Here is a 111926-nt window from a genome sequence, read left to right as displayed (position 1 = left end):
ACTGAACATATGCCGGGGCTGCAATCGGCCTCGATCGGGCTGTGGGTTTTGGCTGGGGGCCGCCATGAACGGGTCGAACAGAACGGGATCGCGCATTTCCTGGAACACATGGCGTTCAAAGGAACCAAACGGCGCAGCGCTTTGCAAATCGCCGAAGCGATCGAGGATGTGGGCGGCTATATGAACGCCTATACCTCACGCGAGGTGACGGCCTATTATGCCCGCGTGCTCGAGGCGGATGTGCCGCTGGCGCTGGACGTGATTTCGGACATCGTGCTGAACCCGGTGTTTGACCCGCATGAGATCGAGGTCGAGCGCGGTGTGATCCTTCAGGAAATCGGGCAGTCTTTGGACACGCCCGATGACATCATCTTTGACTGGCTGCAGGAAAAGGCCTATCCGGATCAACCGCTGGGTCGCACCATTCTGGGCCCGGTGGAACGGGTCAGCGCCTTTGCGCGCGAGGATCTGGCAGGTTTCGTGGCAGAACAATATGGGCCGGGTCAGATGATCCTGTCTGCCGCCGGTGCCGTGGATCATGAGGCGCTGGTGCGCGAGGCAGAAGCCTTGTTCGGCCATCTGTCCCCGCTGGTCAATGTTGCGCCCATGCAGGCGCAGTTTCACGGGGGCGAGACACGCACTGAAAAGGCATTGGAACAGGCGCATTTTGCGATCGGGTTCGAAAGCCCGAATTACGGGGATGCCGCAATCCACGCCGCGCAGATCTATGCCAACGCGCTGGGGGGCGGCATGTCCAGCCGTCTGTTCCAGGAAATCCGCGAAAAACGTGGGCTGTGCTATACGATTTTCGCGCAGGCGGGGGCCTATTCTGACACCGGCATGATGACGGTCTATGCGGGGACATCTGCGGATCAGTTGGCCGAATTGTCCGTGGTGACGCTGGATGAAATGAAGCGCGCAGCCGAAGACATGAGCGACGAAGAGGTCGCCCGCGCCCGTGCGCAGATGAAGGCGGGTCTGCTGATGGGATTGGAGAGCCCCTCGAACCGGGCGGAACGTCTGGCGCGGATGGTGCAAATCTGGGGCCGGGTGCCTGAGCTGGACGAGGTCGTGCGCAAGATCGATGCGGTCAGCACGCAGGATGTGAAAACCTTTGCCGAGGTCATGGCCGTGCAAGCCCCGGCCGCGCTGGCGCTGTATGGTCCGGTGGGCAAAGCCCCTACGCTGGAGGAGCTTCAGGAAAGGCGCGCCGCCTGATGCTATTGCCCAAGCGCAAGGTTCGGATTGAAACCGAGCGGCTGACATTGCGGCCGCCGACTTATTCGGATTATCGCGATTGGTCCAGTCTGCGCCTGGAAAGCCGCGCCTTCCTTCAACCGTGGGAGCCAACCTGGGCGACCGATCACCTGACGCGCAAGGCTTTTTCGAACCGGGTGCATTGGGCACAGCGGTCGATTTCTAACGGCTCGGCCATGCCGCTGTTTTTGATCCGGCGCGAGGATCAGGCTTTGATGGGGGCCATCACCCTGGACAATATCCGCCGTGGGCCCGCACAGGCCGGGACACTTGGATATTGGGTGGGCCAGCGCTTTGCCCGGCACGGATATATGCGCGAAACCATTCTGGCCGTCGTCCATCATGCGTTCCGCAAAATGGATCTTAGCCGGATCGAGGCCGCCTGCCTGCCGGAAAATGTCGCCTCGCGCGGGGTGCTGGAAACCTCGGGGTTCAAATACGAGGGCGTGGCGCAATCCTATCTGCAAATCGATGGTCGCTGGCGCACGCATGTGCTGTATTCCAGCCTGCGGATGGACCGGCGCGGCCGCACGGATGTCGGACAGGCGTGACTGTTGGCCCGGGCGCGCTAGGTTTGCGCGCAGGAGGTACTGCCGATGATCCGTTTCGCCCTTGTTTTCCTGTTCCTCAGCAGCGCCGCACTGGCGCAGGAACCGCGCCAGCCCAGCCATTGCATTGCCATCGCAGACGCCGCGCCGGGCCTTGAATACCTGCACAAAGCCAGTTTTCGCGATCCCTTGCCGGACTACACCGTGCGGATCAGCTATCTGGCGCATGCGTCCTTTTTGATCCAGTCGCCCGTTGGGGTCTCGGCCGTGACGGATTATACCGGGTTCATCGGCAACACGGATTTCATCCCCGATGTGGTCACGATGAACCACGCGCATGACACCCACTGGACCCCGTTTCCTGACCCGGCCATCCGCCATGCCTTGCCGGGCTGGGGGGCGTTTGGCGAAGGCATCGATCATTACCTGACCGTTGGCGACATGCTGATCCGCAACGTGTCCACCGATATCCGCAGCAGCTTTTCGGGGATCGAGCCCGAGGGAAATTCGATCTTTGTGTTCGAGGTTGCAGGTCTGTGTATCGGTCATCTGGGCCACCTGCATCACGAACCGGACCCGGCGCAGTTTGCGGCCTTGGGGCGTCTGGATGTGGTCATGGCCGCGGTGGACGGGGGGATGACGCTGGATCTGCCCACGATGATCAAAGTGCTGAAGCGTCTGCGCTCGTCCGTGGTGATCCCCATGCACTGGTTCGGGGATTTCACGCTGGAACGGTTCCTGGACGGGATGGAGGACGAATTCGACGTGCGCCGAACCTCGGACAGCGCGGTCGAGCTGTCGCTGCGCAGCCTGCCGGATCGCCCGACCGTCATTGCTCTGCGCCCGCGCTTGTTGCGTGACCCGGACTAGACTGTCAGCCCGGGCGTGATATGGATTTGGCATGACTCTGAATGATGCCTCACCCGCCTTCCTGGACGCCCTGACCCGGGCCTTGCCTGCCAAAGTGCTGCGTCCGGTCGCGCCTCGGTATTTGGAAGAACCCCGTGGCACCTGGGCAGGGCAGGGGGCGATCGTCGCCGCGCCCTCGACGACCCAAGAGGTCAGTACCATCCTGCGCATGGCAAATCAGGCGCGCGTGGGCGTGGTGCCCTATGGGGGCGGGACAGGTTTGGTCGGCGGGCAGGTCATGCCGGATGGACCGCAACCGATCCTGCTGTCGTTGGAGCGGATGACCAAAATCCGCGAAACACTGCCCACGGAAAACGTGATGATCACCGAGGCCGGGGCCATTCTGGAGGATATCCACACCGCAGCCGAGGCGGTGGATCGCCTGTTCCCCTTGTCCATTGCTGCCAAGGGCTCGGCCCGGATCGGGGGAATTTGTCGACCAATGCCGGGGGCGTGAACGTGCTGCGCTATGGCAACGCGCGCGAGCTGTGCCTGGGGCTGGAGGTCGTCCTGCCCGACGGGCAAATCCTGAATAATCTCAGCCGGTTGCGCAAGGACAACACCGGCTATGATCTGCGGGACTTGTTCATCGGGGCCGAAGGTACGCTGGGTGTGATCACCGCCGCCGCGCTAAAGCTCAGCCCGATTCCGGCGGGGAACGGAACCGCGTTGATGGTGGTGGACAGCCCCGCCGCTGCGCTGGATTTGCTGGCCCTGGCGCGCGGTCAGCTGGGCGAGGGCATCAGCGCGTTTGAACTGATCCATCGCACCGGGTTGGAATTCCTGGCCGAGGCCTTGCCCGACCTGCGCCAACCCTTTGACACGCCGCCCGAGTGGTTCGTTCTGATCGATGTGGGCCTGGCCCAGGGGTTGGTTTCGTCACAGGCGCTGGAGGCTTTGTTCGTGGACGCCTTTGCGCGAGGTCTGGTCAGTGACGGCGTAATCGCCCAATCCGAGGCGCAGCGAACCGCGTTTTGGGAAGTGCGGGAACAAATCCCGACCGCAAACCGCGCGATCGGGGCGGTGTGTTCGCATGATATCTCGGTGCCGCTCAGCCTGATCCCCGAATTCATTGCGCGCGGGACCGCCACGATTGCCGAAATGGGGCCGTTCAGGATCAACTGTTTTGGCCATCTGGGCGATGGGAACCTGCACTATAACGTGTTCCCCCCGAAGGGCGGGCACAAATCTGATCACGCCGCGCAAAAGGCCGACATCAGCCGCGCCGTTCATGACCTGGTGCATCAGCTGGGGGGCTCGTTCAGTGCGGAACATGGGGTTGGACGGCTGAAGGTCGCGGATCTGGAGCGCTATGGCGACCCGGTGAAACTGGCGCTGATGCGGCGGGTGAAGCAGGCATTTGACCCCAACGGAATCATAAATCCCGGCGCGGTGTTGCGCGGCTAAAGACAGCCTGAATTGCCATATTCCGCGCAAGTATCGGCAAAGGCGCGCGCGCGTTCCAAGGCGTCGGCGGACATCTCGGCGCGCATCCTGTCCAGAAAGGCGACGGATTTTTCATATCCCTGCGCTGCGGACAGGCTGATCCAGGCATAGGCCTTGGCGGTGTCCTTGGGGAATTGCTCGCCAAAGTACAGGAACTGCCCGAACACATATTGGCCGCGCGGGTCGCCCAGAACGGCGGCGCGCTGATAAAACACCGAGGCCATCGCTCGGTCCATCGGGATACCATCCCCATGGAAATGCATGTCGCCCAGATACATCAGCGGCGGGACATAGTCATTTTGCGCGGCTTTCAAATACCAGTCGACGGCGGCCGGTTTGTCGGGCGCACCGCCATAGCCAAACTGCAAGTAGACACCATAGCTGTGCTGGCAGGTGTCTTTGCCCGCCTCGGCGCAGCGTTTGAACCAGTGCCGCGCCGTTTCCTGATCCTGCGGAACCAAGGTGCCGTGATGGTGTATCAGGGCCAGCTTTTCCATCGCATCGACATCACCGGCCTCGGCCGCCTGGGTCAGTTGCGTTGGGGTCATGGCGGTGCCGACCGCGGGCAACGCCAAGAGCATGAGAAGAGCGAGAAAGAGACGCATAAAATCACCTGTCTGAAATCGCGCCCAACCTAGCGCGATTTTGTCAGGGCGTCATCTGGCGGGGCGTCACAATCCCTCGAAGGCGCACAGAGCGTGGACCTCCATGCCCATACCCTCCAGCCGCTTGCGTCCGCCCAGATCTGGCAAATCAACCACAAAAGCGCAGCCAACGATTTGCCCGCCCAGTCGTTCGACCAGCTTGATCCCGGCCTCGGCAGTGCCGCCGGTGGCCAACAGGTCGTCGACGACCAGAACGGTCTCGCCCGCTTCGATCGCGTCGTCATGCACCTCGACAATCGCCTCGCCATATTCCAGTTTGTATTCTTCGCTGATGGTGGTGTGGGGCAGCTTGCCCTTTTTGCGGATCGGCACAAAGCCCGTGCCCAGCTGGTGCGCCACGGCCCCGCCCAGGATAAAGCCGCGCGCCTCGAGTCCCACAACCTTGTCGATGCGCTGTCCGGCATAGGGGTGCAGCAACTGGTCCACGCACATGCGAAACCCCCGCGGATCGGCGAACAGGGTGGTGACATCGCGGAACATGATGCCCTCGTGCGGGAAATCGACGATGGTGCGGATATAGTCGCGAACGGATTTTTGGGGTGCCATGGTGCCCTCGGATGTATTGCCTGGGCATAGGTTTGGCGGATGGGGGTGGCTTGGGCAAGCCCGAAAGAAAAAACCGCCCCGTTTCTGGGGCGGTCTTTTATCAGGTGATCAGCGGTCGTTCGAAAAGAACCGATAGAACCGAGAGGGCAACCAACGGACATGTGGCTTGCGCCAATCCATCCGGTCACGCACGAGCATTGATTTCGCGGCCTGTAACGTCATTTCCTCTTCCCTTTTTCTTGTTTTTGCCGCAAGAAGATTGTGCAGCAATTGGATATATAATGTATATACACTTGCTGTACGGAAAGTCAAGTGGGATGGGGATGCCTGCCTTGGGTAAGAAAGACTCGAAAAAATCGGGCAAGAAAGACAGCCAGCTGGTGTTGCGCCTGGACAAGGAAGAGCGCGACGCTTTTGTCGAGCTGTGCAAGGACATGGACACCAGCGCCGCCCGCGAAATTCGCGGCTTTATCCGTAAGTTCATGAAAGAGAATGGCGACGACTAAGGCCGCCATTCTTCAGGTCGCGCGGCGCAGCGTGGCCGTCAGCACACCCATACCGATCAGCGTTACGCCGCCCAAACGGGTCAGCCCTCGCAGAACTGCGGGTCGACGGATGCGTTCGCGTAGCTTGTCGGCCAGCAGGGCATAGGCCAGCGCGTTCAAGGCGGCCAGGCCGACGAAAGTTGCGATCATGATGGCAAATTGCGGCATCAACGGCGCAGCCGGGTCCACGAATTGGGGCACGAAGGCGATGAAGAAGCCGATGCTTTTGGGGTTCAACGCGGTGACGATGGCGGCATGGCCAAAGACTTCGCGCGCGGCACGCGGCGGGGCATTGCCCAGCTGACCCAGCTCGGCCTGTCCGGCGCTGCGCAGCATCTTGATGCCCAGCCAGACCAGATACACCGCCCCCACCCATTTCAGCACGCTAAACGCCAGCGCCGAGGTCAGCACGATCGCCCCCAAGCCCAGCAAGGACGCGGTCATCGCGATCAGATCGCCCAAGGCCACCCCGGTGGCCGAGGCCACGGCCACGCTGCGCCCCTGGCTGAGCGCATAGCTGAGCACCAGCAGGATCGTGGGGCCGGGGATCAACAACAATGCGGTCGAGGCCGCGACGAAAGTTAACCAAAGTTCAAATGCCATGACACCTATCCCAATACGCGGCCAGCGACCGCATCCAGCTTGGCCATCACCGCCGGATCCCGTTTTTCCGGGGCGGTCAGGATGGCGAATTCCAACGCGCGGTCACAGCCATGCGGGCAGGGGTCGCGTTCCTTGCCCAACAGGGCGGGCAGGCGTTTCACCAGCGCGCGGCCCTTGTCTGCATTGCCCATCAGCGTGGCGATGATGTCCGAGATATCGACCTCGCCATGCTCGGGGTGCCAGCTGTCATAATCGGTGATCATCGCAACCGAGGCATAGCAAAGCTCGGCCTCGCGGGCCAATTTGGCCTCGGGCATGTTGGTCATGCCGATCACGTCGCAACCCCAGCTTTCGCGATACATCTTGGATTCGGCCAGGGTGCTGAATTGCGGCCCTTCCATCGCCAGATAGGTGCCGCCCTTGTGAACGGTGATCCCGGCATCGGTGGCGGCGGTGAAGCAGGCCTCGGACAGGCGCGGGCAGGTGGGATGGGCCACGCTGACATGGGCGACACAGCCCGTGCCAAAGAACGATTTCTCGCGCGCGAAAGTCCGGTCGATGAACTGATCGACGATCACGAAATCACCCGGCGCCATTTCCTCTCGGAACGAGCCACAGGCGGACACGGCCACCACATCCGTTACGCCCAGTCGTTTCAGCGCATCGATATTGGCGCGGTAGGGCACGGTGGTGGGCGAATGCACATGTCCGCGCCCATGACGGGGCAGGAAACACATCTTCACGCCATCCAGCGTGCCCGTCAGAATCTGATCCGACGGCTCGCCCCAAGGCGTTTGCACGCTGACCCATTCAGCGTTTTCCAGCCCCTCGATTTCATAAATCCCCGATCCGCCGATCACACCGATTGTCGTTTGCATGGATGCCTGTCCCTCGTTGTTTCCGAAAAAGTGGCGCAACCGGGGTCAAGCTGCAAGGCACTTATTTGTCATCCGGCCGCGCAAGCGAGAAGACCTCGCGTATAGTGGCGTAATCGCGGTAGCCCAGACGCGAAAGTGGGTTAAATTTGGTCACATCAAAGATGCCGTCGACCAGGCAGGTGTCATCGATATAGACCCCGGTGACCTCGCCCAGGACCAGCCGGTTGTTTTTGCCTTCCAGCTCGATGATCTGGGACAGTTTGCATTCCAGCACTGCGGGGGCGGCGGCCACATAGGGGCAATCAATCGTGCGGCACTGTGCTTTTTCCAGACCGGCGTGATCGAATTCATCCTGATCCGCCGGCAGGGTTTGCGAGCTGGCATTCATGGCGTCCCGCAGCGCATAGCTGACGACGTTCAGGGCAAAGACGCCGGTCTCGCGGATATTGCTGACCGTGTCCTTGGAATCGGCCTGATCCTCTTTGGTCCCGGTCGAGGCAAACATCACCTGCGGCGGGGTATAGGCGACCGCGTTGAAAAACGAATAGGGGGCCAGATTGTCCACGCCGTCTTTGCCACGGGTCGATACCCAGCCAATCGGGCGCGGGGTCACGATTGCGTTGAAGGGGGTGTGTGGCAGGCCGTGGCCGTCCTTGGGTTCGTAAAACATCTGCCCGTGTGTCCTTTGATCCGTCGCGGTTTGGCGTTTGTCACAGACCTAGCGCCGTGTTAGGGCCGTTTCCACTGGAATTTCAGCAAGGCAAGGACCAAACCGGCGAATGTTCACCCTGACCGAGGAAACGCCCAATGATTGGTGGGAGGTCGAAGCCCTGTACGACCTATGTTTCGCGCCGGGGCGGACGGCCTTGTCCTCGTATCGCTTGCGCGAGGACGTGCCCCCCGTCGAGGGGCTGTCCATCGTCGCGCGCGATCCTGATGGGATTGTCGGAGGCGCAATTCGTTTCTGGCCGGTGCAGATCGGCGCGCATACGGCCCTGTTGCTGGGGCCCGTCGCGGTGCACCCGACCCGTCAGGGTGAAGGGCTGGGCGCGTTGCTGATCCATGACAGCCTGGAGCGCGCGCGCGCCCTGGGCTGGTCGCGGGTGATGCTTGTGGGGGACGCGCCCTATTATCGGCGTTTTGGATTCGAGCGTCTGGAAAATGTGGAAATGCCGCCTCCGACCAACCCGGATCGGGTGCTGGGGCAGGCGCTGACCCCCGATGCCTGGCGCGGCGTTTCGGGGCGGGTCCAGCGGATCAACGCTTGAAATCCGGGCTGAAGGCCCCGATGTTAAAGGGGTAAACTTTACAGGGTGGCCCCATTGAACCAGATTTTTCTGTCCGAACCTGCAAAACCCGTCGATCTGGACGCCGAGCTGGAACAGCTTTCGCGTCGCTACCAGTCGGCGGGCGGTGTCGGGATTCAGGTGCTCAACATGATCGGAGGGCAGGCCGACAGCCTGCTGGATCGCCTGCCCGAGGGCGTGCGCGTGCGCCTGGAAGACGGCACCGTCAAAGCGCTGAACGTGGCGATGAAGGCGGCGCATGGATCGCGTGGGGTGATCGGCGACCAACCCGCTTGGCTGAACACCGCCGTGGCCACCGCAATGGGTGCGGCTGGCGGGTTTGGCGGTTTGCCGGGGGCGCTGGCGGAACTGCCTGTCACCACCACCATTCTGCTGCGCACCATTCAGGACGTGGCCGTCGAACATGGCTTTGATCCCGAGGCCAAGAATGTGCAGTTCGATTGTATCCGCGTGCTGTCGGCTGCGGGTCCGCTAGAGGAAGACGACGGCGCGGATCTGGCCTTTTTTGCGACGCGGGCCAGCCTGCAAGGTGTTGCGGTGCAAACGCTGATTTCGCGCGTGGCACCGCGCTTGGCCACCGTTCTGGGGCAAAAGCTGGCGGCGCAAACGGCGCCCGTTTTGGGGGCCGTGGCCGGGGCGGCGACCAACTATGCCTATACCAGCTATTATCAGCAGATCGCCCACGTGCATTTTCGCATTCGGGCCCTGGGAATCGAGGCCGATTGCCCCGAAGAAGAGCTGCGTGAAGCCCTGCGCCAGCGCGTCGCGCTGCCGGGCATTCGCCGCGCCTAATCCACGTTGCGCAGATACTCCATGACGGCCGGGCGCACCGTTTGTTCCCCGCTTTCGCAGGCGGTGTGAATCACGTCGCGTAGCTCGGTCAGATTGATCCGGCGCAGCATGTGTTTCACCGGCCCGATCGAGGCTGGGCGCATCGACAGCATCTTGAACCCCAGCGCGGCAAAACAGGCAGCCTCGACGGGTCGGCCTGCATCCTCGCCGCAGAAACTCAGCGCGGTGTCCGAGGCTTCGCACCGTTTGACGATCTGTTCCAGGAAGGTCAGAAAGCTGACATTCAGCGTATCATAGCGGCGCCGCACCCGTTCGTTTTCGCGATCAGCCGCAAAGAAGAACTGTTTCAGATCATTGCCCCCGATCGACAGAAACTCGACGTCCCGATAAAACTGGTTCGGAGCAAAGGCCAACGAGGGCGTTTCCAACATGGCCCCGATCTCGAGCTTTTCGGGCAGGGGGTGGCCCAGTTTGCTCTCGCGGGCGATGGCATTGTCGATTTCGGCCTTGGCCGCAGTGAATTCTTCGTATTGCGCGACAAAGGGGAACATCAGCGACAGCGGACGCCCATTCGCGGCCCGGATCAGCGCCTGCAACTGCATCCGCATCACGCCCGGTTTATCCAGACCCACCCGGATCGCCCGCCAGCCCAGAGCCGGGTTCGGTTCGTCATTGGGCTTCATATAGGGCAGCACTTTGTCCGACCCGATATCCAGCGTTCGGAACACCACCCGTTTGCCATTGGCCGCATCCAGAACACGGGCATAGAGCGCGGCAAGCTCGGTCCGCTTGGGCATCTTGTTGCGCACCAGGAATTGCAGCTCGGTGCGGAACAAGCCCACGCCTTCCGCCCCCGAGCCCTCGAGGCTGGGCAGATCTGCCATCAGTCCGGCGTTCATGTGCAGCGCGATAACCTGCCCGCATTTGCTTTGCGCGGGTTCATTGCGGATCGAGCCATAGCGTTCCTGCGCATGGGCCTGCATGGCAATTTTGTCGCGAAACGCCGTGACGACGGTGTCGTCAGGGCGCAGATGCGCGATGCCTTGATCGCCATCCACCATGATATGGTCGCCATTCAGCGCCTCGGTGGTGATGCGGTCGGCATGGATGACCAGCGGAATGGCCAGCGCGCGCGCAACGATGGCGGCGTGGCTTCCGACCGAGCCTTCCTCAAGCACGATGCCCTTCAGGGTGCGGCCATAATCCAGCAGCTCGGCGGGGCCGATATTGCGCGCAATCAGGATCGGGTCGGCCGGCATATCAGCCCCGGTTTCCGTCCCCTGGCCAGTCAGAATGCGCAGCAGCCGGTTGGACAGATCGTCCAGATCATGCAGCCGGTCGCGCAGATAGGCGTCGTTCACCTGACTCAGGCGGGCACGAGCGGTGGACTGTTCCTTTTCCACGGCGGCCTCGGCGGACAGACCCCGGCTGATGTCTTCCTCCATCCGGCGGGCCCAGCCCTTGGAGTTGGCGAACATCCGATAGGCTTCCAGCACCTGGGTTTGTTCGGTATCGCCCGAGGTCGACGCGCCCTCGAGCAGCTGATCGACGCTGATGCGCAGCTGATCGACGGCGGCCCGCAACCGTTCTAGTTCTTTGTGCGGGTCTTCGGCGATAGGGTTGGTGATCACAACGCGGGGTTCATGCAGCCAGACATGGCCCTCGGCCGCGCCTTCCTGGCCGGTCGATCCGCGGAACATTTCGGATTGCTGGTGGCGCGCGCCCATCGCGGCATTATCGCCCACGAAAGCGCCCAGCTCGGTCATTTCGGCCAAAACCATGGCCACGACTTCCAGCGCATAGACCTCGTCGGCCGAGAACGTCCGCGCCTGTTTCGACTGCACGACCAGAACGCCCAGTGTTTCGCCCAGGCGCTGCACGGGAACCCCCAGGAAGGACGAGTAAATCTCTTCGCCGGTTTCGGGCATATACCGGAAACCCTTGGCGCTGGGGGCGTCGGCCTCGTTCACGACCAGACCGGTGCGGGCGACGCGGCCCACCAGGCCTTCGCCCAGCTTCAGGCGGGTTTTGTGGACAAATTCGGGGTTCAGACCCTCGGTGGCGCACAGTTCCAGCGTTTCATCATCGCGGAACAGATAGATCGAACACACTTCTGTTCCGATGGAATTGGCGATCAGATGCGTGATCTTGTCCAGACGCGTCTGGCCCGCGCTTTCCTCGGCCATCGCACTGCGAAGCCTGCCGAGCAGCTTGCGGCTTTCACTTTCCGTTGTCTCGGTCATGCCGTCGACTGTCCCAATGATCCGATGCAGAGAGGTTTACCCTGCAATTTGTTTCAACGCGTTATAGAGCACAACGCAGCCAGAAGGAAAATGCAATTAATTGAGTGGGTACGATTTTTGCGAAAATGGGCGCAAAAACGGAACTAAATTGCGCATATGGGTTCTATGGTTGTGTTGACGTTCTTTTCTCAAGCGGTAATGCATCTTAAAATAGAATACAATCCGATTTCATCGCGCTTTCTTGGGTCTGATTGTCTGTATCCGTTCAAAGATATTCAGGCCAGCAACCGCGGGGTCTGTCAATTCTGTTTGTCGCAAAAACAAAACCGGAGGAATGATTTCCCCCGGTTTGGATGAACAGCTAAGCAGCGTGGCTTATGCAGATTTTTCCAGCTCGAACGCGTCATGCAGCGATTGCACGGCCAGTTCCATGTATTTGCGATCGATCAGAACCGAGATCTTGATCTCGCTGGTGGCGATCACCTTGATGTTGATGCCTTCGTCCGACAGGGTTTGGAACATTCTGGCGGCCACGCCCGATTGGCTGCGCATGCCGATGCCAACGGCGGACACTTTGCACACCTCGGTGTCGGCGATCAGCTCGGCAAAGTTGATGTCCCCCGAGGCCTTGGCCTCGTCCAGGGCCTTTTGCGCACGCAACACCTGATCGGTGGGGCACGAGAAGGTCATGTCAGTGCGGCCTTCTTCGGCGATGTTCTGGATGATCATATCCACGTTCACGCCGGCCTCGGACAGCGGGCCGAAAATGGCGGCGGCAATGCCGGGGCGGTCGGCGACGGAAACGAGGGTCATCTTGGCCTCGTCACGCGAATAGGCGATGCCGGATACAGGGCGGTTTTCCATGACTTCCTCCTCGGCACAGACAAGCGTGCCGGCTTCATCAGACGGTTCTTCGAAAGAGCTGAGCACGCGCAGTTTCACCTTATAGCGCATGGCCAGCTCGACCGAGCGGGTTTGCAGGACTTTGGCGCCCAGCGAGGCCAGTTCGAGCATTTCCTCGAACGAGATCTTATCCAGTTTGCGGGCCTTGGGGCTGATCCGCGGGTCGGTGGTGTAGACGCCATCCACATCAGTGTAGATGTCGCAACGCTCGGCCCCGAACGCGGCGGCAAAGGCCACGGCGGTGGTGTCGCTGCCGCCACGGCCCAGCGTGGTGATCCGGCCCTCGGGGGAAATCCCCTGGAACCCCGCCACAACGGCCACACGCATCCCTTCGCCGAACTTGGCGTTGATATTGTCGGTGGGGATCTCTTCGATCCGGGCCGAGCTGTGCGCGTTGTTGGTTCTCACCGGCACTTGCCAGCCCTGCCAGCTGCGCGCGGGCACGTCCATTTCCTGAAGGGTCAGCGCCATCAGGCCAGCGGTGACGTTTTCGCCCGAGCTGACGATCGCATCGTATTCACGCGCGTCATACAGCGGCGAGGTTTCGTTCACGAAGCCCACCAGCTTGTTGGTTTCGCCTGACATGGCCGAAACGATGACGATCACGTCATAGCCCTTGGCCACTTCCAATCCGACGCGCTTGGCGGCGCGTTTGATCCGGTCCAGCGTGGCGACGGAAGTGCCGCCGAATTTCATCACGAGAACGGGCATGGTCAGTCCTTGTTCCTTGGTTCAGCGCGAAGTAACGGTTTGCGCGCCCAAGAGCAAGAATACATTGGTGTCGCAGGCTCAAATCTGAACGAAAAAGGGCAATCAGATATCTGATTGCCCCTAAATAAATGCGATCTCACAGAAGGTTAGAAATCAGGTTTCTGTGTTTTGTATTTCGAGTCCAGGATCAGGAAGTTCTCGCGACCGCCCGGGCCCTTTTCGATTGTCGCCCATTTGCCGCCCTTCTTTTTCGCTTTGACGGTGCATCCGCCGCCCGTACAATTGATCCGCAGCTTGGTGCCGTCATCATATTTATGAACCGAATTCCCCGCTGCGGCGACGCCGGGCACACTTGCCAACGACATCGAAATCGCGGCCAGAATAGCAATATTTTTTGTCGCTTTACTCAACACACGCACTTGAGACTCCTCCTAGAATAGTGTCCCAGAAGCGTACCCAAGAGCTTGGTTTTCGGTCAATCAAAGATTGTCTTTCAGAGTCTAGTAAGCGTGGGTGCGGCCGTCCCAGGTTTCGAAACAGCCTGTGGTGTCCGGCCCCAGCGCTTCGAACCGTTGCATCAGACCTTGGGCCGCCTCTTGGACCGAGATTTCGGCCTCTTCGCCCCCCATATCGGTGCGCACCCAGCCGGGGTGATAGATGCCGACAGAAATGCCCAGGCCCCTAAGGTCGGTTGCCAGATTGCGACCCAGGTTCAGCACCGCCGCCTTAGACGCGCGATAGATATAGCTGCCACCTGGCGCGCGGGTATGGCTGGCCATCTGCGACGAGATAATGGCGATTTTGCCGCCCGCAGCCATTTGCAGGTTCGGCAGGAGGGTCTGCACGTTCAGAAACACACCGGTGACATTGGTGGCCATCATTTGCGCCCACATTTCGGGGGGATAGCCTTCGGCCAGGGATTCTCCCTTGTCCAGATACAGACCGGCATTGCAGATCAGCAGATCCACCGGACGCGCATCCATCGCCTGGGCCAGATTGGAGAAACTGTCCGGCTTGGTTACGTCCAGCGCGACATAGTCCTCCCCCTGGCGCGCGGTGCCGGTGACATCGTGGCCCGCAGCGGCGTAGCGCGACAAGAGCTCGTGACCGATCCCACGGTTTGCGCCGGTGATGACAATATGCATGAATGACCTTTCGGGTTGGTCAGTTGGTTTTGCGCCCTGGCAGGAAGGGCAGCGGTAGGACGGGAACGCCATCCTCGATCAACTGCTTGGCGTCTTCGGTTTTTGCCTCGCCATAGATGGCGCGTTCGGGGCTGTCGCCGTCATGCATGGCGCGCGCTTCCTGAACGAATTTGTCCCCCACATATTCCGAGTTTTCCTCGACATGGCGGCGCATTTCGCTCAGCGCTTCTTCGGCCGGGTTTTGCGGCGCGCTCAGCGCGGGCGCGGCCCCGTCCGTTGGCTGATCCGCAGGGGGCTCGATTGGGGCCGCGGTCGAGCGCGCCGGCCGCACACGAGGTGCCATGATGGCCTTTTCAACATTGCTGGACCCGCAAACCGCACAGGTGACCATGCCAGCAGCCTTGAGCTTGTCAAACGCGCTGCCGGATTGAAACCAGCTGTCAAAGCGGTGGTCATTGTCGCATTTCAGCGTGAATTGAATCATGATCCTGCCACATGGCCCGGTTGGGAACTGACCCACTAAATACCGCCGGGCAGGGAAAAATCAAGCTAGGCATACAGCCGCGATGGATCAAAACCCTGCAAACTGCGCGCCAGTTCAGCGCTGCGCACCTTGCGTGCGGCCTTTTGCGGCGAGAACCATTTACGCCGACGTTGCCCGATCTCGGGCCAGTGTTTTTCCAAACGATCGACCTGCACAGGATAGATCAGCGCGATACAGGGCAATGTCACACCATAGGCCGTGTTCTTGCGATAGGAATATAGGCCAAGACACTGGTCAATCGGCGTGCCCCTGACGCCGGCCTCTTCCCAGGCTTCTTGCGCGGCGACCTGTGCAGGGGCCCGTGTTTCCATCGGCCAGCCTTTGGGCAGTATCCACTTACCGGATTTGCGCGAGGTGATCAGCAGGACTTCGGTCTTGGCGTCGCGCTGTCGAAAACACAGGGCGGCGAATTGAGTGCGCAGCTGGGTCTTGGCGGGCAAAACCTTCTGTGCCCGAGGCGGGTGTCCCGAGGGCTCTGGTCGAATAAATGACATCACGTCCCCTGTCCTGTTGCTGTCGCTGCGGGAAAGCTTCCCGGTGGCCGGTTTACCACCGGTCTTGGCATAGATTGTGCACAGCAAGTACCGCGTTGTCACCTGAATTCTGGCATGCATCTTGTGGCTGTCCGAGCGGGCACCACAAATTCTGACCCTTCCCAAACGCGCTCAGGCGGGGGGCGCGGCTCTGACGCATCGTCAAACGGCGTTCCCTCTTGAATGCATGCGACCCAGCAGAAAGACTGTTCCGGCGAGGATGAGGGAGGAGAACATCATGCAAATCGAGGGGACAGTGGCCGTCGTTACGGGTGGGGCAAACGGGATTGGCAAGGCTCTGGCACAGGCTCTGCATCAGCGCGGCGCCGCCAAGGTCGTGGTGGCGGATCTGGATGGGGACCGGGCGCGCGCCGTGGCGCACAGCATCAACGGGCAGGGCGTGGAACTGGACGTGCGCAACGGTGATGCCATCGGGGCGATGATCGATGCCACCGAGGCCCAACATGGCCCCATCGGTCTGTTTTGTTCGAACGCAGGTGTGCTGATGGGCCTGGATGACAGTCTGTCCAGCTCGGTTTGCGCGTCAGACAGCGATTGGCAGACCTCTTGGGATATCAACGTCATGGCCCATATTCACGCCGCCCGCCACCTGGTCACCCGCATGGAGGCCCGCGGCGGGGGGTACTTTCTGAACACGGTCAGTGCGGCAGGGGTGCTGAATCAGATCGGAAGCGCCGTGTATGGCACCACGAAACACGCCGCGATCGGCTTTGCCGAGAACCTGGCCTTCACCCATCGCGATGCAGGTATCCGTGTCTCGGTCCTGTGCCCACAAGCCGTGCAAACGGCGATGATCGAGGGCACCGATGGGGGAGGCTCGGCCGGTCTGGACGGTATCCTGTCCCCCGAAGAGGTGGCCGAAACCGCACTGGAGGGCGTCGAGGCCGAACGCTTCCTGATCCTTCCGCACGCACAGGTCGCCGGATATATGGGGCTCAAGCTGGAAAACTATGATCGCTGGCTGGGCGGGATGGCCAAATTGCAACGTATGCTGCGCCAGGGTCAGCTGACCTAAGAGTCCCGTGCTGTCCCCCCGCGCCAAGGGCCGCAGCGCGGCCCGCCGCCCGAGGGCAAATCCGCAGGATATGCCCGAGATATCCAGTGCGCGTTAGCGCGCCTTTGGATCAAACCCAGCCTGCACCTATCTCACCGGATATTGCGCCGCCAGCAGATCCAGATACCCACGCAGATGCGCCCGCACGCGCTCTTCAGCCAAATCCGCGTTCCCCTCCAGTACCGCGGCTCCAATCCGGCAATAGGCCTGTCTCTTGTCTTCGGCCGCGATGCCCATCCGGTGCCCGATCATATGCGCGTTAATATTTGACAACAGCGCGGCCAGTTCGTCATTCCCCCCGATCCGCGCCAATGTCCGGTTGAACCTGTTGCGCATACGGGCGAATTCGAATTTGTCCTGAGGCGGGGCCTGCGTCCCAAATGGGGACAGCGCGGCCTCTAGTTGCGAGCGCGCCCCAGGGGCCTGAATATTCTCGGCGGCCTGACGCGCAGCCAGGGCCAGCAATTGCTCGAGGATCAGCACGATGTTCACGGCCTGTTTCAGCGATAGCTCACGGATGCGCGCACCCCGGTTCAGATGGGTCTCGACCAGCCCCTGGGCGGTCAGCTTTTGCAGCGCTTCGCGCACGGTCGAGCGAGAGACACCAAAGCGCTCCATCAGGTCGGGCTCGACCAGGCGCTGACCTGCGGTGAACTGGCCCTCGTACAGGCCCCGTACAATATTTCGCGCCAGCACGTCGGCCGAGCTTAGCGATTTTTGTGCCTGTGCCTGTGCCATGCGCCCTCGTTTCTTTTCGGTGCCATTTCACGACATTAGCCGGTGATTGGCAACATGCGGGTGCAGGAATATCTGTGCGCCTCTCTTGTCTTGGGCGGCAACCAAAGGCATCGTGGCCCGACGACTTCCCAAGGAGAGCCACATGACCAGCCCTAACGCCGCCCTTCCGGCCCCCAATTTGCGACATATCTGCGATCTGTATGTCGAACTGGACCCGATCAAGGAAATGGGTCCGGGGCAGGCGGGGCAGCGACGGATCATTCCCATCGTTGGCGGGCGTGTCGAAGGCCCGGTTTTGAATGGAACGATTCTGAACCTGGGCGCGGACTGGCAAACGATTTGGGCCAACGGGGTTGCGGAACTGGATACGCGCTATGCGTTCGAGACCGACGACGGCGCTTTGATCGAGATCCAGAACTACGGGTATCGGCATGGCCCAGCCGAGGTTCTGGCCGCCATTGCACGCGGCGACGAGGTCGATCCGTCGGCGTATTACATGCGCACGACGGCGCGGCTGGAAACCGGCGATCCGCGCTATGAATGGGTGAACAAGACGTTGTTTTCCGGCGTCGGCGCACGTCTGGCCGGTCAGGTTGTGGTGTCTCTTTACGCGGTTGAATAACCCTAGCGTATCGCGGTTCCGCCGACATCTCCTTGCGCGACCGAGACTGACTTGATGATCGCATAACAACGCGTGCCAGGGTGCAAATCCAACCCCTGCGCCGAGCGACGGGTTAGACGCGCCAAAAGCCGGTCCTGCCCGCTTTTCAGGCGCACCAGGGCGCCGGGACCCGAGCCAATCCTCAAGGTTTCCACCTCGACTGGCAGCACATTCAGGGCCGAGATCGCGGCAGGACGCTCCAGGGATAGCATCACCTCGTTGGCATGTATCCGGATCCGCAGATTTGCGCCTTGGGGCGCGGATACGCGGGGCAACAGGAAGGTCCCGCCCGAGCTGCGCAGCTCGGTCAACCCATCGGCATGATGGCGCAGAACTGTCACGGGCAGGATCGCCCCGGCCTCGCGCAGGCCAAACAGCGGAGCCAAATCCGGATCTGACAGAAGCTGGGACACAGGGCCACTGCGCTGCGCGATGCCGTCCTTTAACAGAACCAGCGTGTTGGCCAGACGAGCGACCTCGGCCACGGAATGGCTGACATACAAAATGGGCAGGTTCGCGTGATCGCGCAGGCGTTCCAGATAGGGCAAAATCTCGTCTTTGCGCGCAGCGTCCAGCGCGGCCAGGGGTTCGTCCATCAACAGCAAATCCGGGGCCGACAACAGGGCGCGGCCAATCGCGACCCGTTGTTTTTCGCCCCCCGACAAGGCGCCCGGGTGACGATCCAGCAGATCGCCAATCCCCAGCATGTCCACGACATCGTTTTCAGCTACGGTCGCACGTCGATGAAACCGCTGCCCATAGCGCAGGTTTTTGACAACGCTCAGATGCGGGAACAGGCGCGCGTCCTGAAACACATATCCAACCCGACGCTTATGCGTGGCCAGATGGGTGCCTTTGGCGCTGTCAAACACCGGGCGGTCATTGATTTCGATGCGGCCCTGATCGGGGCGTAATAACCCGGCAATCGCGTTGATCAGCGTGGTCTTGCCCGAGCCCGAATGCCCGAAAATTGCCGTCACCCCCTGGTCTGCGTGAAACTTGGCAGACAGGTGAAACCCCGCCATGGCATGAGAGATATCCACCGAAATGCTCATCCGCGCACCCGTTTCTGAGCCCGCCGCGCCAGTGCCTCGGAGCCCAGCAATGCCCCCATCGCCAACACCACCGATATACCCACCAGTTTCATCGCCGAGCCCTCGCCCCCCGGGACCTGCAACAGCGCATAGATGGCCGAGGGCAGGGTTTGCGTTTGCCCGGGAATGTTGGACACAAAGGTGATGGTCGCGCCGAACTCTCCCAAGGCCTTGGCAAAGGCCAGGATCGCGCCGGCCAGAATGCCTGGCAGGATCAGCGGCAGGGTCACGGTTGTGAACACATGCAACCGCGAGGCCCCCAGCGTCGCTGCAGCCTGCTCCAGTTTGGGGTCCACGGCCTCGATCGCCAAACGGATGGCACGCACCATCAAGGGAAAGGCCATGATCGCCGCCGCCAGCGCCGCGCCCGTCCAGCGAAACGCCAGAACAACGCCGAAATGGTCATACAGAAACGCCCCCACCGGCGCGCGTTTGCCGAAGGTGATCAACAGCAGATATCCGGTCACCACCGGGGGCAGGATCAGCGGCAGATGCACCAGCCCGTTGAACACCTGCTTGCCGATGAATTTTCCCCGGGCCAGCGCCAGGGCCGCAAGGATCGCCACTGGCAATGCGCCCAGGGTGGCCCAGCTTGCGACCTTCAGCGACAACGCGATCGCGTCCCATTCCTGCGGGGTGATCCAGTCCGTCATTGCGGGTCCGGAATCAGAAATCCCGCCTCAAGAAACAACGCCCGGGCGGGCTTGGATTGTAGAAAGTGCAGGAATTCTTGTGTCTTATGGTCCGCGGCGTCGGTGGTCAGAGCGGCCGGAAACAGGATCGGCGGGTGACTGGTATCCGGAAAAGTGGCCAGCACCTGCACCTTGGGCTGAGCCTGCGCGTCCGTGGTATAGGTGACGCCCAGCGGTGTCTCGCCCAAGGCCACCAGCGCGAGGGCGGCGCGCACATTGTCAGTTTGCGCCAGCCGGTCCGAGACCTGATCCCACAAGCCCAAATGCATCAGCGCCGCCTTACCATAGATCCCGGCGGGGACGGCCTCGGTCAGGGCAATGGCCATGCGGTCGGGCCCCAGTCGCGCCACCAGATCAAACTCCGGCCCCAGCGGCCCAAAGGCAGCAGAGCCCTTGGGCGCGATCAGCACCAGCTGATTGCCCAACAGGTTCACGCGGCTCTCGGTCTGGATCAGGCCCCGAGCGGCCAGATGATCCATCCAACCCTGATTGGCGGAAATAAAGATATCCGCGGGCGCTCCGGCCTCGATCTGGCGCGCCAGGGCCGAGCTGCCCGCAAAGGACAGGGTCGCCCGGTATCCGGTCTGGTGCTCCCATGTGGCGGTGATCTCTTCCAGCGCGTTTTTCAGGCTGGCCGCAGCGAAAACGGTCACGTCCTGCGCCCACAAGGGGGCCGGAATGAGCAGGGACAAAAGGGCAAAAAGTCGGAGCATCACGCCTCAATATGTTTCACAAAACATATCGCCAAGGTTCGGCCCGAATGGCAAGCGTTGTCTTTCGTCAGACATATCGGTCAGCAAGTCAGAGATCACCGCGATTTCCTGGGCCCCGGCGGATTCCATCTTGGTTTCCAGCTTGCGAAACGCCTCGAGCACTGTTTGCCCAGCTTCGGTCAGGGTGGCTCCGCCCCCTTTGGCCCCCCCGCGCGAGGACTGCACCAGTGGTGTTGAAAAGGCGCTGTTCATCTCGTCCACCAGGGACCAGGCGCGCTTGTAACTCATGCCCATTTCACGACCCGCGCCCGAGATCGAGCCCGTCTGAGCGATCCGTTCCAACAAGTCTGCCTTGCCGGGGCCAACCTTTAGGCCGTCGTCAAAAACCAGGCGAATGCGAAGGCGCGGCACCGCTTAGCAGCTGGTGCCAGCGGCGTCTTCGGGCCCGCAGAACAGCCGGTACAACAGCTGAATCACTTCATAGGTGTTCTGATCGGCCAGCGAATAATAGATGGTCTTGCCGTCGCGCCGCGTGGTGACCAGACCCTCTTCGCGCAGGCGCGCCAGCATTTGGCTGACCGCCGCCTGTCGGATTTCCAGCAGGGTCTCCAGCTCGCCCACCGATTTCTCACCCGAGCCCAGATGACACAGGATCATCAACCGGCCTTCATGGGCCAGTGTTTTCAAATAGGCGGCCGCCGCTTGGGCGCTGCGGGCCATTTCAGAGGGCGGGGCGGGGGGCGCTTGCATATTCAATTTCGTCAGATCCTGCGCTGTTTGACACATTCTTAACATGTTCGTCGAAAAAGGACGAGAGGGCCCGCCCAATCCACTGGCTAACTGAAATATGTGGGTCTGTGCGGGTCTTGGCAAGCCCAGCAAGGCCAGCAATCAGGCCGCAGCGCGCACTTGCCTGCCACTGGCTGCGAAAACCAGCCCGCCAATCGCCATCAGAACGGCCGCCAAAAGAAAGGGCGCGCCGGGTTGGTGCCAGGGTGCGTCATCGGCGGCGAAATAGGAAAACACCTGCGTCATTATCAACGGGCCGATGATCATCGAGATCGACGCGATCGAGGCCAGCACGCCTTGCAGCTCGCCTTGCTGATCATCCGGGGCGATGCGCGACAGGATGCCTTGCAACGCGGGCTGCGCGATGGCCCCTAGCGCCGAAATCGGGATCAGGGCCATGATGACCCACCCGTTCGAAACCATACCGACCAGGATCAGGGCGATCACCTCGATCCCGATGCCGATCTGTACGGTGCGCATGTCTCCGAATAGGCGCGAGGCCGGGCGGATCAGCGCACCCTGAACCACCGCCATCGACACGCCATAGACCGCAAGCGACACCCCAATCAGCCCCGGTGACCAGCCAAACTTGGCGGTCGAGAAATAGGCCCAGACCGCCGGATACACCACGTTGGCCAGATGATATAGCAGCAGCACCCACAACAGCGGGGTGACAGCGCCCCCCAGTTTCGAAATCGCGCGCAAGGCCGAAAACGGGTTGGCCCCCTTCAAATCAAAGGCGCGGCGCGTTTTTTCGGTGACGGTTTCCTTTAGGACGGTCAGGCCGAACATCGCATTGGCAAAGGCCAGAACGGCCGCAGCATAGAAGGGCGCGCGCGTGCCATATTCAGCCAGCAATCCACCCAGCATCGGCCCCAGAACAAAACCGATGCCAAATCCTGCACCGATCAGGCCGAAATTGGCGGCTTTGTCCTCGGGGCGGGAAATATCGGCCATATAGGCATGAGCGGTGGAGTGGGTCGCCGCCGTAATCCCGCCGATGATCCGCCCGGCCAGCAGCAGCCAGATCGATCCGGCCAGCGCCATCACCAGGTAATCCGCCGACATCACGAACAGGGACACAAGCAACACCGGCCTGCGCCCAAAGGCATCCGACAGCCGGCCCAGCAGGGGGCTGAACAGGAATTGCATCATCGCAAACGAGGTCGTCAGGACGCCTCCCCAGACCGCGGCCGTGGCCAGGGTGCCCCCGCCGACCTCTTGGATCAGATCGGGCATCACAGGCATGATCAGCCCGATGCCCATGGCATCCAGCATCACGGTGATCATGATGAAAACGATCGGCAAACGTTTGGTCATTGGATAATTCGCTCTGAAAAGACCCGCCGCAGGGACGGTTCCCCTTAGATAGGGGCGCTCTGTCGATCCGCAAAGAGGGAATTCTCCTGACCAGCCGTCAGCTTTGGTCGCGCACCCGTTTGGCGAAGGCTCGCGCTTGGCTGGGGGCCTGGCCCATCTGGCTGGCAGGATCAAAGACATCGTCCAGCGCCAGATCCGGATAGGCCGCGCGCGCGACCTGGGCCAAGCTGGTGTCACCGGACACGCGTTGGCACAGCGATTTGGTTGCGGCCTGCGCCTCGGGGCGGGGCAGGATTTCGGTCAGGCGAAACGACAGGGCCTCGGCATGGATCAGGTCGTTGTTGGCCAGGGCGGCGCGCATGGCGTTGGCATCCGGGGTCAGGCCTGCCAGCAGGGGCCGAGCATGTTCCAGCGCTGAGGCCGTGGACAGGCACAGCGGGGGCAGGGTCAGCCATTCGCTCATCCAGGCCGCGCCGTCACGCTCTTGTCGATGCGCACCGGCCCCTTGCAACGTGGCGTTCAACCCCGAGACCGAACGGGCCAGCGCCACGATGGCCGAGGCCCCCACCGGATTTTGTTTCTGTGGCATGGTCGAGGACCCGCCCGAGGCCTTTAGACAGACCTCGGCTATCCCGGATTGGGTCAACAACAGCAGGTCTTCGGCACATTTGCCCAGCGCGGCGCACAGGCGCGTCAGCCAGGCCGACAGGGCCAGAATGGGGCCGCGATCGCTGTGCCAGCTGCGTTCCGGATCCCTCAGGTTCAGGGCTTGGGCCAGATTTGCACGCAGCTCGGGCGCGCGCGGGCCCAGAGCCGATGATGTGCCTGCCGCGCCCGACAGGCTGACCCAAAGCACCCGGTCGCGCAGCGCGGGCAGTTCGGCCAGCAGATCCAGCAAGGGCGCGCCCCAACTGGCCAGCACCGCCCCGAACGAGGTGGGGGTGGCCAGCTGACCCCAGGTGCGCGCGGCCATGGGCAGATCGGCATGAGTTTCGGCCAGCGTGGCCATGTCCTGCAGCAGGCTGGTTGTGCCCTTTTCAAGCAGGGTCAGGAATTGGCGCAGCCGCAGGCTTTGGGCGGTGTCGATGATATCCTGCGAGGTCGCCCCCCAATGCAGGTATTGCGCGTGTTCGGGGGCCTCCATCGCCTTGCGAAAGGCAGTGACCAGACCGGGGATGTTGACGCCGTTCTGGCCAGTTTCGGCTGCCAAGCCGCCGGGATCTAACGGAATTTCCAGCGCCGCGCGGTGGATGAACGTGCCCGAGATTTCCGGGATCAGCCCCATCTGTCCCTGCACCTTGGCCAAGGTACCCATCACCAGTTGCAGGGCGCGGACCTCGGCGCTGTCGGTGAACAGGCGTCCGGCCTCGCCAACTGGAAACAGACGTGTGTAAAGCTCGGAGGAAAAGACCGAAGCAGCCATAGGATATCCTGACTTATTTCTGAAGAATGGAGTCGATCCGAGCGCTAAGACCCGCCGGATCGGCAAAGAACGGGGAATGGCCGCAGGGCATTTCATGGATGCTGTCGGCAGGCCAGTCGGCGGTCATGGTGACCTGAAACTCGGGCGGGATCGTGTGATCGTCCAGACAGCGGATATAGCTGCGGGGCACGCGGTCATAGTTGGGGCCGGTCTGAACGGGAACCGAGGTTGGCTGCGTGGCCTGAATGCTGAGGTTCTTCAGCGCAAAGGCCACGGATTCGGGTGGGCAATCGTGGAAAAAGATGCCCGGAGCCAGCGCCGGATCTGCGCTCCAGCCCTTGCGATCTGGGGTCATGCGGATCGCGGGCAGCAGCGGCTGGCGCGGTGCCTGCATACGGCGCTGGGCCAATGACAGGCCGGGGGCGGGGACATAGGCGCAGACATAGATCAGATGTTGGAACAGATCGGGCGCACGTTCTGCCGCCAACGTCGCCGGATAGCCCCCCATCGAATGCGCCACCACCACGGCTGGCTCGGCCAGTGCGGCCAGAATCGCATCGGCATAGCTGTCCAGCGTGACCTCGGTATAGGGGGTCGGATCATCTCCATGGCTGGGCAGATCAATCGCGCGAACAGTGTGACCCATCGCGCTGAGAACGGGGATCACGTCCTGCCAGCACCATGCCCCGTGCGCTGCGCCATGTATCAGCAGGATGTTTGCCATCGCGTGGTCCCCTTGGAAGTTGGGGCAGGTGTTAGCACGGGCAAGGTCTTGGCGGAAAGGCCGTTCAGATATGGCCGATCTCGCGCAGGAAGCTGGTCAGCGCCTCGGTATAGGCATCGGGTTGTTCAACAAAGGGCAGGTGCCCCGCACGGCGGATCAGCTGGAACTTGCTGCCGGGCACCAGATCCACGGTTTCGCGCACCAGATCCGGCGGGGTCGAGCCATCCTCGGACCCGGCGATCCCCAGCAGTGGCAAGCGCAGGCCTGACGTGGGCGTATAGAAATCAGTCCTCGCGATGGCAGCACAACAGCCGGCATAGCCCTGGGCATCGGTTGCGCCGATCAGCTCGCGCCACGGGGTCAGATCGGTCTGGGCGCGGAACTTGCGCGCAAACCATTTTTCCAGCGTTGCCTCGATGACAGCGTCCGTCCCTTTCGAGTTGACCAGCGCGATCCGGTCTTGCCAGGCTTTGGGCTGGCCGATCTTGGCGGCCGTGTTGGACAGGACCAGAGCACGTATCTGATCCAGACGTTTCACCGCCAACCCCTGGGCGATCATCCCGCCAATTGACAGACCGACAAAGACGCAGTTGCGTATGTTCAGGTGATCCAACAGGGCCTCGGCGTCGCGCACCAATGTGCCCATCGAATAGGGCGCCGGGGGCACCTGCGATTGTCCATGCCCGCGCATATCCATACGGATGATCCGCAGCCCGGCAGGCAAACGCGCGATGACGGGGTCCCAGACTGACAGATCCACCCCTAACGCATGTGCAAAGACCACCGGCGCGCCGGTGGTCTCTCCGTCTTCACGGTAATGCAGCCGAATGTCTGACAGTTCGGCAAACGGCATCAGTAGGGCAGACCCACGTAGTTTTCCGCCAGCACCTTTTGCGCCGCATCATTGTCGCGCAGGAATTCCAGCTCGGCCCGCTGCATGCGGATGTCGAACTCGGACTGCTCGGGGAAGCGGTGCAGGATGCTGGTCATCCACCAGCTGAAACGCTCGGCTTTCCAGATGCGGGTCAGGGCTTTTTCCGAGTAGGTATCCAAGCCGTTGGAATCCTTGTCCAGATAGTGCTGTTTCAGACCGGTATACAGGTAATGGATGTCCGATGCAGCGGTATTCAGACCCTTGGCGCCGGTGGGGGGCACGATATGGGCCGCGTCGCCACACAGGAACAGCGCGCCATAGCGCATGGGCTCGGTCACAAAGCTGCGCAGCGGGGCGATGGATTTTTCGATCGAAGGACCTGTGACCAGCTTGTCGGCGGCCTCTTCGGGGATGCGGCGTTTCAGCTCGTCCCAGAACCGATCGTCGCTCCAGTCATCGGGGCTGTCGTTCAGCGAACATTGCACATAGTAGCGGCTGAGGTTGGCGTTGCGCATCGAGCACAGCGCGAAACCACGCTCCGAGTTGGCATAGATCAGTTCGTGATCCACCGGCGGGGTTTCAGACAGAATGCCCAGCCAGCCAAACGGATAGACCTTTTCATACTCGGTGCGCACATCCAGTGGGATCGCCTGACGCGAGGGGCCATGGAAGCCGTCGCAGCCCGCCACGAAATCGCAATCCAGACGTTGAGATTGGCCGTCCAGCGTATAGGTGATGTAGGGCTTGTCGGTGGTCAGGTCGTTCAGCTCGACGTCGCTGACCCCGTGGATGACAGTGCCACCCATCTGGTCGCGGGCCTCGTACAGGTCACGAGTGACTTCGGTCTGGCCATAGACCAACACGTTGGTGTTGGTGTGCTTGGCGAAATCAATGCGGAACTGTTCGTTGTCAAAGGCGATCAGCGTACCGTCATGTTCGAACCCTTCGGCGTCCATGCGTTTGTCGACGCCGGCCTCGCGCATCAGGTTGACGAACCCGGTTTCCAGCACACCCGCGCGGATCCGGCCCAGCACATATTCGCGTGTCTGGCGTTCCAGAACGACGCTTTCGATCCCTGCCTTGTGCAGCAGTTGAGACAGCAACAACCCCGACGGGCCGCCCCCGATGATGGCTACTTGAGTACGCATGATTTCCTCCCTGTTCGCAAAAGAAGTCTGGTCAATTTAATATACACCGTCAACTAATCTATTTATTTTAGTTGACCTCGTCAATTAAATTTGTCCCTGGGCGAGGGGGCTGGAACGCGTAAATACACGCAAAAGGGCGCGCCCGGTCGAGCGCCCTTCATAGATCCGTTTTCAGGGTTCGTCAGAGAAAGCGATCCAGCGCGCTTTGGAACATCTGGGCGTCCACATTTCCGCCCGAGATCGTCACGATCACCGTGTCCTGCGCGATCGAATCCGTTCGGAACAAAGCCGCCGCCAGCGCCGCCGCGCCGCCCGGTTCCGCGACCACTTTCAAACGTTGAAAGGCCAGAGCCATGGCGTGCAGGCATTCTTCATCGCTGACCACCAGTCCCGGCCCGCACAAACGGTGCATGATCGGAAAGGTGATATCGCCAGGTTGCGGCGAGAGGATCGCATCACAGATCGACCCTGTCATCTGCGGGTTGCGCTCTATTTGGCCGCTTTCCAGCGACCGGCGCACATCGTCAAAGCCCACGGGTTCAACCGGGCGGACGCGCATCTGAGGGGCGTGTTTTTCCAGGGCCAGCGCCACACCCGAGGTAAAGCCTCCTCCGCCACAACAGACCAGAACATCGGCCTGCGAGACGCCAAGCTCCCCGGCCTGGGCGGCGATTTCCAGCCCGGTGGTGCCTTGGCCCGCGATCACCTGCGGCTCGTCAAAGGGTTTGATCAGTGTCAGGCCACGCTCTTGGGCCACGGTGGCCCCGATGGCATCGCGGTCCTGGGTTGCGCGATCATACAGGATGACCTCGGCCCCATAGGCGCGGGTGTTGTCGATCTTCAGCTGCGGTGCATCCGAGGGCATGATGATCACCGCTGAAACCCCGTGCAACTGAGCGGCATAGGCCACCCCCTGTGCGTGGTTGCCGCTGGAAAACGCGATCACACCGCGTTGTCGCTGTGCCGGGTCCAGCGCGGAAAGAGCCGACCACGCCCCGCGGAATTTGAAGCTGCCGGTGTGTTGCAGGCATTCGGGCTTGATCAGCACCCTGCGCCCCGCGATTTCGTCCAGAAAGGGCGACGACAGCAAAGGCGTGTGGCGCACATGGCCCTTCAGGCGCTGGGCGGCGGCCTCGATCATGTCGATATTCATGGCAACGCGTCCAGCCAGGTTTTCAGTGCCGCCAAGGCCTCGGGTTCGTCCAAAAACGGCACATGGGCGCGATCGGGCACATGAGCGACGATCAGACCGGGCATAGCCTCGGCCATTTTGTCGACGGATTCGGGGGACAACAAATCCGAATTCACCCCGTGGATCACCGCACAGGGCAGAGGCGCGATGGCACCGAATAGCGGCCACAAATCCGGGGTCTCGGCATTGGCCATCCCTTCGATCACCGCGTCCCGCAGCTTGGGGTCATAGTTAATTTGCAGCCCGTCAGGGGTTTCCACATGGTTATGCGTGGCCTCTTGCGCCCAGCGTTGTGCGGGGACATTGGCAAAGCCCGGCAATTGCGCGCGCAGGGTCGCGAACTCGGCCAGGGTTTTCACCTGAGGATTCAGGCCCAGATAGCCCATGATCGCCGTCAGCCCGTCCATGTTCAGCTCGGGGCCGACATCGTTCAGGGCCACGCCCAAAAGGCGATCCTTGGCCGTGGCGGCCAGCACCATCGCGATCAGCCCCCCGCGCGAGGTGCCCAGAATGGCGACCTGCTCCAGGCCCAGATGCGCCAATAGTTCCAACACGTCCTGCGCCTCGCGCGGGATCGAATAGGTGCTGTAATCCTCGGCCCAGTCGGATTTGCCGCGACCGCGATAATCCAGGCGGATCACGCGATGACCCGCCAGATGCGGTGCCACAAAATCGAAATCCCGAGCGTTTCGGGTCAATCCGGGCAAGCAAAGGATCGGCAGGCCCGTCCCCTGATCCTCGTAGTACAAAGACAGCCCGTCAGACGTGGTGAAATGCGGCATAGAGGTCCTCTTATGCGTGGGTGGCCAGATCCGGAATGCCGGACAAGTCAGTCAGAATATGATGTGGTTTGCCCGGCAGACGATCAACCGGATCACCGGCCCGATTGACCCAGGCCGTTGTGAACCCATAGCTGGCCGCCGCCGAGGCATCCCATCCGTTCGAGGACACAAACAGCACTTGCGACGGCGCGCAAGAGAAACGGTGCCCCACCAGGTCATAGACCCGGGCATCGGGTTTGAAATTGCCCACGGATTCAACGCTCAGGCTGTCCTCCAGCAAGTCCTCTAACCCGGCCGAACGCACCGCGCCCGCCAGCATGTCCGGCGAGCCATTGGACAGGATTGCGGCGGTCAGACCAGCCTGTTTCAACTGCTCTAGCATCGCGGGGACCTCGGGATAGGCGCTCAGTTCCCAATAAAGCGACAACAGGCGGTCGCGCAGGTCGGCATCGCCGTTCAGACCTGTGGCCTCCAACGCCCAGTCCAGCCCGTCTTCGGTCACTTGCCAGAAATCGGTGTATTGCCCGGTGATCGCCCGTAGCCAGCTGTATTGCAGCTGTTTCAGGCGCCAGTGCTCGGCCAGTTTGGGCCAGTGCTGCGCCAGGTTTTTGCGCCCCGGTTCTGCGGCGGCCTCGCGCGCGGCGGCGGCCACATCAAATAGCGTGCCATAGGCATCAAAGATGCAGGTCGTGATGGTCATGTTTGCTCCTCCCGGGGGCAGGGTCGCACGGCGGGCCCCATTGGCAAAGCCGAAATCGTAGCCCGTTTGCATTCCGCGGGGCGCGCCGTTAGGGTGCCCCCCAATTCGCACCCGAGCACCCGCATCCTGCGGCCTCTTGATACACCCCCTCTGATGACTGGAAATCTTATGACCGAAGTCAAATCGGGCGATACCGTCCGTATTCACTACACCGGCACGCTGGCCGATGGTTCGACCTTTGACAGCTCCGAAGGCCGCGATCCGCTGGAATTCACCGTTGGGTCTGGCCAGATCATCCCCGGTCTGGACAAGGCGCTGCCCGGCATGACCGTCGGCGAGAAAAAGACCGTCGAGATCGAGCCCGCCGAAGCCTACGGCGAAGCGCACCCTGATGCGATCCAGGCGATCCCGCGCTCGAACGTGCCTGCAGAAATCCCGCTGGAGGTTGGCCTGCAACTGCAAATGCAATCGCCCTCGGGTCAGGTTGTGCCCGTGACCGTGGTGGAAATCACCGAAGAAGAGGTCACCCTGGACGCAAACCACCCGCTGGCTGGCAAGGCGCTGACCTTTGCATTCGAGATTGTCTCGATCAACTGATCTGATCTGAATACCCAGAAAGCCCCGCCCTCGTGCGGGGCTTTTTGCGTTGGGCATCCCTTGGTATCATTCCCCTGTGCAGACCCGGAGGATGCCATGCCCAACACCGCCGAAACCCTGTTGGATAGAATTCGCGAACTTCAGGATGAATTCGAGCTCGAGCTTTCCAAACGGCGCGAGGCGTTCCGTTACCGGTTGGAAAACGGCCGTGTCGTCTGGGAAGTAGAGGCCCGCCGTCAACATCGAGCGCTCCGTGTGCGCTGGCTGGCGTTCTTGCGCCGGACCAGGCCAATGACGGTGATCACCGCGCCAGTGATCTATTCGCTGATCGTGCCCTTTGTGCTGCTGGATATCTTCGTCACCATTTATCACGCGATCTGTTTTCCGGCCTATGGCATCCCCAAGGTCCGCCGGTCCGATCATATCCGCATTGATCGTCATCATCTGGCCTATCTGAACGGGTTGCAGAAACTGAATTGCGTCTATTGTGGCTATTGCAACGGATTGCTGTCTTACGTGCGCGAAATTGCCGGTAGGACCGAGGCCTATTGGTGCCCGATCAAACATGCAGCCCGCGTCGATGGCACCCATGCCCACTACGGCAGCTTTCTGGAATACGGCGATGCGAACGGATTCGAGCACGGCATGACCCGCGCGCGCAATGATCTGAAAAAGCTAAAGGATTAGGTGCCGCGGAACTTGCTGGGCGAGACCCCAAACCGCGCGCGAAACCCCTTCAGAAAGGCCGAGTCCGAGGCAAATCCGCTGGCCAGCCCGACCTCGGTGATGCTCAAGTTGGTTTCGCGCAGCAACGCGCGGGCGTGATCCAGACGCAGCCCCCGATAATATTGCAGCGGGCTGGTGTTCAGGTATTTCACGAACAACCGTTCGACCTGTCGGCGCGAAACCCCCACTTGCTCGCACAGATCCGCCAAAGAGAGGGGCTCTTCGATATTGTCATGCATCAGGCGGCCGATTTCCACCAGCTTGGTGTTGCGCGACCCCAGCAACACACTGAGCGACGAGCGTTGATGCGCGTTCTGCGACCGGCGCCCGCCATAAACGCACATGTCCGCCACGGCCAAAGCGAATTGCGGGCCGAAATCCTCTTCGACCAGCGCCAGCATCATATCGGTCGAGGCCACGCCTCCGCCACAGGTCAGCACTTTGCCGTCGATCTCGTAAATCGCAGACGAGATATCCTGTTCAGGGAATTCCTCGCGAAAGGCAGGCTGGTTTTCCCAGTGTAGCGTGGCGCGCTTGCCGTTTAGCAATCCGGCGCGGGCAAGCGTGATCGCGCCCGTACAAATACCGCCAACGACACCGCCGTATTTTGCGTGCCGCCGCAGCGCCGACATGGTTTTATGCGAGGCGTCGAATTCATGCACCGTTCCGGCGCAGACAAAGGCGTGGGCATTTTGCGGAAAGGTATCAATGGCCATGTCCACGCTGACCGTCATGCCACAGGAACTGGTCACGGCCGTCCCATCCTCGGAATAGGCCCACCAGCGATACAAGGGCCGCTGCGCCAGTTGGTTGGCGATCCGCAACGGATCCAGCGCCGCACTAAAGGCCAGCAGCGTAAACTGCGGCAAAAGCAGAAACGCGAACTCGCGCGCGGTGCCGCGCGCGTTCACGTCAAAATACGCTGCGCCACGAGGGATGATGGGGCCTTCGGTGTTCATTGTTCGCGTGTGTCATTGGTGAATGCGTTCACCGCTTGTAGCACAGGGTCCGGCGGGGCGAAATCGGTTTCCAACGGGGCACAGCGCCCCGCGATCAGGCAAAGGAAATCAGAACGGCCCCCTGGCGATGACCGGCTTCGACAGCTTCATGCGCGGCTGCGGCCTGTTCGGGAGGGTAAGTCTGGTCGATGTCGACCTTCAGCGCGCCTTCGGCCAGGGCGGCGTGCAGTTGCATGATGGCCTTCAGCCGGTCCTCGTACGGGAGCAGATAGACCAATACGATCTGAAGGGTCACATGTTTGAACAACAGCTGGAAAAACGGCAGGTCGACCTCTCGTTTCTGGGCCGAGCCATAGGCCGCAACGGTGCCGCCTTCGGCGATCACCTCGGCGATCATGGCGATGTTCAGCCCGGCCTCGACCTCGACCACATGTTCGACAGGCTGGCCATTATTGGCGTCTTTGATCTGTTGCGCCAATGTCAGCGAGCGATAGTCCAGCACCGTATCGGCCCCGGCCTGGCGGACGCGATCGGCCATCGCGCGCGAGGCGGTGGCGATCACATGGGCACCTCCCCATTTCGCCAGTTGCACCGCCAGCAACCCAACGGTCCCTGATCCACCCGAGATCAACACCGTTTTGCCGCGCACCTCGCCCAGGCCGAAAACACAGTGGCAGGCCGTCAGACCCGGGATGCCCAACACCGCTCCGGTCTCCATCGAGACATCCTGGGGCAGGGGGACAGCCTGTTCCTGGGGCAAAGCGACATATTCTGCTGCTGATCCGTGCGCCCGTCGCCAGGCCGCGTTCCACAGCCACACCCGTTCGCCCACACGTGATTGAGGGACGCCTTCGCCAACGGACTCGATGATCCCGGCGCCATCGCTATGCGGGATGACCAACGGGTGTTCAGGGGTTGTCATGCCCGGGCGGGCACCGCCGCGCAGCTTTACATCCGAGGGGTTCACCCCGGACAGATGCACGCGTACCAGCACCTCGCCCGGCCCGGGTTGGGGTTTCTCCAGATCCTGCAATGTCAAAACGTCCTGTGCCGGACCCAGCTTGGTGTAAACCACGGCGCGCATGTCTTCCCTCCCCACTATGTGATGGGGATGGTAATGGCGTTCAGGGGGAAATCAATCCATGCTGGCGCACCGCGCGCGCAGGATCACTTGCGGCGCAAGCGGATCACGACATCAACGCTGGCGATTTCGGCACCGGCAGGGGCGTCCGGCAGTTGGGTGATCACCAGTTCGTCACTGGGCGCATCGGTCAGGGTACCGTCGTCTTCCCAGAAGAAGTGCGGATGTTCGTGGGTGTTGGTGTCAAAATAGCTGCGCGAGCCATCGACCGTGACCTCTTGCATCAGACCAGCCTGACAGAAGGCACGCAAGGTGTTGTAGACCGTCGCCAGTGACACGCTTTCGCCCTGATCACACACGGCGCCATACAGGCTTTCGGCGGTGACGTGGCGATCCTTGCCATCGCCCACCAAGAGCGCCGCCAATGTGGTGCGTTGCCGTGTGGGGCGCAATCCGGCCTCGGCCAGCCATGCAGCGCCACGGGTTTTTGCCTGTTCAGTCACGTTCATGTCACGGTTCCCATGCTTCACATGCTAATATAAGGGACCGAAGCAGGGAATTTCAAATGAAAATCGGTCGCAACTGGCACAGGCGACTTGAGGGCGACTTGGGGCGCCACTTTTGGTGCGACCACCGCGCGCCCTTGCAGGAGGGTTCAGCCCGGTGATAGAGGGGAGAGGAAACCAAGACCATAAAACAAGGGAATCCGCCTTCTATGTCGCAATATCCGAGCAGTTTTGACCGCGAAGACCTTCTGAAATGCGCCCGTGGCGAACTGTTTGGCGAGGGCAACGCCCAGCTGCCTGCACCGCCGATGCTGATGATGGACCGGATCACCGATATCTCGGGCGATGGCGGTGCGCATGGCAAAGGCCACGTCCTGGCCGAGTTCGACATCACCCCTGACCTGTGGTTCTTTGACTGCCACTTCCCCGGCAACCCGATCATGCCCGGCTGTCTGGGTCTGGACGGTCTGTGGCAGCTGACCGGCTTTAACCTGGGCTGGCGCGGCTGGCAGGGGCGCGGCTATGCGCTGGGCGTGGGCGAGGTCAAACTCAAGGGCATGGTGCGCCCCGACCGCAAGATGCTGACCTACAAAATCGACTTCACCAAGGCCGTGCAAACCCGCCGCCTGACCATGGGCGTCGCCGACGGCATCGTCGAGGCGGACGGCGAGGTCATCTATGAAGTCAAAGACATGAAAGTCGCTCTGAGCGAGAGCTGATCACTCTTCGGCGCACATGATTTCTGAAAACGGCGGTGCCATGGCTCCGCCGTTTTTTCGTTGGGGGTATTGGCCTGTTCAAAACGTCGGGTTGTCGTTGGCGATTGTGCCGCCCGAGATCAGGAACAGCAGGCGGGTGAAGAAATCGATGGGCTGAATCGCGTCCCAGTGCTCGCGCAGTTGACCGTCCTCAAGCCGGAAGGTGTCGGTGATGATAAAGCCCTTGCTTTCGTCCCCGCGATGTTTGGCCCTTAGCGTCGCATGAGAGTGCAGCACCACGATATCCCCGCTGGCGACGATGCGTTTGACGTTGAAAGAATAGTCGGGGAACCGCCCCGTGATCGTTTTGACATAGCCCAGCAGGCCCTCGATCCCGTCAGGGATAGCACGGTTATGTTGCGTGTAAGGGTCGCGATGGTTGCGTCGCGTCAGCTCGAAATCATGTTCGTTCATCAGATGCTGGAAAAACCCAACCACAGCGGCGGCGTTTTGGGTCTCCTGTTCGGTCCAATGGGGCTGTTTCAGGCTGTCAAAGGGGATCTGTGGGGCGGGCGTGCGAGTGGAGGTCATGTCCTGGCCTTTCTGCCAAAGTGCTTGGCTGTTTTTGATATAAAGTGTCTTTGCGCACTAAGTATTAAATCCGCACCACATGTCAATTACGCACTATTTTGATACTCGGTTACTTGAACCATACCGCAGACATCATGGGGCTTGAGCGAGGGCGGGGTGGTATGATAGCGTACTCAGGTATTCAAAACGGACCTAATCCAATGCTCCCCATCGGTGTCGAAAACAAAGCTGCGGCAGGTAACTGCTCGATCCGCTCCGTCCTGGCCAATGTCACGGGCAAATGGCGGATCATTCTGATACTGGCGCTTGAAGACGAACCCAAGCGGTTTGGCGAGCTGAAACGCTGTATCGGTGACATCACGCAGCGGGTTCTGACCGAAAACTTGCGTGCGCTTCAGCGCGATGGCTATTTGACGCGCACGGTGGATCCCGGCCCGCCTGTGGCCGTGTCCTACGAGCTCACACCGCTTGGGCAGGATGTCGTCGCGATGATGAAGCCGCTGGTGTTCTGGTCGCACGAGCATATGGACAAGGTCAAAAGCGCGCGGATGGACTATGATCGCGCGCAGGGCGAGACGGGATCGTAGCGGGTGAAGCAGCCCAATTTGTGCGATCTGACAGCCTCGCCGGATCCCGTCCCCAACCCATCTTGCACCTGCCCGCCCCAAGCCCTACTAAGGCAATAGCAAATAAGGGAGTGCTCGTATGCGCCGAGTAGTGGTCACCGGTCTGGGCGTTGTGTCGTCCATCGGGAACAATGCCGAAGAGGTTCTGGCCTCGTTGAAAGCCGGGAAATCCGGCATCACCGCCAATGAGGCGATGAAGGAACACGGGTTCCGCAGCCAGATCGCGGGCGATATCAAGCTGAACGTTGCCGATCACATTGACAAGCGCACGCTGCGTTTCATGGGGCCGGGCGCGGCCTATGCCCATATCGCGATGCAGCAGGCGATCGCGAACTCGGGCCTGGAAGAAACCGACATCGTGAACCCGCGCACCGGTCTGGTGGCCGGTTCGGGCGGTCCGTCGACCAGCGCCATGCTGACCGCGCATCAGACCGTGCTGAAAACCGGCGCCACCAAGCGGATCGGGCCGTTCGCCGTGCCCAAGGCCATGTGCTCGACCGTGTCGGCCAACCTGTCGACAGCCTTCAAGATCAAGGGCATCAACTATTCGATCACCTCGGCCTGTTCGACCTCGCTGCATTGCATTGGCAACGCGGCCGAGCAGATCATGATGGGCAAGCAGGACGTGATGTTTGCCGGTGGTGGCGAGGAACTGGACTGGACCCTGTCCTGCCTGTTTGACGCGATGGGCGCGATGTCCAGCAAGTATAACGACACGCCGGAACGGGCCAGCCGCGCGTTTGACGCGGATCGCGACGGGTTCGTGATCGGTGGTGGCGGCGGGATCGTCGTGCTGGAAGAGCTGAGCCATGCGCTGGCCCGTGGTGCCAAGATCTATGGCGAGGTCACCGGCTATGCGGCCACCTCGGATGGTCATGACATGGTGGCCCCCAGCGGTGAAGGCGGCGAGCGCGCGATGCGTCTGGCCCTGTCCACGCTGGGTGAGGACCGCAAAGTCGGGTATATCAACGCGCATGGCACCTCGACCCCCGTGGGCGATGTCGGCGAAGTTGAAGCCGTCCGCCGTATCTTTGGCGAAGGCAATGTTCCGCCGATCTCGTCGACCAAGTCGATGACGGGCCACAGCCAGGGCGCAACCGGCGCGCAAGAGGCGATCTACTGCCTGCTGGCGCTGCATAATGATTTCATCATCCCCTCGATCAACGTGGAAAATCTGGATCCCGGCATCAACGAGGGCGAGGTCGCGACCAAGCTTGTGGAAAATGCGGGCCTGGACACGGTGATGACCAACAGCTTTGGCTTTGGTGGCACCAATGGCTCGATGCTGATGTCCAGATATACCGGCTAAGCCCGCATCTTAGGTTTATCCAATCCCAGGCCGCCCGCTCAGGCGGCCTGTTGCCGTTAGGGCCAGGCTGATCAGCACCGCAGCCATACCAGCGGTGATCAACGCGAACTTCACCACCGCAAAGCCCGAGTAAGGCAGCGCCAGCCAGTCAGCAAAGCCCTGCGGATCGGCCAGCATCACAAAGCTGGTCAGATTCTCGAGCGCGTCCATGCTGGCGCCCCCAACGAATAGCAAAGCCGCGATCAGCCCCGCGCGATAGGCCCAGCTGCCATCCCGCCCGGCGCGCGCAATCAGGGTGCCCAGCAACAACCCGGTCAGCCCCAGCAGCGCCAGAAAGCCGAAATCGATCAGTTGGGTCTGATGGTAAACGTCCAGCGTGCCCTCGGACTGCATATGCGCATAGAACCCTTTGATCCGCGTGGCGTCAAAGGTGGTCTGGCCCGTCGCGTAATCCACCGGGTGCTTGCTGGCGGCATAGGAGGCATCCAGGGCTGCCTTTACCCTTTGAAAGCCAACGAAACTGGCCAGCGTCAGCGCGCCATGCGCCCAGACGGGCAGGGAGGTCGGGACAATCGAAATCAGTTTCAGAGCAATTTGCATGAGAATCTCCATTTGCATTCCATGGAATATAAATTACATTCCCCGGAATGAACTTCAAGCCCCAAGATTCAAAAAATGCGCGACGGTCCGATCAGACCCGCGACCAGATCATGGAATTGGTGACTCGTTTCGGGATTGCCTCGCAGCTGTATACCGGCGCGATTGAGCGGCGCTTGGCCCCGCATGGGCTGACCTTTGCGCAGCTGTCAGTGTTGTCGCATATGGCGCGTGTCGGCAAAGGCGGAGCCGAGGCGCTGCGCGTCACCCAGATCGCGCAGGCGGTCGAGGTCAACCAACCCGCCGTCACCAAGATGCTGACCAAATTCGAGGGCGCCGGGTGGGTGGCCTTTCAGAGCTCGGCCAATGATCGACGCGCCCGCGCCGCCAGCATCACCCCCGCCGGATTGGCCCATCTGGCGCAGGTCAGACAGTCCTTGTTTCCCGAACTTGGCCAATTTCTGGCCACCTGGGCCCCGGAAGAGCGCGAACGCCTGATACAAGACCTGCAAAGGCTGGGCAGCTTTCTGGAATCGCAACGCGGCCTTGACGCTCGGCGTTAAAACGGCCTAGTCAGCGGAAAGGGCAAGAGGAATAGACATGTCAGCACTTACCGGAAAACGCGGCCTGATCATGGGCGTGGCCAATGAACGCTCGATCGCCTGGGGCATCGCGAAAGCCATGGCCGAGGCAGGCGCCGAGCTGGCCTTTACCTACCAGGGCGAGGCTTTTGGCAAACGGCTAGAACCGCTGGCGGCCTCGGTCGGGTCCGATTTCATGGTGGACGTGGATGTGACCGACGATGACTTGCTGGATGCGGCTTTCGAGGGGCTGCAATCGCGCTGGGACAGCCTGGATTTTCTGGTGCATGCCATCGCCTATTCCGACAAGAACGAGCTGACCGGCCGTTTCATCAATACCTCGCGCGAGAACTTCAAGAATTCTCTGGATATCTCGTGCTATTCGCTGATCGAGGTGTCGCGGCGGGCCTATCCGATGATGAAGCCGAACGGCGGCACGATCCTGACGCTGACCTATGGCGGCTCGAACCGGGTGACGCCGAATTACAACGTGATGGGGGTGGCCAAGGCGGCACTGGAATCGGCGACGCGCTATCTGGCGAATGACTTGGGCCCAGATGGAATCCGCGTGAACGCCATCAGCCCCGGCCCGATGAAAACCCTGGCAGGCGCCGCGATTGGCGGAGCGCGCAAGACCTACAAACATACCGACCAGAACGCCCCGATGCGCGCCAATGCGACGCTGGAGGCCGTGGGGGGCACCGCTGTCTATCTGGCCTCGGATGCGGGCGCTTGTACCACGGGCGAGGTCATCCATGTGGATGGCGGGTTCCACGTGCTGGGGATGCCCCAGCCAGAGCATCTGTAAAGCGGGGCGCGCTGGCGCGCGCGCAGGATATCTCGGCCTTGCGGCCGAGGGGGTGGGGGCGTTGCCCCCGGCGCTGTGCGCCTCCCCCAGGGAATTTGGGCCAAGAAAAAGCCTGTGGTTTATAAGTGTTGGAGGACGTGGGGCAGGGTTAGAACCACTGACCCGGCTCCATCAGGCCCAGATCCAGTAGCTGACGGGAGTGCCATTCAAACGGGACTGAGTTGTGCCAGCGGAAGGTTTCGATCTCGAAGCTGGAGCCGGGATTGCGTTTGAGAGCCTTGGCGGTGCGAAATGAGCAGAGTGCGGCCGTCAGGTTGTGATGCCAGGGGCAGGAATAGGTATTGTATTCCGGAAGGTTGAACTGGTGGTTTTCCTGAAGCTCGAGGCCAGGGCGGGCGCGAAACAGCGAGATGCGGTCGATATTGCGGCGGGCCTGGGGGATGTGTTCCTCGAACCGCCAGCGCAGCCCGCCATAGAAGTCGAGCTGGCGTTCCAGGGGGCGGCCTGATTGGCTGTCGTTGCGGGCAAGGGCGTAATACCCCGTTTTGTCGATATAGGCCTGATCCAGATTGACCGCGTTTGGATGGGCCGCGAGATCCCCGGCATAGAGATCGATCACATAGGTCAGCATGCTGTCGCGGCGTTCTTCGCCATGGAAGGTCAGCATTTCCCCGATGCTGCGGTGCTCGCAAAAGGGAAACAGCAGGTATTCGGCATTGTAGCAGTAGAACAGCCAGTGTCCGGTGGTGAGGGGGAGGATGCGGTTGATGGCTTGGGTGGTGGCTTGGGTGCCCAGGCTTTCGAATGTGACGCGGGTGACGCGGCTGGACACGTCCTGGGCCAGGGCAAAGGCGTTGGGCATCAGGGCGATCACCGAGCCAAAGCCCAGGTCAAGATGATGGCGCAGGGTCGAGTCGATCTCGATCTCGTCCTCGCAGAAAATCAGTGCGATCGGGCCATTGGCCAAGGCGTCGCGCCCGTTTTGCAGGAAATCCTCAAGCCCTGAATACTGCATCTTTTTCCGTTCTTTTGCTTTGGGGATGAAGTTCCCCGAAATCCCCCCGCATTGCAAGGCGTGCTGAGTGTGGTATAGGCCTCCTCTTGAAAAAGCGTGCACAGGAACCCGGCCGATGAGCGACGTCAAGAAACTCTATATCAAGACCTATGGCTGTCAGATGAATGTCTATGACAGTGAACGCATGGCCGAGGTCATGGGCGGGCAGGGCTATGTCGAAACCAAGACGCCCGAAGATGCGGACATGATCCTGCTGAACACTTGTCACATCCGCGAAAAAGCGGCCGAGAAAGTGTATTCGGAACTGGGGCGGTTCAAGCCGCTGAAAGCTGCGAAACCTGATCTGAAAATCGGTGTGGCGGGTTGTGTGGCGCAGGCCGAGGGCGAAGAGATCATGGCGCGCCAGCCGCTGGTCGATCTGGTGGTGGGGCCGCAGTCCTATCACCGTCTGCCCGCGATGGAGGCCAAGGTCGATGCCGGGGAAAAGGCGTTGGACACGGATTTCCCCGAGGAAGACAAGTTTGAGAAGCTGAAAGGCCGCCCCAAGGCGCAGCGTGGCCCGACCGCGTTTCTGACCGTTCAAGAGGGCTGTGACAAATTCTGTGCCTTCTGCGTGGTGCCCTATACGCGCGGTGCCGAGGTCAGCCGCCCCGTGGATCGTATCCTGACCGAGGCCCAAGATCTGGTCGAGCGCGGCGTGCGTGAAATCACCATGCTGGGTCAGAACGTGAATGCGTATCACGGGGCAGGGCCGGATGGGGACTGGTCCCTGGCCAAGCTGATCTGGGCGCTGAATGACATTGATGGGCTAGAGCGCATCCGCTTTACCACCAGCCACCCCAATGACATGACAGATGACCTGATCGCGGCCCATGGTGAATGCGAAAAACTGATGCCTTACCTGCATTTGCCGGTGCAATCGGGCAGCAACAAGATCCTGAAACGGATGAACCGCAGCCACACCGCCGAAAGCTATCTGCGTCTGATCGAGCGCATCCGTGAGGCGCGCCCTGATATTCTGATGTCGGGCGATTTCATCGTTGGTTTCCCCGAAGAGACCGAGGAAGACTTTCAGGACACGATGGAGCTGATCCGGCAGGTGAACTATGGCCAGGCGTTCAGCTTTAAATATTCAACCCGTCCGGGCACGCCCGCGGCGGAGCGTGCGCAGGTGGACGAGGACGAGGCCAGCGATCGCCTGAAGCGCCTGCAAGCTCTGATCACCGACCAGCAGCGCGCGGTGCAGGACAGCATGGTCGGCCGCGAGGTGCAGGTTCTGTTTGAAAAGCCCGGTCGGCTCGACGGACAGATGGTCGGCAAATCCGAATACCTGCACGCGGTGCACGTGGCCAACGCCCAGACTCAGCGCGGCGAGATCGCCAAGGTGCGGATCATCGAAAGCGGCCCCAATTCCCTGGCCGGGGAAATCGTCAAAGGCTGATCCCGCTCGGCGCCGATCCTGCGTCAAAACGGCCCGGCCGATTTCCGTTTCATGAACATCGGACCGGCATATTTAGTATTGTTTCCCATTTTGACCCCATTATGGGGTTGAAATCCCTTCACAAGTTCCACTTCTCTGCTACACTACGGTCACAAGTATATGTCGGGGCCGGTATTTGCCTTCTTTTTGGGTCAACGAGTATCGCGCCTCTCTGGGGGAATTTAGGTAAAGGACAGGGGCTGTGGCGAATTTTCTTTCTAACACGCTTCGGGCGGCTGTTGCGGGCGCATTTGCTGCGGGGTTGGCCATCGCCAGTTCCGGTGCGGCGCAGGCTCAGCAACAGCGTACAGTGGTCGGCGAACGATATGTTCCGACGATCTGGATCGATCCCGATGGGTGTGAACACTGGGTGATGGATGACGGGGCCGAGGGGTACATGACCCCCCATACCAACCGTCAGGGTATTCCTGTCTGCCACCCGGTCAACGTGTGTGGCGTGATGAACTCGGATCAGCTGTTTGCAACCGACAGCTACCGCATCAATGCGGGCGGACGCGCGGCTCTTCAGAACTTCTTCCGGTCGTCTTCGGCGCGCGCCTACATCATCGCAGGCCACACCGACAGCCGTGCTTCGGATGAATATAACATGCGGCTCAGCTACAACCGCGCAAACTCGGTGGCGCGTGTCGCAGCCGGGGTTGGCGCCAAGATTGTTGACGTGCGCGGCTATGGCGAGCGGATGCCCAAGGTGCCCAACACCTCGGCCGCGAACATGCAGCAGAATCGCCGCGTTGAAATTATCTGCGTGAAGTGATCGAGCGAGGGAGTATCCAAAGATGAAACCGATCAAGATCGCCACCGCATTGTTGCTGGTTGCCTCGGTGTCCGCCTGTGGCACCACCTATGGCGGACATGCGCCGGTAGGCCGGGACAAAACCCGCGACCGTGGCACCGACGCCAAACACCTCAGCCAGCTGAAGGCCGGTATCTGGGTGGATCCCAATGGCTGTGACCACTGGATCATCGATGACGGGGTCGAGGGCTATCTGTCTGCCCGGCTTGACAAATATGGCAAGCCCGTCTGTTCCGGCGCGGCGCCTCCGGGTGTGGCCACCGGGCCCTTCAAGAAGGGCACGTTCATCGCCGATCCGCTGTGATCCGCGCTGCACATCAAATGCTTATCCAAAGGGCCGTCGGAACATTCCGGCGGCCTTTTTTGTCGCGTTTACGTGACAATCGCACACTACGGCTTGCGGAACGGTCTGCAACTTGCCACCATATCTGTACGGATTTGCCCAAGGAGACCTGATTGGCTACCAGCGTATTAACACCGCCCACCGATCCTGCCGCCCTGATCGAGACGCAGCTGGAATTTCCCGACAATCGACTGTTGATCGATCTGTGCGGAGAATATGATCGCAACCTGGCGCAGGTGGAGCAAAAGCTGTCTGTCCAGATCATCCGGCGCGGCAATCAACTGATCATCCATGGCGAAGAAACCGCCGTCGCCGAAGCCGCCGAAGTGCTGCAAGCGCTCTATGAGCGGCTCGAGGCCGGGCGCGAGGTCGAACATGGCGATATCGACCGCGAGATTCGCATGGGCGGCTCCGAAACCGACACCGGCGCGCGCGACGGCGATCAGCTGGAAATGTTCCGGGGCGGCAAGGTCGAAATCAAAACCCGCAAGAAGCTGGTCGAACCGCGCACCGACGCGCAAAAAGCCTATGTCCAAAGCCTGTTCGCGCACGAGCTGGCCTTCGGCATCGGCCCTGCAGGCACCGGCAAAACCTATCTGGCCGTGGCCGTGGGCGTGTCGATGTTCCTCAATGGCGATGTCGATCGCATCATCCTGTCCCGCCCCGCGGTCGAGGCTGGCGAAAAACTCGGCTATCTGCCCGGCGACATGAAGGACAAGGTCGATCCCTACATGCAGCCGCTCTATGACGCGTTGAACGACTTCCTGCCGGGCAAACAGGTCGCCAAGCTGATCGAGGAAAAACGCATTGAAATCGCGCCCCTGGCCTTCATGCGCGGGCGTACACTGGCCAACGCCTTCGTCGTCCTGGACGAGGCGCAGAACGCCACCTCAATGCAGATGAAAATGTTCCTCACGCGCCTGGGCGAAGGCTCGCGCATGGTGATCACCGGCGATCGCAGCCAGGTCGACCTGCCGCGCGGCGTCTCCTCGGGCCTGCATGATGCAGAACGGCTGCTGAACAACATCCAATCCATCAGCTTCAACTATTTCACCGCCAAGGACGTGGTCCGCCACCCCCTTGTCGCCGCCATCATCGAAGCGTATGAGGCCGACGAAGCCTGATCCCTTCTTTGCTCGGACAATACTCCGGGGGTGTGGGGGCTGGCCCCCACGCTGCGGTGAAACATGCTGACCGACACGATCATCGAAGACGACCGCTGGACCGCGGCGAACCTGCCCGCGCTGGCCGAAACCGCGGCACGGGCGGCCTTGTCGCATCTTTCGCTGGACCCGGACGACTTTGAAATCGCCATCCTGGCCTGTGATGATGCCCATATCGCCACGCTCAACGCTGATTTCCGCGACAAGCCAGTGCCCACAAACGTGCTCTCCTGGCCCTCGGACGAGCGCGGCGCTACGACCGATGGCGCGCGCCCCGACCTGCCAAACCCCGCAATCCCGGGCCTGCCCGAGGAACTGGGCGACATTGCCATCGCCTTTGAAACTTGCCAGCGCGAGGCAATTGAGGCGGGCAAATCCCTGGACCATCACCTGACCCATCTGATCATCCACGCCACCCTGCATTTGCTGGGCTATGATCATATCCGTGACAAGGATGCCACGTTGATGGAAGGGATCGAGACCGAAATACTTGGCAAAATGGGTATACCTGACCCATATTCACAACAGTAAGCGGCCTTTGCTAGTTTATCGCGCCGCATCATTGGAAAGGTAAAATGGGCGACAGCACCGACGGGTCCTCTATGGCAGCGCACAGCGCGCAGCCCGACGACCGACATACAAGCCAGCCCAAAACTGGCTTTTTTAGACGCGTAATCGGGGCGCTTAGCCCCTCGGATATGGGGGAAACCCCGCCAGAGGAAACCCCCAGCGCGACGCATTCCAACCATGGCCAGGTCCCCTTGGACATCACCTCGTTGCGCCGTATGCGCGTCGAGGATGTGGCGATTCCTAAGGCCGATATTGTCTCGGTTCCCGACAGCATCACCAAGGACGATCTGGTGACACTGTTCCGCGAAACCGGGCTTAGCCGTCTGCCGGTCTTTACCGGAACGCTGGACACGCCCATCGGGATGCTGCACCTCAAGGATTTTGCGCTCAGGCACGGGTTCAACGGCGATGGCAACGGGCAGATCGCGCTGCGCGATATGCTGCGGCCTTTGCTCTATGTGCCGCCCTCGATGCCGATTGGGGTGCTGCTCCAAAAGATGCAGACCGAGCGGCGCCACATGGCCTTGGTGATCGACGAATATGGCGGCGTGGATGGGCTGGTGACCATCGAGGATCTGATCGAACAGATCATCGGCGAGATCGAAGACGAGCACGACACCGAAGAGGCCGACCTGTGGATGCGCGAGCAAGAGGGTCAATATCTGGCCCAGGCCAAGTGCCCGCTGGACGAGTTCGAAGACGAGATCGGCCTATCCCTGACCGACGTGGACGAGGTCGACGAAGAGGAAATCGACACCTTGGGCGGGTTGGTCTTCATGCTGTCGGGCCGGGTGCCGGTGCGCGGCGAGATCGTCAAGCACCCTGCTGGCCCCGAATTCACCGTGATTGATGCCGATCCCCGCCGGATCAAGCGCTTGCGCGTGCGCGTGCCCGGGCTGGCCAAGGGCTGACCCGCGATGCGACTGCCGCTGATCCTGCGACTTTTGCCGCTGATGGCGTTGGGGGCGGTCGCGGGGCTGGGGCAGGCGCCCTTTGATCTGTGGCCCCTAACGATGCTGGCCTTTGGTGCGGCTGTGGTCGTGTTGTCGAAATCCGACCGCTGGCAGAGCGCCGCCTGGCAGGGGTGGGCCATTGGAACCGGGTATTTTGCGCTGTCCCTGATCTGGATCGTGCAGCCATTCTTGGTGGATCCGCTCAGACACGGCTGGATGGCACCGTTTGCGCTGGTGCTGATGGCGGGCGGGTTGGCGCTGTTCTGGGCCTTGGGCTTTGCCGTGGCCCAGATTGTCGGACGCAGCGCCTTGGCGCTGGTTGGCGCGTTGACCCTGGCCGAGATCATCCGATCCTATGTCTTTACCGGCTTTCCCTGGGCGCTGCCGGGCCATGTACTGGTGGACTCGCCCTTGGCCCAGGTGGCCATTTGGGGCGGTGCGCATGGGCTGGGCCTGTTGGTGATGTTGGGCGGACTGACCGTCGCGGCGTTGTGGCACCGCCAATGGGGACAGGTGTTGTTGGGCGTTGGAGTGCTGGCAGGCGCGTGGGTCTGGGGCTCGGCGCGGCTCGAGGTGACGTCCATCACCACCGAAGGCCCGGTTTTGCGTCTGATCCAACCCAATGCGCCACAGCATCAAAAATGGGATCCCGCCTATACCCCGATCTTTTTTCAGCGACAGGTGGGCTTTACCGCCGCCGAGGCCGCAAAACGCCCCGATCTGATCGTCTGGCCCGAGACGGCTTTGCCGCTGGCGCTGGAAGACGCCGGGCCGGTGTTCCAGCGGATTGCCGGGGCCGCAGGGGCGCCTGTTCTGCTGGGCATTCAACGCTTTGACGGGCCCAGGATGTTCAACGCCGCTGTATTGCTGACCCCCAAAGGCGCAGTTCAGCAGGTCTATGACAAGCATCACCTTGTGCCCTTCGGCGAATACTTGCCCTTTGGGGATGTTCTGTCGGATTTCGGGCTAAAAGGCTTTGCTGCGCGCGATGGCAACGGGTTTGCGGCCGGTCCGGGGCCGCGTTTGCTGGACCTTGGGACGCATATCGGATCCGCGCTGCCGCTGATCTGTTACGAGGCCGTGTTCCCCAACGATATCAACGCCGCGCCTGACCGGCCTGCGCTGCTGTTGCAAATCACCAATGACGCGTGGTTTGGCACCTTTTCCGGGCCGTATCAGCACCTGGCGCAGGCGCGTTTGCGCGCGATCGAGCAGGGCCTGCCCCTGGCTCGGGCGGCCAATACGGGGGTCTCGGCGATGATTGATCCATTGGGGCGCGTCACAGCACAAATCCCGCTGGGGCAGGCGGGCTATGTGGATGCGGTTTTGCCCAAGCCCGGCACTCCGACGCTGTATCGCCAGACGGGGGATTGGGCGGTTTTGGCACTGGCCTGGTTGCTTCTTGTTGCGTCAGCATTAGGTGTCGGCAGACCCCCGCGCACAAAAGCCCGTTGACCCCGGCACAACCTGCGCGTAACCAAGAGATATTCCCTGTCACAACGGCTTCCTGACGTGGCGGGCAGACACCATTGGAGCACTTTTCATGTCCCGACAGAACTACACTTTTACTTCCGAATCCGTTTCGGAAGGCCACCCCGATAAGGTCTGTGACCGGATTTCCGACGCGGTGCTGGATGCCTTCTTGGCCCAGGAACCCGAGGCGCGCGTCGCCTGCGAGACCTTCGCGACCACCAATCGCGTTGTGATCGGCGGCGAGGTCGGCCTGTCGGACCAGTCCAAGCTGACCGAATACATGGGCAAGATTGACCAGATCGCCCGCGATTGCATTCGTGACATCGGCTATGAACAGGACAAGTTCCACTGGGAAACGGTTGAGATCACCAACCTGCTGCACGAACAATCCGCGCATATTGCGCAGGGCGTTGATGCGGCCGAAAACAAGGACGAGGGCGCGGGCGATCAGGGCATCATGTTCGGATACGCCACCAATGAAACGCCCGACCTGATGCCGGCCCCCATCCAGTATTCTCATGCGATCCTGCGCCGTCTGGCCGAGGCACGCAAATCCGGCGCAGAACCGACCCTGCGCCCGGATGCGAAATCTCAGCTGTCGGTGCGCTATGTGGATGGCAAACCTGTGGGGGTCAGCTCGATCGTGTTGTCGACTCAGCACGCGGATGAAAGCCAAAGCAGCGATGACATCCGCGCCATTGTCGAACCCTATATCCGCGAAGTTCTGCCCGAGGGCTGGATCGACGCCGAAACCGTTTGGCACGTGAACCCGACCGGCAAATTCGTGATCGGCGGCCCCGATGGGGACGCAGGCCTGACCGGGCGCAAAATCATCGTGGATACCTATGGCGGTGCGGCCCCGCATGGGGGCGGTGCGTTCTCGGGTAAAGACCCGACCAAGGTGGACCGCTCGGCCGCCTATGCTGCGCGCTATCTGGCGAAAAACGTGGTGGCGGCCGGTCTGGCGGATCGCTGCACCATTCAGCTGAGCTATGCCATTGGCGTGTCGCACCCGCTGTCGATCTATGCGGATCTGCACGGCACCGGCACCGTTCCCGAGGCATTGATCGAGGCCGCGATCCCCAAGGTCATGGATTTGACCCCGCGCGGCATCCGCACCCATCTGAGCCTGAACAAACCCATCTATCAACGTACCGCGGCCTATGGCCATTTCGGGCGCCAGCCGGATGCGGATGGCGGGTTCAGCTGGGAAAATACCGATCTGGGCGAGGCGCTGAAGCAAGCGCTTTGATGTGCCCACGCAGATCGCGATTTTGTACAAAGCGAAGGCCCTGCCAAGGCAGGGCCTTCGTCATGTTCGTGACCGTCTTTAGGTATCGGCCGGCTTCTTTTTCTCATCCAGAGAATAAGCGCCAGCCCCCAGCGCGGTGACCATCAGCATGCCGCCCGCGATTGACACGTTCTTCATGAAGTTGATCATCTGAGACTGAGCCTCCATCCCTTCCAGTCCCATCGACGGGATCAGGTGGAACAGCAGACCAGACAGCAAGCTGAATCCGGCCAGCAGGAACGCGACCAGACGGGCGCGATAGCCCAGCACCAGCAGAATGCCGCCGCCGAGTTCGGTCAGGATGACAAGTGGCAACAAGGCACCGGGCACGCCCATGGCCTCCATATAGCCTTGGGTTCCGGCATAGCCGGTAATTTTCTGAGCGCCAGCCATGATAAAGATAAAGGCCAGCAGAATGCGCCCTGCGGGCGCCGCAAGTGAGATGAGTTGGTTCAAGGATCGTCCCTCCAGTTGTCAAAATGGCTCTTTTTGGCCATGTGGCGGCAGTGTGCGGCACGGGTCTGAGGTCGAGAACCCTTCATATCCGCACATGATCTGTGCGAATATGCTAAATTTTTAGGCGCTATAAGGCGGCCATGAATGTGATCGGCAGCCGCGGAAATGCTCTGCGATGACGGGATTCCATACTTGAAACGAGATGAAGGACGCAGGCAGAATTGGCCACTTTTTTGTTTTTTTCAGGTATCGACATGATCCGTATATTCGTTTTGACAAGTTTGACTGTCCTGCTGGGCGCATGCGACCCGGCGACGGTCTCCACATCGTCGACTGCGCTGAGCCGGGATTACACCTGTGGCGTCGCGCAAACCCAGCGCTGCACTTTTCTGAACGGACCGGTCAAATTGCAACGCAACCGGCCCACGCGTTTGCCACAACGCAAAGCGACGTTCTACCCCATGCGCGCCCAGTTGGATTTTGTTGACGGAGCCTCGACGAAATGGGCCGCCCCCAAGGGAACGCTGACCGACGGGGCCTCGATCCCTGCGGTTTTTGTTCCGATCGTCGGCAATCCCACTTCGCCCCGATTTGCCCCCGCAGCGGCCCTGCATGATGCCTATTGCGGGGTCGGAAACGAGCACGGCGTGAATTATCACAGCCGCAGTTGGCCCGAGGTCCATCGCATGTTCTATGACGCCCTGCGCGTCAGCGGCACCCCCGAGCGCAAGGCCAAGCTGATGTTCGCGGCTGTCTATCTGGCCGGACCACGCTGGGATGAATGGCGCCGCAGCCCGAATGATCTGGGGGCTGAAACGCTACGCGGCATACTGCGCCGCGTCGAACGCGATATCGATATGACAAACCCACCCGTTACTGACCTGATGCAATCGATGGATCGTCTGGTTGATTCTGCCTTCTCCAGTCAGGACATCTTTTCCTTGCCCGCGGCCGACGGCCCCGGTGAGGCAAGCTCGCCGGGAGGTTCCACGGGGGTGACGGCGCCCTCGATTCCGGGAACGCCCTCAGATCCGGCGACGCCTTCGGATCCGGCGACGCCTCCGGGTACCGGGGATGGAGTGTCGCTGTAAGGCGCCCGAAATTACTGTCCACACAGGCATTGATCCGCCGGGCCAGCCAAGGTACACGGCCCGGCGATGACACAGGACAAACACCCCTCTGGCGCCCCATGGCGCAACTTCTATGGCCGTTTCAAAGGCAAAGGCCTGCGCGACAGCCAACAGCGCTATCTGGACGAAGACCTCGCCAAACTGTCCCCCGGCGCCGTCAGTTGGGAAGACAACCCCGACCGCACCAAGCTGGACCTGCAGGCAGAGTTCGGCGATCGCGATGTCTGGCTTGAGGTTGGCTTTGGCGGGGGCGAACACATGGTGCACCAGGCGCAGCAGAACCCCGAAGTGGGCTTTATCGGCTGCGAGCCCTACATCAACGGTGTCGCGATGCTGCTGGGCAAAATCCGGGATGCGGGCTGTGACAATATCCGCATTCACCCAGGGGACGCACGCGACATGTTCGACGTCCTGCCAGACCAGTCAATCAGCCGCGCCTTTCTGCTTTACCCCGATCCATGGCCCAAAAAGCGCCACCACCGCCGCCGTTTCGTCACGCCCGAACATCTGGAACCGCTGCATCGCGTATTGAAACCCGGTGCGATTTTCCGCGTGGCCACGGATATCCCCGATTACGTGCGCCAAACCCTGGAAGAGGTGCCAAAGGCGGGCTTTGAATGGCTGGCCGAACGCCCGCTGGACTGGCGCGCGCCGTGGGGCGATTGGATCAGCACCCGGTATGAGCAAAAGGCCCTGCGTGAAGACCGCACGCCGCACTATCTGACCTTCGTGCGTCGCTGATCTGGCTGTGCTATCTTTCCGGGTATTCATCCCGGAGAGATTCCCGTGCCAGATATTCGCATTACCAATTGCCACATCCATACCTTCACCACGCAGCATGTGCCGGTCAGCTATCCCTATGCCTGGCTGCGCCCGCTGAAGACATTGCCGCAACTGGTGCGGTTTCTGGCCTGGCTTCTGGCGCTGCTGGGCCAGCACCCCTTGGCCGAGAAGGTGCGCCGTCTCTATGATTTTCAAAAAGAGGCCGCCGCGCCCGACCAGAAATCGGTTCTGAAAAACCTGCAACGGCACTATCCGTCCAACACCCGCTATGTCGTGCTGCCCATGGATCTCAGCGCCATTGGCCATGGCCAACCGCCCGTGTCCTTGCGCGATCAGCATGACGAACTGGCACGCCTGTCCCATGACCCCGAGGTCGGCGCCGCCGTCATCCCCTTTGCCACCATTGATCCGCGCGCCGATCCACAAGCCAGCGAAGTGACCCGCGCCCTGGATGATCTGCATTTCAAGGGCGTCAAAATCTATCCGCGCCTGGGGTTCGCGCCGGATGATCCGGTACTGATGGATCGGGTCTATCCTAAAATGCAGGCCGAAAACCTGCCACTGATGACCCATTGTTCGCGCGGCGGCGTGCAGGGGCGCACCACCACCGACTATATGGCCAACCGCTATACCGACCCGCGCGCCTATCTGCCGGTGATGCAAAAATTCCCCGACCTGCGGATTTGTCTGGCGCATTTTGGCGGGCAATACGACTGGAAATCCTACGTTCAGGCCGGGCCAGACTATGACCGCGCTGAAAACTGGCAGGTGCAAATCCGCAAGATGATCGGGTCGGGGGACTATCCCGGCCTATGGACCGACATCTCCTACACGCTGTTCCATTTCGAGGACTACATCCCCTTCCTGCGCCTGTTCCTGACCGGCGAGGACGAGGCCAGCGACCGCCTGCGCCGCCGCACTCTTTTCGGATCCGATTTCTACATGACCCGCCAAGAGGCCCTGTCGGAAAAGGCCGTCTGCTTCCGCCTGCGCAATGCCTTGGGCGAGGAAATCTTCCGCCAGATCGCTGAAGAAAACCCGCGCATCTGGCTGGGCGAGATCCCCGAACCGCCGCGCTCCTAACCAACGCTCGCCGCAGCGCCACGCCCTTGCAGCTTTTTCTTGGCAAAAATACCCAAATCCCACCCCCTCATCACGCGCCACGGCGACCATATTTGCATCCCAGGCTTATGGACCGGCAGGGCAGGGTGGGGTATGAGGCTCGCAAGATATTGAGGAGACACCCATGTCCGGCCACGGCACCCCGATTCCCATGACCTCTGGCGCTTGCGGTCCGCTGACCGGGCAGGCCCATGTTCCGGGCGACAAATCCATCTCGCACCGTTCGTTGATCCTGGGCGCAATGGCCGTGGGTGAAACCAAGGTCACCGGCCTGCTGGAAGGCGAAGACGTGCTGGACACCGCCAAGGCCATGCGCGCATTCGGCGCCGAGGTCACCCGGGACGAGGACGGCACCTGGCATATCCACGGCGTCGGCGTGGGCGGCTTTGCCGAACCCGACAACGTCATTGATTGCGGCAACTCGGGCACCGGTGTGCGGTTGATCATGGGCTGCATGGCGACCTCGCCCATCACGGCCACCTTCACCGGTGACGCCAGTCTGAACAAGCGCCCGATGGCGCGGGTGACCGATCCGATTGCCTTGTTTGGTGCGCAATCCGTCGGCCGCTCGGGTGGGCGTCTGCCGATGACCATTGTGGGCGCGGAAAACCCGGTCCCTGTGCACTATGTGGTGCCCGTGCCCTCGGCCCAGGTGAAATCGGCCGTGCTGCTGGCCGGCCTGAACGCGCCCGGTGAAACCGTGGTGATCGAAAAAGAGGCCACCCGCGATCACACCGAACGCATGTTGGCCGGTTTCGGCGCCCAGATCACCACCGAAGTCACCGACGAGGGCCGCGTCATCACCCTGACCGGCCGCCCCGAGCTGAAACCCCAAACCATCGTGGTGCCGCGCGATCCCAGCTCGGCCGCGTTTCCGGTCTGTGCGGCGATCATCACGCCCGGATCGGACGTTCTGGTGCCTAATATCGGCCTGAACCCGACCCGCGCGGGCCTGTTCTATACCCTGCAAGACATGGGCGCGGACCTGACCTTTGAAAACATGCGCGAAGAGGGGGGCGAGCCCGTCGCCGACCTGCGCGCCAAATTCTCGCCCGATCTGAAGGGCATCGAGGTGCCGCCCGAACGCGCCGCCAGCATGATCGACGAATACCCCGTCCTGTCCGTGGTTGCCGCCTATGCGCAGGGCGACACGGTGATGCGCGGCGTTAAGGAACTGCGTGTCAAGGAATCCGACCGGATCGAGGCCATGGCCAGCGGTCTGCGCCTGAACGGGGTCGAGGTTGAGGACGGCCCCGATTGGTGGATCGTCAAGGGGTGCGGCCATGGCAACGTGCCGGGCGGGGCCACCTGCGTCAGCCATCTGGATCACCGGATCGCGATGTCCTTCCTGGTGATGGGCATGGCCAGCCAGGCGCCCGTCAGCGTGGATGATGGCGGCCCGATTGCCACGTCCTTCCCGATTTTCGAAGGGCTGATGGCCGATCTGGGTGCCAAGATCGAGCGGAGCTGATGACCCGCGCCCGCATAGCATGGTGGGCGCTGACCCTGGTGACCGTCGCGGCCTATGCGGCGCTGGTGTCTTTGGGCCAGATGCATCTGGATACGGGTGATGGGCAGCAGCCGTTTGATTTGCGGATCATGGGCTATTCTGCGTCCGAGGCTCAGACCTATCTGGACGCACTGCATCCGGTGCAGGTCAATTTGTATCGTGGTGTCTTGCGCTTGCTGGACACGGTGTTCCCGGTTCTGTTCGGGGCGTGGCTTTATATCTCAGCCAGCGCGTTGAGGCTGCGGCCGCGGGTGCTGATCTGGTTCGGACCGGCTTATGCGTTGGCCGACCTCGTGGAAAACGCGCTTGTTTCGCGGGTGCTGGGGTTTCATGGCGGTGCCGTGCCCGATGATCTGGTCACATGGGCCAGCGCGGCCACGCAGGCCAAATTCGCCCTGCTCGCCATCACATTGATCCTGATGGGCCGCGCGGGCATCGCTCGGTGGAGAGGCCTGTGATCGCGGGCAGCTGTCTGTGCGGGGCGGTTTCGTATCGCGTGCAGGCTGATCTGGGACCGGCCACTGCCTGTCACTGCACCCAATGTCGCAAAATCACCGGCAGCTATTCAATCGCCGCTCCGGTTGCGGCGGATGCCCTCATGCTCGACGGCCCGGTCCAGTGGTTTACCAGCTCGGCCCATGCCAGACGCGGTTTCTGCCCGCATTGTGGGTCGTATCTGTTCTGGGACGAGCACGACGGGCAAATCTGGATCAGCCTGGGAACGATCGACGGGCCAACGGGAACACGTCTGGAAAACCACATTTTCTGCGACTACAAAGGCGATTACTACGACCTGACCGACCCCCTGCCGCATCACCGCAAGGGGTGGTCCAGCGAAAGGATAGAGCAGATGCCCTTTACCATTGCAATCGACGGACCCGCCGCTGCGGGCAAGGGCACGATCTCGAAGGCTGTGGCACAGCATTTTGGCTTTGCCCATCTGGATACTGGGCTGTTGTACCGCGCCGTTGGGGCCAAAACCCTGGCCGGGATCGAGCCAGTTCAGGCCGCCCGGGACCTGACCCCCGAGGATCTGGAGGATGACAGCCTGCGCACCCCCGATGTCGCCCAAGCCGCCAGCAAAGTGGCCGTGATCGCCGATGTGCGAGCGGCGCTGGTCGATTTTCAACGTGCCTTTGCCCGCCGGTCTGGTGGGGCCGTTCTGGACGGGCGCGATATTGGCACGGTGATCTGCCCGGATGCCGAGGCCAAGCTTTTCGTGACCGCCAGCGCCGAGGTGCGCGCCGAACGTCGCTATAAAGAGCTGATCGCCAAAGGACACGAGACCTCGTTTGCCGAAGTTCTGGACGATGTGATTGCGCGCGACGAGCGTGACATGAACCGGGCCGAGGCTCCCTTGAAACCCGCCAGTGATGCCGTCACCATCGACACGTCCTCTCTGGATATTGATCAGGCCGTTCGCGCGGCCATTTCTGCCATAGAAAGTAAACGGAAAACCGCATGAAACTTCGTAAACTGGGCAAGAACGGCCCTGAAATCTCGGCCCTTGGGATTGGGGCCATGTCCTTTGCCGAATTCTATGGCCCCACGACCGAGGAAAATTCCTTCGCCATTCTGTCCGCCGCGCTGGACGCAGGCGTGACCCATATCGATACGGCGAATGTCTATGGCATGGGCCGGTCTGAACGCGCCATTGGCCAGTTCCTGCGCGACAACCCCGGCACGCGCGAGCAATTCCACATCGCCACCAAGGCCGCGATCACCAAGGACGAGGACGGCAACCGCTGCTTCAAGAACTCGTTGGAACACTTGGAAAGCGAGCTGGACAAGAGCCTGGAAAAGCTGGGCGTTGACCACGTGGATCTGTTCTATGTCCATCGCCGCCAGGCCGACATGCCGATCGAAGAGGTCGCCGGCCACATGAATATCCTGAAGGAAAAGGGCAAGATCAAAGCCATCGGCCTGTCCGAGATCGCCCCTTATACCCTGCGCCGCGCGTCCACCGAGGCGCAGATCGACGCCGTGCAGAACGAATATTCGCTGTCCACGCGCCTGCCCGAAATGGGCATGGTGCAGGCCTGCGCTGAACTGGGCGCGACTCTGGTGGCGTTTTCGCCCGTCGGACGTGCGATCCTGACGGACAACCCGATCCCGGCGGACCGCGTCCCCGAGCTTGATTTTCTGAAGGTGAACCCGCGTTTCCTGGAGCCGAACTATGCCCTGAACCTGGCCGCTACCGATCCGCTGCGGGCCTATGCGGCTGAACTGGGCGTGCCCACTGCCGCGCTGGCGATTGCATGGGTGTTGGCGCAGGGCGAACATATCATTGCGATTCCGGGCACCCGTTCGACCGGGCATTTTGCCGAGCTGGTCACCGGCGCAAATCTGGATCTGACGGCTGAACAGCTGGCCAAGATCAACGAGATTTTGCCCGTCGGCTGGGCCTATGGCGACCGCTACAGTGCCGGTCAGAACGTCGGCCCCGAGCGCTACTGCTGAGAAAAGCCTCACCTATTTGCTGTCAGGCCCCGTCTTTGGCGGGGCCTGCTTGCATTTCCGGCCGGTCCCTCGATATTGTGATGACATAACATCACAGTACCAAAATCGTCATGCGCAACACCCGTTCCAGTCTGAAGCGCCGCCGTCGTCCCGACCCAATGCGCGCCTATGATGACCTGCCCGCCCCGCTGCGTGCGTGGCTCAGCACCGCCGTTCTGCCCTGGAGCCCCCAATCAGCGCTGCGAATCTGGCGCAAGGCCAGTCGAAAGGGTGGGGCGGATCACGCAATTGCGCGTCTGAATGCAATCGAGGCCGGAATGCTGGCCAAAGACCGCGAATGCAACGCCCGCAGCACCGCCTGAACCGCGCCTTTTCCCTTGTCAGACAGGGCTTCAGGCGCTATACGCCCCCCGTCGACAAGGCGATAATCGCCGCAAAGTAAAGAGATCGAGCAGGGTCGGAACCAACCGGCCCTCTTTGTTTTGCGTCTCGCCCTGACCAAACCAAGACCGGCGGAGACAACCGCTCGGCCCGCAAAAACGTTTTGAAAAGGAATGAAAGCCACATGGCTAACGCAACCATGGAGGAATTCGAAGCCCTCCTGAATGAAAGCTTCGAAATGGACACTCCGAACGAGGGTTCGGTTGTCAAAGGTAAGGTCATCGCTATCGAAGCAGGCCAAGCCATCATCGACGTCGGCTATAAAATGGAAGGCCGCGTTGATCTGAAAGAATTCGCAAACCCCGGCGAAGCCCCTGAAATTGCTGTTGGCGACGAAGTCGAAGTCTTCCTGCGCGCCGCAGAAAACGCCCGCGGCGAAGCCGTCATCTCGCGTGAGATGGCCCGCCGTGAAGAAGCATGGGACCGCCTGGAAAAAGCCTACGCCAACGAAGAGCGCGTCGACGGCGCCATCTTCAACCGCGTCAAAGGCGGCTTCACCGTGGATCTGGGCGGCGCTGTTGCCTTCCTGCCCGGCTCGCAAGTTGACGTGCGCCCCGTGCGCGACGCTGGCCCGCTGATGGGTCTGAAGCAGCCCTTCCAAATCCTGAAAATGGACCGCCGCCGTGGCAACATCGTTGTCTCGCGCCGCGCCATCCTGGAAGAATCGCGTGCCGAACAGCGCGCCGAAGTCATCGGCAACCTGTCCGAAGGTCAGGCAGTCGACGGTGTGGTCAAGAACATCACCGAATACGGTGCCTTTGTTGACCTGGGCGGCGTTGACGGCCTGCTGCACGTCACCGACATGGCCTGGCGCCGTGTGAACCACCCCTCCGAGATCCTGTCGATCGGTGAAACTGTCAAAGTGCAGGTCATCAAGATCAACAAAGACACCCACCGCATCAGCCTGGGCATGAAACAGCTGCAAGAAGATCCGTGGGATCTGGTTGCCGCCAAGTTCCCGCTGGAATCGGTGCACAAAGGCCGCGTGACCAACATCACCGACTACGGTGCATTCGTCGAGCTGGAGCCCGGTGTCGAAGGTCTGGTCCACGTTTCGGAAATGTCCTGGACCAAGAAAAACGTCCACCCCGGCAAAATCGTTTCGACCAGCCAGGAAGTCGACGTCATGGTTCTGGAAATCGACGCCGCCAAGCGTCGCGTTTCGCTGGGCCTGAAACAGACCATGCGCAACCCCTGGGAAGTGTTTGCAGAAACCCACCCCGAGGGCACTCAGGTCGAGGGCGAAGTCAAGAACATCACAGAATTCGGTCTGTTCATCGGCCTGCCCGGCGAAATCGACGGCATGGTTCACCTGTCCGACCTGTCCTGGGACGAGCGCGGCGAGGATGCCATCCAGAACTACCGCAAGGGCGACATGGTTTCGGCCGTTGTCTCCGAGGTTGACGTCGACAAAGAGCGTATCTCGCTGTCGATCAAAGCCCTGGGCGGCGACAAGTTTGCCGAAGCAACTGGCGGCGTGAAGCGCGGCTCGATCGTGACTGTCGAAGTCACCGCGATCGAAGACGGCGGCATCGAAGTCGAATACGAAGGCATGAAGTCGTTCATCCGTCGTTCCGACCTGTCGCGTGACCGTGCCGAACAGCGCCCCGAGCGTTTCTCGGTTGGCGACAAGGTCGACGTCCGCGTCACCAATGTCGACATGAAGTCGCGTCGTCTGGGTCTGTCGATCAAAGCGCGCGAAATCGCCGAAGAAAAAGAAGCCGTTGCACAGTACGGTTCCTCGGACTCGGGTGCATCGCTGGGCGACATCCTGGGCGCCGCTCTGAAAGGCGACGACGAGTAAGTCTTTACTCTGAATGCGAAATTAAACCCCGCGGCCATCTGGCTGCGGGGTTTTTCTTTGGGCTGAGCGCTTAGCCGAAGATCGACCAGCCTGTCATCTGGGCCAACCGCTCGACCGCAAGGGTGCCCAGCTGCGAATTGCCATTGGTATTCAGCCCGGGCGACCAGACCGCGATCGAGGCGCGCCCGGGCGCGATCACCAGAATGCCCCCGCCCACACCGCTTTTGCCCGGTAAACCGACACGATAGGCGAAATCGCCGGACCCGTCATAGTGCCCACAGGTCAGCATCAACGCGTTGATCCGACGGACCGAGCTGCGCGAGATCAGGGCAGGGGCGTCATGCCCGCCGATCAGGAAACGCCCGGCCTTGGCCAGTTGAGCACAGCTCATTTCGATGGCGCATTGGTGGAAATAGGTGCCGCAGGTCAGTTCGGGCGGGTTCACGAAATTGCTGTGCGCGGCCATGAAATGTGCCAGCGCCATGTTGCGGTCTCCGTGCTGCTTTTCCGAATGGGCGACGGCCTGATTGATGTGGATGTCTTCCTCGCCACTGGCCTGACGCACAAAGCGCAGCAGCTCGCCCAGAACCTCGCGCGGCTGATGGCCCGCCAGAATGGCGTCAGTGACGGCCAGGGCTCCGGCATTTACGAAGGGATTGCGCGGGATGCCAGCCTCGTGTTCCAGCTGAAGGATCGAGTTGAATGGCAGGCCCGAGGGTTCGCGCCCGACACGCTGCCAAAGCTGATCGCCAAGACGCCCCAAGGCCAGCGCCAGGGTGAACACCTTGGACACGGATTGTATCGAGAACAGCACCGACGCATCCCCGGCCGTGTGGACCTGACCGTCGGGCAGAGCCATGGCAATGCCGAACTGGTTCGGGTCAATCCGCGCCAGTTCCGGAATATAGCTGGCAACCTGCCCGCGATCCGGGGCGGAGGACATTTCATCGGCGATAGCGGTCAGGATGGCGTCGTAGTTCACCCAGGGCTCCTGTGGGGATGTTGGCGCAAAGTGACCAAGCCATAGTCGCAAAACAGGCCCGTTTGGAACCCCATATTTCGGGCAAATCATTCTGGGCGTCGCAACGCCAAGGGCCGATGAACGCCAAATTCTGCCCGTTCTGCACGCGCGTGACCCAATTTATGTTGAGAAGTTAGATGGTTAGGCGGCTGAATCTCGCCATTTGCCCAAGCTTGTTGTTCACCTGTGTGGACTTTCTTTCTATAGTCGCCTGTATTGATGGGGGCATTAGCCAAAAAAACCTGGGGGAGGTCGCCGATGATCCGATCGGAACTCATTCAAAAGATTTTCGAGGAAAACCAGGACCGGAGTTCCGAAAATCAGCTGACCATGCGCGACGCGGAAAAGATCGTGAACACGATCTTTGACGAAATTACTGGCGCGATGGCGCGGGGTGATCGCGTGGAACTGCGCGGCTTCGGCGCGTTTTCGGTCAAGAAACGGGATGCTAGGGTGGGTCGGAACCCGCGCACTGGCGAGTCGGTGGACGTCGAGGAAAAGCACGTGCCTTTCTTCAAAACCGGTAAACTGCTGCGCGACCGTCTGAACTCGAAATAATAGGGTGCTCATGCGCTATATTCGCTATGCTTTCCTCGCCACTTTGGGCGTGGTCCTGATCACTGTCGCCGTGGCCAACCGCGGATTCGTGACGCTGACCCTGCTGCCCGAGCCTCTGGCAGAATTCCTGAACGTGAACTTTTCGATCAAGCTGCCGCTGTTTGCGGTGATCTTTGCCGGAATTGTCGCTGGCCTGCTGATCGGGTTCGTTTGGGAATGGCTGCGCGAGCACAAGCATCGGGCCACGGCCGTGCGCAAAGAACGCGAAGTGCATGATCTGGAACGCAAGCTGAAGCGCGAGCAGCGCAAAGCGGTGGAAAGCGGCCAGCAGGACGAAGTTCTGGCGCTGCTGGACAGCAAGTCCTGATCCCATGCCCCAAGACATCAAGGTTAAGATTTGCGGGCTGAAACAGCCCGAACATGTGCGTGCGGCTGCCGAGGCGGGCGCGGCCTATGTGGGCTTTGTCTTCTTTGAAAAATCTCCGCGTCATGTCTCGGTTGATCTGGCGCGGGATCTGGCAATCGAGGCGCCGCTGGGTCTGGCCAAGGTTGCCCTGACCGTGAACGCGGATGACGCGACCCTGGACCAGATTATGAACACGGTGCCTCTGGACATGTTGCAGTTGCATGGCAAGGAAAGCCCCGATCGTGTGGCCGAAATCCGTGCGCGCTATGGCCTGCCCGTGATGAAGGCCATCGGCATCGCCGAGCAATCCGATCTGGAGCAGATCAGCCTGTACGGCGGCGTTGCGGATCAATTGTTGGTGGATGCCAAGGCCCCCAAGGGCGCGGATCTGCCGGGGGGCAACGGGCTGGCGTTTGATTGGCGGCTGGTCAATCGCAAATACTGGCCGCGTCCGTGGATGCTGGCCGGAGGGCTGACACCTGACAACGTGGGCTTGGCCGTGCAGATGACGGGCGCGCGACAGGTCGATGTGTCCTCGGGCGTGGAAAGCGCGCCGGGGGTCAAGGACACCGCCATGATCCGGGCCTTTGTGCAGGCGGCGCTGGTCTGAACTGATCCGATTGGGCCTGGGCTCCGTATCCTGATCAGACAACTACAGGAGTGTCCCCATGCCCCTTGCTGCCATTGGCGGATTGCGCATCCGTAGCCTGCGGTTCGCACCGGAGTTCTATCTTTTTGCCTCGATGGCCCTGCGCCAGGCGCGCAAGGATCCGGCTTGTCGGTTCGCAACCGCCTTCCAACGCGACGGATTGGATTTCTCGCTGACCCTGTGGGACAGCCCCGCCGCGATGAAACACTATGCCCAAAGCGGGGCCCATGCGCATCTGATGGGGCGCGCCGATCGCCTGGCCGAGGTGTTCTATTTCCATCACTTCCCTTGTGACGATGCCCCCGACGCAGACGAGGCCTATGCCCGTTGGCGCGATCACGGCGAACAATCCGGGTGGCAAGTCGCCTAGGCAGCTCCAGGATTTCCCGGGCCTTGGGGCGCAAAATCGGGCTTATTGCATTGAATTGCCCGGGCGCGCCCCTTATGCACGTCATGTCAAATTACACGCGATCGAGAGGGAGCCGCATGGCCGACGATCTTTTCAACAGCTTCATGAATGGCCCCGACGAAAAGGGCCGCTTTGGCCAGTTTGGCGGGCGTTTCGTATCCGAAACCCTGATGCCGCTGATCTTGTCCTTGGAAGAGGAATACGAGAAGGCCAAGACCGACCCGACCTTCTGGGCTGAAATGGATGATCTGTGGGAACACTATGTGGGCCGTCCCTCGCCGCTGTATTTCGCCTCGGGCCTGACCGAACATCTGGGCGGGGCCAAGATTTACCTGAAGCGCGATGAGCTGAACCACACTGGCGCGCATAAGATCAACAATGTGCTGGGGCAAATCCTGCTGGCCAAGCGCATGGGCAAGAACCGCATTATCGCAGAAACCGGCGCGGGTCAGCACGGCGTGGCCACCGCCACCGTTTGCGCCAAGTTCGGCCTGAAATGTGTGGTCTACATGGGCGCGCATGATGTCGAACGTCAGGCCCCCAACGTGTTCCGGATGCGTCTTCTGGGCGCCGAGGTCGTGCCCGTCACCAGCGGTCGTGGTACCCTGAAGGACGCGATGAATGACGCGCTGCGCGATTGGGTGACCAATGTGCGCGACACGTTCTATTGCATTGGCACCGTGGCGGGTCCGCATCCTTATCCGGCGATGGTGCGCGATTTCCAGTCGATCATCGGCAAAGAAGTCCGCGCTCAGCTGGCCGCCCAAGAAGGCGAGGGACGTCTGCCCGATACATTGATCGCGGCGATTGGCGGTGGCTCGAATGCGATGGGTCTGTTTTACGAGTTCCTGGACGATGACGCGGTTCAGATCATCGGCGTCGAGGCCGGCGGCAAAGGCGTTACCCAGAAGATGGAGCATTGTGCGTCCTTGACCGGTGGCCGCCCGGGCGTTCTGCATGGCAACCGCACCTATCTGCTGCAAGACGAGGACGGTCAGATCCTGGAAGGTCACTCGATCTCGGCGGGTCTGGACTATCCCGGCATTGGTCCCGAGCACAGCTGGCTGCACGATATTGGCCGCGCTGAATACGTGGCGATCACCGACAAAGAGGCGCTGGAGGCGTTCCAGCTGTCTTGCTCGACCGAGGGCATCATCCCCGCGCTGGAACCCTGTCACGCGCTGGCGCATGTCATCAAGATCGCGCCCACGCTGCCCAAGGACCACATCATCGTGATGAACATGTGTGGCCGGGGCGACAAGGACATTTTCACCGTCGCCAAGCATCTGGGCGTGGATATCCAAACCGGCGGCTAAGGCCCACGGCAGAATCACAAAGACCCTCGCCAGTGGCGGGGGTCTTTTTGCGATGGTGGCTGGCAAATTCTCGATCTGCGATCCAAGTTATCCACAGATTTCGCGAAAATCGTTACTTATACACGATGTTTTGGGGATAACTCAGTCCCCGGTGTCCAAAGCGTGTTCCTGCAGGATTTCCAGCCGCACGATGTCCAGCGCGGCCACATGCGTGGCGGCCAGATTGACCCGTGGGGCGCAGCCCTCGTCATGTGCTTGCAGAAAACGGGCGGCGCACAGGCACCATTGATCGCCCGATTTCAGGCCCTCAAAGCCGTATTCCGGGCGCGGGGTGCTAAGATCGTTGCCCACATATTTGCTGTAGGCCAGAAATTCATCGGTCATCACCGCACAAACCGTGTGGCTGCCGGTGTCCTGGGCGCAGGTATTGCAGTGCCCATCCCGGAAATACCCCGTTAACGGATCTTCAGAGCAAGCTTTAAGAGGGCGTCCCAACACGTTGATAGATGGGAATTTCTCCATGTTCTGCTCCGATACGATAAATCACCTGTTCGCGGACAGTGGAGCATAGGCAGGCCCGGCCCCGCAAGCCCTAGCTGAACTTGTCCAACAGCTTTTGCATGGGGCTGCGCGTGTCCTCGGGCGGGGTTTGCGCTGCGGGTTTGGGATCAGATTTGGGCTTGGATTTGGAGGACCGCGGTGGGGCGGTGCGCTGCGCCACGGCATTCAGGAAACGCGAGCTGTCTCCTTGGGCCAGTTTGTCCGCGCCGTCGCTGATACCGCGCTGCAAGTCGTCCAGCCAATCCTGATCGGCCTTGGCGAAATCCGCCAGAACATATCCCGAGACACGGTCCTTGTGGCCCGGATGGCCAATGCCCAGCCGCACACGGGCATAGTCGGCCCCGATATGCTGGTGGATCGAACGCAGCCCGTTGTGGCCTGCATGGCCGCCACCCTGCTTGACGCGGCATTTGCCGGGGGCAAGGTCCAACTCGTCATGAAAGACAGTGACGTCAGCAGGGGTCAGTTTGAAGAACCGCATCGCTTCGCCCACGGATTGCCCGGACAGGTTCATGAAGGTCTCGGGCTTTAGCAGCAGCACCTTTTCACGGCCCAGCTTGCCCTCGGTCAGCTGACCCTGAAACTTCGAGCGCCAGGGCGCAAAACCGTGGTCCTCGGCGATGCGATCCAGCACCATGAAGCCGATATTGTGCCGGTTGCCCGCGTATTTCGTGCCGGGATTGCCCAGGCCGACCCAAAGCTGCATGTCCGTTCCCCTGTTGCGGTTGCGCGCAGGTTAGGGGCGCGTCCCGCGATTGTCCATCAAATGCAAAAGGCGCGACCCATGGGGCCGCGCCTGATACTGTCCCCCAAAACTGGGGTGCGCAGATTATTCTTCTGCGGCTGCTTCTTCTGCTTCGCCACCTTCGGCTTCGTTCTCTTCCGAACGCAGGCCCGACGGGGCCGAGATGTTCGCGATGACGAAGTCACGGTCGATGGTCGGCTTGGCGCCTTCGGGCAGGGTCACGTCGCTGATGTGCAGCACGTCGCCAACTTCGGCGTTCGCCAGGTCAACGGTGATGTGATCAGGGATCTCACCGGCCAGCACTTCCAGCTCAACTTCGGGGCGCACGATGGTCAGCACGCCGCCTTTTTTGATGCCGGGGCAGGTTTCCTGGTTCGCGAACTCAACGTGGATGAACAGGTTGATGCGCGAGGTACGACGCAGGCGCATGAAGTCCACGTGGGTCGGCAGGTCTTTGACAACGTCGCGCTGCACGTCGCGGCAGATCACGCGAACGTCTTCCTGGCCTTCAACTTTCATGTTGAACAGGGTCGACTTGAAACGACCGGCTTTCAGGCGCTTGAACAGTTCGTTGAACGGAACGCTGATCGGCAGCGGCTCGGCGTCACCACCGAAAACAATTCCGGGCACTTTGCCCTCGCGACGTGCCTGACGAGCGGCGCCCTTGCCTGTCCCCGTCCGGGCCTCGGCGTGAAGATCAGGGATAGATCCAGCCATGGTAATTCTCCTAAGTTTGGTTTCGGGGATCCTCCAAGGCTGTATCCCCGCATGAAGCCGCGCATATAGACGAGTCTGTGACGTTTGGAAAGGCCCTATTTTGCAAGGGCCATTCGTTATTGCCAGCGCCCTTCGAAATCTTCTGGAATCATCAGGATCGAGCGGTCCAGCTCGGCCACGTTCCGGCGCCCGCACAGCGCCATCGAGGTGTCGAATTCCTTGTGCAGCACCTCCAGCGCTTTGGTCACGCCGGCCTGACCCATCGCACCCAGCCCATAGATGAACGAACGCCCGATATAGGTGCCCTTGGCGCCCATTGCTACGGCCTTGAGGATGTCCTGACCCGAGCGAATGCCGCTGTCCAGGTGAACCTCGATCTGATCGCCCACTGCATCCAGGATCGAGGGCAGCGCCTTGATCGAGCTGATCGCCCCATCCAGTTGCCGCCCGCCGTGGTTGGACACCACGATGGCATCAGCGCCGACCTGCAGCGCCATTTTCGCGTCCTCAGCGTCCAAAATTCCCTTCAGGATCACCGGGCCGCCCCACATTTCCTTGATCGCCGCGACCTTGCCCCAATCCAGCGTCGGATCGAATTGCTCGGCCGTCCAGGTCCCCAGATTGGCCGCATCCGAGACCCCCTCGACATGGCCCACCACGTTGCCGAAATGCCGCCGTTTCGCGCCCAGCATCCCGATGCCCCAGCGCCATTTGGTCATCAGGTTGGCGATGGTTGCGGGGGTCAGTTTCGGCGGGGCGGACAGGCCGTTCTTCAGATCCTTGTGCCGCTGCCCCAGGATTTGCAGGTCCAAGGTGATCACCAGCGCCGAGCATTTGGCATCCTTCGCCCGCCCGATCAGGCGGCGCAGGTAATCCTGATCCTTCATCGTATAGAGCTGAAACCAGAAGGGCTTGGTCGTGGCCTCGGCCACGTCCTCGATCGAGTTGATCGACATCGTCGACAGGGTGAAAGGCACGCCAAAGGCCTCGGCCGCGCGCGCCGCTTTGATCTCACCATCGGCGTGCTGCATTCCGGTTAGCCCGACAGGCGCCAAAGCCACCGGGAGCGAGACATCCTGCCCGATCATCTGCGTCGCGGTCGAGCGCCCGGACATATCCACCGCCACGCGCTGACGCAGGCGAAGCTGATCAAAGTCACTGGTGTTCTCGCGAAACGTCTGCTCGGTCCAACTGCCGCTTTCGGCATAATCAAAAAACATCCGTGGCACACGGCGTTCATACAGGCGCTTCAGGTCGTCGATACAGGTGATCACAGGCATAACATGGGCCTTATTGTTCATATTGGTGAGGTTTCCTTACCAATATGAACATCTGGACGCAACGAAAAACACAACGCGTCACGCCCGAGACACGGGCAAAGCCCGTGACGAGACATCCAGCGCGCCGTCAGGCGCTCCGCTCAACAAAAGAAAAGATCAGGCGCGGTGGGCGCCGTCCGCCAGGGATTTGACGAAATCCAGAACCTCGGCAACCGGCTTGCCCGAGGCAAGTTCCCCTACAATCGCCGAGCCGACAACGCATCCATCGGCGACGCTGGCAATCGATTCAGACGTTTCGGGCGAGCGAATTCCGAAGCCCACGATGACGGGCAGGTCGGTCTTGGCCTTAATGCGGGCCACTTCGGGGGCCACGTCAGCGGCCTGGGCTGCGGCGGCACCGGTGATGCCGGTGATCGACACGTAATACACAAACCCGCTGGTGTTTTGCAGAACAGTTGGCAGGCGGTCATCATCTGTGGTCGGCGTAGCCAGACGGATAAAGTTCAGACCGGCCTTTTGCGCGGGGATGCACAGCTCTTCGTCTTCTTCGGGAGGCAGATCCACCACGATCAACCCGTCGATGCCGGCCTCTTTGGCGTCCACCAGGAATTTGTCGACGCCCCGGTTAAAGATCGGGTTGTAATAGCCCATCATCACGATCGGGGTCGTGTCATCGCCCTTGCGGAACTCAGCCGCCATGTCCAGGGTCTTTTGCAGGGTCTGACCTGCCTCAAGTGCACGTTGACCGGCCAGCTGAATGGTGGGGCCATCGGCCATGGGATCGGTAAAGGGCAGGCCCAGCTCGATCACATCGACACCCGCTGCGGGCAGGCCTTTGAGCACCTCAAGCGAGGTCTCATAGTTGGGATCACCTGCCATGATATAAGCGACGAAGGCTTTCTTACCTGCTGCGTTCAACTCGGCGAACTTGGCGTCGATGCGTGTCATACCGGGATCCCTATTCTGTCCGTCGCCCCGATGTGCCGCAAAAGGGGCCGGAACTCAATGGCTGGAACGCTTGAAAAGCGCAAATTCCCATGTGCCGGGCAGGGTGCGTGGCCTTGCCATGCAGGCGCGCGCGTTCTAAGAGCGGCCAACTGGAAAAATTATCAGATCAATCGGGGGCCGCAGATGGGTTTCAAGATGGGTATTGTCGGGCTGCCGAACGTGGGCAAATCGACCTTGTTCAATGCGCTGACAAAAACCGCAGCCGCGCAGGCCGCGAACTTTCCGTTCTGCACGATCGAGCCCAATGTCGGCGATGTCGCGGTGCCCGATGCCCGTCTGGATGCCCTGGCCGAGATTGCAGGATCCAAACAGATCATCCCCACCCGGATGACCTTTGTGGATATTGCAGGTCTGGTCAAAGGCGCCTCCAAGGGCGAGGGCCTGGGCAACCAGTTCCTGGCCAACATCCGCGAAACCGATGCGATTGCGCATGTGCTGCGTTGTTTCGAGGATGGCGATGTGACCCACGTGGATGGCCGCGTAGACCCGGTGGCGGATGCCGAAACCATTGAAACCGAACTGATGCTGGCCGATCTGGAAAGCATCGAAAAACGCCGCGCAAACCTGGTGCGCAAGCTGAAGGGCAACGATAAAGAGGCCAAAGAGCAGGATCGCCTGTTGGCCGCTGCGCAGGAGATGCTGGAAAACGGCAAACCCGCCCGTCTGGTCGAGGTGGACGCCGAAGACCGCAAGATGTGGAATCAGCTGCAACTGCTGACCACCAAACCGGTTCTGTATGTCTGCAACGTGGGTGAGGCTGAGGCCGCCGAGGGCAACGACTATTCCGCCAAGGTTGCGGCGATGGCGGCCGAGCAGGGCAACTCGCATGTCATTATCTCGGCCCAGATCGAAGAAGAGATCAGCCAGCTGGACGATGACGAAGCGGCCATGTTCCTCGAGGAAATGGGCCTGGAAGAGGCCGGTCTGGATCGCCTGATCCGCGCGGGCTATGAGCTGCTGCACCTGGAAACCTATTTCACCGTCGGCCCTAAAGAGGCCCGCGCCTGGACAATTCGTGTGGGGACGATGGCCCCGCAAGCCGCCGGGGTGATTCACGGCGATTTCGAAAAAGGCTTCATCCGGGCGGAAACCATCGCCTATGACGACTATATTGCTTGCGCAGGCGAGGCCAAAGCGCGCGAAACCGGCAAACTGCGGGCCGAGGGCAAGGGCTATGTGGTGCAGGACGGTGATGTCATGCATTTCTTGTTCAACACCTGATTTGCTCGCCCTATGCGGGTGATTTGGGGCGCACTGTTGCGAATTTGGAGCAATCCATGGGCAATTCGGCAAAAAATCGTCGGTTTTCGTGCCGCTGTGCAGCAAGGGTATTTTATTTTTCAAACTGATGTGAGAAAAGGAGTGAGACCGGGATTTCCCGAGTCACTTCATTCTGGATGTTGGAGAGACATTATGAAAAAATTCACTATTGCTGCCGCTGCCGCTCTGGCACTGGCTTCGGCCGCTCCGGCCGTTGCTGAAACCGCAACCAACGACGATCCCTTCGTTTCGACCCAAGGCAGCCTGCTGCTGGGTTCCTCGGGTATCGCTGCTGTTGCTGGTGCGATCATCATCATCGGTATCGCGGCTGCTGGCAACTCCTAAGGTCACCGCACAAAAGATTAGAAAAGGCGCAACTAGCCCAGTTGCGCCTTTTTCTGTGTTTGGCAGTGTTCCATGGGGCTCGTTGCGCCGCGCGAGAATGCAAAGGTCTTGCGGAAGGGGGCAAAAACCACCGATCCTCCCCGTTTATGGCAGCGGGTTGACCCCGATGACTGACGGGTGGAGCACGATAAGAACGCCCCAAACCACCACCGAAATCGCCAGACGGATCGGGTTTGGCAGACCTTTCGGGCGCCAGGTGCCGTTCACAAGGGCGAAAAAGGGGATCAGCCCGGTATGACGCGCCTGGGCTTGCCAGGCCTCGGATCCCATCAATCGGCGGCGCCGGCGCTCGACGATGACCATTCCCAGGGCCGAGAATCCGGCGAAAACGCCAAACAGGATAATGTGGGCCAGATCCCCGTTCGCCCAAAGATGCGCAAGCGACCACAACAGCAGCGCCCATAGCAAGGGCTGACGCGTGAGCCCGACAATCCCCGGACGTTCCGGGGTAAAGCCCTGTGCGCGACCTTCGAAAGCAAAGGGGTTGGGGGCGCCTACCCCGAAACTGCCCAGCAAGATCGCCAGGGGCAAAACCAGGTTCACGGCCCAACGGGCAGCCTCGGTCTGGGACCAGACCACCACAACCGGCGCGCGGCCCGCGGCCCAGATGACCCACAGTAACAGCAGTATCGACATCAGGCTGAACACCAGGGTGTAGCCGCGCCGCCCCAGTCTGTGCTCGAGGATCTCCTTGACCCCAAGCTTGGCCGGAATGCGATGCGAGGCCATAAAGATCAACAGAGCGATTGCGAATTCCAGCCAGCTCATTGTGCGATCCTTTCGCAGTTGTCGGGGGATGCGCGGTGCCTGTATCGGTATGGCGAGCCTGAAGTTCCAGTGCAACGGCGGTGTTCAATAGGGGCCAAGAGGTGTGGCAAAACATACGCGTTTGCGACTGATTTCTCAGATATCCACAGCAAAGAATAGACAGTTGGCAAAGTATCGCTTACCCGTAGAGACGAGTTATTTATGGCAGGCAGTATTAAAATGTTTCTACGGGATGATCCAGAGAGCTCGGGTAAATCGAGCCGCCCCCATCGCGTTTCAGGCTCGCGCCCTCTTAAGGTTGGGCTGTTGGCGGTGCTTCTGACAACGGGCTCCGCACTGGCGCAGGATGTTACGTCCTTTAACCTTTACGGGACGCCAGGTCTGATCGACATGCCAACGGCGGACATGGCCCCTGACGCGACTTTGTCGTCAACCTTTTCGTATTTCGGCGGCAACACACGCAGCACGTTGACCTTTCAGGTGCTTCCGCGCCTGACGGGATCGTTCCGGTATTCAGCAATCCGGCATCTTTACGTCCCGGGGTGGTCCGACAGCAGCTATTACGACCGCAGCTTCGATTTGCGTTATCAGGTTTGGGATGAAACCGATCGGCGCCCTGCTGTTTCGGTTGGCTTGCAGGATTTCATCGGAACCGGCCTGTATGGCGGCGAATATGTGGTCGCCAGCAAGCACGTCGGCAAACGCTTGCAAGTGACCGGCGGCATGGGCTGGGGACGCTTGGGCAGCTATGATCCCCTTGGGTCGACGGGAACCCGACCGCGCGAAGTGTTGGGGCAAGGGGGTATCCCGACCTATGACCGTTGGTTCCGCGGTGACTTTGCCGCCTTTGGGGGCGTGGCCTACAAGGCCTCTGATCGCCTGACACTAACGGCTGAATATTCCTCGGACGCTTATGTTCAGGAAACCGACACCACTGGGATCGGGCCAGTTTTCACGCATAAATCGCCCTGGAACTTCGGATTGGATTACCGGTTCCGCAATGGCACGCAATTGTCGCTGTACCATGTGTATGGATCCGAGGTCGGTGCGCAGTTGACGTTCCATGCCAACCCGAAAGTCGCCGGGGCTCCGAGCGGGGGCGAACAGGCGCCTTTGCCTGTCAAAGTGCGCTCGGGCGCGGCCAAGTCTGATCTGGGCTGGCAGAACAATGTGGAGCTGGTGCAGAGCCTGCCAACCCGGATGCGGAAATCGCTGGAGGGGCAGGGGCTGGTCTACGAAGGCATGACCTTGACGGCCCGCACCGCGACCTTGCGTATGGCGAACAAAACCTATGGCTACGAGCCCGAAGCGATCGGTCGTGCCGCGCGCGCGATGTCGCGTATTCTGCCAGGGTCAATCGAGACCTTCGTGATCGTACCCGTGGTGCGCGGGATGGCCATGTCGGCCATCACCCTGAAACGCTCGGATCTTGAGCGCCTGGAAAATGCCCCGGCCGATCTGATGCTGGCCAAGCTGGGCGTTGCAGATGCGCGCGGGATGGTGCCTCCGCTGGAGGGAGGCATTCAGAAGCGTCTGAACTGGTCCATCAGCCCCTATGTGCAGCTGAGTGTCTTTGACCCGGACAACCCGGTTCGTGCTGACTTTGGCATTCGTGCACAGGCCAAGTATCTGATCGCGCCCAATATTATGGCCTCGGGCTCGATCGCCAAGAAACTGTCGGGCAACCTGGATTCGGTGACACGTGCCATTCCCTCGGGCCTGGCCCGTGTGCGCACCGACTATGCGCAATATAGCCGCCAAGGTGATCCTGCGCTGGAGCACCTGACGCTCAGCGCGTTCGGACGCCCCGGTGCGAACCTCTATAGCCGCATCACTGCGGGCTATCTGGAAACCATGTATGCCGGTGTCTCGAGCGAGCTTCTGTGGAAACCCGTGAACAGCCGCCTGGCCATTGGTGGCGAGGTCAACTGGGTCCGTCCGCGAGACTTTGATCAGCAATTCGGCCTGCGCAGCCGCGTGACATCGTCCGGGACCATCCCCGAATTCAACGGCCATGTGTCCGCCTATTATGACTTTGGCAACGGGTTCCACGGCCAGATGGATGTGGGCAGCTATCTGGCGGGGGACATCGGTGCGACGTTCTCGTTGGATCGCGAGTTTGCCAATGGCTGGCGCGTTGGTGCCTATGCCAGCTTTACCGATGCCAGCATTGATGATTTCGGCGAGGGCTCGTTTGACAAGGGCATCCGCGTAACGCTGCCGTTTGCCTGGGCGTCGGGCAAGCCGTCGCGCGTGACCAATACCGTGACGATCCAATCGCTGACCCGCGACGGTGGTGCTCGTCTGAATGTTAACGATCGACTGTACCCGTTGGTTCGCGACTATCACCAGCCTGACCTGGCGCGCGAATGGGGGCTGTTCTGGAGATGACCCGCATGTCCTTTGTAAAACGTCCCGTCCTTGCCTGTTTGGCCGCGTTGATGATCGCTGGTTGTTCGAATAGTGGATCAGACGATACCCTTAAAAACACGCTGAAATCTGTCTTTACGCCTCGCGCAAAGGCCCAGAATACCGGTCCGACCCCGATCGATATGAATGCCGTGCTGAAGCAAACGGCGCCGACCTCGCTGATGCATGTTACGTTTCAGGATCGGGGCGTTTCCTCTCTGTTGCTGCAAATCGCCTCCAACGGCGGGTATCGCGTGTATTCCACCGCGGGTAAGCAAACCATCACTCTGCGGGATGGCCTGATTACGTCGACCCGTGGCACCGGGATTGATTTGATGGCTTCGATCAGCGGCGATAGCCGGTCTTTGATCCGGGCGCGACGCGCGGGCAAGGGGACACGTGTCATGGAGCACGTGAATGGTGCGGGTGAAACCATCCGTCAGACCTTCTCGTGCGAGACCTTCGTGACCGGATCGGGCCGGGTTAAGCAAGGGGTGATCAACACCGCGACCACCGAACTGACCGAGAATTGCACGTCCGAGCACAACAAGTTCACCAATGTGTACAAGGTTGGCGGATCCGGCATGGTGCTCAGCTCGACTCAATGGCTTGGCGCGGATGTCGGCTATGTCAAAGTCGAGATGCTAAGGCCCTGACAGGAATTCGCAATCGTGTGCCGGGATTGCCCTCTCGGCCGCGATTCTACGATGAACTAAGCGCAGCGGATCTCTGCGCGACAGGCGGCGCAGCCCGGAATTTTGTGCCCGATGATCAATCGAGCGTCCCCGCGTATGCCATCTAGGATCGTGCCCAGGGGCTTGATCCAAGTGAATTCGTACTTGGATGCGCGCGCATGCAGATTATTGTGTTCAAACAAGAAAAGGACCTTGATCTTGGCGCTGGTCTGTCTTAATCAGCCGCATCCGTAGGGGTATAGCTCAGCTGGTAGAGCGACGGTCTCCAAAACCGTAGGTCCCGGGTTCGAACCCTGGTGCCCCTGCCAAACTCCCGAAAATCAAAACCTTACGCGCTGCACCTTCGGCGTGATGTCGTGCGGGCTGGGAAGTATGGCCTTACGCGGCCATAGAAAAACCCGCAAGAAAGCCTCTTGCGGGTTTCACCGTGAAATAGGATCAGCGCCCAAAGAGCGCAGGGCCTTAGCTTGCTGCTTTTAGCGAAAGCCCGTTGGTCAGGCAGTCGCCCATGCGGCGTCCGGTATCGATCATCCGGTTGGAGAAGCCCCATTCGTTGTCATACCAGCTGACCACGCGCACCATGCCCTCGGCGGTCACAGCCGTTTGCGCTGCGGCAAAGCAGGACGAATGCGGATCGTGGTTGAAGTCGATCGAGACCAGCGGGTCTTCTTCGTACGCTAGTATACCCGCAAGTTCTGCTCCGGCGGCCTTGTGCAGGGCGGCGTTGATCTCGTCCCGGCTGGCCGGACGTTCGGGCATGAAACACAGGTCTACCATCGACACGTTCGGTGTGGGCACCCGCACAGCCGAGCCCTCGAGCTTGCCTTCCAGCTGCGGCAGAACCAGCGAAATCGCCCGCGCCGCGCCCGTCGAGGTGGGCACCATCGAGACAGAGGCCGCGCGCGCGCGGTACAGGTCTTTGTGGTTGGTATCGTGGCTGGGCTGATCACCGGTGAAGGCGTGGATCGTGGTCATATAGCCGGTGCGAATGCCAAAGGCGCGGTCCAGGACCATCGCGACAGGGGCCAGGCAGTTGGTGGTGCAAGAGGCATTCGAGACGATCAGATCATCGGCCGTCAGGTCCATGTGGTTGACGCCATACACCACGGTCCGATCTGCATCCTTGCCCGGAGCCGAGATCAGCACACGCTTCGAGCCGTTTTGCAGGTGCAGCGCAGCCTTGTCTCGTGCCGTGAACAGCCCGGTGCATTCATAGGCAATGTCCACGTCCTGCCAGGGCAGGTCTTCGGGGTTGCGGATCGCGGTCAGCCGAATACGTCGCGCCCCGACAACCAGCGTGTCCCCTTCGACGGCGACCATCTCGCGCAGACGGCCGTGCACGCTGTCATACTTCAGCAGATGGGCGATGTTTTCCGGCGGGGCGAGATCGTTGATTGCAACGATCTCGATGTCGCTGGTGTTCTGTTCGATCAGCGCGCGCAGGACGCCACGGCCGATCCGACCAAACCCGTTGATGGCAATTTTCGTCGTCATTGTCGTTTTCTCCGTTCAGGGCCCCGGAGGAAAACCAAGCCGGGGAATGATAGCGCTACCATTTTTGGGCGCAGAAAGGTCTGACAGCTGCGTTCATACCTTTGGTTTGTTTTGGTGGCGGGAACCACAACTGATGTGGTTCCCCTTGTTTTCAGTCTTTTATAGCGGTGCTGTCTGGCGTCAGCCGTCCCGTTCCAGGATGAATTCCGAGGCCGGGTCGGGCACAAAGCGCCAGTTGCGGCGCGGGCCAGCCATGACGTTCAGGTAATACATCTCGAAGCCGTAGGGCGCGGCGCAGGGGTGGTGGCCCTTGGGGACAAGCACCACATCCCCATCCGCAACGGCCATGGTTTCATCCAGCGCGCCATCCTCGGTATAGACCCGCTGCACCCCCCAGGCGCCGGGTTTGTCCAGACGGTGGTAATAGGTCTCTTCCAGATAGGTGATACGGGGGAAGTCATCCTCGTCATGACGGTGGCTGGGATACGAGCTCCAGTGGCCGTTGGGCGTATAGACTTCGGTCACCAGCAGGCTGTCGGCCACATCGGCGTCTTCCATGGCGATGTTGTTGATATAGCGGGTGTTCACGCCCTTGCCACGTTCGGTCAGGGTGATGCCGTCGGGCCCAAGCCGGCGCGCCTCGTGACCGCTGTGGCCTGGGGCAGAGCAGATGGCCAGCGTGCAGTCGGTTGTCGCGGTGGCCGACCAGGACTGCCCGTTGGGCACATACAGCGCATGGGGCGGCGTTTTTTCAAAAACGTCCATCCGATCACCCATTTCGCCCCAGTCCTGATCGGCGGCCGTGACCTGGGCTTTGCCTTCGACCAGCACCAGAATGACCTCGCGATCGCCGGTGGCTTCTTCGGCGGTTTCGCCTGGGGCCAGTTTGTACAGAGTGAAACCAACATAGCCCCAGTCTGGCGACAGGGGGGTTTTGGCGTTTTCAACGGTCACGTCATGGACCTTGCCCGAGGTCCCGGACGGTTTTTTCAGAAGGTCAGCCATTGCGTGTTCTCCCTGGTGTTAGGTCTTAGCGTCGATCTGCAGACCTGAATTGCGGCAGATCTGGACAATGTGGTCATAGCCAAGCTTGGAATAGTCATGCGGGTTGGCCTTGGCCGGGTCTTGTTCGGCTTCGACCACGATCCAGCCTGCGTAATCCATCGCCCTGAGCTTGTCGGTAACCGCCTGAAAATCAATCGTACCTTCCGGATCGCCCGGCACGGTAAAGGCCCCAGCAATCACGGCGTCCAGAAAGCTTTTGTTTTCGGACCGGATCATTCGGGTGACGTCTTCGCGCACATCCTTGAAATGCACGTGGCGCACCCGATGGCCCCATTTGTCCAGCGTGGCCAGCACATCGGCGCCCCCGAAATGCAGATGCCCGGTGTCAAACAGCAGCGTGACTTCGTCGCCCGAGCCCTCCATCAGCCAATCGATATCGTCGGCGTCCTCGATCATCGAGCCCATGTGATGATGATAGGCCAGGACCATGCCCTGATCGGCCATCCATTTGGCGACCTCGGTCAGTTTGGCGGCATAGGTGCTCAGCTCGTCGCGGCTCAGCTTGGGGCGGTTGTTGACGGGTGTCGCAAGATCCCCCTGAACCGTGTTCGAGCACTCGGCATAGACCAGGCAGGGGGCGCCAAGGGCGACAAACTGCTGGACCTGCGGCTGAATGGCCTCGATTTCCTCGCCGACGCTGGACACCATCAGGTTGCCCGAGCACCAGCCACCGCACAGCGCGATATCAGCGGCAGCCAGATACTTGCGCAGCCCATCTGTATCCTGAGGCATGCGGCGGCCGCGCTCGATACCGGTATAGCCGATCTTGCGCAACTCGCTCAGGGCCTGTTCCATGGTGAATTCGGCCGTCAGGTCCGGCAGATCGTCATTCTGCCAGGCAATCGGAGATATGCCGATACGAACGCTCATCGTGTAGTCCAATCAATCCGCGCGTTGCGCTTTAAGGTTTTTTTCGTAGGCTTGGCGCGCCTTACGCACGCTGTCCTGGTCGCTGACTTCGGGAATACCCACGTCCCACCAGGTGCCTCCGCCTGCTTCGGTCGGGCCGTGCGCGGGATCGGTGTCGATCACGATCACCACAGGAATATCCGAGCCTTTGGCCTCGATCAGCTTGGCCTCAAGATCCGCGATGCTGGTGGCCTTCATCGCCTTGGCCCCCATTGATCCGGCATGGGCGACAAAGTCGATCTGGGGCTGCTGTTCTACGTTGCAATCTGCGTAAAGGTTGTTGAACGCCTGTCCCCCGGTGCCGGTCTGCAAACGGTTGATGCAGCCGTACCCCCGGTTGTCGGTCAGCACGACGGTGAAGGGCACTTTGCGCATCACGGCCGTCGCCAGTTCCGAGTTCGCCATCATATAGCTGCCGTCCCCGACAAAGCAGATCACGTCACGGTCAGGCTGGGCCAGTTTCAGGCCCATAGCACCGGCAACTTCATAGCCCATGCAGCTGTAACCGTATTCCATGTGGTACCCACCTTGGCTGGGTTGCCACAGCAATTTTAGTGCGCCGGGCATCGTGCCCGCGGCGCACATGGCGACGGTTGCGTCGGTGGAGGTCCGTTGCACCGCGCCGATAACCTCGGCATCAATCGGCAGATAGCCGTCGTCCCCTTTGCGGTCGCGGCAATGCGCGTCCACGCGGGCCAGCCAATCCAGCCTGTCTTGCGGATCAAAGCCCGATTTCGTGTCATCGCCCAAGGCGGCGGAAATGGCGTGGATGGCCACTTTGGCGTCCGCCACCAACCCGACCGAGCCGTGTTTCTGGGCGTCATAGCCTTGCACGTTGATCGAGATGATCTTGCGGTCGGGATGTTTGAACAAAGACCACGATCCAGTGGTGAAGTCCTGGAACCGGGTGCCAATACCGATCACCAGATCCGCGTTTTCCGAGACCTTGTTCGCCGATGCCGCCCCATCAACGCCCGAGGCGCCAAAGTTCATCGGATGGCTTTGGGGCAGGGCGGATTTGCCCGCCTGCGTTTCCACCACGGGGATGCCGTGCTTGGTGGCAAAGTCGGCCAGCGCCTGTTCGGCTTCGGAATAAATCACACCGCCCCCGGCTACGATCACCGGGCTTGCAGAGGCCTGGATCATGTCGACGATCTCGGCCAGTTCCCGGCGGTCGGGTTCGGGGCGACGGATATGCCAGACACGCGGTTCGAAGAAACTGACCGGGTAGTCATAGGCCTCGGCCTGCGTATCCTGGCAAAAGGACAAGGTCACGGGGCCACAGGCCGCCGGATCGGTCATCACGCGCAGGGCGCGGGGCAGGGCGGTCAGCAGTTGCTCGGGCCGGGAAATCCGGTCGAAATAGCGGCTGACGGCGCGGAAACAATCATTGGCGCTGACGGTGCCATCTTCGAAATCCTCGATCTGTTGCAGCACCGGATCGGGCGCGCGTCCGGCGAAGACATCCCCGGGAACGAACAGCACCGGAATGCGGTTCACATGGGCCAGCGCGGCGGCGGTGACCATATTGGTTGCCCCCGGCCCAATGGACGAGGTCACAGCCTGCGCCCGCTTGCGTTTCATCCCCTTGGCATAGGCAATCGCGGTATGCGCCATGGTTTGTTCGTTCTGGCCGCGCCAGGTGGGAAAGCTGTCCCCGGCCTGGTGCAGGGCCTCGCCCAGACCACAGACATTGCCATGGCCGAAGATGCCCCAGATGCCTTCAATGAACCTGTCGCCTTCGGGGGTCAGTTGCACCGAAAGGTATTTCACCATCGCCTGTGCGGCAGTCAGTCGGATTGTCTGAGTCATCTCTCACTCTCCGTTCAAACGGGCGTTTTCGCGTGCGCTGTCCCACAGCCCACACAGCCGGGTGAACCGCGAGGCCATCTGGTCGATCGCCGCCGCATCATCCATTTCGCCCTTCATCCAGGCCCGGGCAGCATCACCAAAGATCGTGCGCCCGACAGCGAAGCCCTTGACCAGACCAAAGCTGGCGGCCACCTCGAAACTGGCGGCCAGTTCGGCCTCGGGGGCGTCCAGACCCAGAACCACGATGCCGCGTACATGCGGGTCGTGCAGCTCAATGGCGTCCACCGCGTTGGCCCAGGCCGCGTGGGTCTTGAGCGGTTCCAGTTTCCACCAATCCGGATAGATGCCGGCCTCGTAGAACTGGCGGATCAGCGTTGCCGTCGTGGTGTCATCAATGGGACCGACCTTCGAGGGGATGATCTCGAGCAGGAATTCCAGCTTGTTGCGCCGCGCGGCGGTAAACAGGCGTTTGACCACGGCTTCTTGGTTCGCGCGGGTCTGGGCATCGTCGTCCGGGTGACAGAAGACCAGCAGCTTGACCACGTTCTCGCAGGCCCATTCGCTCAACTGACCGCAATCGGGGCCCAGTTCAGGTTCCAGCTCGATCGGGCGCGACCCCGGCAGCTCGGTTGGGCGCCCAATCCACAGGCCCGACCCCGAGGCCGCATGCAACGCTGCGCGTCCGATGCGGTTGTCACACAGGATACCATAGCCCGGCTGACCATCCTGCACCTGCAAGGCCGCCGTCAGGCAAAGCTCTTTGAACGCACCGCCTTTTTCCAGCGTGTAGCCGTCCATTTCTTCCAGTTGTAACCGGTGATCAAAGGCAAAGGTGCGCACCGTCGACCAGTCCCCGGCGCGGTTGGTGGCCCAGTGCACTTGCTCCAGCTCGGCATCATTGCGCAGATCGGGGCGGGTCAGCCCACGCTCAAAGAAGAACTGCAATTCCTTCCAGCTGGGATAGGCCGGGGTACAGCCATGACGGCTGACGGCAAAGGCCCCGCAGGCATTCGCGTATTTCAGCGCTGTCGGCCAGTCTTCGCCATCAAGCCAGCCCTTGAGCAGGCCGGACATAAAGCCATCCCCCGCGCCCAGCACGTTGAACACTTCGATAGGGAAGCCGGGGCCGCTTTCGCCTTCATCCAGAGTCTCGGGAATATACCCTGTGAAGGCCACGGCCCCGGCTGCGCCACGCTTACAAACGAGCGTGGCATCTGAAACGCTGCGGACCGCACGCAGCGCTTCGATCGTATTGGTGCTGCCACCGGCGATGTGGAATTCTTCCTCGGTGCCGACGATCAGGTCGAACAGGTGCAGGGTCGACTGCAATTTGGCCGTCACCTCGGCGCTTTCCACGAAGCGGCTTTCACCGTCCCCATGACCTGCCACGCCCCAAAGATTGGGGCGATAATCGATATCCAGCGCGGTTTGCAGCCCGGCCTCGCGGGCGATTGTCAGCGCTTTCAGGGTGGCGGCTTCGACCTGCGGGTTTGACAAATGCGTGCCCGTGGCCACGACCGACCGGGCCGAGCGGATGTAATCAGGGTCGATGTCGTCGGCCGTCAGCCCCATATCGGCGCAGTTCTCGCGGTAGAAAATCAGCGGAAACTGTTCCTGGTCGCGAATGCCCAGCAGCACCAGTGCCGTCAGCCGGTCCGGGTCGATTTTCACACCGTCCGTGTTCACGCCTTCGCGGGCCAGCTGCTCGATGATAAAGCGGCCCATATGTTCGTCGCCGACACCGGTGATAACGGCCGATTTCAGCCCCAGTCGGGCGGTGCCGCAGGCGATGTTGGTTGGGCTGCCACCGATGTATTTCTGGAACGAGCCCATGTCTTCCAGGCGACCGCCAATCTGCGCGCCATACAGGTCGATCGACGAACGACCAATCGTAATCAGATCCAGTTTCTCAGACATCGGAGAGCCTCACAGGTTGGCCGGACTTTGCGGATTGGGTGGCGGCCTCGGCCATCGCCAGCGCGGCGATCCCATCATCCAAAGTGACCGGCAGGGAACCGCTGTTCAGACCGTCGACAAAGCCCGCCCATTCGGCGGCATAGGACGGCATATAGCGTTCCAGGAAGAAATAGGTGGGTTTGGCGCTGGACACGCCTGCGGTGGTCGACTTCACCACGGTGTTTTCCAGCATGTTCTGAGCTTGCAGCAGGCCTTCGGAGCCCAGCAGCTCGACCCGCTGATCATAGCCATAAACGGCGCGACGCGAGTTCTTGATCACCGCGATACGGCCATCGGCATAGGTCATGGTGACCACAGCGGTGTCCACGTCCCCGGCGGCGCCGATTTCAGGGTCGACGATCGAGCTGCCCGTTGCGGTGATGGTTACGGGGGCCTCGTCCATGATGAAGTTGGCCATGTCGAAATCGTAAATCATCATGTCGCGGAACAGGCCGCCCGACACTTTGATGTATCCAACCGGCGGGGGCGCGGGATCGAACGAGGTGATCGCCAGCAGCTCGGGTTTGCCGATCTCGCCCGCATCCAACGAGGTCTTCAGCGCGCTGAAGTTCGGATCGAAACGACGGTTGAAACCGATCATGACGGGCTTGCCGGTTTCACCAGCGGCCTCGCGGCAAGCGCGGGCGCGTTCCAGGCTCAGATCTACGGGTTTTTCGCACAGCACGGCCTTGCCAGCGGCGGTGGCGGCCTCGATCAGGTCGGAATGAGTGTCGGTCGAGGTCGCGATCAGCACCGCATCAATGCTGTCATCGGCGATAATCTCTTCGGTGGTGCGCGCCGTGCTGCCGTATTCCGCGGCCAGTTTCTCGGCGTTCTCGGGGAAGAAATCCGACACTGCGGCCAGCTCGCTGCCCGGATTGGAGGAGATGGCCGTTGCATGTACCCCGGCGATGCGGCCTGCGCCCAGAAGTCCAACTTTCAGCATGGCGTTTGTTCTTTCTATTCGAGTTAGAGCGTAAATGCGGATCGGAAGGCTTCGAGAGCGTCTTCCGGGTTATCTTTTGCAAAGGCTTCCATGCCGACGGGGCCGGCATAGCCCATATCGGCCAGAGCACGTGCGATCATTGGCCAGTTCATCTCGCCGGTGCCGGGCTCGCAACGGCCCGGATTGTCCGCGACCTGCACCTCGCCGATCCACGGCAGGCAGGCTTGGGCGTGGCGGATCACGTCGCCTTCGCCAACCTGGGTGTGATAGAGATCCAGATTGATGCGCAGCTGCGGGCGGTCCACGGTCGCGACCAGTTCCAGAACATCCGTCGTGGAATTGAACGGGCAACCGGGGTGCTCGCGCAGGTTCAGGTTTTCCAGCGTGAACACCACGCCTTCTTGCTCGGCCATGTCACAGATACGGTGCAGGGTATCGCGCGCCTTCAGCCACATACCGGGGGCCACATGGGCGAGTTGTTGAATCGGAAGCCCCTGATCCCCCAGCCCGGTGCCATGCAGGTTCAGCCGATCCACGCCCAGCCGCTTGCCGATCTGGGCGGTTTCACGCGCCGAGGCCAGCAGCATATCGGCGCCCTCGTCATCGGCCAGACGCCCCTGAAGATAGCCGTTCATGATGGTGAAATTCGCCCCGGTCTTTTCCAGCGCGTCCAGATCCCATTCGGGCCAGTTCCACAGCCCGACGCCAAACCCCATCTCGTGCAGGCGCGCAGCGCGCCACGCGATCGGTTGGTCCTGCCATAGCATCTCGGCACAAGCCGCAAGTTGAAACGGTTGAGTCATCGGTCAGATGTCCTGTAGCTGAAAATCCGGTTCTTCGACCGGCATTACGCTCTGCAAAATCGCGACGGACTTCTCTAGTCCTTCCAACGAGTTCAGCAGAACATCCTCGTGTTCGATCGACAGCCAGCCATCATAGCCAGCCATGGCAAGCCGATAACAGAACTTCTGCCACCAATCCGCGCCGTGCCCGTATCCCAGTGTGACATAGGACCAGCTGCGTGCCGGAATATCCAACAAAGAGCCGTTCTCCAGAAGGCTGGTGGTCGCTTGCACCGGTGGGTTCAGCATCGCGTCCTTGGCGTGAACGTGGAAAATCGCCTCGCCCAGCGCTTCGGCGGCAACCAGCGGGTCCGCGCCCATCCAGAACATGTGTGACGGGTCCAGGTTGGCGCCAATGACAGGGCCGATCAACTCGCGCAGTTTCAGCACCGAGGGCACGTTGTAGACGCACTGATTTCCGTGCATTTCCAGGGCGATACGCTCGACACCGTGTTCGCGGGCCAGTTCGGCAATTTCGGTCCAGAAGGGAACGAGCTTTTCTTCCCACTGGTACTTCAGGATCGCTTGCGTTTCCGGTGGCCACGACGACACGACCCAGTTGGGCATTGTGTCGGTCGCATTGCCCGCGGGCAGGCCGGACATGGTGCAGACGGTCTTGATGCCCATGGCACCGGCGACACGAATGGTGTCCTTCAGGCCTTCGCCCTGCGTCGGATCGGTGGGATGCAGCGGGTTGCCATTGGCATTCAGCGAGATGATCTGAAGCCCGCGATCATCAAAGGCATTTTGAAACGCGGCGCGAGCGCCTGCATCATCGCGCATGGCGGCCAGATCGAAATGCGGGGCTGTGGACCAGCCGCAGGTATTCACCTCGACGCCGCTGACACCCATGCGAACCGCATTGTCCAGCATGTCCTCCAGGCTCATGCCGCCCAGGCTGTCGGAAACGAATCCAAGTTTCATGCCGCAACCCCTTTTTCTGCGGTGTAGAATTCCGGTTTTGCCATCATCGTGACGGGTTGTTTCTGGCCCGTGGCCAAGGCTTTGGCGCCGGCTTCGGCGACGACGGCCGCGCAGTAACCATCCCAGCAATCCGAGCCGATCTGCGGGAATTGTCCGGTTTCCACAAAGCGCAGGAAATCGCGGTTCTGGTCGACATAGGCCTCGTGATAGCGCCCGCGCCAATCAGCGTCATAGCGCGTGGCCGAGGCCAGTTTCATATCGGTGCGGGTGTAGGCGACGTTGTTCATGGCGATGGACCCGGCCTCGCCAACCAGTTCGGCGCGCACGTCATAGCCGTAGGCGGCGTTGTTGTTGACCTCGATGGTCACCAACTGGCCGTCTGCGGTTTCCAGCACCATGACCACCGGAGCGACCCGGGAATCCGAGCGGCGCGGCTGGTGGGCAGTGACCGAGGTGAACTCGGTACCCAGCACATGACGGACCACATCAAATTCATGCGGGGCCGAGTTGGAGATCGCCATGGCGCCGGTGAAATCCGCCGCCGGGGTTTCCACGTTCCGGTGGAAGTTGTGCATCATCAGCGCGCGGCCAAGCGTGCCCTGCGTCAGCGCCTGACGCATTTCCGCATACGAGCGGTCATACCGGCGCATAAAGCCCAGCATCACAAATTTGCGCCCTGCGGCCTCTTCTGCGGCCATGACCGTCTGGCATTCATCCGACGACTGGGACAGGGGTTTTTCGCAGAGCACAGGCTTGCCGGCGGTGATGCAGGCCATAGACAGCGGTGCATGGGTGAAATCGGGCGATGCGACGATTACGGCGTCGACATCTGCGCGGGCAATCGTGCCCTCTGGGTCATCCGAGACATCCTGTGCGCCGAATGCATCTGCAACCGATTTCGCGCGGGATTTGTCCATATCGCAGATGACCTGAAGCTCGGCTCCGGGCAGATCCCTGGCAACGATGGCTGCGTGATCCTCTCCCATGAGGCCCGCACCGATAATGGCAAGGCGTGTCATCCAGACAGTCTCCCTTCTTGCGGTCAGGCCATGGGCCGACCGGATTTATTGTATTTTGTTGCGCTAGAGGCATCGGCGGGCAGTGCCCGCCGATCCGGATTATTCTGCCGGGGGCGGCACATGGCCGTCGTGGGTTTCCATGTAGCCTTCGATGCTGGATTCCAGATCCGCCATCGATTCACCACCCGCCATCAGGTCGGCGATCTCTTCACGAGACTTTTCACCCTTGCGGAAGTCAGCCGCGATCGCACCGCGGATCAGAACCGCAAAGTGGTCACCCACGGCCATCGCGTGCATCACCTGGTGGGTGATGAAGATCACGGCCAGGCCGCGCCGTTTGGCTTCGTTGACGATCCGCAGAACGTGGGCCGCCTGTTTGACCCCCAGGGCGGCGGTCGGTTCGTCCAGGATCAGAACACGCGCACCGAAGTACACCGCCCGGGCAATCGCCAGAGACTGGCGCTCGCCCCCCGACAAACCGCCGACCAGACGGTCGCCATCGGTGATGCGGGTGATGCCCATCTTCTGGACTTCTTCCACCGCGACCTTGTTGGCGGTTTCACGGTCGAACACCTTAAAGGGACCAACGCCTTTGGTGGGCTCCATCCCCATAAAGAAGTTCCGGCCAACCGACATCAGCGGGTAGGTGCCGCCGAACTGGTGCACCGTTGCGATCCCACGACTTTGCGCATCGCGCGGACCGCTGAACGAGGTGGGCTGACCATCCATGAGGATCTCGCCGCGGGTCGGGGCGTGCACCCCGGCCAGGGTTTTGATCAGGGTGGACTTGCCGGCGCCGTTGTCGCCCAGCAGGCACAGCACTTCGCCTTCGCCCACTTTCAGGCTGATTTCGTGCAGAACATCGATGGGACCAAAGGACTTGTCGACATTTCTCAGTTCAATGACAGGTTTGGTATCAGACATCGTCATTCTCCCTAGTCTTTCTTGGTCGACCAATTGGTCGCCAGTTTCTGGAAGGTGCCGTTCATCAGAACCGCGATCAGAAGCATCACACCGATGATCAGAAGCGACAGGTTGCGGTCGATGTCAGTGTAGTTGATGCCCTGCTGAACGATGCCCAGCGTCATGGTGCCAAAGACCACGCCAATCACCGAACCAAAGCCACCATTCAAGAGAACGCCACCAACAACCGACGCGATGATCGTAAAGAAGATCATGTTGAAGAAGGTCGCGGACTGGGCCGAGTTGAACTGGATGACCTGACACATCCCTGCCAGCGCCGTGCATACCGAGCACAGGATGAAGAGCGAGATTTTCAGTTTGTTGACGGGAATACCTGCATTGCGGGCGCTTTCGGGGTCACCACCCACGGCGAACACCCAGTTCCCCCAGGGCGATTTGTGCAGGAAGAACCAGAAGGCGATGATCAGGCCAATCCACCAGAACACAGCCGAGCGGAAGCCGAAATAGCGCGTACCGAAGACGGCCTTGGCCCATTCGGGCGATTTCAGCGAAACGTTGGTGTTGTTGATCAACAGATCGGACAGGGCCAGGGTCAGGCCGCCGACGGCAAAGAGCGTGGCAAGCGTCACGATGAACGAAGGCACCTGCGTGCGAGTCACCAGCAGACCATTCACCAGGCCAACGCTTGCGGCCATCGCCAGGGTCATCATGATGCCAAGCCACATCGGGAGCTCATAGTGGTTCACGCTGATGCCCAGCATCATGGCCGAGGCGGGCAGAACGGCTCCGGTGGAAATATCCAGCTCGCCTGCGATCATCAGGAACGCGACCGGGATGGCGATGATACCCACTGTGCTTGCGAAGTTCATCCAGTTGGCGACACCACCCACGGACAAGAAGTTCCGCTGGAAGCCAAACATGGAGAAGATAATGAAGACGATGACCATCCCGAAGAAAGCACCTGCCGCAGGGCTGCGGATAATATCGCCGATGGCAAAACCTCCTGATGCAGGGGTCGTTTCGCCCGTCTTTTGCTGTACGCTGCTCTCGGTCACGGAGCCACTCCTTTTCTTCAAAAGGCCAAAGGCCCTTTCAGGAACCCAGCCGGACAGAGGCCCGGCTGGGACGGTTTCATTTGTGCAACTTAGCGTGCGCCAGCAGCAACACCGTTGAAGACGGCGTCGATGTTGGAGGAGTCAACAATCGCGGGGCCGGTCAGAACGGGCTGGGTTGCGATCTTGGTGCCAAAGTCAATGTGAGCCGCCAGAGTGGAGACCGACAGGAAGCCCTGGTAGTAGGGGGTCTGGTCGATGGCCATGGTCTGGGTGCCGGCCTTGATGCGGTCCAGGGTGGACGGGCTCAGGTCGAAAGTGCCCAGTTTGACTTCACCGGTTTTGCCCAGCTGCTCGATTGCAGCTGCCGATGCGTCGGCGGCCCAGGTCGCCAGGTTCACCACTGCGTCGATCGAGGCATCGCCGTTCAGCTCTGCTTCGATGGCTGCCGAGGTACCAGCAACGTCGCCGTCCAGGTTGGCGGGAACGCGCAGGATGGTGGCTTTGACGCCGGCTTCGGTTGCGCCGTCGGCAACGCCTTTACAACGTGCTTCCAGGTTCACAGTGCCCGGGATCTGGATGTGGCACAGGATGTGCTGAGCACCGGCTTCGGCCATGTATTTGCCGCCAGCAACGCCAGCCACATACTCGTCCGAACCGAAGTAGTTCAGCGCGCCGGATTCTTCCAGGAAGTCGCCGCCGCCGTTCAGCAGGGTCACTTTGATACCTGCGTCGATTGCGGCTTTGATTGCGGGCAGCTGTGCGTCAGGGGCGGGCAGAACGGTTGCGATACCGTCAACACCCTGTGCGGTTGCCTGCTCGATCAGGGTCGCCAGGTCGGCGCCGTAGTTGTCGTAGTTTTGGGTTTGCAGAATGTTCAGCGACCCACCATTGGCTTCAACCACCATAGCGGCCTGCTCGGCGCCTTTTTTCACGACGTTCCAGAACGAGTCCTGGTTGGAGCCGATGATCAGGGCGATGTCGGCTGCCATAGCACCCGTGCCAATCACGGCTGCAACGGCACTGGTCGCAAGAGTTTTGGTGAAGTTCATGTCGATTTCCTCCTCTGTGATATCCGCCTTGCTGGCGGTTCGACATAGTTTTTCAGGCTCAGTTAGCCAGTGAAACGGTGGCGGCCTATCCCGCGTATCAATGTGGTTTCCAACCTACCGGATCTTGCTCAAGGCCACCCGATTCCTCCTTGGTCCGAGTATCATGAATGATTGCGCTCACATCTGAACAGGGGTTTTGATGTGTTTTTTTGATTTGATTGACATCAAAATGGGGTTATACATGCCTAATATTGAAGCTGAACTGTCAAAAAAACTTGCGACAAACCAATTTGATGGTTTTGATGTGATGCCAGAATAGGAGCTCGACGCGATGCCAGACACCCCTCCGAAAACCGGTTGGAAAGGACCGACGATACGAGAGATCGCCGATCTTGCGGGGGTCGGACCGGCCTCTGTGGATCGGGTTCTGAACAACCGGCCCGGGGTGAAGGAAAAGACCAGAAAGCGCGTGATGACCGCGCTGGATAAACTGAACAGCGAAAACTCTGATGTCCTGAAGATCCTGCTGTTTTGTGAATCCGGGGAAACTTTTAACGGGGCTATGGAACTGGCCGCGCAGCAGGTCAACCGGTCGGTGCCCAAGATCCAGGTCGAGTGCCATTTTGTTGTCACCAGCGAGCTGGAGCCGAATTCCTTCGCCAGCAGGATCGAAGAGGACGGGCTGCAAGCCGATGGCGTTGTTCTGGTCGCGCGCGAGCATCCGGCAATCAACCGGGCGGTGCGCCATCTGACCGGGGTAGGGGTGCCTGTAGTGTGTATGACGTCGGATCTGCCCAGCTCGCGCCGCTCGGCCTATATTGGCAACGATCAAAGCGCCGCCGGGAGCGTCGCCGGCCAGCTTATCGGTCAGATTCTTCCCAGGGAACCCAGCAGTATTCTGTTGGTCATGAGTGTCGCCTATCGGACGCAGCAGGAACGCGAGCTGGGGTTTCGACGTGTCCTGCGCAGCGAGTTCCCGCATCTCAAGATCGAAGAACGCCTTATGTCCGATGACCTGCCCAAAACCACCAAGGAACAGCTGACCAAGCATTTCGACGCGCATGGTTTGCCCGCGGCCATCTACAACGTTGCCGGGGCCAACCGGGGCGTAGCCGAGGCTTTGCAGGAACGAGGCGCGGCCCAGGACACGATCTTTGTGGGGCATGAACTGACCGAAAATTCAGTCGCTCTCCTTGAGGCACGGATCATGGACTATGTGATTTCGCACGATTTCGGCAGCGAGCTTACGGCTGCGGTTCAATGGATCAAGGACCGCCTGAACGGGGTGATCACCGCGCCAAGAAACACGCAGATCCTTGTGCATACCCGGTACAATTGCGACCTTTAGCATCGAACAGTTTCCCCGCAGACAGACCGAAGATCCTCAAGGCTCAGCGGGCCAGTCTTTTTCTCTCTGAGCTGTCTTGAATGGAGCGCTAGGAGCGATACCCAGCGACCTGCTTCCCAATGAGTTCGCTGTCTGATTTCAGCGCCCCCGCTTAACCTGCGCTGAACTATCTTGCCAGATGAGGCGAGCATCCACACGAGACTCTCCTTTTCGTTTAGCATCTGGACCTCTTGAAGCTTCGGAACAGTCTTTTTTGGTATGTGTCGCGTATTTATAGTTTATTGTTCGCTTCCCAGTTTCGGCACCGTTCCGTTCTGATAAACGAGGAAAACGGCTGTTTCATTGACACACCATAGGCCCCGCCACATACTCGACAGAAGAAAAGCCCATTTTGGAATTTGAACTGAGGCCGATGGCTGGTTAAATTCTTAGGGCTAAGTTCGTATGGTCGCACCCCTGATTTTCCGGAGTTTTAAGACATGTGAAGGTGAGTTGGTCCAACTAACGGCAAAGGCTTTTGGGCAAGAAAACTGCCCCGAGAACATTTACCTGAGATTTTAATTTAGAAATTCTCCAACAGGATAACTAGTGAATATGGCCACGGTACAAAATAACTCTTCGGTACAAATCAATCCATTTAATACTTTGAAAGATGGCTCACCCAGCATGGCAAAGCTGCTGGACGGAACAGTTGTTTCCGTATTCCAGTCGGAAATTCAATCAGGCGGATTTGAAGTCCAATTTCGGTTTCTAGACCAGACCGGCTCCCCTACCGGAGACGCCGTGGGCTTGGGGACTTCGACCGCTTTGCGCGGAGGCGACGCTCGTGTCTCTTCGCTGTCGGATGATACGTTCGTTGTTATGTGGCGCACCGCGGATGCTGTTGTCGCACAGCGCTTCCATATCAGCGGAGACATGCTCAGCCCGGTATTTGTAGTAGTGGAAAGGCCAGCCCGCCGCGAAGATCAATGGTCGATCGACGACTACGATATTTTCGCAAACGCAAGCGGTGGTTTTTCGGTCTTGTACACTGTCGATCACAGAAGCGATGACGGAGAGGACATTCATGACCTTTCTCTGCACCAGGTGACCTTTGCCACAAACTCCAGCACGCTTGGCTCCGATACCGACCTGCAATCCGAACACTTTCCGAAATTCGGCAGTGCGGTTTTAAGTGATGGGCGCACGGTCGTAATTTCTCAGAACCTATTTGAGATTTATGATGGCGCGACCCTGGAACAATCCGAGTTCTTTACTCCGGTTGGATTTCAAGCATTTTCTGACCCAGTCGTCACAGCCCTGACTGGCGGAGGGTTTGTTATTGCAGGAAGCTCGGGAGACAATGTTGTTTTTAGGGTCTTCTCAGCGGCGGTTACGCTTACGGACTGGGACCAGACTTTTGAAATCGCGAATTCTTTTCGCTTGGGGACGCAATCGCAACCGTCGATCACGGCTTTGTCGAACGGTGGTTTCATTCTCGTTTGGAAGACAAACCGGGATGGCACTGACACAAATGTCGAAGGACAGGTCTTCGACGCGACGGGCGCGCCGGTCGGAGGTGGTTTCGACACCATTCTGGCGGCGACGGGAACCCAGGGGAAAGTCTCTGCCATTGAGCGTGCGGATGGCACAATTCAGCTCATCTGGCAATCAGACGAGACCGGAGATCTGGATGTGCGCGCGGAAAGGTTCACGCTCGGAGAACTCACGCAAGGCGTCTACACCATAACGGACGATCAGCCAGCGACCGGTGGGGTTACGCTAAGCGATAGTGCCGAGCAAGGCACCGAGATAACGGCCACTTCCACGATCGATGATCCGGACGGCGTGGTGTCGACGACATTAGAGTGGTTTCGAGGCCCAAGCTCGGCCTCCGCATTCGCGCAGGAAATTTTTGGTGAGACCAACACCACCTACACGCCCGGACAATCGGATGTCGGTTCCTTTCTTGGGGTGCGCATCAGTGTCACAGATACGTTGGGGGAAACGTCGCTGTTTGAAGCGGTGACCAAGTCCGCCGTTGCCAATGTGAATGATGTGCCCATCGGTCCTCTTGATGTCCAAGGATCGGCGGTGCTGGGAGGCATTCTTACTGCGGTGCAAAACTTTACGGATGCGGATGGCATCGGGAATGTGTCACTTCAGTGGTACCGCGATGGACGTGCGATCCTTGGTGCGACAGATGCGCAGTACAAGGTCACCTCGGCCGACCTGGGCAAGCAGACTCTTCGTTCGCGGATTTTATGTCGATGGATTTGGTACCTCGGAAATTGTTGACAGCTTACCTGTCGGATGGGCACCGACGGAGGATGCCGATTTCATCGGGGGCACCTTACAAGCCGACAGCCTCTTGGGACTTGGGGGGGACGATACACTCTTTGGTCACGATGGCGACGACACCCTGAACGGAGGGGACGGCGCGGATTTGATGCGTGGTGGCGACGGTTCGGATTTTTACTTTGTCGACAATGTCGGAGACGGGATTGTGGAAAGCCGCGCTTGGAGCGGACATGACATTGTTCAGTCGTCTGTCGATTTCCGGATGGGGCGCTCTCATATTGAAGACCTCAGGTTGACAGGCAGTGCGCAAATCGGTGCTGGCAACGGTTTGGCGAATGAAATACGCGGCACGGCAGGCAACAACATCCTGGACGGCGGCAAGAACAATGACACGTTGATGGGGGGCGCTGGTCATGACACCTATTTTGTGCGCGCACCCGGCGATACCGTTGTTGAAGCGGCTGCGCGTGGCATCGATACGGTGAAGGCCTTCCGCTCCTATCTTCTAGAGGCCAATGTCGAGCGCCTGTTCATGCAGACTGTGTACACCAAAGACAACGATCCTGCGATTTTTAACGGTATCGGGAACACGCTGGACAATACGATCGTCGGCACCCCTTTTTCCAACACCATCGTTGGGCGCGAGGGCAATGACGTTTTGAAAGGTCAAGCCGGCGCCGATACCTTTGTCTTTGATCGCGGCCTCGGACCGAACAACATAGACCGGATCATCGATTTCAACGTCAATGAAGCCGACGAAGGCGACATGCTGTATTTGAAAAGTTCGGTCTTTGGCGGGCTGGCGACAGGGGCTTTGGAGGCTGAAAGTTTCGCACTGGGTACCACCGCTACGCGTGGCTCCGACCGACTAATCTTTGACCAGTCGTCAGGGCATCTCTGGTTCGACGCTGATGGCTTAGGCGGGGGTGCACAGGTTCTGGTTGCTCGGTTCGAGCAAAATGCAACTATAGAATTGAATGACATATTTATCTTTTGAGCAATTCTACGGAGCAAACGGATTTCGCTATGATCACCGTTGAAAAACGCACGCTGCCGGACGCTACCTTTTTTTTCGAATGGTACGGCACACCGCTGGCCGATGACATCCGTGGCTATGGTGGGCAGTGGAACTGGATCAACGGGGGGGATGGCGATGACCGTCTGGAAGGCGGGCGTTTTCCTACCCCCGAGGGTAATATTCTTAACGGAGACGGCGGTAATGACACCCTGCTCGGCGGGGATGCGCAGGACTTCTTGATCGGTGGTGACGGCGACGACCTGATGCGGGGCGGACGGGGCGACGACTATTACGAGGTCTCGTCGGTTGGCGATGTCGTGGTCGAACGGGAACGCTGGGCGTCCGGGGATCTCGGTGGGGACAAGGTTTTTTCTTTCATTGATTTCAATCTGGCCACCGATGGCGTCGGGGTTGAAAACCTCTCGCTCGGTTCCGGCGCGGTGTACGGCACGGGCAACCGGCTCGATAATGAAATCCGTGGCAGTTTCGACAACAACATCCTCGACGGCGGTCGTGGTGTCGATACCCTCTATGGCGGTGGTGGCAACGACACGTTCCATTTGCGCACGCCGGGGGATGTCGCGGTGGATAACAGTAGGTTTGGCAGCTACAATTACTTCGATCATGACATTGTCATCGCCCATGGCTCTTTCCGGATGGATAAGGGGATGGAGGAAATCCGTATCCAGGACATGATCGGCAAGACCGGAAATCCGGTGCAGAACCTCACCGCCGTGGGCAATGAGTGGCACAATGTCATGACCGGCAACGCCTATGACAACAATCTCAACGGCTTGGGCGGGGCGGATACGATGACCGGCGGCACCGGGGATGATACGTTCGTCTTTGCCACAGATTTCCACCCCAACCACATCGACACGATCACCGATTTCGGTGTGGGCGACGACCGGCTGCTGTTCAAGCGCAGCCTGACCGAGCTGCCCAGCGGCGCGCTGGATGCGGAGGCTTTTCATCTGGGCGACACCGCCCAGACCGCCGACCACCGCTTCTTGTTCGACGGCACCACGCTGCGCTATGACGCGGATGGCGATGGTGCGGGAGCTGCGGTTGATGTGGCCGTGTTCAAGGGGGCCCCGATCTTGACGGCGGGAAGTATCTTCATCACCTGACAGAATGTACCGCCTTCTCGATGGGCTGATGGCTCGGGTGTGCCCGAGCCATCAACCTTGGGGATCATTGAAATCCGCGTTGCCAGATCAGAAGATCTCAATATCATCCGCTGCGACGGTTGCATTCTGATCAAAGGTGGCCAGCAGCTCCTGTGCACCTGCGCCCGAGCCGTCAGCGTCGAACCACAACTGCCCTGATGCCTGATCGAAGATGAACCTGTCGCTTGCATCCAGTGCTGCGGTACCGGCCACGAAATCGGCTGCGTCCAGTACACCCGCCGTCACCCCGCCGCCCAGCACCGAGGCCTTGAACTTCAGCGTGTCGTCGTCGCCATTCACTTCGAAATCGATGATCCGGTCCACGTTGTTTGCGCCGATCGCCCGGTCGAACACGAAGGTGTCATCGCCTGCCTGGCCCTTCAGAACATCATTGCCTTCACGCCCCACAATGGTGTTGGCAAAAGGCGTGCCCACGATCGTATTGTCCAGCCCGTTGCCGATACCGTTCAGATTGGCCGGGGCGCCTGATTGCGTGAAAACGTTCTGCATATAGAGCTTCTCGACATGGGCATCCAGCGCGTAAGACCGGTAGGCGCGCACTGCATCAACACCCTCGCCAGCGGATTCGACGATGTTGTCGCCGGGCGAGCGGATGACATACAGGTCATCCCCCAGACCGCCGATCAGCGTGTCAACGTTCTTGCCGCCGTCCAGAATGTTGTCAGAGTTGTTGCCTTCGATCCGGTTCATCAACCCGTTGCCCGCGCCAACGCGCGCCGTGCCGGTCAACTCAAGATCTTCGATATGTTTGCGCCCCATCCGGAAATCGACCGAGCTGATCACCGTGTCATGCCCAGACCACTTGCGGCTTTTGACCTGCCCCCCGAAATCTCCCGCACTTTAATGTAGAGTTTGCTCAACCTCTTGAAGGAGCAAACAAATGCGAAAGAGCCGTTTCACTGAAGCCCAGATCATTGGGATGATCAAAGAACAAGAAGCCGGGATTCCGACGGCGGAGGTGTGCCGCAAGCATGGCCTGAGCCAGGGCACGTTCTACAAATTCAAATCCAAGTATGGCGGCATGGAAGTGTCTGATGCGGCCAAGCTGAAGGCGATGGAGGACGAGAACGCCAAGCTTAAACGTCTGCTGGCCGATGCCATGCTGGACAACGTTGTGCTGAAGGATTTGCTGGGAAAGAGTTGACGACGCCGAATGAGCGGCGAGAGGCAGCGCTCAGGGCGATGCGGGATCATGACATCTCGCAACGCCGGGCCTGCCGACTTGTCGGTGTCGATCCGAAGACGGTCCGGCGTGAACGCCCGCCGGACAATCCTGAGATACGCAAGGAGATGAAGGCCGTCGCGGCCAAACGGCGTCGGTTTGGCTACCGCCGGATCGGCGTGATGCTGGAGCGCGAAGGATACGTGATGAACCACAAGAAGCTGTATCGGCTGTACACCGAGGAGAAGCTGGGCGTTCGGCGACGGCGTGGACGGAAACGGGCGCGTGGGTCTCGAACACCAATGCCAGAGGCTTTGAGGCCAGGCGAACGTTGGTCGATGGACTTCCTGTCGGACACGTTCGGGGCATCACGCCGGTTCCGCATCCTGGCCGTCAATGACGATTTCTGCCGTGAGAACCTGTGCCTGATGGCCGACACCAGCATCTCGGGTGCCCGGGTTGCGCGTGAGTTGGATGCGCTTGTGCGTATCTATGGCAAGCCTGCCAGCATTGTCAGCGATAACGGGACTGAGTTCACAAGCCGGGCAATCCTGAAATGGGCGAACGACAACGGCGTCGACTGGCACTACATTGATCCGGGCAAGCCACAGCAGAATGCCTTCATCGAGTCATTCAACGGCAGCTTGCGCGACGAATGTCTAAATGAAGAGATGTTCGAAAGTCTGGATGATGCGCGTCGAAAACTGGCGCTCTGGCGGTACGACTACAACAACGTCAGGCCGCACTCATCTCTCGGAAACAAAACGCCCGCAGAAGCGCGCCGAACGCTTGAGCAATTTGAGAGCTCCGCGTCCGGCGCGCTTGCCCAAATTGACGACCAAGACTATGAAAACCAGACCCGCAAACTCTCGTTATGAATGAGGGAGCCTCGGGGGGCAGGTCACAGATCATCGAAGATCGGTTTTGATCTGGATTGCCGCAGCGCGACACGCGCGTCGGGGGATGTGCCCCGCGCGTCTTTCTCCACGGCATAGAGCTCCGCGATCCGGCGGATCGCGCCCTGGGCAATCACATTGCCCTGTGATGCGAAGACATCCACGAACTTGCGGCGCACATGGGCCATGCAGGCCATCTCATCAGCCTTGCCATGCCCGAACAGGCCGTTGAAGCCGGAGTATCCATCGGCATGGACCCAACCTTGGTAGCCTGCAAGGTGGCTCACCGGATGTTCGCCTTTGCGATCCACTGTGAACTGATACCAGACGCAAGGCGGGGACGATCCCGACCAAGGCCGTTCATCACGGACATAGGTCCAGACCCGCGCCGTCTTGGTCTTCTTTTGACCCGGCGCTTGCATCTTCACAGGTGTATCATCCGCAAAGAGCGCATCACCACGCCGAACAATCCGCCCGATCTCATCGGCAAGTGGCTCCAGCAACGTGGCTGACCGACCAACCCAATCGGCCATTGTCGAGCGCTCCAGATCGATCCCTTCGCGCGCATAGATCTGGCTCTGGCGGTACAAGGGAAGATGATCAGCGTATTTGCTGACCAGCACATGTGCCAACAGGCCAGGGCCGGGCCTGCCACGCTCGATAGGACGAGACGGCAACGGTGTTTGGACGATGGCTTCGCAACCGGCACAGGCTTTGCGGGGCCGGACGATGCGGTTCACGATGAAGCTGCCCGGCACATACTCAAGTTCTTCGGTGATATCCTCGCCAAGCGTCTTCAGCTTGCCGCCGCACCGCGTGCAGTCGTCACCCGGGGACAGCACCTGGTCATGCCGATCGAGATGATCTGGCAGCGGCTTGCGGCTGTGCTGGCGTGGTGCATTGTCTTCTGTGGTTGTCGCCAGAGGCTGCGCTTGTTCTTCCGCGGCCTCGGCAATCGCCTCATCTTCTTCGAAGGTCAGGTTGAGTTGATCCAGGCTCTCGGACCGCACGCCAAAACGATGCCGTTTCTGGCCCGCCAGTTGATGCTTCAGCTTCTCGATCAGCAGAGCCTGCGACTTGACCTCATCCGCCAGAAGCCGGTTCACGGTCCGCAGTTCAGCTGGGTCATCTGGCGTGATATCGAGGTTCTTCAGCATCGCCGATCCTATACCGGATCAGGGACAAAACGTGAATCCCGAAAGCGCTCAAGATGCTGTATTTACTGTCCTATCCGACCTGCAGGGGACGCCAGGTCTTTTGCGGCATGCGCCAATCGATCCCTTCCAGCAGCATCGACAATTGCGCGGCCGTTACGCTGACCTTACCGTCCTTCGCCGCAGGCCAGACAAAACGCCCCTTCTCAAGGCGCTTGCTGAACAGGCACGCGCCCTGTTGATCCCACCAGATAATTTTGAGCAAGTCGCCGCGACGCCCACGAAACACAAACAGATGACCGGAGTACGGATCCAGCTCCAAAACCTTCTCAGCCTGCGCCGCCAGCGTGTTGAACCCACGCCGCATGTCGGTGACACCCGCCGCAAGCCAGACACGTGTATTGCTGGGAACCGGGATCAAACCGCCAAACCTTGCACCAATCTGACCACAGCGGGCAACGCTGTCGGCCCTTCGACCAAAATGCGCCGCCCATCCGATAGGGTGATATCCACCCGGCTGGCCGACAGAGGGGCAGATGGAGACGGCATTGGCACGTCGATTGGTGCTGGCTCGCGGGCAACACCAGCCTCGATCTCAATCGGCAGAAACACTGCTTCTTGATCGGACGCATCAGGCTCTGGCGCAAAGCGCGGGTCCTTCAGTCATTTGAAAATAAGGTTCGCGTTGCCGCCAAGCAAAAAAGAGGTGTTGCTTGTGATTGGACGGACCAGCGGGTGCTGTCTTTGACAATGGCGAGACAGACATTTGCCCATCTTTGTTATCGACAAAGTAAGTTGCTTCGACAGGGAACATTGCCGCGACAAGAGGCGAGTGTGTAGTGACAATAGTCTGATCGCAGAGCGCGTTTAGCCGGTTGACGAGCCGTTTTTGTTGAGAAGGTTGAATGTGTAGCTCAGGCTCCTCAACTGCGAGGACAAATGACCTGTTCGCATCTGCTCTGGCCTTGCCGAATTGCATCAGTAGCAGGAGACTTTGCAAGGATGTCAAACCAGTTCCTTGCCGGGCGGAAGGGAGGGTTGGGCCGTCCCCGTGGGCAAAATGTGGTACGACGCTTTCGAGGACTGAACTGCTGTCCGTCCCTGTTATACGAAGCTGAAGCCTTGGTGATGATGGCATGAGCTTACCAAGTTCATCATTGGCCTGCTCGACAATCGTTGTAAGGCCGTCTTGTTCTTCTAGTTTCTGACCAGCTTCCGGTTCCCAAAGACGTTCTCTTGCATCGCGTATAGCAGTCGCAGGGAGGCCACCCAATGTTGCAACGAGACGCCGAAAAAGCTCTGAAGTAAACGAAATCCATTTGTCCCATGTTCGGGACGCGGGGACCATGAAGAAGCCAAGTTCTTGAAGCGTCTTCGAGGAAATCGGCGTGACAACAGTGTCTTCGTGGAATGGATCACCAAGAGTTGCTTCATCATCCACAAAAAACCTGACGGTCTCGGCCTCGAGTTCCTGGAGATCAAATCGGGCCGAAAATGCGATCTGAACACTTAGCTCAGTGTGCTGACCGTCTGCTGATGCAGCAAGGCTGCCTGTATTTGGGTTGAGCCACTTTTCAACGCCTCCGCGACCAATCGCAAACCAAGATGGGCTATGCTGCGGATCATTCTCCGGAAAGCCTGTGACGGTGGCAATGATTAGGATCCGAGATGTTTCGATGGGTCTGCTTTTATGAAAGTCATGTTCAGTCAAGCGCCGAACCAATCGGTCTCTTCCCAGCAGTAGGGCAAGAGCCTCGATAATCGTTGTCTTGCCGTTGTTGTTCGGCCCTACAAGAACGGAATGTTTGCCAAAAGTAATGTCTGCGTTCTGCACCCCACGCAGGCCTGAAATCTTGAGACGCTGAATAAACAATTAGTATTCCTGTTTCGATCAAAATGATGAGATAGATACACGCTTAGGGCGAGGCTACAGGGATTAGTGCCAGTTGAAAATGCCATTTGTGTTGGTTGGGTCGCCAAGCAAAAACCTACTTTGTCGAAGCATAGCCCATAAGGATGTCTGCTTTTCCGAACCAGGTGAATTTTCTTCGCGCCCGCAGCGAACTTCAGCTTCCTGCCTTCTTTCAGAAACGACTGGACTTCGGTGCGTTGTGGAGCGGTAGTGTTCGCACCTTCTAGGTTGCCCGGGATTGCCGGGCTCCACTCAGTACGGGGCGAGGGATTGGCCTTTGCCCGCAAAGTGGAGAAAGACGATGTCCATCAAGACCAAACCCAAAGCGCCAGCGTCTAAACAGGTCAAAGCAAGTCCCAACCGTCAGCAACAACTGGTTAGGCTGCTGAACCGCAAGTCCGGCGCCTCGATTGCACAGATGCAGGAGGCCTTCGGCTGGCAGCCGCATACAGCACGTGCTGCAATATCGACGCTGCGCAAAGCCGGAACGGTGGTCGAGCGAGCCGATACCGACAAGGGCTCGATCTATCGGATTGCTGGTGAGGGTTGAGATCATGGCGACGGAAAACACTCACAAACTTGAGGAAGCGATTGCTGCGATTGAGGCGTTAGACCGGCAAGTATGCCTGGATCAGTGGCGAGCGGCGTTCGGTCGCCCCCCGCCGAAGTATCTCTCACCTCAGTTCATGAAACGGGTGCTGATCTGGGAACTGCAAATCCAAATGCTGGGTGGGCTGTCGGCGAAAACTGAGCGCCAATTGAAACAGATCGCGTCAGGCAAAGCACCGACCGCAATGGCGAAACCTGGCTCGCACCTAGTTCGGGAATGGAATGGGCGCACCTACCAGGTTGAAGTGGTGGATGGTGGCAATGTCATGGATGGCAAGACTTGGCGGTCCCTTTCAGCCATTGCCCGGCATATCACCGGTGCTCGCTGGTCTGGCCCGCGCTTCTTCGGGGTGCAGTAATGCGTCGGGTTCGCTGTGCCATCTATACCCGCAAAAGCTCCGAAGACGGGTTGGAGCAGGATTTCAACTCGCTGGATGCCCAGCGGGAGGCGTGTGAGGCCTATATCGCCAGCCAGAAACACGAGGGGTGGGAGCTGTTGCCGGATCACTATGATGACGGTGGCATATCGGGCGGGCACCTGGATCGCCCGGCACTGCAGCGGTTGATGCAGGCCGTGGACGAGAAACGCGTTGACCAGATCGTGGTCTACAAGATCGACCGCCTGACGCGTTCCTTGGCTGACTTTGCCAAGTTGGTCGACCGGTTGGACGCAGCGGAAACCTCCTTCGTATCGGTCACCCAGAGCTTTAACACCGCCACCAGCATGGGGCGCCTGACCTTGAACATGCTGCTCAGCTTTGCCCAGTTCGAACGAGAGGTCACGGCAGAGCGCATCCGTGACAAGATCGCCGCTTCCAAGCGGAAGGGGATGTGGATGGGTGGCAGCGTGCCATTGGGCTATCAGCCAGATGGCCGAACACTGAAGATAGACGAGGCTGAAGCTGAAACGATCAGAACGCTTTATGACCTCTATCTGAAACTTGGCACCCTGCGGGATGTAAAGGAGCGGGCAGAGGATCTCGACCTCAGATCCCGACGCCGTGAACGAGCGGGCGGTCGGATCTCAGGCGGCACTCACTTCGACCGAGGTCACCTTCAGCATATTCTGAGCAACCCGGTCTATGCTGGCCGAATTCGACACAAACAACAGGTCTATGATGGGCAGCATCCAGCTATCATTGATCCAGCGGTTTGGGACAAGGTTCAGTACATGCTGCAGAGAGGGGCAGCGGTTGCTCGCGGCTCCAGACAAAAGGCGACAAGATCGCTTCTGGCAGGCAAGCTGTTTGATGAAACCGGCGATCGTCTGACGCCCAGCCACAGCCGAAAGAACGGCAAAAGACTTCGCTACTATATCTCCCGCAGGTTGGTCAAAGATCGCAGCCGGAAACATCCGGATGCCTGGCGGCTGCCTGCGGATCAGGTGGAGAGCTTGCTGGCTGAACTTATTGGGCAGCATCTGACCAGAGCCGGTGCCGCGGCAGTGATGACTGTAGATTTGACGGCAGCCGAAGTGTCAGGCGTATCGAAATGGCTACAGGAACAAGGTAATGCAACAGAACATCTGGCTTTAATAGAACGGGTTGATCTGCTGCCGGGCTCCCTAACAGTACGGCTGGACAAGGTAAAGCTTGCTGACCGTCTTGGCAGCAAACCGGAGCAGATCAACCCAGCGGCATTGACAATCGAAGCTCCGTTCCAAATGCGCCGCCGCGGTGTGGAGCTGAAACTGCATCTGGGCGAGGCACCGGCCGAGATCGACAGAACGCTGGTGCAGAACATCATGAAGGGACGCAACTGGCTGGCAATGGTCATCGCGGGCAAAACCTTCTCCGAGATCGCCGACACAGAAGGTGTCTCGAAGCGCCGTGTTCAGGACGTGACCAACCTAGCATTGCTCTCGCCTGACGTTCTTGACCGCATCGCTGCAGGTGAGCAGCCCGATGGCCTCACCACGGACTATCTGATCAAGACCCGCTTCTCTGCTATCTGGACAGAACAGCGCCAACAGTTCGCTGCGCTCTGAAACAAAACACCCTGAAATCGGTAAACTCGTACCGCCGGAATCGCAAACAGAGACTACGGGCTGGAATCCGCCCGGTTCGTGCTCATATCCGCGTCTCTGTTGAAAACCCTGTCTGCCAAGCGCCCGAAAACACGCGACAATTGCGCGGCAAACTCTCAACGTCTGAAAACAGGGAAGTGCTTGGCTGGGGTGGTAGGATTCGAACCTACGGTACACTGTACCAAAAACAGTTGCCTTACCACTTGGCTACACCCCAACGGTGAGGGCGTAGATAATGCGATGGTTTGGCGGGTGCAAGCCCCAAAAGACGAAATAATTGTCATTTTTTATCTGCGGTTTTGAGGGCGCGCGCAGGGGGCGATTGGGGGCTCGTTTTGGTCGATGCCCCTTGTGCTCGGCGTTCGCTTGGGCTGGGATTAGTCCCGGATCTCGTCGGGGGCGACTCCCCAAAGAGAGTGCTTGGGGGACCAGCCGCGATAGCCCCCGGTCGAGAGGCGGCACCAGTCGGGGCCGCAATCCTCGAGCCGGGCAATCACGCCCATTTCCAGGCGGGCCTTGATCGGGGCGCCGTCATCCGGGCGGGCGTGCAGTTCCAGCAAATCCTGATCCACGATGACGGTGCGTACGCCGGACAAGAGCGAATAGTGCACCCAGCCGCTGGCGCCGTCACGGTCGCGCACGCGGCGCCAATGTTCGTATTCGGCGGTGACCTCGACGGGCATGTCGCGGCGCTTGAACACCCAATCGATCCGGTGAGTCAGACCGGGGCCGCGACGCACGTTTGCCTCGCTGGCCTTGATCGAGACATAGCGGGGGATGGGCAGATTGGTGACTTTGCCACGTTCGCGCGGCTCGGCCATCGCGCCAGAAGCCAGAAATACCCCGCAAATCGCGGTCAGTAGACGCGCCGCTGTCATCAGTTCACCTGTCTTTGCCCGTATGGCGCCCAGTAAATTTAACGCCTTATTGTGCCGGGGGTTCTTGTGCCCCGGCCTTTCATCCGCCACTCTGGCATCAAAACGCGCAGTTGAAAAGAAATGGGAGGACCCTGATGCCATCTGAGCGCCTGAGTGTTGTCGTTACGCGACGCTTGCCCGAAGTGGTGGAAACCCGGCTGATGGAATTGTTCGACGTCAAGTTGCGTGTGGACGATACACCGATGACGCGCAAGGAACTGATCGAGGCCATTCAGGACTGTGATGTGCTGGTTCCAACCTTGACTGACGACATCGATGCCGGGCTGATCGGACAGGCAGGGGAGCGCCTGAAACTGATCGCCAATTACGGCGCAGGGTTTGACCATATTGATGTGAATACCGCGCGGCAGCGGGGGATTTTGGTGTCGAACACGCCTGGTGTGGTGACGGACGATACGGCCGACATGACCATGGCTCTGATTCTGGGCGTGACCCGTGGGATTCCGCGCGGGCTGGCCGCGATGGGAACGGGGGATTGGGCCGGTTGGTCGCCCACGGGGTTCTTGGGTGGGCGCATCGGAGGCCGTCGCTTGGGCATTTTGGGCATGGGCCGGATCGGCCAGGCCGTCGCCCGCCGCGCCAGCGCCTTTGGCATGCAGATCCACTATCACAATCGCCGCCGTTTGCGCCCCGAGGTCGAGCAAGAGCTGGAGGCCACCTATTGGGAGAGCCTGGATCAGATGGTGGCGCGCATGGATGTGATCTCGGTCAACTGTCCGCACACGCCCTCGACCTTTCATCTGATGAACGCGCGCCGGCTGAAGCTGATGAAGCCAAGCTCGGTGATCGTGAACACGTCGCGGGGCGAGGTGATCGACGAAAACGCGCTGACGCGGATGCTGGCGGCGGGTGACATCGCCGGGGCCGGTCTGGACGTGTATGAACGCGGTGCCGAGGCCAATCCGAAGCTGCGCGAACTGGATAACGTGGTGATGTTGCCGCATATGGGCTCGGCCACGGTCGAAGGCCGTATGGAAATGGGCGAGAAAGTCATCATCAATATCAAAACCTTCGCCGATGGGCATCGCCCTCCGGATCAGGTGGTTCCCGCCATGCTGTAAACGCCGGCTGTGGGGTCGGGGAAAGGAGCGCACATGCTACGTTACATCTCGGCCCTCGCGTTGGGGATCGTTCTGGCAGGGCCCGTCACAGCCGAGCAAGCCGCCGATTCCGTCGCACCTGAACTGGGCGGGGCAGGGCGGCAGGCTTTGAACGCTGCCGTCGCGCAGTCGCAATCGGCCAAGGCAGCGGGTATTCCGGTTCAGGCACAGGACTGGATGGTCGTTGCCGCAAATCCCTATGCGGTACAGGCGGGCGCGCGCGTTCTGGAGGCCGGAGGCACCGCCGCAGATGCCGCTATCGCCGTGCAATTGGTTTTGGGACTGGTCGAGCCACAATCCTCGGGGCTGGGCGGGGGCGCATTTGTTGTTTGGTACGATGCGGATACGGGCCGGTTGAGCACGCTGGACGGGCGCGAGACCGCCCCGCTCGAGGCCACGCCAAGGCTGTTTCAGGACGAAAATGGCGAGCCGCTGAAGTTCTTTGACGCGGTTGTCGGAGGGCGCTCGGTCGGGACGCCGGGCACGCCCGCGCTGTTGGCCGCGCTGCACCAGAGATGGGGCAATCAGCCCTGGCCCAGCCTGTTTGACGACGCGATTGCCCTGGCCGACCGGGGGTTCGAAGTTTCGCCGCGCATGGCGGCCTCGGTCGCGCGGGATGCGGATCAGTTGGGGCGTTTCCCTGCCACGGCCGCGTATTTTCTGCCCGGGGGGCAGCCGGTGCAGTCCGGCCATATTCTGATCAACACCGAATATGCCAACACCTTGAAAACGCTGTCTGATCATGGGGCAGGGGCCTTCTATTCCGGTGCCATTGCCCAGGATATCGTGCAGACTGTGCGCCAGGCTCCGAACGCGCCCGGTGTGCTAAGCCAGCTGGATCTGGCGATCTATCAAGTCAAAGAGCGCGACCCGGTTTGCGCCCCTTACAAAGCCTATCAAGTGTGCGGAATGGGCCCGCCGTCCTCAGGGGCGCTGACGGTCGGGCAGATCCTGGGCATGGCCCAGCATCACGACCTGTCCGCCGGCCCCGATGACCCGCAGGTGTTGCGCATTCTGGGGGATGCCAGCCGTCTGGCGTTCATGGATCGTGCGGTCTACATGGCCGACAGCGATTTCGTGCCCGTTCCGGCTCAGGGCCTGCTGGACCCCGACTATCTGCGCCAGCGCGCTGCCTTGCTGACAGGGGATCGGCTGAAGGATGTGGCCCCCGGCAATCCGAAATATGATCATGCCAGCGCTTGGGCCGCCGATGAATCGCTCGAGCTGCCCTCGACCTCTCATATCTCGATTGTTGATGGCTATGGCAACGCGCTGTCGATGACCACCACGATCGAGAACGGCTTTGGCTCGCGCCTGTTCGTGCGCGGGTTTTTGTTGAACAACGAGCTCACGGATTTTTCGTTCCGCTCGCATCGCGATGGGCGTCCGATCGCCAATCGGGTCGAGCCGGGCAAGCGGCCGCGCTCGTCGATGGCGCCCACCATCGTGATGCAGGACGGCCAGCCCGTTCTGGTCACCGGTTCACCGGGCGGCAGCATGATCATCGGCTACGTGGTGAACAGCATTCTGGCCTGGGCCGAATGGGGGATGGATGTGCAACAGGCCAGCAGCCTCCCGCACCGGATCAACCGCTTCGGCCGCTATGACGTGGAACCGGGCGCTGGATCAAGTTCGACCGTTAAGGCGCTGGAAAATATGGGATATGCGGTGAAATCCGGCCCCATGGTATCAGGTCTGGGGATGATCCAGATCGGCGAGGGCCTGCTGGGCGGGGCTGACCCAAGGCGCGAGGGAATCGCCCTGGGTCAATAGGCCTTATCCGTGGCGGATAAAGCTGCCGTTCTGTAGTTCACGGAAGGCCTGGCGCAGCTCGTCCTGTGTGTTCATCACGATGGGACCATGCCAGGCCACGGGTTCCTGGATGGGGCGGCCGGTCATCAGCAGGAAGCGTATGCCCTCGTCGCCCGCCTGCACGGTGATCTCATCGCCCGAACCAAAGCGCACCAGCGTCCGATTGCCTGTCATGTCGCGGATATTCATCTCTTGCCCGCGGAACTCTTTTTCGACCTTGATCCCCACCGGGTCCGAGGCATCGCGGAACGTGCCCGATCCGGCAAAAACATAGGCCAGCGCGTTCGAGCGCGTGTCCACCGGCAGCACCTTGCGCTTACCTGCGGGCACCGAGATATCCAGCAGCATCGGGTCAGCGGCGATCCCGTCCACCGGGCCGGTGATGCCCCAGAATTTGCCGATGATCACCTTGACCACCGTGCCGTCGTCATCGATCTCGACCGGGATGTCGCTGGCCGTGATGTCCTGATAGCGCGGTGCCGTCATTTTCAACGAAGACGGCAAGTTCGCCCACAGCTGAAACCCGTGCATCCGACCCAATTGATCCCCTGCGGGCATTTCCTGATGCACGATGCCGGATCCAGCCGTCATCCATTGAACCGATCCCGGACCCAGAAGGCCCTTGTTGCCCAGCGAATCCGCATGTTCAACCTCGCCCTCCAGCACATAGGTGATCGTCTCGATCCCGCGATGCGGATGCCAGGGGAACCCTTTGGAATACAGCCGCGGATCGTCATTGCGAAAATCATCCATCATCAAGAAGGGATCGGTCAGGGTCGGATCGTCAAATCCGAACACCCGGTGCAAATGGACACCCGCGCCCTCCATGGTGGGCTGGGCAACCGAGGTCGCGGCAACTGGTCTGAAGGTCATAAATCGCTCTCCTGTTCTGTGGCCCTAATGTGTGGCGCTTAGGGGCAAAAGCAAATCCCAACAGAAGAACTTTGAATGTGCATATGTGCACATTAGGATCGGCTGACCAGAAATTCCTCATCAAAAAGGTTGGCGGCCCATCAGGCCGCCGAACCGTGTTTACCGGCAGTTTCCATTTTGCGGCGCATAGCAATAGGCCGGACCGCCATTTGAGGGCACGCAAACCTTCATCCCGCCGGTGCAAATCAATCCACCTTTGCAGTCAGCATAGGCAGGCTTGTAGCACCCGCCCGGTCCGTACGGGCCAGGGGGGCAGGGCACGGTCCCCGAATAAGGGCAGCTTTGCGCCACGCGATATGATCCGTCCTCACCAGCCGCAGCCAGCTTCTCGGTCAGGGACAATTCCCCACCTGCCAGGGCAGCACCCGCCCCAAACATCATCACCACACCAAGCACTGTCACTGAAATAGGCTTCATCTCAAGTCTCCTCCAACTTGGCCGTCCCGGCGCGAACCCCTCTGGCCCACGCGTCGGACCATTGATCGCGAGGCAATCTCCTCGCAACGGGAAGTGTCGCACAAACACAGGTAGGGCGCGTTGACCCTGGTCAATTTCGCAACAATTATAGGGATTTACATCCGCAAGGCCGGGTGACAGCCGGAGGCCAGCGCCAAAGGCGCTGGACGACATATAAAGCGCGCCCCGTCAGGGGCGCACCATTGGATCAACCGTCTTTGCGGATGCGTTCGTTCTTGGGATCATAGGGGCTGTCGCAGGTCACAACGGCATCCCACAGGTGATCGAACATCTTCACCTTCAGCCGCGTGCCGTCGACCGCCAGATCGGGGCGCACATAGCCCATGCCGATGCTTTTCTCAAACGCCACGGAATACCCGCCCGAGGTCAAACGCCCCACCTTGGTGCCATCGGCCAGATACAGCGCCTCGCGCCCCCAGGGATCCGCATCCACGGGGCCGTCGATCAGCAGGGTACAGCATTTGCTCCGAATACCCTTGGCCTCCATCGCGGCCTTACCGTGGAAGTCCTTCGACAGATCAATGAACCTGGGCAGATCCGCCTCGGCCGGAGTTGCGTCGCGGCCCAGCTCGGTGCCAAAGGCGCGATAGGATTTTTCCTGCCGCAGCCAGTTTTGCGCCCGCGCGCCGACCAGCTTCATCCCGTGTTTTTCTCCAGCCCCCATCAGCTGATCCCACAGGTACCTCTGCATCTCGATCGGGTGGTGCAGCTCCCAGCCCAGCTCGCCGGTATAGGCCACGCGGATGGCATTGACCGGACACATGCCCAGCTCGATCTGGCGTTCCGACAGCCAGGGGAAGCGTTTGTTCGACAGAACGGTTTCTGGATACGCATCGCGCACCAGCTCGTTCAGAACATCGCGCGATTTCGGTCCGGCGATGGCGAAAACGCCCCACTGAGTGGTCACGTCCTGCACGCCGACCCACTGGCCTTCGCTGTCCGGATTCCAGGCGTACACGGCCTTGAGCAGATAGTCCTGATCATAGGCCGTCCAGGCCCCGGCAGAGACAAGGTAATAGTCATTCTCGCCCCGCCGCACGATGGTGTATTCGGTGCGTGTCGTTCCGGCCGAGGTCAGCGCATAGGTCAGGTTGATCCGGCCAATTTTGGGCAGTTTGTTGGTGGTGAACTGGTCCAGAAATGCCGTGGCGCCCGGACCGAAAACAGCGTGTTTGGTAAAGGCCGAGGCGTCAATCAGCCCCACGCCTTCGCGAATGGCGCGGGCCTCGTCCACAGCATATTGCCACCAGCCGCCCCGACGGAAACTGCGGGCATCATGGTCGAAACTGTCGGGCGCCTCCAGCGGGCCATAGTAATTGGGCCGTTCCCAACCATTCACCTGCCCGAACTGGGCTCCCAGCGCCTTTTGCTTGTCATAGACGGGTCCGGTGCGCAGCGGGCGGGCGGCCTCGCGCTCTTCATCGGGGTGGTGCAGGATATAGACGTGCTCGTAGCATTCTTCGTTCTTTTTGACCGCGTATTCGGTGGTCATCCACGCGCCATAGCGTTTGGGATCCAGGCTGGCCATGTCGATCTCGGCCTCGCCTTCGACCATCATCTGCGCCAGGTAATACCCGGTGCCGCCTGCGGCGGTGATCCCGAAACTGAACCCTTCGGCCAGCCACATGTTGCGCAGCCCCGGCGCGGGGCCGACCAGCGGGTTGCCGTCAGGCGTATAGCAGATCGGGCCGTTGTAATCGTCCTTCAGCCCCGCCGTTTCCGAGGACGGAATCCGGTGGATCATCGACATGTATTCTTCTTCGATGCGTTCCAGATCCAGCGGGAACAGATCGGCGCGGAAACTGTCGGGCACGCCATAGGCAAAGCGGGCCGGGGCATTGCGTTCATAGGGGCCCAGAATCCAGCCGCCACGTTCTTCACGAACGTACCATTTGGCATCCGCATCGCGCAGAACCGGGTGTTCGCCATGGGTTTTGCGGTACTCGACCAGCGCGGGATCGGCATCGGTCACGATGAACTGATGTTCGACCGGGATTGCAGGAATTTTGATCCCCAACAGCTGCGCCGTGCGCTGCGAATGATTGCCCGTGGCGGTGACCACATGTTCGGCGGTGATGACGCTCTGTTCATCCGAGGCCACCAGGTTGCCGCCCTTTTCCACCATCTTGGTGACGGTCACACGCCAGTCGCTGCCGGTCCATTCATAGCCATCGACCTGCCATTTGCGCTCGATGATCACGCCGCGCTGACGGGCGCCCTTGGCCATGGCCATGGTCACATCGGCGGGGTTAATATAGCCATCCGTGGGGTGATAAATCGCGCCCTTCAGGTCCTCGGTACGCACCAGCGGCCAGCGGTCTTTGATCTGCGCAGGCGAAAGCCATTCATAGGGCACATCAGCCGTTTCCGCGGTCGAGGCATAGAGCATGTATTCGTCCATCCGCTCTTGCGTCTGCGCCATGCGCAGGTTGCCGACGATGCTGAACCCCGCATTCAGGCCGGTTTCGGCCTCCAGCGTTTTGTAGAACTCGACCGAGTATTTGTGGATATGGGTCGTGGCATAGCTCATGTTGAACAGCGGCAGCAGGCCAGCGGCGTGCCAGGTGCTGCCCGAGGTCAGCTCGTCGCGTTCCAACAACATCACATCCGACCAGCCCGCACGGGCCAGGTGATAGGCGATCGAGGTGCCGACGGCCCCACCGCCGACGACCAGAGCTTTGACATGGGTTTTCATTGCGCAGACGACTCCGTTGCGTGGATTTACCGTGAAGATGGCCGATTGCGCGGGCGGGCGCATTTACCAGCCGACCCATGATAGCGCGAAACCGACATGCAATCGCAAACACGATCAGCACAAAACCGACCGCGCGGTCAAATGGGCTTGCCGCGCCGCAGAGCATACCGTAGATGTACGGTATCAAATCCGAGGAGACCTCGTCAGAATGCAAATCTGCCGCTCTGTTGCCGACACGCGCGATGCCATCGCTGCCCTGCGCGCCCAAGGGAAAACCATTGGCTTTGTGCCGACCATGGGGTTTTTGCACCAAGGCCATATGTCGCTGGTGGCGCGGGCGCAGGCTGAAACTGGCGCCACCGTCGTGTCCATTTTCGTCAACCCGACCCAGTTTGGCGAGGCCACGGATCTGGATGCCTATCCCCGCGATGAAGACCGCGACCTGACGCTGCTGCGCGACGCGGGCGTGGACATCGTGTTCCTGCCGGACGTGGCCACCATGTACCCCGACGGCAACGAAACCATCGTGGAAACCACCCGCCTGGCCAACATGCTGCACGGCAAAGTGCGGCCGGGGCATTTTAGGGGGGTGACCTCGGTTGTGGCGCGGTTGTTCAACATCGTGCAGCCCGACGTGGCGGTGTTCGGCGAGAAGGACTACCAGCAGCTGCAGGTGATCCGCCGGATGGTGAACGACCTGCATTTCCCGATCCAGATCATCGGCGGCACCACCGTGCGCGAGGCCGACGGGCTGGCCATGTCCTCGCGCAATGTGCGCCTGTCACCCGAGGATCGCGCCGCCGCCGTGGTGCTTTCGCAATCGTTGAACGCCGCAGAAGAGGCCGCGCGCCAGCCCGGCGCCACCGTGGACAACATCCGCGACGCCATCGCCAACACCATTCAGGCCGAGCCCCGCGCCACGCTGACCGGGCTGGACACGGTCGCCGCCGAGAGTCTGGAAAACCTCTTTGGCCCCATCACTGAACCTGTGGCCGTGATGATCTCGGTCCAGTTTTCCGACATTCTTTTGATTGATCAAAGGGTTATCCAAGCATGAGCACTCAGACGCAAATCCGCCGCATCACCGCGCCGCAAATCGCTGCGCGCAAGAATGGCGAACCGATTGTCTCGCTGACGTCCTATCACGCGCACACGGCGGCGATCGTGGACAAATACGCGGATTTCATCCTTGTGGGCGACAGTCTGGGCATGGTGATGCACGGGATGGACAGCACGCTGGGCGTGTCGCTGGATCTGATGATCATGCATGGCCGCGCCGTGGTGCGCGGCACGCAGCGCGCGCTGGTCGTGGTGGATATGCCCTTTGGCACTTACGAAGAAAGCCCCCAGATCGCCTTTCGCAACGCCGCGCGGATCATGCAGGAAACCAACTGCGGCGCGGTCAAGCTGGAGGGCGGCGCGCGCATGGCCGAGACCATCCGTTTCCTTGTCGAACGCGGCATTCCGGTGATGGCGCATATCGGCCTGACGCCCCAGTCGACCAACACGATGGGCGGGTTCAAAACCCAAGGTCGCGACGAGGACAGCTGGCCCGCACACGAGGCCGACGCCAAGGCCGTGGCCGAGGCCGGTGCCTTTGCCGTGGTGCTGGAGGGCATGGTCGAGCCTCTGGCCGCCCGCATCACCAAACAGATCGACATTCCCACCATCGGCATTGGTGCCAGCGCCGATTGCGACGGTCAGATTTTGGTGCTGGAGGATATGCTGGGCCTGAACGAATGGACCCCGAAATTCGTGAAGGTCTACGGCAATCTGGGCCCAGCCATCGAAGAGGCCGTCAGCACCTATGCCGACGAGGTCAAATCCCGCGCCTTCCCCGGCCCGGATCAGACCTACAAGTAAGCAAAAGGCCCCGGTTTGGGGCCTTTCGTGTGTCACTCGGCGGTCAGTTCGTCATAGCATTCCAGCGCCTTGGCGGCGTACATCATGGACGGCCCGCCACCCATCTGGATGGTCATGGCCAGCACGTCGCCGACCTCGTCGCGGGTGGCGCCGGCTTTGATCAGGGCTTCGATATGCAGAACGATGCAGGAATCGCAGCGCATGGCCACGGCTATGCCCAAGGCGATGAATTCCTTGGTTTTGAACTCCAGAACGCCGCCTTCTTTGACCGATTTGCCAAGACCGCCAAAGGCGCGGGTGGTGTCGGGGATGCATTTGTTCAGCGAGCGCAACTGGTCGCGGGTGCCGTTCAGCTTGTCTGTCCAGGTCATATTCAGCCTCTTTAATGTTTCTGAGGCCGTGTAGCGCTGCTGGGAGGGGGGGCGCTTTGATCCTGATCAGATGGTCAGGGTTTGCGCGCGACGAAACACAGGTTGTTTGCGGGCATTTCGATCACCTGTACCAGCTCCAGCCAGTTGTGTCGCAACCAGTCGATGACATCCCAATCATCCTTGTAGCCAATGCTGGGGTCCTGGGCGATCAGGCTGGCGTTGAAGCGGGCGTCACCCTCCGAGGTGGTCTCGCCGTCGCGCAGGAAGGGGCCATAGAGCACAAAACGCCCGCCCGGGGCCAGGGTCAGCGCGACCTCGGCGATCAGGGTTTTGGCTGCCTCTTCTGGGATCAGATGCAGAAGGTTGACCAGCAGGATCAGGTCTTGCCCGCGATATTCGGCGGACCAACCCGGCGCGGTGGCGTCCAGATCAAGTGCGGGGCGCAGATTGGGCAGGCTTTGCCCGTGCGCATCGATCGAGCGGCGGCGGGCCGGGTCAGGATCGCTGGGTTGCCAGGTCAGGTGGGGATGCTGGGGTGCCAGATGGCAGATATGCTCGCCCGTGCCCGACGCGATTTCCAGCGCCGCGCCGGAGGCGGGAGCATGATCGGCCAAAACGGCGGAGATTGCCTCAATGTTTCGCGCAGCAGAGGGCGCGTACATGCGACCATCCGCACTGGTTTGTGCAAGAGAGGCGGTATCGGGCAGGGAGAGTTTCTGGGTCATGGTTTAGGAATGCCATGCCCGAACGTGTGTGGCAATCCACTGTCAAAAGGGGCGCGCTGGCGCGCGCGCTGGATGTCTCGGCATCGGCCGGTGGCCGCTGCCTCGGGTTGGAGCGCGCGGACAGCAAAAGGCCCCACCGAGAGGGCGGGGCCTTGGGAGAGCGCTGTGAGCGGGCGCTTATTGCGGGATGTCGCCTTCGATGCCTTCGACATAGAAGGCCATGCCGGCCAGGGTGCCGTCATCGGCGGTTTCGCCTTCGGCCAGCCAGGGTGTGCCGTCCTGTTTGTTCAGCGGGCCGGTGAAGGGGTGGTAAGATCCATCCGAGATCGAGTCTTTGATGGCCAGCGCGGCGGCTTTGACGTCTTCGGGTACGGCGCTGGAAATGTCACCGATGCCGACCATGCCGGTGTTGATGCCGTTCCAGGTGTTTACGGTTGCCCAGGTGCCGTCCATGACAGCTTGGGTCCGTTCGATGTAGTAGGGCGCCCAGTTGTCAATGATCGACGAGACGCGCGGGGCGGGGCCGTATTCGGCCATGTCAGCCGCCTGGCCAAAACCATAGCCGCCTGCTTTTTCCAGAACAGCCAGCGGTGCGGTCGAATCCGTATGGGCCAGCACCACATCAGCGCCCTGGTCGATCAGGGCCTGGGTTGCGTCGGCCTCTTTGGCGGGGTCAAACCAGGTGTTGATCCAGATGACGGACAGTTTGACATCCGGGTTGGCCTTCTTGGCGTGCAGATAGCTTGAGTTGATACCCCGGATCACTTCGGGGATCGGGAACGAGGCGATGTAGCCGATCTTGTCGGTCTTGGTCATGCTGCCGGCGATGAACCCGGTCACGGCCCGCCCTTCGTAGAAGCGGGCCGAGTAGACCGAGACATTTTCAGCGGTTTTATACCCGGTTGCGTGTTCGAATTTCACGTTGGGGAATTTTTTTGCCACATTGATGGTCGGATCCATATAGCCGAACGACGTGGTAAAGATCAGGTCGGTCCCTTCCAGCGCCATTTGGGTCATGGCGCGCTCTGCGTCGGGGCCCTCGGCCACGTTTTCCTGATAGATGAACTCTACCTTGTCGCCAAAATGCTCTTTCATCTTCAGAGCGGATTCGTGGTGGTGTTGGCTCCAGCCGCCGTCATTTGTGGGGCCGACATAGATGAAGCCGACCTTGGTTTTGTCCTCGGCCATGGCCGAGGTCGCCAGACCCAGGGCCATCGCGGCGGTGCTGAGTAGTTTCACGAGTTTCATGCAGGTTCTCCCTGTTACTTGCAGGTTAGTTAGGCCTCATTGCGAGGCGTGGAAGGATCGGCCCAGCGAGGCAGGCGCCCCGCTGCGGTCAGCCGACATGATGACGAGGACGAGTATGGTGATGATGTAGGGCGACATCGCCAGAATCTCGACCGGGATGGCGATGCCCGCGGCTTGCAGGTTCAGCTGCAACACGTTCACGCCCCCAAACAGGCAGGCGCCCAGCATTACGCGCCAGGGTTTCCAGCTGGCGAATACCACCAGCGCCAGGGCGATCCAGCCGATTCCGGCGGTCATGCCCTCGGTCCATTGGGGGACGCGGATCAGGCTGATATAGGCCCCGCCCAAGCCCGCGCAGGCGCCGCCAAACAGGATGGCCAACACGCGGATGCGCACCACCTTATAGCCCAGGGCGTGCGCCGCATCGTGGTTTTCACCGACGGCACGCAGGATCAACCCTGCGCGGGTGTATTTCAGCACAACCCAGGTGCCCAGCGTCAGGAAAAACGCCAGATAGACCACCAGATCCTGCGCGAACAAAATCGGCCCCAGTACCGGAATTTTCGACAATAGCGGGATG

115 protein-coding genes, 2 tRNA genes, 3 pseudogenes and 1 riboswitch (2 of these 121 only partly in view) are annotated in these 111926 nt (G+C 60.5%); of the genes and pseudogenes, 56 read left to right on the top strand and 64 right to left on the bottom strand.

Features of this window, described 5'->3' with window-relative positions; translation table 11 throughout:
* From ACXADQ_RS18870 to ACXADQ_RS18855, 4 genes and pseudogenes are all read left to right on the top strand, one after another.
* Positions 1 to 1218 carry the 3' portion of a M16 family metallopeptidase gene (locus tag ACXADQ_RS18870; RefSeq protein WP_475324887.1) on the top strand. It extends 45 nt beyond the left edge of the window, so 1218 of the gene's 1263 nt are visible here — the last part of the coding sequence; the start codon falls outside the window, past its left edge; it ends in the stop codon at positions 1216 to 1218.
* Positions 1218 to 1808, top strand: coding sequence for a GNAT family N-acetyltransferase (locus ACXADQ_RS18865; RefSeq protein ID WP_475324882.1), 591 nt, complete (start codon positions 1218 to 1220; stop codon positions 1806 to 1808). The genes ACXADQ_RS18870 and ACXADQ_RS18865 overlap by 1 nt, the downstream gene beginning before the upstream one ends.
* Before the next feature lie 45 nt (positions 1809 to 1853).
* Entirely contained in the window at positions 1854 to 2675 is an 822-nt protein-coding gene (locus ACXADQ_RS18860) for an MBL fold metallo-hydrolase (protein WP_475324878.1), read from the top strand.
* A gap of 31 nt (positions 2676 to 2706) precedes the next feature.
* Positions 2707 to 4121: pseudogene (locus ACXADQ_RS18855) on the top strand (FAD-binding oxidoreductase).
* On the opposite strand, the gene ACXADQ_RS18850 reads toward ACXADQ_RS18855, so the two are convergent.
* The gene (locus ACXADQ_RS18850) at positions 4118 to 4765 is read right to left on the bottom strand and encodes a tetratricopeptide repeat protein (protein WP_475324874.1); all 648 of its coding nucleotides are present in this window, start codon (positions 4763 to 4765) and stop codon (positions 4118 to 4120) included. The pseudogene ACXADQ_RS18855 and the gene ACXADQ_RS18850 overlap by 4 nt on opposite strands.
* A gap of 66 nt (positions 4766 to 4831) precedes the next feature.
* The gene (locus ACXADQ_RS18845) at positions 4832 to 5371 is read right to left on the bottom strand and encodes an adenine phosphoribosyltransferase (RefSeq protein ID WP_475324869.1); all 540 of its coding nucleotides are present in this window, start codon (positions 5369 to 5371) and stop codon (positions 4832 to 4834) included.
* A 323-nt stretch (positions 5372 to 5694) separates the two neighbouring features.
* On the opposite strand from ACXADQ_RS18845, the gene ACXADQ_RS18840 reads away from it, so the two are divergent.
* The gene (locus ACXADQ_RS18840; RefSeq protein WP_475326107.1) at positions 5695 to 5877 is read left to right on the top strand and encodes a hypothetical protein; all 183 of its coding nucleotides are present in this window, start codon (positions 5695 to 5697) and stop codon (positions 5875 to 5877) included.
* A 12-nt stretch (positions 5878 to 5889) separates the two neighbouring features.
* Here ACXADQ_RS18840 and ACXADQ_RS18835 read toward each other — a convergent pair whose 3' ends face one another.
* From ACXADQ_RS18835 to ACXADQ_RS18825, 3 genes are all read right to left on the bottom strand, one after another.
* Entirely contained in the window at positions 5890 to 6519 is a 630-nt protein-coding gene (locus ACXADQ_RS18835) for a LysE family translocator (RefSeq protein WP_475324865.1), read from the bottom strand.
* A gap of 5 nt (positions 6520 to 6524) precedes the next feature.
* A complete protein-coding gene (locus ACXADQ_RS18830; RefSeq protein ID WP_475324860.1) occupies positions 6525 to 7397 on the bottom strand; it encodes an S-methyl-5'-thioadenosine phosphorylase in 873 nt (290 codons plus the stop codon).
* Between the two features lie 61 nt (positions 7398 to 7458).
* Positions 7459 to 8067: a flavin reductase family protein gene (locus tag ACXADQ_RS18825; RefSeq protein ID WP_475324857.1), complete on the bottom strand. Its 609-nt coding sequence runs from the start codon at positions 8065 to 8067 to the stop codon at positions 7459 to 7461.
* A gap of 109 nt (positions 8068 to 8176) precedes the next feature.
* Here ACXADQ_RS18825 and ACXADQ_RS18820 point away from each other — a divergent pair, with 109 nt between their 5' ends.
* Together ACXADQ_RS18820 and ACXADQ_RS18815 are read left to right on the top strand one after the other, a co-directional pair.
* Positions 8177 to 8665, top strand: coding sequence for a GNAT family N-acetyltransferase (locus tag ACXADQ_RS18820; protein ID WP_475324854.1), 489 nt, complete (start codon positions 8177 to 8179; stop codon positions 8663 to 8665).
* Positions 8666 to 8719: 54 nt separating this feature from the next.
* A complete protein-coding gene (locus ACXADQ_RS18815; RefSeq protein ID WP_475324850.1) occupies positions 8720 to 9496 on the top strand; it encodes an EcsC family protein in 777 nt (258 codons plus the stop codon).
* Here the strand turns inward: ACXADQ_RS18815 and ptsP are convergent.
* From ptsP to ACXADQ_RS18785, 6 genes are all read right to left on the bottom strand, one after another.
* Complete coding sequence (gene ptsP / locus ACXADQ_RS18810) at positions 9493 to 11739, bottom strand: phosphoenolpyruvate--protein phosphotransferase (RefSeq protein ID WP_475324846.1); 2247 nt, start codon at positions 11737 to 11739, stop codon at positions 9493 to 9495. The two genes, ACXADQ_RS18815 and ptsP, sit on opposite strands and share 4 nt — an antisense overlap.
* 375 nt (positions 11740 to 12114) lie before the next feature.
* A complete protein-coding gene (locus tag ACXADQ_RS18805; RefSeq protein WP_475324842.1) occupies positions 12115 to 13353 on the bottom strand; it encodes an aspartate kinase in 1239 nt (412 codons plus the stop codon).
* A gap of 146 nt (positions 13354 to 13499) precedes the next feature.
* On the bottom strand, positions 13500 to 13763 hold the full coding sequence (locus tag ACXADQ_RS18800; protein ID WP_475324839.1) for a hypothetical protein: 264 nt from the start codon (positions 13761 to 13763) through the stop codon (positions 13500 to 13502).
* Between the two features lie 90 nt (positions 13764 to 13853).
* Positions 13854 to 14498: an SDR family NAD(P)-dependent oxidoreductase gene (locus ACXADQ_RS18795; RefSeq protein ID WP_475324836.1), complete on the bottom strand. Its 645-nt coding sequence runs from the start codon at positions 14496 to 14498 to the stop codon at positions 13854 to 13856.
* A gap of 19 nt (positions 14499 to 14517) precedes the next feature.
* Entirely contained in the window at positions 14518 to 14982 is a 465-nt protein-coding gene (locus ACXADQ_RS18790) for a DUF1178 family protein (protein WP_475324832.1), read from the bottom strand.
* 65 nt (positions 14983 to 15047) lie between these two features.
* On the bottom strand, positions 15048 to 15536 hold the full coding sequence (locus ACXADQ_RS18785; protein WP_475324829.1) for an NUDIX hydrolase: 489 nt from the start codon (positions 15534 to 15536) through the stop codon (positions 15048 to 15050).
* A gap of 277 nt (positions 15537 to 15813) precedes the next feature.
* On the opposite strand from ACXADQ_RS18785, the gene ACXADQ_RS18780 reads away from it, so the two are divergent.
* Positions 15814 to 16611: an SDR family NAD(P)-dependent oxidoreductase gene (locus ACXADQ_RS18780; RefSeq protein ID WP_475324826.1), complete on the top strand. Its 798-nt coding sequence runs from the start codon at positions 15814 to 15816 to the stop codon at positions 16609 to 16611.
* 126 nt (positions 16612 to 16737) lie between these two features.
* Here ACXADQ_RS18780 and ACXADQ_RS18775 read toward each other — a convergent pair whose 3' ends face one another.
* The gene (locus tag ACXADQ_RS18775) at positions 16738 to 17388 is read right to left on the bottom strand and encodes a GntR family transcriptional regulator (protein ID WP_475324822.1); all 651 of its coding nucleotides are present in this window, start codon (positions 17386 to 17388) and stop codon (positions 16738 to 16740) included.
* A 142-nt stretch (positions 17389 to 17530) separates the two neighbouring features.
* Here ACXADQ_RS18775 and ACXADQ_RS18770 point away from each other — a divergent pair, with 142 nt between their 5' ends.
* Positions 17531 to 18010, top strand: coding sequence for a DUF3237 domain-containing protein (locus ACXADQ_RS18770; RefSeq protein WP_475324818.1), 480 nt, complete (start codon positions 17531 to 17533; stop codon positions 18008 to 18010).
* Between the two features lie 2 nt (positions 18011 to 18012).
* Here the strand turns inward: ACXADQ_RS18770 and modC are convergent, their stop codons facing one another.
* The 13 genes from modC to ACXADQ_RS18705 all read right to left on the bottom strand — a co-directional run bounded on the left by modC (position 18013) and on the right by ACXADQ_RS18705 (position 29500).
* Positions 18013 to 19104, bottom strand: coding sequence for a molybdenum ABC transporter ATP-binding protein (modC, locus tag ACXADQ_RS18765; RefSeq protein ID WP_475324814.1), 1092 nt, complete (start codon positions 19102 to 19104; stop codon positions 18013 to 18015).
* Positions 19101 to 19796: a molybdate ABC transporter permease subunit gene (gene modB / locus ACXADQ_RS18760; protein ID WP_475324810.1), complete on the bottom strand. Its 696-nt coding sequence runs from the start codon at positions 19794 to 19796 to the stop codon at positions 19101 to 19103. Before modB ends, modC begins: the two co-directional genes overlap by 4 nt.
* Positions 19793 to 20548, bottom strand: coding sequence for a molybdate ABC transporter substrate-binding protein (modA, locus tag ACXADQ_RS18755; protein ID WP_475324807.1), 756 nt, complete (start codon positions 20546 to 20548; stop codon positions 19793 to 19795). Before modA ends, modB begins: the two co-directional genes overlap by 4 nt.
* Before the next feature lie 6 nt (positions 20549 to 20554).
* Positions 20555 to 20959, bottom strand: coding sequence for a winged helix-turn-helix domain-containing protein (locus ACXADQ_RS18750; protein ID WP_475324804.1), 405 nt, complete (start codon positions 20957 to 20959; stop codon positions 20555 to 20557).
* A gap of 3 nt (positions 20960 to 20962) precedes the next feature.
* A complete protein-coding gene (locus ACXADQ_RS18745; RefSeq protein ID WP_475324799.1) occupies positions 20963 to 21298 on the bottom strand; it encodes an ArsR/SmtB family transcription factor in 336 nt (111 codons plus the stop codon).
* Between the two features lie 141 nt (positions 21299 to 21439).
* Positions 21440 to 22657: a TCR/Tet family MFS transporter gene (locus ACXADQ_RS18740; protein ID WP_475324795.1), complete on the bottom strand. Its 1218-nt coding sequence runs from the start codon at positions 22655 to 22657 to the stop codon at positions 21440 to 21442.
* 97 nt (positions 22658 to 22754) lie between these two features.
* Complete coding sequence (locus ACXADQ_RS18735) at positions 22755 to 24080, bottom strand: class-II fumarase/aspartase family protein (protein WP_475324791.1); 1326 nt, start codon at positions 24078 to 24080, stop codon at positions 22755 to 22757.
* 13 nt (positions 24081 to 24093) lie between these two features.
* Positions 24094 to 24804, bottom strand: coding sequence for an alpha/beta fold hydrolase (locus ACXADQ_RS18730; RefSeq protein ID WP_475324787.1), 711 nt, complete (start codon positions 24802 to 24804; stop codon positions 24094 to 24096).
* Between the two features lie 64 nt (positions 24805 to 24868).
* Positions 24869 to 25657, bottom strand: a complete 789-nt coding sequence (pcaD, locus tag ACXADQ_RS18725; RefSeq protein WP_475324784.1) for a 3-oxoadipate enol-lactonase — start codon at positions 25655 to 25657, stop codon at positions 24869 to 24871.
* Entirely contained in the window at positions 25657 to 26826 is a 1170-nt protein-coding gene (pobA, locus tag ACXADQ_RS18720) for a 4-hydroxybenzoate 3-monooxygenase (protein ID WP_475324781.1), read from the bottom strand. The genes pcaD and pobA overlap by 1 nt, the downstream gene beginning before the upstream one ends.
* Before the next feature lie 181 nt (positions 26827 to 27007).
* On the bottom strand, positions 27008 to 27979 hold the full coding sequence (locus ACXADQ_RS18715; RefSeq protein ID WP_475324779.1) for a threonine ammonia-lyase: 972 nt from the start codon (positions 27977 to 27979) through the stop codon (positions 27008 to 27010).
* The gene (locus ACXADQ_RS18710) at positions 27976 to 28800 is read right to left on the bottom strand and encodes an alpha/beta fold hydrolase (RefSeq protein WP_475324775.1); all 825 of its coding nucleotides are present in this window, start codon (positions 28798 to 28800) and stop codon (positions 27976 to 27978) included. Before ACXADQ_RS18710 ends, ACXADQ_RS18715 begins: the two co-directional genes overlap by 4 nt.
* 10 nt (positions 28801 to 28810) lie before the next feature.
* The gene (locus tag ACXADQ_RS18705) at positions 28811 to 29500 is read right to left on the bottom strand and encodes a haloacid dehalogenase type II (protein WP_475324772.1); all 690 of its coding nucleotides are present in this window, start codon (positions 29498 to 29500) and stop codon (positions 28811 to 28813) included.
* A 168-nt stretch (positions 29501 to 29668) separates the two neighbouring features.
* Here ACXADQ_RS18705 and ACXADQ_RS18700 point away from each other — a divergent pair, with 168 nt between their 5' ends.
* Both ACXADQ_RS18700 and ACXADQ_RS18695 read left to right on the top strand, forming a co-directional pair.
* On the top strand, positions 29669 to 30097 hold the full coding sequence (locus ACXADQ_RS18700) for an FKBP-type peptidyl-prolyl cis-trans isomerase (RefSeq protein WP_475324768.1): 429 nt from the start codon (positions 29669 to 29671) through the stop codon (positions 30095 to 30097).
* A gap of 96 nt (positions 30098 to 30193) precedes the next feature.
* The gene (locus ACXADQ_RS18695; RefSeq protein ID WP_475324764.1) at positions 30194 to 30784 is read left to right on the top strand and encodes a hypothetical protein; all 591 of its coding nucleotides are present in this window, start codon (positions 30194 to 30196) and stop codon (positions 30782 to 30784) included.
* Here the strand turns inward: ACXADQ_RS18695 and ACXADQ_RS18690 are convergent.
* The 3 genes from ACXADQ_RS18690 to irrA form a co-directional block, all read right to left on the bottom strand.
* Positions 30781 to 31782 (bottom strand): GlxA family transcriptional regulator, encoded by a 1002-nt coding sequence (locus tag ACXADQ_RS18690; protein WP_475324761.1) that lies wholly within the window; start codon positions 31780 to 31782, stop codon positions 30781 to 30783. The genes ACXADQ_RS18695 and ACXADQ_RS18690 overlap by 4 nt on opposite strands.
* A 94-nt stretch (positions 31783 to 31876) precedes the next feature.
* Positions 31877 to 32866 carry an NADPH:quinone reductase gene (locus ACXADQ_RS18685; RefSeq protein WP_475324757.1) on the bottom strand — a complete coding sequence of 330 codons (990 nt, stop codon included), beginning with the start codon at positions 32864 to 32866 and terminating at the stop codon, positions 31877 to 31879.
* An 83-nt stretch (positions 32867 to 32949) separates the two neighbouring features.
* The gene (gene irrA / locus ACXADQ_RS18680) at positions 32950 to 33372 is read right to left on the bottom strand and encodes an iron response transcriptional regulator IrrA (protein ID WP_475324755.1); all 423 of its coding nucleotides are present in this window, start codon (positions 33370 to 33372) and stop codon (positions 32950 to 32952) included.
* A 206-nt stretch (positions 33373 to 33578) separates the two neighbouring features.
* Here irrA and fabA point away from each other — a divergent pair, with 206 nt between their 5' ends.
* On the top strand, positions 33579 to 34088 hold the full coding sequence (gene fabA, locus ACXADQ_RS18675) for a bifunctional 3-hydroxydecanoyl-ACP dehydratase/trans-2-decenoyl-ACP isomerase (protein WP_475324752.1): 510 nt from the start codon (positions 33579 to 33581) through the stop codon (positions 34086 to 34088).
* Between the two features lie 78 nt (positions 34089 to 34166).
* On the opposite strand, the gene ACXADQ_RS18670 is transcribed toward fabA, so the two are convergent.
* Positions 34167 to 34658, bottom strand: a complete 492-nt coding sequence (locus tag ACXADQ_RS18670) for a nuclear transport factor 2 family protein (protein WP_475324750.1) — start codon at positions 34656 to 34658, stop codon at positions 34167 to 34169.
* A gap of 200 nt (positions 34659 to 34858) precedes the next feature.
* On the opposite strand from ACXADQ_RS18670, the gene ACXADQ_RS18665 reads away from it, so the two are divergent.
* Positions 34859 to 35245: a winged helix-turn-helix transcriptional regulator gene (locus ACXADQ_RS18665; protein ID WP_475324746.1), complete on the top strand. Its 387-nt coding sequence runs from the start codon at positions 34859 to 34861 to the stop codon at positions 35243 to 35245.
* A 118-nt stretch (positions 35246 to 35363) separates the two neighbouring features.
* Complete coding sequence (gene fabB / locus ACXADQ_RS18660; protein ID WP_475324744.1) at positions 35364 to 36593, top strand: beta-ketoacyl-ACP synthase I; 1230 nt, start codon at positions 35364 to 35366, stop codon at positions 36591 to 36593.
* Between the two features lie 15 nt (positions 36594 to 36608).
* On the opposite strand, the gene ACXADQ_RS18655 is transcribed toward fabB, so the two are convergent.
* Positions 36609 to 37193 carry a hypothetical protein gene (locus ACXADQ_RS18655; RefSeq protein WP_475324740.1) on the bottom strand — a complete coding sequence of 195 codons (585 nt, stop codon included), beginning with the start codon at positions 37191 to 37193 and terminating at the stop codon, positions 36609 to 36611.
* A 110-nt stretch (positions 37194 to 37303) separates the two neighbouring features.
* On the opposite strand from ACXADQ_RS18655, the gene ACXADQ_RS18650 reads away from it, so the two are divergent.
* Complete coding sequence (locus tag ACXADQ_RS18650) at positions 37304 to 37753, top strand: MarR family winged helix-turn-helix transcriptional regulator (protein WP_475324735.1); 450 nt, start codon at positions 37304 to 37306, stop codon at positions 37751 to 37753.
* A gap of 37 nt (positions 37754 to 37790) precedes the next feature.
* Positions 37791 to 38579: an enoyl-ACP reductase FabI gene (locus ACXADQ_RS18645; RefSeq protein ID WP_475324731.1), complete on the top strand. Its 789-nt coding sequence runs from the start codon at positions 37791 to 37793 to the stop codon at positions 38577 to 38579.
* Between the two features lie 148 nt (positions 38580 to 38727).
* Here ACXADQ_RS18645 and ACXADQ_RS18640 read toward each other — a convergent pair whose 3' ends face one another.
* Positions 38728 to 39594 (bottom strand): glycosyltransferase family protein, encoded by an 867-nt coding sequence (locus tag ACXADQ_RS18640; RefSeq protein ID WP_475324727.1) that lies wholly within the window; start codon positions 39592 to 39594, stop codon positions 38728 to 38730.
* A 115-nt stretch (positions 39595 to 39709) separates the two neighbouring features.
* On the opposite strand from ACXADQ_RS18640, the gene miaB reads away from it, so the two are divergent.
* From miaB to metK, 8 genes are all read left to right on the top strand, one after another.
* Positions 39710 to 41035: a tRNA (N6-isopentenyl adenosine(37)-C2)-methylthiotransferase MiaB gene (gene miaB, locus ACXADQ_RS18635; protein ID WP_475324723.1), complete on the top strand. Its 1326-nt coding sequence runs from the start codon at positions 39710 to 39712 to the stop codon at positions 41033 to 41035.
* Positions 41036 to 41276: 241 nt separating this feature from the next.
* Complete coding sequence (locus ACXADQ_RS18630) at positions 41277 to 41849, top strand: OmpA family protein (protein ID WP_475324719.1); 573 nt, start codon at positions 41277 to 41279, stop codon at positions 41847 to 41849.
* Positions 41850 to 41871: 22 nt separating this feature from the next.
* Complete coding sequence (locus tag ACXADQ_RS18625; RefSeq protein WP_475324716.1) at positions 41872 to 42192, top strand: hypothetical protein; 321 nt, start codon at positions 41872 to 41874, stop codon at positions 42190 to 42192.
* Between the two features lie 152 nt (positions 42193 to 42344).
* Positions 42345 to 43355: a PhoH family protein gene (locus ACXADQ_RS18620; protein ID WP_475324714.1), complete on the top strand. Its 1011-nt coding sequence runs from the start codon at positions 42345 to 42347 to the stop codon at positions 43353 to 43355.
* 63 nt (positions 43356 to 43418) lie between these two features.
* Entirely contained in the window at positions 43419 to 43925 is a 507-nt protein-coding gene (gene ybeY / locus ACXADQ_RS18615; protein ID WP_475324709.1) for an rRNA maturation RNase YbeY, read from the top strand.
* Positions 43926 to 43969: 44 nt separating this feature from the next.
* Positions 43970 to 44875, top strand: a complete 906-nt coding sequence (locus ACXADQ_RS18610; RefSeq protein WP_475324705.1) for a hemolysin family protein — start codon at positions 43970 to 43972, stop codon at positions 44873 to 44875.
* A gap of 6 nt (positions 44876 to 44881) precedes the next feature.
* On the top strand, positions 44882 to 46372 hold the full coding sequence (gene lnt, locus ACXADQ_RS18605) for an apolipoprotein N-acyltransferase (protein ID WP_475324702.1): 1491 nt from the start codon (positions 44882 to 44884) through the stop codon (positions 46370 to 46372).
* A gap of 33 nt (positions 46373 to 46405) precedes the next feature.
* Positions 46406 to 46454: riboswitch (SAM-SAH riboswitch) on the top strand.
* Between the two features lie 6 nt (positions 46455 to 46460).
* Complete coding sequence (gene metK / locus ACXADQ_RS18600; RefSeq protein ID WP_475324698.1) at positions 46461 to 47642, top strand: methionine adenosyltransferase; 1182 nt, start codon at positions 46461 to 46463, stop codon at positions 47640 to 47642.
* A 78-nt stretch (positions 47643 to 47720) separates the two neighbouring features.
* On the opposite strand, the gene ACXADQ_RS18595 is transcribed toward metK, so the two are convergent.
* Positions 47721 to 48137, bottom strand: coding sequence for a DoxX family protein (locus ACXADQ_RS18595; protein ID WP_475324695.1), 417 nt, complete (start codon positions 48135 to 48137; stop codon positions 47721 to 47723).
* A gap of 254 nt (positions 48138 to 48391) precedes the next feature.
* Here ACXADQ_RS18595 and ACXADQ_RS18590 point away from each other — a divergent pair, with 254 nt between their 5' ends.
* The 10 genes and pseudogenes from ACXADQ_RS18590 (at position 48392) to rpsA (ending at position 57387) form a co-directional block, all read left to right on the top strand.
* Positions 48392 to 49228 (top strand): DUF1353 domain-containing protein, encoded by an 837-nt coding sequence (locus tag ACXADQ_RS18590; protein WP_475324691.1) that lies wholly within the window; start codon positions 48392 to 48394, stop codon positions 49226 to 49228.
* A gap of 66 nt (positions 49229 to 49294) precedes the next feature.
* The gene (gene trmB / locus ACXADQ_RS18585; RefSeq protein WP_475324687.1) at positions 49295 to 50008 is read left to right on the top strand and encodes a tRNA (guanosine(46)-N7)-methyltransferase TrmB; all 714 of its coding nucleotides are present in this window, start codon (positions 49295 to 49297) and stop codon (positions 50006 to 50008) included.
* A 45-nt stretch (positions 50009 to 50053) separates the two neighbouring features.
* The gene (locus tag ACXADQ_RS18580; RefSeq protein ID WP_475324684.1) at positions 50054 to 51133 is read left to right on the top strand and encodes an amidohydrolase family protein; all 1080 of its coding nucleotides are present in this window, start codon (positions 50054 to 50056) and stop codon (positions 51131 to 51133) included.
* Between the two features lie 163 nt (positions 51134 to 51296).
* On the top strand, positions 51297 to 52643 hold the full coding sequence (gene aroA / locus ACXADQ_RS18575) for a 3-phosphoshikimate 1-carboxyvinyltransferase (RefSeq protein ID WP_475324680.1): 1347 nt from the start codon (positions 51297 to 51299) through the stop codon (positions 52641 to 52643).
* Entirely contained in the window at positions 52643 to 53140 is a 498-nt protein-coding gene (locus tag ACXADQ_RS18570) for a hypothetical protein (protein WP_475324675.1), read from the top strand. The genes aroA and ACXADQ_RS18570 overlap by 1 nt, the downstream gene beginning before the upstream one ends.
* Positions 53044 to 53442, top strand: a pseudogene (locus ACXADQ_RS18565) (GFA family protein); the annotation flags it as partial. The gene ACXADQ_RS18570 and the pseudogene ACXADQ_RS18565, both read left to right, overlap by 97 nt.
* 90 nt (positions 53443 to 53532) lie before the next feature.
* On the top strand, positions 53533 to 54147 hold the full coding sequence (gene cmk, locus ACXADQ_RS18560; RefSeq protein ID WP_475326106.1) for a (d)CMP kinase: 615 nt from the start codon (positions 53533 to 53535) through the stop codon (positions 54145 to 54147).
* Complete coding sequence (locus tag ACXADQ_RS18555) at positions 54144 to 55142, top strand: aldo/keto reductase (RefSeq protein WP_475324671.1); 999 nt, start codon at positions 54144 to 54146, stop codon at positions 55140 to 55142. The genes cmk and ACXADQ_RS18555 overlap by 4 nt, the downstream gene beginning before the upstream one ends.
* 110 nt (positions 55143 to 55252) lie before the next feature.
* On the top strand, positions 55253 to 55504 hold the full coding sequence (locus ACXADQ_RS18550; RefSeq protein ID WP_475324667.1) for a DUF6525 family protein: 252 nt from the start codon (positions 55253 to 55255) through the stop codon (positions 55502 to 55504).
* Between the two features lie 182 nt (positions 55505 to 55686).
* Positions 55687 to 57387 (top strand): 30S ribosomal protein S1, encoded by a 1701-nt coding sequence (gene rpsA / locus ACXADQ_RS18545; protein ID WP_475324662.1) that lies wholly within the window; start codon positions 55687 to 55689, stop codon positions 57385 to 57387.
* 70 nt (positions 57388 to 57457) lie between these two features.
* Here the strand turns inward: rpsA and ACXADQ_RS18540 are convergent, their stop codons facing one another.
* A complete protein-coding gene (locus ACXADQ_RS18540) occupies positions 57458 to 58369 on the bottom strand; it encodes a glutaminase (RefSeq protein ID WP_475324658.1) in 912 nt (303 codons plus the stop codon).
* A 297-nt stretch (positions 58370 to 58666) separates the two neighbouring features.
* Between ACXADQ_RS18540 and ihfB the strand changes: the two genes are divergently transcribed.
* The 5 genes from ihfB to trpB all read left to right on the top strand — a co-directional run bounded on the left by ihfB (position 58667) and on the right by trpB (position 61746).
* Entirely contained in the window at positions 58667 to 58966 is a 300-nt protein-coding gene (gene ihfB, locus ACXADQ_RS18535) for an integration host factor subunit beta (protein ID WP_475324654.1), read from the top strand.
* Between the two features lie 10 nt (positions 58967 to 58976).
* Positions 58977 to 59333 carry a lipopolysaccharide assembly protein LapA domain-containing protein gene (locus ACXADQ_RS18530; protein ID WP_475324651.1) on the top strand — a complete coding sequence of 119 codons (357 nt, stop codon included), beginning with the start codon at positions 58977 to 58979 and terminating at the stop codon, positions 59331 to 59333.
* A gap of 4 nt (positions 59334 to 59337) precedes the next feature.
* Complete coding sequence (locus ACXADQ_RS18525; RefSeq protein WP_475324648.1) at positions 59338 to 59982, top strand: phosphoribosylanthranilate isomerase; 645 nt, start codon at positions 59338 to 59340, stop codon at positions 59980 to 59982.
* A 58-nt stretch (positions 59983 to 60040) separates the two neighbouring features.
* Positions 60041 to 60391, top strand: coding sequence for a hypothetical protein (locus tag ACXADQ_RS18520; protein ID WP_475324644.1), 351 nt, complete (start codon positions 60041 to 60043; stop codon positions 60389 to 60391).
* Between the two features lie 116 nt (positions 60392 to 60507).
* Positions 60508 to 61746, top strand: coding sequence for a tryptophan synthase subunit beta (gene trpB / locus ACXADQ_RS18515; protein WP_475324641.1), 1239 nt, complete (start codon positions 60508 to 60510; stop codon positions 61744 to 61746).
* Positions 61747 to 61887: 141 nt separating this feature from the next.
* On the opposite strand, the gene ACXADQ_RS18510 is transcribed toward trpB, so the two are convergent.
* From ACXADQ_RS18510 to trpA, 5 genes are all read right to left on the bottom strand, one after another.
* Positions 61888 to 62268, bottom strand: a complete 381-nt coding sequence (locus tag ACXADQ_RS18510) for a DUF2237 family protein (RefSeq protein WP_475324638.1) — start codon at positions 62266 to 62268, stop codon at positions 61888 to 61890.
* Positions 62269 to 62338: 70 nt separating this feature from the next.
* Positions 62339 to 63013 (bottom strand): aminoacyl-tRNA hydrolase, encoded by a 675-nt coding sequence (pth, locus tag ACXADQ_RS18505; RefSeq protein WP_475324635.1) that lies wholly within the window; start codon positions 63011 to 63013, stop codon positions 62339 to 62341.
* A gap of 123 nt (positions 63014 to 63136) precedes the next feature.
* On the bottom strand, positions 63137 to 63769 hold the full coding sequence (locus ACXADQ_RS18500) for a 50S ribosomal protein L25/general stress protein Ctc (protein ID WP_475324632.1): 633 nt from the start codon (positions 63767 to 63769) through the stop codon (positions 63137 to 63139).
* A 116-nt stretch (positions 63770 to 63885) separates the two neighbouring features.
* On the bottom strand, positions 63886 to 65049 hold the full coding sequence (locus ACXADQ_RS18495; RefSeq protein WP_475326105.1) for an alpha-hydroxy acid oxidase: 1164 nt from the start codon (positions 65047 to 65049) through the stop codon (positions 63886 to 63888).
* A 156-nt stretch (positions 65050 to 65205) separates the two neighbouring features.
* Positions 65206 to 65997: a tryptophan synthase subunit alpha gene (gene trpA / locus ACXADQ_RS18490; protein ID WP_475324629.1), complete on the bottom strand. Its 792-nt coding sequence runs from the start codon at positions 65995 to 65997 to the stop codon at positions 65206 to 65208.
* A gap of 183 nt (positions 65998 to 66180) precedes the next feature.
* Here trpA and ychF point away from each other — a divergent pair, with 183 nt between their 5' ends.
* Together ychF and ACXADQ_RS18480 are read left to right on the top strand one after the other, a co-directional pair.
* Positions 66181 to 67278 (top strand): redox-regulated ATPase YchF, encoded by a 1098-nt coding sequence (gene ychF, locus ACXADQ_RS18485; RefSeq protein ID WP_475324626.1) that lies wholly within the window; start codon positions 66181 to 66183, stop codon positions 67276 to 67278.
* 192 nt (positions 67279 to 67470) lie between these two features.
* Positions 67471 to 67662: a hypothetical protein gene (locus ACXADQ_RS18480; protein ID WP_475324622.1), complete on the top strand. Its 192-nt coding sequence runs from the start codon at positions 67471 to 67473 to the stop codon at positions 67660 to 67662.
* A gap of 144 nt (positions 67663 to 67806) precedes the next feature.
* On the opposite strand, the gene ACXADQ_RS18475 is transcribed toward ACXADQ_RS18480, so the two are convergent.
* Positions 67807 to 68490 carry an NnrU family protein gene (locus ACXADQ_RS18475; protein ID WP_475324618.1) on the bottom strand — a complete coding sequence of 228 codons (684 nt, stop codon included), beginning with the start codon at positions 68488 to 68490 and terminating at the stop codon, positions 67807 to 67809.
* Between the two features lie 219 nt (positions 68491 to 68709).
* Between ACXADQ_RS18475 and ACXADQ_RS18470 the strand changes: the two genes are divergently transcribed.
* The 3 genes from ACXADQ_RS18470 (at position 68710) to ACXADQ_RS18460 (ending at position 71902) form a co-directional block, all read left to right on the top strand.
* Complete coding sequence (locus ACXADQ_RS18470; RefSeq protein ID WP_475324614.1) at positions 68710 to 70881, top strand: YjbH domain-containing protein; 2172 nt, start codon at positions 68710 to 68712, stop codon at positions 70879 to 70881.
* Positions 70882 to 70886: 5 nt separating this feature from the next.
* Positions 70887 to 71555, top strand: coding sequence for a YjbF family lipoprotein (locus ACXADQ_RS18465; protein WP_475324610.1), 669 nt, complete (start codon positions 70887 to 70889; stop codon positions 71553 to 71555).
* A gap of 271 nt (positions 71556 to 71826) precedes the next feature.
* Positions 71827 to 71902 (top strand) — tRNA-Trp (locus tag ACXADQ_RS18460).
* A 154-nt stretch (positions 71903 to 72056) separates the two neighbouring features.
* Here the strand turns inward: ACXADQ_RS18460 and gap are convergent.
* The 12 genes from gap to ACXADQ_RS18400 form a co-directional block, all read right to left on the bottom strand.
* Positions 72057 to 73088, bottom strand: coding sequence for a type I glyceraldehyde-3-phosphate dehydrogenase (gene gap / locus ACXADQ_RS18455; RefSeq protein ID WP_475324607.1), 1032 nt, complete (start codon positions 73086 to 73088; stop codon positions 72057 to 72059).
* Between the two features lie 180 nt (positions 73089 to 73268).
* Positions 73269 to 74093, bottom strand: coding sequence for a 5-deoxy-glucuronate isomerase (gene iolB / locus ACXADQ_RS18450; protein ID WP_475324603.1), 825 nt, complete (start codon positions 74091 to 74093; stop codon positions 73269 to 73271).
* 18 nt (positions 74094 to 74111) lie between these two features.
* Positions 74112 to 75023: a myo-inosose-2 dehydratase gene (gene iolE, locus ACXADQ_RS18445; RefSeq protein WP_475324598.1), complete on the bottom strand. Its 912-nt coding sequence runs from the start codon at positions 75021 to 75023 to the stop codon at positions 74112 to 74114.
* Positions 75024 to 75035: 12 nt separating this feature from the next.
* The gene (iolD, locus tag ACXADQ_RS18440; RefSeq protein WP_475324594.1) at positions 75036 to 76874 is read right to left on the bottom strand and encodes a 3D-(3,5/4)-trihydroxycyclohexane-1,2-dione acylhydrolase (decyclizing); all 1839 of its coding nucleotides are present in this window, start codon (positions 76872 to 76874) and stop codon (positions 75036 to 75038) included.
* Between the two features lie 3 nt (positions 76875 to 76877).
* The gene (locus ACXADQ_RS18435) at positions 76878 to 78791 is read right to left on the bottom strand and encodes a bifunctional 5-dehydro-2-deoxygluconokinase/5-dehydro-2-deoxyphosphogluconate aldolase (RefSeq protein ID WP_475324590.1); all 1914 of its coding nucleotides are present in this window, start codon (positions 78789 to 78791) and stop codon (positions 76878 to 76880) included.
* Entirely contained in the window at positions 78784 to 79776 is a 993-nt protein-coding gene (gene iolG, locus ACXADQ_RS18430) for an inositol 2-dehydrogenase (RefSeq protein WP_475324587.1), read from the bottom strand. The genes ACXADQ_RS18435 and iolG overlap by 8 nt, the downstream gene beginning before the upstream one ends.
* A gap of 23 nt (positions 79777 to 79799) precedes the next feature.
* Positions 79800 to 80579, bottom strand: a complete 780-nt coding sequence (locus tag ACXADQ_RS18425; protein ID WP_475324584.1) for a TIM barrel protein — start codon at positions 80577 to 80579, stop codon at positions 79800 to 79802.
* A gap of 3 nt (positions 80580 to 80582) precedes the next feature.
* Complete coding sequence (locus tag ACXADQ_RS18420) at positions 80583 to 81542, bottom strand: sugar phosphate isomerase/epimerase family protein (RefSeq protein ID WP_475324579.1); 960 nt, start codon at positions 81540 to 81542, stop codon at positions 80583 to 80585.
* Positions 81539 to 82561 carry a Gfo/Idh/MocA family oxidoreductase gene (locus ACXADQ_RS18415; protein ID WP_475324575.1) on the bottom strand — a complete coding sequence of 341 codons (1023 nt, stop codon included), beginning with the start codon at positions 82559 to 82561 and terminating at the stop codon, positions 81539 to 81541. Before ACXADQ_RS18415 ends, ACXADQ_RS18420 begins: the two co-directional genes overlap by 4 nt.
* Positions 82562 to 82660: 99 nt before the next feature.
* Complete coding sequence (locus ACXADQ_RS18410; protein ID WP_475324571.1) at positions 82661 to 83485, bottom strand: ATP-binding cassette domain-containing protein; 825 nt, start codon at positions 83483 to 83485, stop codon at positions 82661 to 82663.
* Positions 83486 to 83496: 11 nt separating this feature from the next.
* Complete coding sequence (locus ACXADQ_RS18405; protein WP_475324568.1) at positions 83497 to 84540, bottom strand: ABC transporter permease; 1044 nt, start codon at positions 84538 to 84540, stop codon at positions 83497 to 83499.
* 89 nt (positions 84541 to 84629) lie between these two features.
* Positions 84630 to 85589: a substrate-binding domain-containing protein gene (locus tag ACXADQ_RS18400; RefSeq protein WP_475324564.1), complete on the bottom strand. Its 960-nt coding sequence runs from the start codon at positions 85587 to 85589 to the stop codon at positions 84630 to 84632.
* 331 nt (positions 85590 to 85920) lie between these two features.
* Between ACXADQ_RS18400 and ACXADQ_RS18395 the strand changes: the two genes are divergently transcribed.
* The 4 genes from ACXADQ_RS18395 to ACXADQ_RS18380 all read left to right on the top strand — a co-directional run bounded on the left by ACXADQ_RS18395 (position 85921) and on the right by ACXADQ_RS18380 (position 91365).
* A complete protein-coding gene (locus ACXADQ_RS18395; RefSeq protein ID WP_475324560.1) occupies positions 85921 to 86937 on the top strand; it encodes a LacI family DNA-binding transcriptional regulator in 1017 nt (338 codons plus the stop codon).
* Between the two features lie 594 nt (positions 86938 to 87531).
* Positions 87532 to 89214, top strand: coding sequence for a hypothetical protein (locus ACXADQ_RS18390; RefSeq protein WP_475324556.1), 1683 nt, complete (start codon positions 87532 to 87534; stop codon positions 89212 to 89214).
* A complete protein-coding gene (locus ACXADQ_RS18385; RefSeq protein WP_475324553.1) occupies positions 89120 to 90214 on the top strand; it encodes a calcium-binding protein in 1095 nt (364 codons plus the stop codon). Before ACXADQ_RS18390 ends, ACXADQ_RS18385 begins: the two co-directional genes overlap by 95 nt.
* Positions 90215 to 90243: 29 nt before the next feature.
* Positions 90244 to 91365, top strand: a complete 1122-nt coding sequence (locus ACXADQ_RS18380) for a hypothetical protein (RefSeq protein ID WP_475324550.1) — start codon at positions 90244 to 90246, stop codon at positions 91363 to 91365.
* An 87-nt stretch (positions 91366 to 91452) separates the two neighbouring features.
* On the opposite strand, the gene ACXADQ_RS18375 is transcribed toward ACXADQ_RS18380, so the two are convergent.
* Positions 91453 to 92208, bottom strand: a complete 756-nt coding sequence (locus ACXADQ_RS18375) for a hypothetical protein (RefSeq protein ID WP_475324547.1) — start codon at positions 92206 to 92208, stop codon at positions 91453 to 91455.
* Positions 92209 to 92305: 97 nt separating this feature from the next.
* On the opposite strand from ACXADQ_RS18375, the gene ACXADQ_RS18370 reads away from it, so the two are divergent.
* Positions 92306 to 93465, top strand: a protein-coding gene (locus ACXADQ_RS18370) for an IS3 family transposase (protein ID WP_475324003.1) whose coding sequence is annotated in 2 segments (ribosomal slippage) — positions 92306 to 92555 and positions 92555 to 93465 — 1161 coding nt in all. Because the reading frame shifts where the segments join, the coding sequence is not laid out codon by codon here.
* 26 nt (positions 93466 to 93491) lie between these two features.
* On the opposite strand, the pseudogene tnpC reads toward ACXADQ_RS18370, so the two are convergent.
* The 3 genes and pseudogenes from tnpC to ACXADQ_RS18355 form a co-directional block, all read right to left on the bottom strand.
* Positions 93492 to 94640: pseudogene (tnpC, locus tag ACXADQ_RS18365) on the bottom strand (IS66 family transposase); the annotation flags it as partial.
* 70 nt (positions 94641 to 94710) lie between these two features.
* Positions 94711 to 95058 carry an IS66 family insertion sequence element accessory protein TnpB gene (tnpB, locus tag ACXADQ_RS18360; RefSeq protein ID WP_475324544.1) on the bottom strand — a complete coding sequence of 116 codons (348 nt, stop codon included), beginning with the start codon at positions 95056 to 95058 and terminating at the stop codon, positions 94711 to 94713.
* Positions 95059 to 95268: 210 nt separating this feature from the next.
* Positions 95269 to 96510 (bottom strand): ATP-dependent nuclease, encoded by a 1242-nt coding sequence (locus ACXADQ_RS18355; protein ID WP_475324542.1) that lies wholly within the window; start codon positions 96508 to 96510, stop codon positions 95269 to 95271.
* 340 nt (positions 96511 to 96850) lie between these two features.
* Here ACXADQ_RS18355 and ACXADQ_RS18350 point away from each other — a divergent pair, with 340 nt between their 5' ends.
* The 3 genes from ACXADQ_RS18350 to ACXADQ_RS18340 are packed head-to-tail and all read left to right on the top strand — an operon-like array spanning position 96851 to position 99145.
* Positions 96851 to 97099: a DUF3489 domain-containing protein gene (locus ACXADQ_RS18350; RefSeq protein ID WP_475324540.1), complete on the top strand. Its 249-nt coding sequence runs from the start codon at positions 96851 to 96853 to the stop codon at positions 97097 to 97099.
* A gap of 4 nt (positions 97100 to 97103) precedes the next feature.
* Positions 97104 to 97517 carry a DUF2924 domain-containing protein gene (locus ACXADQ_RS18345; protein WP_475324538.1) on the top strand — a complete coding sequence of 138 codons (414 nt, stop codon included), beginning with the start codon at positions 97104 to 97106 and terminating at the stop codon, positions 97515 to 97517.
* Positions 97517 to 99145 (top strand): recombinase family protein, encoded by a 1629-nt coding sequence (locus tag ACXADQ_RS18340; protein WP_475324534.1) that lies wholly within the window; start codon positions 97517 to 97519, stop codon positions 99143 to 99145. The genes ACXADQ_RS18345 and ACXADQ_RS18340 overlap by 1 nt, the downstream gene beginning before the upstream one ends.
* Positions 99146 to 99326: 181 nt before the next feature.
* Here ACXADQ_RS18340 and ACXADQ_RS18335 read toward each other — a convergent pair.
* Together ACXADQ_RS18335 and ACXADQ_RS18330 are read right to left on the bottom strand one after the other, a co-directional pair.
* Positions 99327 to 99401, bottom strand: a tRNA-Gln gene (locus ACXADQ_RS18335).
* 160 nt (positions 99402 to 99561) lie between these two features.
* Positions 99562 to 100005 carry an SH3 domain-containing protein gene (locus ACXADQ_RS18330; RefSeq protein WP_475326104.1) on the bottom strand — a complete coding sequence of 148 codons (444 nt, stop codon included), beginning with the start codon at positions 100003 to 100005 and terminating at the stop codon, positions 99562 to 99564.
* 191 nt (positions 100006 to 100196) lie between these two features.
* Here ACXADQ_RS18330 and ACXADQ_RS18325 point away from each other — a divergent pair, with 191 nt between their 5' ends.
* Entirely contained in the window at positions 100197 to 101183 is a 987-nt protein-coding gene (locus ACXADQ_RS18325) for a 2-hydroxyacid dehydrogenase (RefSeq protein WP_475324530.1), read from the top strand.
* 33 nt (positions 101184 to 101216) lie between these two features.
* Complete coding sequence (gene ggt, locus ACXADQ_RS18320) at positions 101217 to 102995, top strand: gamma-glutamyltransferase (protein ID WP_475324526.1); 1779 nt, start codon at positions 101217 to 101219, stop codon at positions 102993 to 102995.
* Positions 102996 to 102998: 3 nt separating this feature from the next.
* On the opposite strand, the gene ACXADQ_RS18315 is transcribed toward ggt, so the two are convergent.
* From ACXADQ_RS18315 to ACXADQ_RS18305, 3 genes are all read right to left on the bottom strand, one after another.
* Positions 102999 to 103907 carry a pirin family protein gene (locus tag ACXADQ_RS18315; RefSeq protein ID WP_475324524.1) on the bottom strand — a complete coding sequence of 303 codons (909 nt, stop codon included), beginning with the start codon at positions 103905 to 103907 and terminating at the stop codon, positions 102999 to 103001.
* 159 nt (positions 103908 to 104066) lie between these two features.
* The gene (locus ACXADQ_RS18310; RefSeq protein WP_475324521.1) at positions 104067 to 104384 is read right to left on the bottom strand and encodes a hypothetical protein; all 318 of its coding nucleotides are present in this window, start codon (positions 104382 to 104384) and stop codon (positions 104067 to 104069) included.
* A 247-nt stretch (positions 104385 to 104631) separates the two neighbouring features.
* A complete protein-coding gene (locus tag ACXADQ_RS18305; RefSeq protein WP_475324517.1) occupies positions 104632 to 107139 on the bottom strand; it encodes a GcvT family protein in 2508 nt (835 codons plus the stop codon).
* Between the two features lie 208 nt (positions 107140 to 107347).
* On the opposite strand from ACXADQ_RS18305, the gene panC reads away from it, so the two are divergent.
* The gene (gene panC, locus ACXADQ_RS18300; RefSeq protein WP_475324515.1) at positions 107348 to 108196 is read left to right on the top strand and encodes a pantoate--beta-alanine ligase; all 849 of its coding nucleotides are present in this window, start codon (positions 107348 to 107350) and stop codon (positions 108194 to 108196) included.
* Positions 108193 to 109002 carry a 3-methyl-2-oxobutanoate hydroxymethyltransferase gene (gene panB / locus ACXADQ_RS18295; protein WP_475324512.1) on the top strand — a complete coding sequence of 270 codons (810 nt, stop codon included), beginning with the start codon at positions 108193 to 108195 and terminating at the stop codon, positions 109000 to 109002. The genes panC and panB overlap by 4 nt, the downstream gene beginning before the upstream one ends.
* Before the next feature lie 32 nt (positions 109003 to 109034).
* Here panB and ACXADQ_RS18290 read toward each other — a convergent pair whose 3' ends face one another.
* The 4 genes from ACXADQ_RS18290 to ACXADQ_RS18275 all read right to left on the bottom strand — a co-directional run.
* Complete coding sequence (locus ACXADQ_RS18290) at positions 109035 to 109373, bottom strand: carboxymuconolactone decarboxylase family protein (protein WP_475324508.1); 339 nt, start codon at positions 109371 to 109373, stop codon at positions 109035 to 109037.
* Between the two features lie 74 nt (positions 109374 to 109447).
* A complete protein-coding gene (locus tag ACXADQ_RS18285) occupies positions 109448 to 110098 on the bottom strand; it encodes a DUF938 domain-containing protein (RefSeq protein WP_475324506.1) in 651 nt (216 codons plus the stop codon).
* Positions 110099 to 110275: 177 nt separating this feature from the next.
* Positions 110276 to 111346: a BMP family ABC transporter substrate-binding protein gene (locus ACXADQ_RS18280; protein ID WP_475324502.1), complete on the bottom strand. Its 1071-nt coding sequence runs from the start codon at positions 111344 to 111346 to the stop codon at positions 110276 to 110278.
* A 36-nt stretch (positions 111347 to 111382) separates the two neighbouring features.
* Positions 111383 to 111926, bottom strand: partial view of an ABC transporter permease gene (locus ACXADQ_RS18275; RefSeq protein WP_475324498.1) — the 3' portion only. It continues 377 nt past the right edge of the window; the window shows 544 of its 921 coding nt (coding positions 378-921); its start codon lies off the right edge, out of view; the stop codon is at positions 111383 to 111385.

This window comes from Thalassovita sp. ABM4_323 (assembly GCF_056158665.1).
The sequence above is the reverse complement of the archived record's forward strand: the minus strand, read 5'-3'. Positions and strand labels throughout refer to the sequence as shown.

Coding starts and splice junctions, on each gene's coding strand:
- ACXADQ_RS18840 (WP_475326107.1), top strand. CDS start 5,695: ATGCCTGCCTTGGGTAAGAAAGACTCGAAAAAATCGGGCAAGAAAGAC.
- iolB (WP_475324603.1), bottom strand. CDS start 74,093: ATGGCTGACCTTCTGAAAAAACCGTCCGGGACCTCGGGCAAGGTCCAT.
- fabB (WP_475324744.1), top strand. CDS start 35,364: ATGCGCCGAGTAGTGGTCACCGGTCTGGGCGTTGTGTCGTCCATCGGG.
- ACXADQ_RS18480 (WP_475324622.1), top strand. CDS start 67,471: ATGAAAAAATTCACTATTGCTGCCGCTGCCGCTCTGGCACTGGCTTCG.
- ACXADQ_RS18415 (WP_475324575.1), bottom strand. CDS start 82,561: ATGACACGCCTTGCCATTATCGGTGCGGGCCTCATGGGAGAGGATCAC.
- metK (WP_475324698.1), top strand. CDS start 46,461: ATGTCCCGACAGAACTACACTTTTACTTCCGAATCCGTTTCGGAAGGC.
- ACXADQ_RS18470 (WP_475324614.1), top strand. CDS start 68,710: ATGTTTCTACGGGATGATCCAGAGAGCTCGGGTAAATCGAGCCGCCCC.
- ACXADQ_RS18735 (WP_475324791.1), bottom strand. CDS start 24,080: ATGGCTGCTTCGGTCTTTTCCTCCGAGCTTTACACACGTCTGTTTCCA.
- lnt (WP_475324702.1), top strand. CDS start 44,882: ATGCGACTGCCGCTGATCCTGCGACTTTTGCCGCTGATGGCGTTGGGG.
- ACXADQ_RS18745 (WP_475324799.1), bottom strand. CDS start 21,298: ATGCAAGCGCCCCCCGCCCCGCCCTCTGAAATGGCCCGCAGCGCCCAA.
- ACXADQ_RS18280 (WP_475324502.1), bottom strand. CDS start 111,346: ATGAAACTCGTGAAACTACTCAGCACCGCCGCGATGGCCCTGGGTCTG.
- ACXADQ_RS18650 (WP_475324735.1), top strand. CDS start 37,304: ATGGAATTGGTGACTCGTTTCGGGATTGCCTCGCAGCTGTATACCGGC.
- ACXADQ_RS18475 (WP_475324618.1), bottom strand. CDS start 68,490: ATGAGCTGGCTGGAATTCGCAATCGCTCTGTTGATCTTTATGGCCTCG.
- aroA (WP_475324680.1), top strand. CDS start 51,297: ATGTCCGGCCACGGCACCCCGATTCCCATGACCTCTGGCGCTTGCGGT.
- ptsP (WP_475324846.1), bottom strand. CDS start 11,739: ATGACCGAGACAACGGAAAGTGAAAGCCGCAAGCTGCTCGGCAGGCTT.
- ggt (WP_475324526.1), top strand. CDS start 101,217: ATGCTACGTTACATCTCGGCCCTCGCGTTGGGGATCGTTCTGGCAGGG.
- iolG (WP_475324587.1), bottom strand. CDS start 79,776: ATGCTGAAAGTTGGACTTCTGGGCGCAGGCCGCATCGCCGGGGTACAT.
- ACXADQ_RS18795 (WP_475324836.1), bottom strand. CDS start 14,498: ATGCATATTGTCATCACCGGCGCAAACCGTGGGATCGGTCACGAGCTC.
- ACXADQ_RS18520 (WP_475324644.1), top strand. CDS start 60,041: ATGCCCCTTGCTGCCATTGGCGGATTGCGCATCCGTAGCCTGCGGTTC.
- ACXADQ_RS18715 (WP_475324779.1), bottom strand. CDS start 27,979: ATGAATATCGACATGATCGAGGCCGCCGCCCAGCGCCTGAAGGGCCAT.
- ACXADQ_RS18400 (WP_475324564.1), bottom strand. CDS start 85,589: ATGAACTTCACCAAAACTCTTGCGACCAGTGCCGTTGCAGCCGTGATT.
- ACXADQ_RS18770 (WP_475324818.1), top strand. CDS start 17,531: ATGACCAGCCCTAACGCCGCCCTTCCGGCCCCCAATTTGCGACATATC.
- ACXADQ_RS18555 (WP_475324671.1), top strand. CDS start 54,144: ATGAAACTTCGTAAACTGGGCAAGAACGGCCCTGAAATCTCGGCCCTT.
- modB (WP_475324810.1), bottom strand. CDS start 19,796: ATGACGGACTGGATCACCCCGCAGGAATGGGACGCGATCGCGTTGTCG.
- ACXADQ_RS18550 (WP_475324667.1), top strand. CDS start 55,253: ATGCGCAACACCCGTTCCAGTCTGAAGCGCCGCCGTCGTCCCGACCCA.
- ACXADQ_RS18625 (WP_475324716.1), top strand. CDS start 41,872: ATGAAACCGATCAAGATCGCCACCGCATTGTTGCTGGTTGCCTCGGTG.
- ACXADQ_RS18775 (WP_475324822.1), bottom strand. CDS start 17,388: ATGGCACAGGCACAGGCACAAAAATCGCTAAGCTCGGCCGACGTGCTG.
- ACXADQ_RS18420 (WP_475324579.1), bottom strand. CDS start 81,542: ATGAAACTTGGATTCGTTTCCGACAGCCTGGGCGGCATGAGCCTGGAG.
- ACXADQ_RS18820 (WP_475324854.1), top strand. CDS start 8,177: ATGTTCACCCTGACCGAGGAAACGCCCAATGATTGGTGGGAGGTCGAA.
- ACXADQ_RS18285 (WP_475324506.1), bottom strand. CDS start 110,098: ATGACCCAGAAACTCTCCCTGCCCGATACCGCCTCTCTTGCACAAACC.
- irrA (WP_475324755.1), bottom strand. CDS start 33,372: ATGAACGTGACTGAACAGGCAAAAACCCGTGGCGCTGCATGGCTGGCC.
- ACXADQ_RS18465 (WP_475324610.1), top strand. CDS start 70,887: ATGTCCTTTGTAAAACGTCCCGTCCTTGCCTGTTTGGCCGCGTTGATG.
- ACXADQ_RS18805 (WP_475324842.1), bottom strand. CDS start 13,353: ATGCCCGTTCTCGTGATGAAATTCGGCGGCACTTCCGTCGCCACGCTG.
- ACXADQ_RS18530 (WP_475324651.1), top strand. CDS start 58,977: ATGCGCTATATTCGCTATGCTTTCCTCGCCACTTTGGGCGTGGTCCTG.
- ACXADQ_RS18730 (WP_475324787.1), bottom strand. CDS start 24,804: ATGGCAAACATCCTGCTGATACATGGCGCAGCGCACGGGGCATGGTGC.
- ACXADQ_RS18645 (WP_475324731.1), top strand. CDS start 37,791: ATGTCAGCACTTACCGGAAAACGCGGCCTGATCATGGGCGTGGCCAAT.
- ACXADQ_RS18395 (WP_475324560.1), top strand. CDS start 85,921: ATGCCAGACACCCCTCCGAAAACCGGTTGGAAAGGACCGACGATACGA.
- gap (WP_475324607.1), bottom strand. CDS start 73,088: ATGACGACGAAAATTGCCATCAACGGGTTTGGTCGGATCGGCCGTGGC.
- panB (WP_475324512.1), top strand. CDS start 108,193: ATGAGCACTCAGACGCAAATCCGCCGCATCACCGCGCCGCAAATCGCT.
- ACXADQ_RS18345 (WP_475324538.1), top strand. CDS start 97,104: ATGGCGACGGAAAACACTCACAAACTTGAGGAAGCGATTGCTGCGATT.
- ACXADQ_RS18830 (WP_475324860.1), bottom strand. CDS start 7,397: ATGCAAACGACAATCGGTGTGATCGGCGGATCGGGGATTTATGAAATC.
- ACXADQ_RS18425 (WP_475324584.1), bottom strand. CDS start 80,579: ATGACTCAACCGTTTCAACTTGCGGCTTGTGCCGAGATGCTATGGCAG.
- ACXADQ_RS18510 (WP_475324638.1), bottom strand. CDS start 62,268: ATGGAGAAATTCCCATCTATCAACGTGTTGGGACGCCCTCTTAAAGCT.
- ACXADQ_RS18495 (WP_475326105.1), bottom strand. CDS start 65,049: ATGCCTGTGATCACCTGTATCGACGACCTGAAGCGCCTGTATGAACGC.
- ACXADQ_RS18380 (WP_475324550.1), top strand. CDS start 90,244: ATGATCACCGTTGAAAAACGCACGCTGCCGGACGCTACCTTTTTTTTC.
- ACXADQ_RS18700 (WP_475324768.1), top strand. CDS start 29,669: ATGACCGAAGTCAAATCGGGCGATACCGTCCGTATTCACTACACCGGC.
- ACXADQ_RS18790 (WP_475324832.1), bottom strand. CDS start 14,982: ATGATTCAATTCACGCTGAAATGCGACAATGACCACCGCTTTGACAGC.
- ACXADQ_RS18825 (WP_475324857.1), bottom strand. CDS start 8,067: ATGTTTTACGAACCCAAGGACGGCCACGGCCTGCCACACACCCCCTTC.
- ACXADQ_RS18655 (WP_475324740.1), bottom strand. CDS start 37,193: ATGCAAATTGCTCTGAAACTGATTTCGATTGTCCCGACCTCCCTGCCC.
- ACXADQ_RS18835 (WP_475324865.1), bottom strand. CDS start 6,519: ATGGCATTTGAACTTTGGTTAACTTTCGTCGCGGCCTCGACCGCATTG.
- ACXADQ_RS18325 (WP_475324530.1), top strand. CDS start 100,197: ATGCCATCTGAGCGCCTGAGTGTTGTCGTTACGCGACGCTTGCCCGAA.
- ACXADQ_RS18525 (WP_475324648.1), top strand. CDS start 59,338: ATGCCCCAAGACATCAAGGTTAAGATTTGCGGGCTGAAACAGCCCGAA.
- ybeY (WP_475324709.1), top strand. CDS start 43,419: ATGCTGACCGACACGATCATCGAAGACGACCGCTGGACCGCGGCGAAC.
- modA (WP_475324807.1), bottom strand. CDS start 20,548: ATGCTCCGACTTTTTGCCCTTTTGTCCCTGCTCATTCCGGCCCCCTTG.
- ACXADQ_RS18350 (WP_475324540.1), top strand. CDS start 96,851: ATGTCCATCAAGACCAAACCCAAAGCGCCAGCGTCTAAACAGGTCAAA.
- miaB (WP_475324723.1), top strand. CDS start 39,710: ATGAGCGACGTCAAGAAACTCTATATCAAGACCTATGGCTGTCAGATG.
- modC (WP_475324814.1), bottom strand. CDS start 19,104: ATGAGCATTTCGGTGGATATCTCTCATGCCATGGCGGGGTTTCACCTG.
- iolE (WP_475324598.1), bottom strand. CDS start 75,023: ATGAGCGTTCGTATCGGCATATCTCCGATTGCCTGGCAGAATGACGAT.
- ACXADQ_RS18410 (WP_475324571.1), bottom strand. CDS start 83,485: ATGTCTGATACCAAACCTGTCATTGAACTGAGAAATGTCGACAAGTCC.
- ACXADQ_RS18305 (WP_475324517.1), bottom strand. CDS start 107,139: ATGAAAACCCATGTCAAAGCTCTGGTCGTCGGCGGTGGGGCCGTCGGC.
- ACXADQ_RS18740 (WP_475324795.1), bottom strand. CDS start 22,657: ATGACCAAACGTTTGCCGATCGTTTTCATCATGATCACCGTGATGCTG.
- ACXADQ_RS18340 (WP_475324534.1), top strand. CDS start 97,517: ATGCGTCGGGTTCGCTGTGCCATCTATACCCGCAAAAGCTCCGAAGAC.
- ACXADQ_RS18695 (WP_475324764.1), top strand. CDS start 30,194: ATGCCCAACACCGCCGAAACCCTGTTGGATAGAATTCGCGAACTTCAG.
- ACXADQ_RS18780 (WP_475324826.1), top strand. CDS start 15,814: ATGCAAATCGAGGGGACAGTGGCCGTCGTTACGGGTGGGGCAAACGGG.
- pobA (WP_475324781.1), bottom strand. CDS start 26,826: ATGCGTACTCAAGTAGCCATCATCGGGGGCGGCCCGTCGGGGTTGTTG.
- ACXADQ_RS18865 (WP_475324882.1), top strand. CDS start 1,218: ATGCTATTGCCCAAGCGCAAGGTTCGGATTGAAACCGAGCGGCTGACA.
- ACXADQ_RS18590 (WP_475324691.1), top strand. CDS start 48,392: ATGATCCGTATATTCGTTTTGACAAGTTTGACTGTCCTGCTGGGCGCA.
- fabA (WP_475324752.1), top strand. CDS start 33,579: ATGTCGCAATATCCGAGCAGTTTTGACCGCGAAGACCTTCTGAAATGC.
- ACXADQ_RS18850 (WP_475324874.1), bottom strand. CDS start 4,765: ATGCGTCTCTTTCTCGCTCTTCTCATGCTCTTGGCGTTGCCCGCGGTC.
- ihfB (WP_475324654.1), top strand. CDS start 58,667: ATGATCCGATCGGAACTCATTCAAAAGATTTTCGAGGAAAACCAGGAC.
- ACXADQ_RS18290 (WP_475324508.1), bottom strand. CDS start 109,373: ATGACCTGGACAGACAAGCTGAACGGCACCCGCGACCAGTTGCGCTCG.
- panC (WP_475324515.1), top strand. CDS start 107,348: ATGCAAATCTGCCGCTCTGTTGCCGACACGCGCGATGCCATCGCTGCC.
- ACXADQ_RS18690 (WP_475324761.1), bottom strand. CDS start 31,782: ATGAACACCGAAGGCCCCATCATCCCTCGTGGCGCAGCGTATTTTGAC.
- iolD (WP_475324594.1), bottom strand. CDS start 76,874: ATGACTCAGACAATCCGACTGACTGCCGCACAGGCGATGGTGAAATAC.
- ACXADQ_RS18860 (WP_475324878.1), top strand. CDS start 1,854: ATGATCCGTTTCGCCCTTGTTTTCCTGTTCCTCAGCAGCGCCGCACTG.
- trpB (WP_475324641.1), top strand. CDS start 60,508: ATGGCCGACGATCTTTTCAACAGCTTCATGAATGGCCCCGACGAAAAG.
- trmB (WP_475324687.1), top strand. CDS start 49,295: ATGACACAGGACAAACACCCCTCTGGCGCCCCATGGCGCAACTTCTAT.
- trpA (WP_475324629.1), bottom strand. CDS start 65,997: ATGACACGCATCGACGCCAAGTTCGCCGAGTTGAACGCAGCAGGTAAG.
- ACXADQ_RS18640 (WP_475324727.1), bottom strand. CDS start 39,594: ATGCAGTATTCAGGGCTTGAGGATTTCCTGCAAAACGGGCGCGACGCC.
- ACXADQ_RS18330 (WP_475326104.1), bottom strand. CDS start 100,005: ATGGCCGAGCCGCGCGAACGTGGCAAAGTCACCAATCTGCCCATCCCC.
- ACXADQ_RS18670 (WP_475324750.1), bottom strand. CDS start 34,658: ATGACCTCCACTCGCACGCCCGCCCCACAGATCCCCTTTGACAGCCTG.
- ACXADQ_RS18390 (WP_475324556.1), top strand. CDS start 87,532: ATGGCCACGGTACAAAATAACTCTTCGGTACAAATCAATCCATTTAAT.
- ACXADQ_RS18315 (WP_475324524.1), bottom strand. CDS start 103,907: ATGACCTTCAGACCAGTTGCCGCGACCTCGGTTGCCCAGCCCACCATG.
- ACXADQ_RS18435 (WP_475324590.1), bottom strand. CDS start 78,791: ATGTCTGAGAAACTGGATCTGATTACGATTGGTCGTTCGTCGATCGAC.
- pcaD (WP_475324784.1), bottom strand. CDS start 25,657: ATGCCGTTTGCCGAACTGTCAGACATTCGGCTGCATTACCGTGAAGAC.
- ychF (WP_475324626.1), top strand. CDS start 66,181: ATGGGTTTCAAGATGGGTATTGTCGGGCTGCCGAACGTGGGCAAATCG.
- ACXADQ_RS18685 (WP_475324757.1), bottom strand. CDS start 32,866: ATGCGCGCCGTGGTTTACACCAAGCTGGGTCCGGCACAGGACGTTTTG.
- ACXADQ_RS18570 (WP_475324675.1), top strand. CDS start 52,643: ATGACCCGCGCCCGCATAGCATGGTGGGCGCTGACCCTGGTGACCGTC.
- cmk (WP_475326106.1), top strand. CDS start 53,533: ATGCCCTTTACCATTGCAATCGACGGACCCGCCGCTGCGGGCAAGGGC.
- ACXADQ_RS18500 (WP_475324632.1), bottom strand. CDS start 63,769: ATGGCTGGATCTATCCCTGATCTTCACGCCGAGGCCCGGACGGGGACA.
- ACXADQ_RS18785 (WP_475324829.1), bottom strand. CDS start 15,536: ATGTCATTTATTCGACCAGAGCCCTCGGGACACCCGCCTCGGGCACAG.
- ACXADQ_RS18705 (WP_475324772.1), bottom strand. CDS start 29,500: ATGACCATCACGACCTGCATCTTTGATGCCTATGGCACGCTATTTGAT.
- ACXADQ_RS18610 (WP_475324705.1), top strand. CDS start 43,970: ATGGGCGACAGCACCGACGGGTCCTCTATGGCAGCGCACAGCGCGCAG.
- ACXADQ_RS18710 (WP_475324775.1), bottom strand. CDS start 28,800: ATGCCGCATTTCACCACGTCTGACGGGCTGTCTTTGTACTACGAGGAT.
- ACXADQ_RS18845 (WP_475324869.1), bottom strand. CDS start 5,371: ATGGCACCCCAAAAATCCGTTCGCGACTATATCCGCACCATCGTCGAT.
- ACXADQ_RS18385 (WP_475324553.1), top strand. CDS start 89,120: ATGCGCAGTACAAGGTCACCTCGGCCGACCTGGGCAAGCAGACTCTTC.
- ACXADQ_RS18310 (WP_475324521.1), bottom strand. CDS start 104,384: ATGAAGCCTATTTCAGTGACAGTGCTTGGTGTGGTGATGATGTTTGGG.
- ACXADQ_RS18665 (WP_475324746.1), top strand. CDS start 34,859: ATGCTCCCCATCGGTGTCGAAAACAAAGCTGCGGCAGGTAACTGCTCG.
- pth (WP_475324635.1), bottom strand. CDS start 63,013: ATGCAGCTTTGGGTCGGCCTGGGCAATCCCGGCACGAAATACGCGGGC.